The organism is Bhargavaea cecembensis DSE10 (assembly GCF_000348905.1).
Classification (GTDB): domain Bacteria; phylum Bacillota; class Bacilli; order Bacillales_A; family Planococcaceae; genus Bhargavaea; species Bhargavaea cecembensis.
Genome location: NZ_AOFT01000011.1, coordinates 1 through 97,210 on the forward strand (window position 1 = coordinate 1; position 97,210 = coordinate 97,210).

The 97,210-nt window shown below is 52.7% G+C and carries 88 protein-coding genes, 3 pseudogenes and 4 riboswitches; of the genes and pseudogenes, 72 read left to right on the forward strand and 19 right to left on the reverse strand.

The window, feature by feature from the left end; genetic code table 11:
• The 6 genes from C772_RS10865 to C772_RS10890 form a co-directional block, all read right to left on the reverse strand.
• Window positions 1-204, reverse strand: a 204-nt coding sequence (locus tag C772_RS10865; protein WP_035002220.1) for an HTH domain-containing protein, incomplete at its 3' end; no start/stop codon positions are given.
• 135 nt (window positions 205-339) lie between these two features.
• Complete coding sequence (locus C772_RS10870) at window positions 340-2,385, reverse strand: catalase (protein WP_008299966.1); 2,046 nt, start codon at window positions 2,383-2,385, stop codon at window positions 340-342.
• 98 nt (window positions 2,386-2,483) lie between these two features.
• Window positions 2,484-3,659, reverse strand: a complete 1,176-nt coding sequence (locus tag C772_RS10875; RefSeq protein ID WP_008299969.1) for an acyl-CoA dehydrogenase family protein — start codon at window positions 3,657-3,659, stop codon at window positions 2,484-2,486.
• A gap of 122 nt (window positions 3,660-3,781) precedes the next feature.
• On the reverse strand, window positions 3,782-4,918 hold the full coding sequence (locus tag C772_RS10880; RefSeq protein ID WP_008299970.1) for a 5-methyltetrahydropteroyltriglutamate--homocysteine S-methyltransferase: 1,137 nt from the start codon (window positions 4,916-4,918) through the stop codon (window positions 3,782-3,784).
• Between the two features lie 44 nt (window positions 4,919-4,962).
• Window positions 4,963-6,096 (reverse strand): 5-methyltetrahydropteroyltriglutamate--homocysteine S-methyltransferase, encoded by a 1,134-nt coding sequence (locus tag C772_RS10885; RefSeq protein WP_008299972.1) that lies wholly within the window; start codon window positions 6,094-6,096, stop codon window positions 4,963-4,965.
• A gap of 34 nt (window positions 6,097-6,130) precedes the next feature.
• The gene (locus C772_RS10890; protein ID WP_008299973.1) at window positions 6,131-7,258 is read right to left on the reverse strand and encodes a methionine biosynthesis PLP-dependent protein; all 1,128 of its coding nucleotides are present in this window, start codon (window positions 7,256-7,258) and stop codon (window positions 6,131-6,133) included.
• 91 nt (window positions 7,259-7,349) lie between these two features.
• Window positions 7,350-7,456, reverse strand: a riboswitch (SAM riboswitch).
• A gap of 213 nt (window positions 7,457-7,669) precedes the next feature.
• On the opposite strand from C772_RS10890, the gene C772_RS10895 reads away from it, so the two are divergent.
• The 23 genes from C772_RS10895 (at window position 7,670) to purD (ending at window position 33,950) form a co-directional block, all read left to right on the forward strand.
• Window positions 7,670-8,236 (forward strand): NADPH-dependent FMN reductase, encoded by a 567-nt coding sequence (locus C772_RS10895; RefSeq protein ID WP_008299975.1) that lies wholly within the window; start codon window positions 7,670-7,672, stop codon window positions 8,234-8,236.
• 119 nt (window positions 8,237-8,355) lie between these two features.
• Window positions 8,356-8,541 (forward strand): hypothetical protein, encoded by a 186-nt coding sequence (locus C772_RS10900; protein ID WP_008299977.1) that lies wholly within the window; start codon window positions 8,356-8,358, stop codon window positions 8,539-8,541.
• Window positions 8,542-9,389: 848 nt separating this feature from the next.
• A complete protein-coding gene (locus C772_RS10905) occupies window positions 9,390-10,871 on the forward strand; it encodes a nicotinate phosphoribosyltransferase (RefSeq protein WP_008299979.1) in 1,482 nt (493 codons plus the stop codon).
• 32 nt (window positions 10,872-10,903) lie between these two features.
• Window positions 10,904-11,731, forward strand: coding sequence for an ammonia-dependent NAD(+) synthetase (gene nadE, locus C772_RS10910; protein WP_008299981.1), 828 nt, complete (start codon window positions 10,904-10,906; stop codon window positions 11,729-11,731).
• 384 nt (window positions 11,732-12,115) lie between these two features.
• A complete protein-coding gene (locus tag C772_RS10915) occupies window positions 12,116-13,015 on the forward strand; it encodes an AAA family ATPase (protein ID WP_081607175.1) in 900 nt (299 codons plus the stop codon).
• Window positions 13,012-14,208 (forward strand): DUF58 domain-containing protein, encoded by a 1,197-nt coding sequence (locus C772_RS10920; protein ID WP_008299984.1) that lies wholly within the window; start codon window positions 13,012-13,014, stop codon window positions 14,206-14,208. Before C772_RS10915 ends, C772_RS10920 begins: the two co-directional genes overlap by 4 nt.
• Window positions 14,205-16,382 (forward strand): DUF4129 domain-containing transglutaminase family protein, encoded by a 2,178-nt coding sequence (locus C772_RS10925; RefSeq protein WP_008299985.1) that lies wholly within the window; start codon window positions 14,205-14,207, stop codon window positions 16,380-16,382. The genes C772_RS10920 and C772_RS10925 overlap by 4 nt, the downstream gene beginning before the upstream one ends.
• A gap of 34 nt (window positions 16,383-16,416) precedes the next feature.
• Window positions 16,417-16,518, forward strand: a riboswitch (purine riboswitch).
• A 104-nt stretch (window positions 16,519-16,622) separates the two neighbouring features.
• Window positions 16,623-18,176: a glutamine-hydrolyzing GMP synthase gene (gene guaA / locus C772_RS10930; RefSeq protein WP_008299987.1), complete on the forward strand. Its 1,554-nt coding sequence runs from the start codon at window positions 16,623-16,625 to the stop codon at window positions 18,174-18,176.
• Window positions 18,177-18,659: 483 nt separating this feature from the next.
• Window positions 18,660-18,761, forward strand: a riboswitch (purine riboswitch).
• Window positions 18,762-18,865: 104 nt separating this feature from the next.
• Window positions 18,866-20,206: an NCS2 family permease gene (locus tag C772_RS10935; RefSeq protein WP_008299988.1), complete on the forward strand. Its 1,341-nt coding sequence runs from the start codon at window positions 18,866-18,868 to the stop codon at window positions 20,204-20,206.
• A 122-nt stretch (window positions 20,207-20,328) separates the two neighbouring features.
• On the forward strand, window positions 20,329-20,856 hold the full coding sequence (locus tag C772_RS10940; RefSeq protein WP_008299989.1) for a DUF2179 domain-containing protein: 528 nt from the start codon (window positions 20,329-20,331) through the stop codon (window positions 20,854-20,856).
• Complete coding sequence (locus tag C772_RS10945; protein WP_008299990.1) at window positions 20,853-21,044, forward strand: NETI motif-containing protein; 192 nt, start codon at window positions 20,853-20,855, stop codon at window positions 21,042-21,044. Before C772_RS10940 ends, C772_RS10945 begins: the two co-directional genes overlap by 4 nt.
• Window positions 21,045-21,208: 164 nt before the next feature.
• Window positions 21,209-21,308, forward strand: a riboswitch (purine riboswitch).
• A gap of 163 nt (window positions 21,309-21,471) precedes the next feature.
• Entirely contained in the window at window positions 21,472-21,960 is a 489-nt protein-coding gene (gene purE / locus C772_RS10950; RefSeq protein ID WP_008299991.1) for a 5-(carboxyamino)imidazole ribonucleotide mutase, read from the forward strand.
• Window positions 21,957-23,075 (forward strand): 5-(carboxyamino)imidazole ribonucleotide synthase, encoded by a 1,119-nt coding sequence (gene purK, locus C772_RS10955; RefSeq protein ID WP_008299992.1) that lies wholly within the window; start codon window positions 21,957-21,959, stop codon window positions 23,073-23,075. The genes purE and purK overlap by 4 nt, the downstream gene beginning before the upstream one ends.
• A gap of 16 nt (window positions 23,076-23,091) precedes the next feature.
• A complete protein-coding gene (gene purB / locus C772_RS10960; RefSeq protein ID WP_008299993.1) occupies window positions 23,092-24,390 on the forward strand; it encodes an adenylosuccinate lyase in 1,299 nt (432 codons plus the stop codon).
• 226 nt (window positions 24,391-24,616) lie between these two features.
• On the forward strand, window positions 24,617-24,871 hold the full coding sequence (gene purS, locus C772_RS10965; protein ID WP_008299994.1) for a phosphoribosylformylglycinamidine synthase subunit PurS: 255 nt from the start codon (window positions 24,617-24,619) through the stop codon (window positions 24,869-24,871).
• Entirely contained in the window at window positions 24,868-25,554 is a 687-nt protein-coding gene (gene purQ, locus C772_RS10970; protein ID WP_008299995.1) for a phosphoribosylformylglycinamidine synthase subunit PurQ, read from the forward strand. Before purS ends, purQ begins: the two co-directional genes overlap by 4 nt.
• Window positions 25,538-27,769, forward strand: a complete 2,232-nt coding sequence (purL, locus tag C772_RS10975) for a phosphoribosylformylglycinamidine synthase subunit PurL (protein WP_008299997.1) — start codon at window positions 25,538-25,540, stop codon at window positions 27,767-27,769. The genes purQ and purL overlap by 17 nt, the downstream gene beginning before the upstream one ends.
• The gene (purF, locus tag C772_RS10980) at window positions 27,745-29,166 is read left to right on the forward strand and encodes an amidophosphoribosyltransferase (protein WP_035002246.1); all 1,422 of its coding nucleotides are present in this window, start codon (window positions 27,745-27,747) and stop codon (window positions 29,164-29,166) included. The genes purL and purF overlap by 25 nt, the downstream gene beginning before the upstream one ends.
• A gap of 15 nt (window positions 29,167-29,181) precedes the next feature.
• On the forward strand, window positions 29,182-30,252 hold the full coding sequence (gene purM, locus C772_RS10985) for a phosphoribosylformylglycinamidine cyclo-ligase (protein ID WP_008300001.1): 1,071 nt from the start codon (window positions 29,182-29,184) through the stop codon (window positions 30,250-30,252).
• Window positions 30,249-30,836: a phosphoribosylglycinamide formyltransferase gene (purN, locus tag C772_RS10990; protein WP_008300002.1), complete on the forward strand. Its 588-nt coding sequence runs from the start codon at window positions 30,249-30,251 to the stop codon at window positions 30,834-30,836. Before purM ends, purN begins: the two co-directional genes overlap by 4 nt.
• 6 nt (window positions 30,837-30,842) lie before the next feature.
• A complete protein-coding gene (locus C772_RS16675; RefSeq protein WP_160162848.1) occupies window positions 30,843-31,013 on the forward strand; it encodes a hypothetical protein in 171 nt (56 codons plus the stop codon).
• Window positions 31,014-31,036: 23 nt separating this feature from the next.
• Window positions 31,037-32,572, forward strand: coding sequence for a bifunctional phosphoribosylaminoimidazolecarboxamide formyltransferase/IMP cyclohydrolase (gene purH, locus C772_RS10995; protein ID WP_008300003.1), 1,536 nt, complete (start codon window positions 31,037-31,039; stop codon window positions 32,570-32,572).
• A 118-nt stretch (window positions 32,573-32,690) separates the two neighbouring features.
• Window positions 32,691-33,950, forward strand: coding sequence for a phosphoribosylamine--glycine ligase (purD, locus tag C772_RS11000; protein ID WP_008300004.1), 1,260 nt, complete (start codon window positions 32,691-32,693; stop codon window positions 33,948-33,950).
• 144 nt (window positions 33,951-34,094) lie between these two features.
• On the opposite strand, the gene C772_RS16160 is transcribed toward purD, so the two are convergent.
• Entirely contained in the window at window positions 34,095-34,547 is a 453-nt protein-coding gene (locus C772_RS16160; protein ID WP_008300005.1) for a YgaP family membrane protein, read from the reverse strand.
• 104 nt (window positions 34,548-34,651) lie between these two features.
• On the opposite strand from C772_RS16160, the gene C772_RS11010 reads away from it, so the two are divergent.
• The 6 genes from C772_RS11010 (at window position 34,652) to C772_RS11035 (ending at window position 39,982) form a co-directional block, all read left to right on the forward strand.
• Window positions 34,652-36,382, forward strand: coding sequence for an adenine deaminase C-terminal domain-containing protein (locus tag C772_RS11010; protein WP_008300006.1), 1,731 nt, complete (start codon window positions 34,652-34,654; stop codon window positions 36,380-36,382).
• Window positions 36,383-36,435: 53 nt separating this feature from the next.
• On the forward strand, window positions 36,436-37,470 hold the full coding sequence (locus C772_RS11015) for a DUF3048 domain-containing protein (RefSeq protein WP_008300007.1): 1,035 nt from the start codon (window positions 36,436-36,438) through the stop codon (window positions 37,468-37,470).
• A 41-nt stretch (window positions 37,471-37,511) separates the two neighbouring features.
• On the forward strand, window positions 37,512-37,826 hold the full coding sequence (locus C772_RS11020; protein WP_008300008.1) for a YerC/YecD family TrpR-related protein: 315 nt from the start codon (window positions 37,512-37,514) through the stop codon (window positions 37,824-37,826).
• A 42-nt stretch (window positions 37,827-37,868) separates the two neighbouring features.
• Entirely contained in the window at window positions 37,869-38,420 is a 552-nt protein-coding gene (locus C772_RS11025; RefSeq protein ID WP_008300009.1) for a GNAT family N-acetyltransferase, read from the forward strand.
• A gap of 174 nt (window positions 38,421-38,594) precedes the next feature.
• Window positions 38,595-39,434 carry an STAS domain-containing protein gene (locus tag C772_RS11030; RefSeq protein WP_008300010.1) on the forward strand — a complete coding sequence of 280 codons (840 nt, stop codon included), beginning with the start codon at window positions 38,595-38,597 and terminating at the stop codon, window positions 39,432-39,434.
• Between the two features lie 161 nt (window positions 39,435-39,595).
• A complete protein-coding gene (locus tag C772_RS11035; RefSeq protein WP_008300012.1) occupies window positions 39,596-39,982 on the forward strand; it encodes a GrpB family protein in 387 nt (128 codons plus the stop codon).
• Window positions 39,983-39,990: 8 nt separating this feature from the next.
• Here C772_RS11035 and C772_RS11040 read toward each other — a convergent pair whose 3' ends face one another.
• Both C772_RS11040 and C772_RS11045 read right to left on the reverse strand, forming a co-directional pair.
• Window positions 39,991-40,608, reverse strand: coding sequence for a class I SAM-dependent methyltransferase (locus C772_RS11040; protein ID WP_008300014.1), 618 nt, complete (start codon window positions 40,606-40,608; stop codon window positions 39,991-39,993).
• Window positions 40,609-40,709: 101 nt separating this feature from the next.
• Window positions 40,710-41,510 (reverse strand): MBL fold metallo-hydrolase, encoded by an 801-nt coding sequence (locus C772_RS11045; protein ID WP_008300015.1) that lies wholly within the window; start codon window positions 41,508-41,510, stop codon window positions 40,710-40,712.
• A gap of 110 nt (window positions 41,511-41,620) precedes the next feature.
• Between C772_RS11045 and C772_RS11050 the strand changes: the two genes are divergently transcribed.
• The 12 genes from C772_RS11050 to C772_RS11105 all read left to right on the forward strand — a co-directional run bounded on the left by C772_RS11050 (window position 41,621) and on the right by C772_RS11105 (window position 56,190).
• On the forward strand, window positions 41,621-42,952 hold the full coding sequence (locus tag C772_RS11050) for a D-serine ammonia-lyase (RefSeq protein ID WP_008300017.1): 1,332 nt from the start codon (window positions 41,621-41,623) through the stop codon (window positions 42,950-42,952).
• Between the two features lie 193 nt (window positions 42,953-43,145).
• Window positions 43,146-43,586: a cell wall hydrolase gene (locus tag C772_RS16400; protein WP_081607172.1), complete on the forward strand. Its 441-nt coding sequence runs from the start codon at window positions 43,146-43,148 to the stop codon at window positions 43,584-43,586.
• 317 nt (window positions 43,587-43,903) lie between these two features.
• Window positions 43,904-44,602, forward strand: a complete 699-nt coding sequence (gene pcrB, locus C772_RS11060; RefSeq protein ID WP_008300019.1) for a heptaprenylglyceryl phosphate synthase — start codon at window positions 43,904-43,906, stop codon at window positions 44,600-44,602.
• Between the two features lie 72 nt (window positions 44,603-44,674).
• Entirely contained in the window at window positions 44,675-46,924 is a 2,250-nt protein-coding gene (gene pcrA / locus C772_RS11065; protein WP_008300021.1) for a DNA helicase PcrA, read from the forward strand.
• Window positions 46,925-47,191: 267 nt separating this feature from the next.
• Window positions 47,192-49,195: an NAD-dependent DNA ligase LigA gene (gene ligA, locus C772_RS11070; RefSeq protein ID WP_008300023.1), complete on the forward strand. Its 2,004-nt coding sequence runs from the start codon at window positions 47,192-47,194 to the stop codon at window positions 49,193-49,195.
• A 19-nt stretch (window positions 49,196-49,214) separates the two neighbouring features.
• On the forward strand, window positions 49,215-50,306 hold the full coding sequence (locus tag C772_RS11075; RefSeq protein ID WP_008300025.1) for a CamS family sex pheromone protein: 1,092 nt from the start codon (window positions 49,215-49,217) through the stop codon (window positions 50,304-50,306).
• Window positions 50,307-50,373: 67 nt separating this feature from the next.
• Complete coding sequence (gene gatC / locus C772_RS11080; protein WP_008300026.1) at window positions 50,374-50,664, forward strand: Asp-tRNA(Asn)/Glu-tRNA(Gln) amidotransferase subunit GatC; 291 nt, start codon at window positions 50,374-50,376, stop codon at window positions 50,662-50,664.
• 24 nt (window positions 50,665-50,688) lie between these two features.
• Window positions 50,689-52,158 (forward strand): Asp-tRNA(Asn)/Glu-tRNA(Gln) amidotransferase subunit GatA, encoded by a 1,470-nt coding sequence (gene gatA, locus C772_RS11085; protein ID WP_008300029.1) that lies wholly within the window; start codon window positions 50,689-50,691, stop codon window positions 52,156-52,158.
• Entirely contained in the window at window positions 52,155-53,585 is a 1,431-nt protein-coding gene (gene gatB, locus C772_RS11090; protein ID WP_008300031.1) for an Asp-tRNA(Asn)/Glu-tRNA(Gln) amidotransferase subunit GatB, read from the forward strand. Before gatA ends, gatB begins: the two co-directional genes overlap by 4 nt.
• Before the next feature lie 283 nt (window positions 53,586-53,868).
• Window positions 53,869-54,486 (forward strand): superoxide dismutase family protein, encoded by a 618-nt coding sequence (locus tag C772_RS11095; protein WP_008300033.1) that lies wholly within the window; start codon window positions 53,869-53,871, stop codon window positions 54,484-54,486.
• 71 nt (window positions 54,487-54,557) lie between these two features.
• Window positions 54,558-55,127 (forward strand): thioredoxin family protein, encoded by a 570-nt coding sequence (locus C772_RS11100; protein ID WP_008300036.1) that lies wholly within the window; start codon window positions 54,558-54,560, stop codon window positions 55,125-55,127.
• A 148-nt stretch (window positions 55,128-55,275) separates the two neighbouring features.
• Window positions 55,276-56,190 (forward strand): diacylglycerol kinase, encoded by a 915-nt coding sequence (locus C772_RS11105; protein ID WP_008300037.1) that lies wholly within the window; start codon window positions 55,276-55,278, stop codon window positions 56,188-56,190.
• A gap of 101 nt (window positions 56,191-56,291) precedes the next feature.
• Here the strand turns inward: C772_RS11105 and C772_RS11110 are convergent, their stop codons facing one another.
• Window positions 56,292-56,726 (reverse strand): NUDIX hydrolase, encoded by a 435-nt coding sequence (locus C772_RS11110; RefSeq protein ID WP_008300038.1) that lies wholly within the window; start codon window positions 56,724-56,726, stop codon window positions 56,292-56,294.
• A 342-nt stretch (window positions 56,727-57,068) separates the two neighbouring features.
• On the opposite strand from C772_RS11110, the gene C772_RS11115 reads away from it, so the two are divergent.
• The 5 genes from C772_RS11115 (at window position 57,069) to mauJ (ending at window position 62,185) form a co-directional block, all read left to right on the forward strand.
• The gene (locus C772_RS11115; RefSeq protein ID WP_008300039.1) at window positions 57,069-58,433 is read left to right on the forward strand and encodes a cytochrome ubiquinol oxidase subunit I; all 1,365 of its coding nucleotides are present in this window, start codon (window positions 57,069-57,071) and stop codon (window positions 58,431-58,433) included.
• Entirely contained in the window at window positions 58,430-59,458 is a 1,029-nt protein-coding gene (locus tag C772_RS11120) for a cytochrome d ubiquinol oxidase subunit II (protein WP_008300040.1), read from the forward strand. Before C772_RS11115 ends, C772_RS11120 begins: the two co-directional genes overlap by 4 nt.
• A gap of 21 nt (window positions 59,459-59,479) precedes the next feature.
• Complete coding sequence (gene cydS, locus C772_RS16935) at window positions 59,480-59,602, forward strand: cytochrome bd oxidase small subunit CydS (protein ID WP_008300041.1); 123 nt, start codon at window positions 59,480-59,482, stop codon at window positions 59,600-59,602.
• Window positions 59,603-59,760: 158 nt separating this feature from the next.
• Window positions 59,761-61,125 carry a 23S rRNA (uracil(1939)-C(5))-methyltransferase RlmD gene (gene rlmD, locus C772_RS11125; protein WP_008300042.1) on the forward strand — a complete coding sequence of 455 codons (1,365 nt, stop codon included), beginning with the start codon at window positions 59,761-59,763 and terminating at the stop codon, window positions 61,123-61,125.
• Window positions 61,126-61,453: 328 nt separating this feature from the next.
• Window positions 61,454-62,185: a methylamine utilization protein MauJ gene (mauJ, locus tag C772_RS11130; RefSeq protein ID WP_152419764.1), complete on the forward strand. Its 732-nt coding sequence runs from the start codon at window positions 61,454-61,456 to the stop codon at window positions 62,183-62,185.
• 469 nt (window positions 62,186-62,654) lie between these two features.
• On the opposite strand, the gene C772_RS16855 is transcribed toward mauJ, so the two are convergent.
• Together C772_RS16855 and C772_RS11135 are read right to left on the reverse strand one after the other, a co-directional pair.
• Complete coding sequence (locus C772_RS16855; protein ID WP_326977101.1) at window positions 62,655-62,825, reverse strand: thiamine pyrophosphate-dependent enzyme; 171 nt, start codon at window positions 62,823-62,825, stop codon at window positions 62,655-62,657.
• Window positions 62,826-63,243: 418 nt separating this feature from the next.
• Window positions 63,244-64,227, reverse strand: a complete 984-nt coding sequence (locus C772_RS11135) for a DNA/RNA non-specific endonuclease (RefSeq protein ID WP_008300044.1) — start codon at window positions 64,225-64,227, stop codon at window positions 63,244-63,246.
• Between the two features lie 144 nt (window positions 64,228-64,371).
• Here C772_RS11135 and C772_RS11140 point away from each other — a divergent pair, with 144 nt between their 5' ends.
• On the forward strand, window positions 64,372-65,637 hold the full coding sequence (locus C772_RS11140; RefSeq protein ID WP_008300046.1) for a hypothetical protein: 1,266 nt from the start codon (window positions 64,372-64,374) through the stop codon (window positions 65,635-65,637).
• A gap of 18 nt (window positions 65,638-65,655) precedes the next feature.
• Here C772_RS11140 and C772_RS11145 read toward each other — a convergent pair whose 3' ends face one another.
• The gene (locus C772_RS11145) at window positions 65,656-66,240 is read right to left on the reverse strand and encodes a tyrosine-type recombinase/integrase (protein WP_008300048.1); all 585 of its coding nucleotides are present in this window, start codon (window positions 66,238-66,240) and stop codon (window positions 65,656-65,658) included.
• A 279-nt stretch (window positions 66,241-66,519) separates the two neighbouring features.
• On the opposite strand from C772_RS11145, the gene C772_RS11150 reads away from it, so the two are divergent.
• From C772_RS11150 to C772_RS11170, 5 genes are all read left to right on the forward strand, one after another.
• Entirely contained in the window at window positions 66,520-68,040 is a 1,521-nt protein-coding gene (locus tag C772_RS11150) for a class I SAM-dependent DNA methyltransferase (protein ID WP_008300050.1), read from the forward strand.
• Window positions 68,030-69,286, forward strand: a complete 1,257-nt coding sequence (locus tag C772_RS16165) for a restriction endonuclease subunit S (RefSeq protein WP_051059441.1) — start codon at window positions 68,030-68,032, stop codon at window positions 69,284-69,286. Before C772_RS11150 ends, C772_RS16165 begins: the two co-directional genes overlap by 11 nt.
• Window positions 69,273-72,377 (forward strand): type I restriction endonuclease subunit R, encoded by a 3,105-nt coding sequence (locus C772_RS11160; protein ID WP_008300054.1) that lies wholly within the window; start codon window positions 69,273-69,275, stop codon window positions 72,375-72,377. Before C772_RS16165 ends, C772_RS11160 begins: the two co-directional genes overlap by 14 nt.
• 93 nt (window positions 72,378-72,470) lie before the next feature.
• Window positions 72,471-73,496, forward strand: coding sequence for a hypothetical protein (locus C772_RS11165; protein ID WP_035002232.1), 1,026 nt, complete (start codon window positions 72,471-72,473; stop codon window positions 73,494-73,496).
• Window positions 73,497-73,525: 29 nt separating this feature from the next.
• Window positions 73,526-73,753 (forward strand): hypothetical protein, encoded by a 228-nt coding sequence (locus C772_RS11170; protein WP_008300057.1) that lies wholly within the window; start codon window positions 73,526-73,528, stop codon window positions 73,751-73,753.
• Window positions 73,754-74,062: 309 nt separating this feature from the next.
• Here the strand turns inward: C772_RS11170 and C772_RS16970 are convergent, their stop codons facing one another.
• Window positions 74,063-74,368 carry a hypothetical protein gene (locus C772_RS16970; RefSeq protein ID WP_326977100.1) on the reverse strand — a complete coding sequence of 102 codons (306 nt, stop codon included), beginning with the start codon at window positions 74,366-74,368 and terminating at the stop codon, window positions 74,063-74,065.
• 26 nt (window positions 74,369-74,394) lie between these two features.
• On the opposite strand from C772_RS16970, the pseudogene rlmD (C772_RS11175) reads away from it, so the two are divergent.
• Window positions 74,395-74,831 (forward strand): annotated as a pseudogene (gene rlmD, locus C772_RS11175) (23S rRNA (uracil(1939)-C(5))-methyltransferase RlmD); the annotation flags it as partial.
• A gap of 960 nt (window positions 74,832-75,791) precedes the next feature.
• Here the strand turns inward: rlmD (C772_RS11175) and C772_RS11180 are convergent.
• The 3 genes from C772_RS11180 to C772_RS11195 all read right to left on the reverse strand — a co-directional run bounded on the left by C772_RS11180 (window position 75,792) and on the right by C772_RS11195 (window position 80,761).
• Complete coding sequence (locus C772_RS11180; RefSeq protein WP_008300063.1) at window positions 75,792-76,628, reverse strand: S1 family peptidase; 837 nt, start codon at window positions 76,626-76,628, stop codon at window positions 75,792-75,794.
• Between the two features lie 188 nt (window positions 76,629-76,816).
• On the reverse strand, window positions 76,817-77,686 hold the full coding sequence (locus tag C772_RS11185) for a phospholipase D-like domain-containing protein (protein ID WP_008300065.1): 870 nt from the start codon (window positions 77,684-77,686) through the stop codon (window positions 76,817-76,819).
• A gap of 1,458 nt (window positions 77,687-79,144) precedes the next feature.
• A complete protein-coding gene (locus C772_RS11195) occupies window positions 79,145-80,761 on the reverse strand; it encodes a thiamine pyrophosphate-binding protein (protein WP_008300069.1) in 1,617 nt (538 codons plus the stop codon).
• A gap of 162 nt (window positions 80,762-80,923) precedes the next feature.
• Between C772_RS11195 and C772_RS16860 the strand changes: the two are divergent.
• From C772_RS16860 to C772_RS11265, 15 genes and pseudogenes are all read left to right on the forward strand, one after another.
• Window positions 80,924-81,313: pseudogene (locus C772_RS16860) on the forward strand (DUF1259 domain-containing protein); the annotation flags it as partial.
• Window positions 81,314-81,443: 130 nt separating this feature from the next.
• On the forward strand, window positions 81,444-82,406 hold the full coding sequence (locus C772_RS11205; protein WP_008300071.1) for a tRNA dihydrouridine synthase: 963 nt from the start codon (window positions 81,444-81,446) through the stop codon (window positions 82,404-82,406).
• Window positions 82,407-82,478: 72 nt separating this feature from the next.
• Window positions 82,479-83,165: a YjjG family noncanonical pyrimidine nucleotidase gene (locus C772_RS11210; RefSeq protein WP_008300073.1), complete on the forward strand. Its 687-nt coding sequence runs from the start codon at window positions 82,479-82,481 to the stop codon at window positions 83,163-83,165.
• 60 nt (window positions 83,166-83,225) lie between these two features.
• Window positions 83,226-83,476: pseudogene (locus C772_RS16865) on the forward strand (tRNA-dihydrouridine synthase); the annotation flags it as partial.
• A 230-nt stretch (window positions 83,477-83,706) separates the two neighbouring features.
• The gene (locus C772_RS11215) at window positions 83,707-86,733 is read left to right on the forward strand and encodes a DEAD/DEAH box helicase (RefSeq protein ID WP_008300075.1); all 3,027 of its coding nucleotides are present in this window, start codon (window positions 83,707-83,709) and stop codon (window positions 86,731-86,733) included.
• 146 nt (window positions 86,734-86,879) lie between these two features.
• Window positions 86,880-87,065: an HAD hydrolase-like protein gene (locus C772_RS16410; RefSeq protein WP_407637215.1), complete on the forward strand. Its 186-nt coding sequence runs from the start codon at window positions 86,880-86,882 to the stop codon at window positions 87,063-87,065.
• Between the two features lie 78 nt (window positions 87,066-87,143).
• Window positions 87,144-87,485: an AraC family transcriptional regulator gene (locus tag C772_RS11225; protein WP_407637216.1), complete on the forward strand. Its 342-nt coding sequence runs from the start codon at window positions 87,144-87,146 to the stop codon at window positions 87,483-87,485.
• A gap of 42 nt (window positions 87,486-87,527) precedes the next feature.
• Window positions 87,528-88,226 carry a DUF2711 family protein gene (locus C772_RS11230; RefSeq protein WP_008300078.1) on the forward strand — a complete coding sequence of 233 codons (699 nt, stop codon included), beginning with the start codon at window positions 87,528-87,530 and terminating at the stop codon, window positions 88,224-88,226.
• 31 nt (window positions 88,227-88,257) lie between these two features.
• Complete coding sequence (locus tag C772_RS11235) at window positions 88,258-88,794, forward strand: NUDIX hydrolase (RefSeq protein ID WP_008300080.1); 537 nt, start codon at window positions 88,258-88,260, stop codon at window positions 88,792-88,794.
• Window positions 88,794-89,141: a DUF4260 domain-containing protein gene (locus tag C772_RS11240; RefSeq protein WP_008300081.1), complete on the forward strand. Its 348-nt coding sequence runs from the start codon at window positions 88,794-88,796 to the stop codon at window positions 89,139-89,141. Before C772_RS11235 ends, C772_RS11240 begins: the two co-directional genes overlap by 1 nt.
• A 61-nt stretch (window positions 89,142-89,202) precedes the next feature.
• Window positions 89,203-90,522, forward strand: a complete 1,320-nt coding sequence (locus C772_RS11245) for a serine hydrolase domain-containing protein (protein ID WP_008300083.1) — start codon at window positions 89,203-89,205, stop codon at window positions 90,520-90,522.
• Window positions 90,523-90,894 carry a VOC family protein gene (locus tag C772_RS11250; protein WP_008300084.1) on the forward strand — a complete coding sequence of 124 codons (372 nt, stop codon included), beginning with the start codon at window positions 90,523-90,525 and terminating at the stop codon, window positions 90,892-90,894.
• A gap of 53 nt (window positions 90,895-90,947) precedes the next feature.
• The gene (locus tag C772_RS11255; RefSeq protein WP_008300087.1) at window positions 90,948-91,511 is read left to right on the forward strand and encodes a GNAT family N-acetyltransferase; all 564 of its coding nucleotides are present in this window, start codon (window positions 90,948-90,950) and stop codon (window positions 91,509-91,511) included.
• Between the two features lie 34 nt (window positions 91,512-91,545).
• Entirely contained in the window at window positions 91,546-92,322 is a 777-nt protein-coding gene (locus C772_RS11260) for a CPBP family intramembrane glutamic endopeptidase (RefSeq protein ID WP_008300089.1), read from the forward strand.
• A gap of 27 nt (window positions 92,323-92,349) precedes the next feature.
• Complete coding sequence (locus C772_RS11265; protein WP_008300090.1) at window positions 92,350-92,760, forward strand: hypothetical protein; 411 nt, start codon at window positions 92,350-92,352, stop codon at window positions 92,758-92,760.
• Between the two features lie 54 nt (window positions 92,761-92,814).
• Here the strand turns inward: C772_RS11265 and C772_RS11270 are convergent, their stop codons facing one another.
• Entirely contained in the window at window positions 92,815-93,108 is a 294-nt protein-coding gene (locus tag C772_RS11270; RefSeq protein ID WP_008300092.1) for a YesK family protein, read from the reverse strand.
• A 307-nt stretch (window positions 93,109-93,415) separates the two neighbouring features.
• On the opposite strand from C772_RS11270, the gene C772_RS11275 reads away from it, so the two are divergent.
• Window positions 93,416-93,733, forward strand: a complete 318-nt coding sequence (locus tag C772_RS11275) for a cupin domain-containing protein (protein WP_008300093.1) — start codon at window positions 93,416-93,418, stop codon at window positions 93,731-93,733.
• A gap of 54 nt (window positions 93,734-93,787) precedes the next feature.
• Here the strand turns inward: C772_RS11275 and C772_RS11280 are convergent, their stop codons facing one another.
• A complete protein-coding gene (locus tag C772_RS11280) occupies window positions 93,788-94,672 on the reverse strand; it encodes a DMT family transporter (protein WP_008300095.1) in 885 nt (294 codons plus the stop codon).
• A 317-nt stretch (window positions 94,673-94,989) separates the two neighbouring features.
• On the opposite strand from C772_RS11280, the gene C772_RS11285 reads away from it, so the two are divergent.
• The 3 genes from C772_RS11285 to C772_RS11295 all read left to right on the forward strand — a co-directional run.
• Entirely contained in the window at window positions 94,990-96,051 is a 1,062-nt protein-coding gene (locus C772_RS11285) for an LLM class flavin-dependent oxidoreductase (protein ID WP_008300096.1), read from the forward strand.
• A gap of 53 nt (window positions 96,052-96,104) precedes the next feature.
• Entirely contained in the window at window positions 96,105-96,728 is a 624-nt protein-coding gene (locus C772_RS11290) for an NADPH-dependent FMN reductase (protein ID WP_008300098.1), read from the forward strand.
• A gap of 233 nt (window positions 96,729-96,961) precedes the next feature.
• Window positions 96,962-97,210 (forward strand): transposase (locus C772_RS11295; protein ID WP_200858854.1); only part of this gene is annotated, 249 nt, incomplete at its 3' end.

Consider the following 97,210-nt stretch of genomic DNA (forward strand, 5'->3'; position numbering starts at 1 on the left):
TTTCGGTATATCCGGCCCGATCTGCTTGGGATCCAACCCTGCCTCCAGGAAGATTTCATATGGCGTCTTACCTTCCTGATAGGCCTTCACGGCATTCAATTTGAATTCAGGCGCGTATTGTATAGTCTTATCCGTCACATGAAGGACGTTAGGATTGTCCTCGAGAAGTCGGCGAATGGATTCATTAATCGGTTGGCGGCTCATCAAAATCTCCTCCGTTCAACTTTGTGTTCAGTATAGCGGAGTTTTTGACCACGCAAAAACCCCGAACCGGGACTTTTTTAAAGTGTCCGTAGTTCGGGGTTCAGTTCAATCCTGCGGACGGGGTGCCCTTTTCTATCAGACCAGAACTCTCTCCCAGAAACGGTGGGCAGCGATGGCCTTCACAAATTCTTCCGTGAATGCGCCGATGTCCGTTCCGGAGATGACTCCGGGTTTTCCTTCCAAGTGATTGACTTTCAGCCAACTGATCCCTTCGCCGGTCGCGCCAATCGGCTTATAGTGTGAAAAGGCCTCGTCGATAAAGTAGGCGGCATCTTTGTTGAACTTTTTATTCTGGCGGCTTCCCCTGATCATGTACACCGCGTCAAACATCACCGACTTTGCCGTCAGGAAGGTGTGCTGCGCCTTTAGCTGCACACCGTCTGTGCCCCTCACGGTCCCGATCCTCTCGCTGATGATTTCCGGCACTACCCCTGATGTCATCAGCTTTTCCAGCACATCATTCACTTCCGGGCCGTTGAATCCGTCCGTCAGGATCACAGCGACTCTGCGTGTTTCCGCCGATTTTGGCGTGTTTTCCTGGCTGAGGGCCGGGGAAGATTTGGTGACGCCCGAACCGCCCTCTTCAGGAGGGGCTGCCCCGATATTCACTGCAAAGGCGGTCGCCAGCTCCACACTTACATTGGCGAACATATCGACCACCTGCTGTCTGACCGACTGGCTTTTCACTTTCCCCAGCTCGAAGCTGAACGCCTCGATGATATGTGCTTTTTCATGGTTGGTCATGCTGTTCCAGAAAAGCGTGGCCTGAGAAAAGTGATCTTCGAAGCTCTCGCTGCGTGCCCGGACTTTGCGGCCTTCCACTTTTTCCTGATAGGTTGCATAGCCGCCTTTTTCCGGCGGAACAGGCGCAGGGGTATTGCCGGCCAGGGAGTTCCGGTGATAGCTCACTTTCCCGAGATTGATGGTCTGGCGGTGGTAGCCTTCCCGCTGGTTGTTATGGAACTGCACGACCGGCCGGTTGATCGGAATCTCATGGAAATTCGGCCCGCCAAGACGGATCAGTTGAGTATCCGTATAAGAAAATAGTCGTCCCTGCAGCAGCGGGTCATTGGTGAAGTCGATTCCCGGCACGACATTGCCCACATGGAACGCAACCTGTTCCGTCTCGGCAAAGAAATTGTCCACATTCCGGTTCAGGGTCATTTTTCCGATGATGTTGACCGGAATGTCTTCTTCCGGCCAGATCTTGGTCGAATCCAGGATGTCGAACCCGAGACTGAATTCGTCCTCTTCGGCAAGAATCTGAACGCCCAGTTCGTATTCCGGATAAAACCCTTGTTCGACCGCATTCCAGATGTCATTGCGGTGAAAGTCAGGATCGATGCCCATCAGTTTGTGGGCTTCATCCCACACGAGGGAGTGGGTTCCCAGTACAGGTTTCCAATGGAATTTCACAAAATGGGCTTTTCCCTCATCATTAACAAACCGGAATGCATGGACACCGAACCCTTCCATCATCCGGAAGCTCCTCGGAATGGCCCTGTCTGACATGATCCACATGATCATATGGGCAGATTCCTGGTTATTGGCGACAAAGTCCCAAAACGTATCATGGGCTGTAGAGGCTTGCGGGATATCATTGTCAGGCTCGGGTTTAAAGGAATGCACGACATCGGGGAATTTGATGGCATCCTGAATGAAGAAAACAGGGATGTTATTGGCAACCAGGTCATAGTTGCCTTCCTCCGTATAAAATTTAGTCGCAAACCCCCTGGCATCTCGGGCGGTGTCAGCAGAACCGCGGGATCCATTTACCGTAGAAAACCGGACAAATACGGGGGTCTTTTTCGAAGTGTCCTGCAGGAATTTTGCACTGGTATACTTCTTCATATTTTTATAAAGCTGGAACTCGCCATGCACGGCAAAACCGCGTGCGTGTACCACCCGTTCCGGAATCCGTTCGTGGTCAAAGTGCGTCAGTTTTTCCCGGAAATGAAAATCCTCCATGATTGTCGGGCCCCGGACTCCCGCTTTCAGGGAGAATTCATCTTCCGACATTTTCAGTCCCTGATTCGTCGTCAGTGCCTTGCCCTTGTCATCTACACGGAACGCTTTCAATTGCTCGTCTTTGCTGTTTTTCTCGTCTTGACGCTTATCCATAAGAAAATCCCTCCTCATCATTAAAAGATATGTGTCACCCCCGGCAATTATTGAAGATTACCTGTGGGGGGGGCTTTAAATGAGAGGAGGGAACACATTCAGTTTTTTGCCGAAGGTTCATCCTGAAGCTGTCCAAGTGCCAGGTCTGCAAGTGCCCGGACGGCCATATCATCAGCAGGCGGGTTGTGAAGGCCGGCGCGGACGTTCCGGTAATAGCGCTGGAGCGGATTGGTCCGCTGCAGGCTTTTCGCGCCCGCGACCCGCATGGCTTTATCGACGATGGAGATGGCGGCGTTCGTGACGGTCGTTTTGGCGACCGGCACTTCGTGGCCGAGATGAGGCCGTCGTGCCGGATCGTCATGAGCGTCGGCCACACTATAGAGCACGTGACGCGCCTGCGCCAGTTCCAGATCAATCTCGCCGATCAGCTGGCGGACATTCGGCAGCTGGCTGATCGGGCCTTTGATGCTGTTGGGGGCGTGCTTTCCGGCAAAGTCCACGGCATAGTCCCGTGCCGCCTGGGCGATGCCGAGGTAGGCCGCCGGCATATGCAACAGCCAGCCGTCAAAAGCAGGCCCGCCCGGTTTCCGGAAGGGCAGTTCCACGAGTGCGCCTTCGTCCACCCGGACCTGTTCGAGCACGAGGTCGTGGCTGCCGGTGCCGCGCATGGAGACGACGTCCCAAGTCTCGTCGATCGACAGGCCATCCAGATCCCGGTGAAGCAGGAAAAACCCGACCCGTCCCTTGTCTTCCACCCAGGCGGAAGTGAGGAAGTAGGTGAGGGAGGGGGAACCGGTCGTGAACGACTTCCTGCCGCAGATCACATAGGAATTCCCGTCGCGCACGGCCACCGTGCCCGGCTTTCCTCCCCGGGAAGGGCTTCCGGTCGCCGCCTCACTCACTGCCCGGTTGACGAGTGCGCCACCCTTCAGTTCCTTTGCGAAAAACTCCAGCATCTCTGAGCTCCAGCTCCGCTGCTCGAAAATGCCGCCCGGCACGCCGAGGTTCCATCCGACCGAAAGGGCGAGATTCTCGTCGAAGCGGGCGATTGTTTCCTGATAAAGGACCATGTCATGAACGCCTGCCCCGGCGCCTCCGAAATCCTCAGGCACGGCAAGCGCCGTATAGCCGGACGCTGCAAGCTGTTGGATCTGTGCGGAAGGGTACGCTCCTGCTTCATCACGTACCTGCGCATCCTCGGCAAACTCCCTGCCGAGCTCGGTCAGCCTGCCGACCCATTCTCTTTGCTGTTCTGTCCTGATGAATAACTCCATCGTTCGCCCTCCTGCTGAATACTGATATTACTTAAAGTGTACAGGACTAGTCGGGGATGAGTGAAATAAAACCTCCGCACACCGGAGTGTTCCGGCGGGCGGAGGTTGGTGGATCTCATGTGTCAGTTGCCTGTTCCCCAGATGTCTTCCGCGATTTTCACGACATGGCGGATCTTCGCCCATTGCTCGTCTTCCGTCAGGTTATTGCCTTCTTCTGTCGAAGCAAATCCGCATTGCGGGCTGAGCGCGAGCTGTTCAAGGGGAAGATATTCCGCAGCTTCACGGATTCGGGCCTTGATGGCCTCGGGATCCTCAAGTTCCGGATGCTTCGATGTGACCAGGCCGAGGACAACGGTAAGGTCAGGTCGGTTTACATATCGGAGCGGTTCAAATCCGCCCGAGCGCTCATCGTCAAACTCCAGGAAAAGGCCGTCGACGTCAAGGCCTCCGAAGATAACCTTGCCCGCATCTTCATAGCTGCCGCTTGTGAAGAAGGTCGAGCGGAAGTTGCCGCGGCAGATGTGCATCGTGACGAGCAGGTCGTCCGGACGGTCCGCGATTGAACCGTTGATTGCTTCTGCGAATTGATGAATCAGCTGATCAGGATCGGAACCCTCTTTGCGGAGCTTGTCGCGTTCATCTTCCGTGAAGAACGACGTCCAGGCGGTGTCATCAATCTGCAGATATCTGCAGCCGGCATCATACAGGTCTCGGATCAGCGCATGGTAAGCCGGGATGACGTCGCGGTAGACCTCTTCTTTCTTTTCATAAAGATCCGTTTCCAGTGCCGCACGGCCAAAAACAAGGTTCGGGCTCGGGATGGTGAACTTCACGGTTGTCTCGCCGCCGGCAATTTCCTTCAGTTTCTTAAAGTGGTCAATGAACGGATGGCTGCCGCTGTAGCCGATTTTTCCCGTTACTTTGATGCCGACGGGACGTACTTCAACGCCCGTGAACTTGCGCGTGCCGTTTTCGACCTCGCGGAATTCAATGCCGTCGAGTCCGGCGAGAAAGTCCAGGTGCCACCAGCTCCGGCGGAATTCGCCGTCCGTGACGCCGAGGATGCCGTTCGCTTTCTGGGCTTCGACGAGGCGGCGGATCTCTTCGTCTTCGAGTCGGGTCAGTTCATCGCGGGTGATGGTTCCTTGCTGAAACTTTGCGCGGGCTTCCTTCAGAGCCGCGGGGCGGAGAAAGCTGCCGACGTGATCAGCACGGAATGGGGCGCGGATTTTTTTCTGTTCGTTGATGGATGTCGTCATGATGAGTCCTTCTTTCTCTTCGGTGGTAGTTTCGGGGGGAGGGGTCATGCCTTGGGTCCCCAGACGTCTTCTGCAATCTTGGCCACATGCCGGACTTTCGCCCATTGCTCCTCCTCGGTGAGGATGTTTCCTTCCTCGGTCGAGGCGAACCCGCATTGCGGACTGAGGGCGAGCTGGCTGAGCGGCACATAAGTGGCAGCCTCGCGGATCCTCGCCTTGATCTGTTCTTCGTCTTCGAGCTCAGGGAACTTTGAAGTGACGAGCCCAAGTACGATCGTCAGGTCCGGACGGTTGACGAAGCGGAGGGGCTCAAAACCTCCGGAGCGCTCGTCGTCGAACTCGAGAAACAGGCCATCGACATTCAGTTTGCTGAAGATGACTTCGGATGCACCCTCATAGCTGCCGCTGGATGCATAGGAGGAACGGAAATTGCCCCGGCAGATGTGCATCGTCACGAGCAGGTCATCCGGGCGGCCATCAATGACGCCGTTGATCGCTTCGGCAAACTTGTGGACAAGCCGGTCCGGATCAGAACCGAAGGCACGTGCAAGCGCACGGCTTTCTTCTGAGAAGAACAGCGACCATGCCGTATCGTCAAGCTGCAGGTAGCGGCATCCGGCATCATACAGATCTTTGATGAATGCGCGATAAGCCGGGACGAGGTCTTCGTAGAAGTCTTCGCCATTTTTATAGAGGCCGGTCTCGATGCCGCTGTGGAAAAAGAGCATGTTCGGGCTCGGGATGGTGAACTTCACTTTTACGCTGTCGCCGGCAATCTCCTGTAGTTTGCGGAAGTGGTCCAGAAACGGGTGTTGGCCCGAGTAGCCGATCCTGCCGGTCACTTTATAGCCGTGCGCCTTTGTTTTGACGCCATTGAACGGGATGCCCTCGCCGGTTTCAGTATACTCGATACCGTCCAGGCCGAGGAGGAAGTCCATATGCCACCAGGTACGGCGGAATTCTCCGTCCGTGACGGCGGTCAGGCCGTTTTCAATCTGTGCGCTGACAAGCTTTGCAATTTCATCATCTTCGACACGGGTCAGTTCCTCACGCGGGATCGAGCCGTCCTTGAACTGCTCACGTGCTTTTTTCAGGCGTTCGGGACGGAGGAAGCTGCCGACATGGTCGGCCTTGAACGGAGTGCGGACTTGTTTTGTTTCCGGTAGATTGGCGGTCATCGGGATTCCTCTTTTCGTTTGAGTTAGTTTTGATTTAAACAGATGGCTGTCCGGCTTTTGCCAGGGCGATCCGGAATGCCTGTTTCAGGTCTTCGATGATGTCTTCTGCATCCTCGATGCCGACGGACAGCCGGAGGAGCGATTGGTCGATGCCGCGTCGTGTGCGTTCTTCGAGCGGGATATCCGCGTGGGTCTGTGTGGAAGGATACGTGATAAAACTTTCGACGCCCCCGAGGCTTTCCGCAAACAGGATCAGGTGCAGTGCTTCAAGAAGCGGAGCGACTATGCCCGGGTCTGCCGTCCGGAAAGAAAGCATCCCTCCGCGTCCGGGATAGAGAACCTGTGACACTGCCGGCTCCGTCTCCAGATAGGCGGCGATCTCACGGGCATTGGCTTCATGCTGCTTCATGCGGAGCGGAAGTGTCTTCAGCCCCCGGATCACAAGCCACGAGTCGAACGGGGAGAGAACCGCTCCTTCCGCGTTGTGGTGTGCAGCCAGCTGTTCGCAAAGCGTTTCTCCTTTTGCGACGACGAGCCCGGCCAGCACATCATTGTGGCCGCCGATGTACTTGGTCGCGCTGTGGATCACAATGTCTGCGCCAAGCGCAATCGGCTTTTGGAGGATCGGCGTGTAAAACGTGTTGTCCACAATCAGCAGGAGGCCGTGCTTTTTCGCGATTGTGGCATACGCTTCGATGTTGATTTCCTGCATCAGCGGGTTTGTCGGAGATTCGATGAAGAGGGCTTTTGTCGTCCCCGTGATGGCCTGTTCGACTTCATCGGGATTGCTGAACGTCCGGTAGTCGACAGGGATGCCGTACTGCTTCCGGTAATGTTCAAGCAGCCGATACGTCCCGCCGTACAGGTCTTCCGGCGCGAGGATGCCATCGCCCGGGCGGAAGAGGGACAGTACGAGCCCGATAGCCGCCATCCCGGAGCTGCAGGCAAATGCCGCGTCGCCCTCTTCCAGTTCCGCAAATCCTTCTTCGAGAAGAGAGCGGGTCGGATTCTTTGTGCGGGAGTAGTCAAAGCCGGTCGATTGTCCGAGCCCGGGATGACCGTAGGCGGTGGACAGATAGATCGGCGGATTCACTGCGCCTGTCCTGGGATCCGTCCTGTTACCCAACTGTGCCAGGAGAGTGGCAGTCTTTCTGGTAGTCATGAGGCAGGCACCCTTTCGTTGATAAGATGGGAGGGAATGAGAAAAGAGCCCTCCAAAATAAGAAGAGGGCTCTGTGGATGCACAGATGGTCTTCTTATCTTCCGGAACCTTTTCAGGATCCGCTGGAAGTAGCACCTTTGCCGATGGCAGGTTGCTGAGACATCACAGGGCCAGTCCCTCCGTCTCTCTGGATAAGAATTTCTGATTCAATTGTTTGAAAAATGATTACATTCACTGTAACACTGTTTCAGGAAGACGGCAATCCCTATTTTTAAAAAGAAGATTGCAAGTATTTCCAGTGTGCCGGTGAGCAAGAAGAGGGATGAAACATGTCGAATCATGTAAGATAACTGAGGATAAGCCGGAACCATACAACCGGAAATACAGATCATCTGAAGGAGTGTTTTATCCATGACCATCAAAGTCAAAGCAGTCATCGGGAGCACCAGCTCCACTTCCTATAACCTGAAAGTCGTTGAGTTCATGCGTCAACGATATGCTGACCGTCTGGAGATTATGCCGGTCTTCATCAATGCCCTCGAGCCGTATTCGACAGATGCTGAAAACAATCCGTCGGAAGACGTTCTCGACTTCAAGAAAGAAGTGGCAGATTCGGACGCGGTCCTCTTTGCCGTTCCGGAGTACAACTTCTCCATCCCGGGCCAGCTAAAGAACGCCATCGACTGGATGAGCCGCGTCGATCTCGTTCTGAACAACAAGCCGACTTTCATCATCGGTGCATCGATGGGCGCGCTCGGCTCTGTCCGTGCCCAACAGCACCTGCGTGAAATCCTGTCGAACCCGAACCTTGCCCCGGCGATCCTGCCGCAAAACGAAGTGTACATCGGTTCCGTCCACGAAAAACTGGATGAAGCGGGCAACATCACCGACGAAGCGACTGTCGCGTTCCTCGATCTGGTTGTCGACAACTTCATCAAGTTCTACGAGAAGGAAAAAGCAGCTGCAGCTGCCAACTGACCGTACCGCCCATCCGGCATTGCCGGGTGGGCTTTTTTGATGGGCATCGCGCCCTTGATTGCCTGTGTGCACTTGCGGGTAAACTCCAATTGAGAGATCAAACGGAAGGAGCAATCCCCATGAGTGGAGACGACAAGAAAAAACGTACCGGCGAGGCAGAGAAGCAGGCGCTCGGCCCGGACGGGAAAAACGACTTCACCGGCATGCCGGACAAGCAGATGCCCGATTTTGAGCCCGACCAGAGCCCTGAGGGTCAGGTCGAACAGGCAGAACAAAGCACCAGGCAGGACAAGGGCGGCAAATAACCCCATTCCTCGCGGGCCGCACGGCGATTGATACCGAGCGGCTTTTCTATGTGAGAGGCGAAACATTAAAGAGCACTGATAGATTCAAGACGAAACGCATTTCTGACCGCAAAAAAACGAAGGGCCTTCCCGACAGGGGGGCCCCTCAGACTGTAGACAAAGTGAGTGGAATACTCCTTTGTCTGCAGTTTTTTCTATTCCTGAAAATCCTTCGGATTTCCGCTACGGGCCCTCGCTTACCGCGGGCGTTGCCGACGCCAATGCGAAGTTTGGCGTCTGCGCTCAAAAGCGAAAGCGTTGAGCGGCATTAGCTGCACTCCTCGAGCTGCGCTCTGCGGGGTCTTCGGCTAACGCTTTTCCCGCAGGTGTCTCGGGCCCTCCGCTTCAATCCGCCATAAGGCTTATTGAGGCAAACGGTACCTGTTACTATAATCGAGTTAACAGACTACAAAACGGGTGATGGATATGCTGTCAAAATCGAATGGAACCAATGCAGGCGATGCTTACTTTTGTTTCCTTGAATCTGAAGAGATTGGCCTGCTGGACCTGGGAGTCACCGGAACCGGCCTGACGGCCGGTCAATCCAAGGGAATTTAAGGGGCAAAACACTCGAAAAATCTACATGAATGACAAAACGTACCCAGAAAGATTTCTTCTGGGTACGTTTTGTCTACAGTCTGAGGGCCTTCCCGACAGGGGGCCCTTTTCCTGATTTAAGATCCGACACAATCTTGCATAGAGAGCCTGCATCCGCCGCCGGCCGGCCCTGATTGCGCCGGGTGGTGGCAGGGTATATTCATGTTAATGTATAGTTAGTGTAAATTCTGAACGTGGAAGAAGGGATTCTTGTGTCGACAAAATACGCAGACGACAGTCTGATGCTCCATACCGACCTGTATCAGGTCAACATGGCAGAGGCGTACTGGGCGGACGGCATCCACGAGCGGCGCGCGGTGTTCGATCTGTATTTCCGCAAGCTGCCGTTCGGCAACGGGTATGCGGTGTTTGCCGGGCTGGAACGGGTATTGGAATACTTGAAGGGGTTCCGCTTCACGGAGAGTGACCTGGCTTATCTTCGGGACGAAGCGGGGTACCGGGATGATTTCCTGTCGTATCTGGCTGACCTGCGGTTCACCGGGGACGTGTACTCGATGGTCGAGGGGGAGCTCGTCTTCGGCAACGAGCCGATTATTCGGGTCGAGGCGCCGCTCATCCAGGCACAGCTGATCGAGACCGCGCTTCTCAATATCGTGAACTACCAGACGCTGATCGCAACAAAAGCAAGCCGGATCAAGCAGGTCGTGAAAGATGATGTCGTCATGGAGTTCGGCTCACGCCGGGCACAGGAGATGGACGCCGCCGTCTGGGGCGCACGGGCCGCCGTGATCGGCGGGGTCGAGGCGACAAGCAATGTGCGGGCAGGCAAGCTGTTCGGCATTCCTGTCGCCGGGACGCATGCCCACTCGATGGTGCAGGCATACGAGAGCGAGTATGAGGCATTCCATGCGTATGCGCGCCGGCACAGGGACTGTGTATTCCTCGTCGATACGTACGATACGCTCAAGATCGGCGTGCCGACAGCCATCCGTGTGGCCAGGGAGCTCGGCGACAAGATCAACTTTATCGGCATCCGCCTGGACAGCGGCGATATCGCCTACCTGTCGAAGGAATCCCGACGCATGCTGGATGAGGCCGGCTTCCCGGATGCGAAAATCATCGTCTCGAATGACCTCGACGAGTACACGATCATGAACCTGCAGATGCAGGGGGCAAAGGTCGACCAGTGGGGGATCGGCACGAAGTTGATCACCGCATACGACCAGCCTGCCCTCGGCGCGGTTTACAAGCTCGTCGCGATCGAAAACGGCGAAGGCGTGATGGAAGACCGCATCAAAATCTCCTCGACCGCCGAAAAAGTGACGACGCCGGGGATCAAGAAAGTGTACCGGATCATCGACCGGGAAAACGGCAGGGCGGAAGGCGACTACATCACGATGTGGGACGAGCAGCCGGAAGAGGAAGAGCGCATCAAGATGTTCCACCCGGTCCACACGTTCATCTCCAAGTTCGTGACCAACTTCGAAGCGGTGAACCTTCACCGGCAGGTTGTCCGTGAAGGGGAGATCATCTATGAGTTCCCGCAGCTTCCGGAAATCGCCGCCTTCGCCAAAGAGCAGCTCGGACTGCTTTGGGATGAGTACAAGCGATCGCTCAACCCGGAGGAATACCCGGTCGACCTCAGCCAGAAGTGCTGGGACAACAAGATGCGGAACATCCACGAGGTCCAGGATCGCATCCGCGAATTCCAGACAAACGGAGCGGAAGGCTGACCCCTGCCTGAGATAAAGGAGGAAGAAGCATCATGACACTGCAGGAAGAGATTATCCGAGAACTGAAAGTTAGGCCTGAAATTGATCCGAGGAAAGAGATCCGAGTGTCGGTTGATTTTATGAAGGACTATGCGCGTGCCCATCCGTTCCTGGAAGGCTTCGTGCTCGGCATTTCCGGCGGGCAGGACTCGACGCTCGCAGGCAAGCTTGCCCAGATTGCCGTGGACGAGCTGAACGATGAGGAAAGCACGGACCGCTACAAATTCCATGCGGTCCGCCTGCCTTACGGAGAGCAGTTTGACGAAAAGGATGTCGATGACGCCATGGCGTTCATTTCCCCGTCCGAATCGTACCGCATCAACATCAAGCCGGCTGTCGATGCCAGCTCGGCGGCATTGGCTGAAGCGGGTGTCCCCCTTTCCGACTACGTGAAGGGGAACGAAAAGGCACGCGAGCGGATGAAGGCCCAGTTTGCGATCGCTGCAATGGAGAAGGCGGTCGTGATCGGCACCGACCACGGAGCGGAAGCGATCACCGGCTTCTATACGAAGTTCGGCGACGGAGCAGCCGACATCGTGCCGCTTTTCCGCCTGAATAAGCGACAGGGACGGGCCATGCTGAAGGAGCTCGGATGTCCCGAGCATCTGTATAACAAGGTCCCTACAGCCGATCTCGAGGAGGACCGCCCGGCCATTCCGGACGAAGTCGCCCTCGGCCTGACCTATGATGACATCGACGATTACCTGGAAGGCAAAACGATCTCTCCGGAAGCACAGGCGAAGCTGGAAGACTACTACATGAAGTCGCGCCACAAGCGCCACTTGCCGATCACCGTGTTTGATGATTTCTGGAGAAACTGAATATCGGGAGGAACCCGCCGGCCTGATGCCGGCGGTTTTTTTATTTTGCCGGTGAGCCGCAACCCGTCCCGGGCGTGCTGATTTCGTCATTGGGGCTCCCGATCTCGTCATTCGTCCGGCCGGTTTCGCATGCGGCAGGACAATCTCATTATTCAACCTCCCATCAGCAGCTCTGTTTCACCCCCGAAGTTCTCCCAACTCACCAGCGGTCACATCCGCCTTTGGAACCTCCTCAGATTGACCCATGACCTGCCTTCCACTAAACTGAAAACAGACTATAAAATTTCCAGCAGACCGGCCGGGAAACCGGATAGAGACAGGGGGAACCCGATAGTGGAGGAACACCGAAAACTGCTTAAAGTCATTGAAAATATCGAAGAAGTGATGATCGGAAAACGTGAGGTGGCTGAGCTGAGCGTAGTCGCCCTTTTGGCAGGGGGACACGTGCTGCTCGAAGACGTCCCGGGCGTCGGGAAAACGATGATGGTGCGGGCGCTGGCAAGGTCCGTCGGGGCGGATTTCAAGCGGATCCAGTTTACTCCGGACCTGCTGCCGTCCGATGTGATCGGAGTCTCGATCTATCATCCGAAGGAGATGGAGTTCCAGTTCCGTCCGGGCCCGATCATGGGGAACATTGTGCTCGCCGATGAGATTAACCGGACGTCTCCAAAAACGCAGTCTGCCCTTCTGGAAGGGATGGAAGAAGCTTCCGTGACGGTCGACGGCCGTACGCTGGCGCTCCCGGACCCGTTTTTTGTCATGGCCACGCAGAACCCGATTGAACATGAAGGCACATACCCGCTTCCGGAGGCACAGCTTGACCGGTTCCTCCTGAAAGTAAAGATGGGATACCCCGGCCGGGAGGACGAAGTGGAAGTGCTGCGCCGCGCGGAAAATCAGCCCCCGATCGACCGGATCGAGCCGGTCATTACACTTGATGAACTGCGGGACATCCGCATCCGGGCAGCCGAAGTGTCGGTGGGGGACACGGTGAAGGGCTATATCGTCGACCTTGCCGAAAGCACCCGGAAAAGCCCGGACATCCGGCTCGGCGTGAGCCCCCGGGGATCGATCGCGCTCATGCGTGCGGCTCGTGCGCTCGCTTTCCTGAAAGGCCGCGATTATGTATTGCCGGATGATGTCCAGCACCTTGCGCCATATGTGTTCAGCCACAGGATGATCCTTCAGCCGGAAGTGCGCTATGAAGGGATCGATGCAGAAGAGCTGGTCGATCGCATTGTCACGAGAACGAAGGTCCCGGTCCGGAGAGCCGGCACGCGATGAAGCTGTTTCTCCGCAAGGCGGGCCCGCTGCTCCGCCTCATCGGAATCGTTGCTGTCCTGGCCGGAGCATTTGCCTATGCCCAGTTCCAGGGTGGCGCCGTCAGCTGGACGGTGTTTTATATGGTGCTGCCGTTCGGCCTGTACGGGATCTTCCTGTACCTCTATCCGCTGCGCGCTGTTACCGCGGAGCGGGAAGTGGGACGGAGGGAGATTCCGTACGGCAGTCCCCTCAGGTCGACGGTCCGCCTCGGGCGGCGGTTCATGTTCCCGCTTCTCTACATCTCCGTGAAAGAGGCCGCCGGAAACGCCACACAGATTCCGATGCCGTCGACACTGTTTATCTGGGGGTTCCGCAGGCGGAGGGAATGGGCGTATGAAACCGATCCGCTAAAGCGAGGCGAGCATGTGCTGGAAGGGATCGAGATTGAAGCGGCGGACTTTTTCGGGTGGATGCGCAAGCGCCGCTTTATCCCGCTCCGCCAGACCATCACCGTCCTGCCGAAGCTGACCGACATGCGGGAGGTGCCGTCCGAAGCATCCGAAGAACGGGGCAGCGCGGCGGCTTCATTCGCTTCTGTGAAGGAATCGTCAGTCGCCACGGGAATCCGCGATTACCAGCCGGGAGACCGGCTGTCACGGATCCACTGGCCGGCGTTCGCAAGGACGGGGGAGCTCCATTCAAAAGAGCTCGAGGACCGGAAGGCGCAGGACCTCCTGCTCGTATTGGACGGCTCACCGTCTCCGCAGTTCGAAGAGCAGGTCGGCTTTGCGGCATCCATCCTGAAAAAGTCGGTGGAAACGCGTGCGGCCGCTGGCTTCCTGAGCCTCGGCGAGTCGGGCGCGGCGATCCCCCGTGTGGAAGGGCCGGACAGCCTGAGGGCGGCGATGCTGCATCTGGCACGGTTCGCGCCATCTGACGGCGGACACCTTCCGCCGGCAGGCAGCCGTTCGCTTGCCGCAGCACGGACGATGACAGTCATCACGGGCCCGCTCACGGAGACGTGGGTGACTGCGTTTCTCCGGGAAGCCCGGCAGGCATCGGGCGGCATCCTTTTCTCCGTCCTCGGGAAAGGCGAGCATCCGGGCCGCGCTGCACTGGAAGCCGCGCGTGCTGCCATTGCCGCCGGATTTGATGTCCGGTTTGTCACGGAACGGGACTTCGGAGATCCGGAAAGGGGAGGTGTGCGCAGATGAGCCAGAAAGCGGTCGACCGGATGTTTCTTGGACTGATCTATGTTCTGGTGGTCCTTCTGGTCAGGGAGTGGCTTCTGCCGATCACCGAACTGACCGGGACTGGCCATCTCGCGCTCTTTGTCATCTTCGTCGGCCTTTGCTTCGTGTTTCCGCTGTTCGGGGCGCCCTGGTGGCTCTCCGGGCCGGTAAAGCTGATTTATGCCGTCTGGTTCGTCGCCCATGCCCATATGGACGGGACGGCGGCGCCTGTTTCGTCGGTGTCGTTTGTCCTGGGCGACCTACTCCAAAATGCCGGGCTACTCGTTACGGGCGAGCTCGGCAGGATCACCGACCCGTTCCGGACGGTGCTGTTCCTCGCGCTTCTCTGGATGGCGTCCTACCTGATCCAGTATTGGATCAATCTGAAGATGTCCGTCCTGATTTTCTACGGGATGACGGTCATCTTCATCACGGTGCTGGACACATTCAGTCCGTACAGCGCTGACGAAGCGATCATCCGCATCCTCGTGGTCGGATTCCTGCTGCTCGGGTTCACGTTCCTTGCCAAGCTGGCGGATGGTCAGAGGAAGCGGCCGGGCCTGCCGGCGTTCCTGCTGATGACGATCCCGCTGCTTGTGCTGGTCACGGCGGCGGGCGCGGTGAGCCAGTTCCTGCCGAAATCCGATCCTGCCTGGCCGGACCCGGTGCCGTTCATTAAATCGTTCGCCGAAGGGGCGGGCGACGGCCTCGGGCGCGATGCCGGAAAGATCGGCTACGGCGAAGATGACTCGATGCTCGGCGGTCCGTTTATCGGCGATAACACGGTCGTCTTCGAGGCGACGGCGGAGCGGGGCCAGTACTGGAAAGTCGAGACGAAAGACACCTACACATCGCGCGGCTGGATCCATTCTTCGGAGGAGCAGGAGCTGCTTCCGGTCGGAGAAGGGCGGCCGATCGACGAGCCGCTGCTTGCCGGGACGACCCGGGGCGAGGATACGGCAACCCTTTCGGTGCAGCTGGACTTTGAATTCATCGTCCGGCCGTACGGCGCGAGCACACCGGCAGGACCTGAGGGGACCGAGTTCCTCCAGGAGTCCGGAACAGGGAAGGTCATCCCATTTGTCAACAATGCGCCTGCCGTGCTGGACGCGTACAGCGTCACCTATGATGAGCCGGCATACAGCCTGACCGCCCTCCGGAACACGACGCCGGACACGCTGCCCCAAGGGGAGTTCGGCCAGTATCTGCAGCTGCCGGACGGCCTGCCGCAGCGTGTCCATGACCTGGCCCTTGAAATCACGGGCAGGGAAGAAACGCTCTACGGAAAGGCGCGGGCGGTCGAGCAGTACTTCAGGCAGAACGGCTTCGTCTACGATCAGGCCAATGTCGCTTCCCCGGGAACCGGAGAAGATTTCACCGACCATTTCCTGTTTGAGTCGAAGCGCGGCTACTGTGACCACTTCTCGACTTCGATGGTCGTCCTTCTCCGCTCTGCAGGCGTGCCGGCACGCTGGGTCAAGGGCTTCAACGAAGGCGAGGAAATCGGCCGCAGCGATGCCGGCCGACAGTTTGAAGTAACGAACAACAACGCCCACTCATGGGTGGAAGCGTACATGCCGGGCGTCGGATGGATGCCGTTCGAGCCGACAATCGGCTTTGACGGGGCAGGCGGCGTCGACTACGACCTCGACCTGGATGAAATGACCGAACAGGAAACGCAGGAGATGGAGGAGTCGGCAAAACCTGAGGAGGCCGAAGAGGAAGAAGCACCGGCCGCGGCAAAAGGAGACAGCTTCTGGAAATCCCTTGGGGACCGGATCGCTGAAAACAGCCGGGCTATCTACATTGGGCTCGGCGTGCTTGCGGCTGCTGCACTTCTCGCTTTTCTTCTGCGGGACAAGTGGCTGCCGAGGGTGATGGTGGCACGGTTCCGGAAGCGGACGCTCGACCGGGAAGGCTTTGAGCGGGCATATGCCCGGCTGCTCGGAAGACTGCGGCGCTACGGCCTTCCGAAAGAGGACGGCAAGACACTGTCCGCCTATGCGCGCGAAGTGGATGCACACTTTGGCGGAACCGACATGAGACGGCTCACCGAGGCGTATGAGTCGGTCCTCTATGGCGGAAGGGATGGCATCCGGGAAGAGCAGGCGGTTCGGGAAAGTTGGGAAAATTTAATCAACAGGACCATCGGTTGATTTTCGGGGCGTCAAGGGGTAAACTGACTACAAATCGGATAGACCGGGTCGCCCTCATATAAGTCCGGAAATATGGTCCGGATGTCTCTACCAGGCCGCCGTAAATGGCCTGTCTATGAAGGCGGATGCTATACGTGCGTGCACGGGGCATCCGCTTTTTGGATGGAGATGAGAACGCGCGGAAGCTTTTTCTGCGCGTTTTTATTTTGACCCGGTCCGACAGGAAAAGGTGGAATATACGTGTCTGCAGAATCCCTCTTGCTGGAACAGGAAAAGATCGTCGTCCTCGATTTCGGCAGCCAGTACAACCAGCTCATCACCCGCCGCATCCGTGAGTTCGGTGTTTACTCCGAGCTTCACCCGCACACCGTCACCGCAGAAGACATCAAAGGCATGAATGCTGCCGGCATCATCTTCTCCGGAGGACCGAACTCGGTATACGGCGAGACGGCCTTTACCGTCGACCCGGCCATCTTCGACCTGGGCATCCCGGTGCTCGGCATCTGCTACGGCATGCAGCTGATGGCCCATCACTTCGGCGGCAAGGTCGAGAGGTCATCCCGCCGCGAATACGGCAAAGCGGAAATGAACGTCAAGGAAGGCGCCGGCCTGTTTGAAGGCCAGCCATCGGACCAGGTGGTCTGGATGAGCCACGGAGACCATGTCACGGCAGTTCCTGAAGGCTTCACGACCGTCGCGACCAGCCCGAGCTGTGCGATCGCTGCGATGGAGAACCCGTCCCTCGGCATGTATGCAGTCCAGTACCACCCGGAAGTCCGCCATTCCGTCAACGGCAATGACCTGCTCCGCCACTTCGTCTTCGGCATCTGCAAGGCGGAAGGCGGCTGGACGATCGGCAACTTCATCGAACTGGAGATCGAGAAGATCCGCCAGGAAGTCGGCGACAAGCAGGTGCTCTGCGCACTGAGCGGCGGGGTGGACTCCTCAGTCGTCGCGGCCCTCATCCACCGCGCAATCGGCGATCAGCTGACATGCATGTTCGTGGACCACGGCCTGCTGCGCAAAGGAGAGGCAGACAGCGTCATGGAGACGTTCGTCGGCAAGTTTGATATGAAAGTGATCAAGATCGATGCGCAGGAACGCTTCCTTTCGAAGCTGGCCGGCGTTTCGGATCCTGAGAAAAAGCGGAAGATCATCGGCAACGAATTCATCTATGTGTTTGACGAGGAAGCGGCCAAGCTGAAGGATATGGACTTCCTGGCGCAGGGCACGCTCTACACGGACATCATTGAATCCGGCACAGCGACCGCCCAGACGATCAAGTCGCACCACAACGTCGGCGGCCTGCCGGAAGACATGACGTTCAAGCTGATTGAACCGCTGAACACGCTCTTCAAGGATGAAGTTCGGGCCCTCGGTTCGGAACTCGGCCTTCCGGATGAAATCGTCTGGCGCCAGCCGTTCCCGGGACCGGGCCTCGGCATCCGTGTCCTCGGTGAAGTGACCGAAGAAAAACTTGAAATCGTCCGCGAATCCGACGCCATCCTCCGCGAGGAGATTGCGAAAGCGGGCCTTGAGCGTGACATCTGGCAGTACTTCACCGTGCTCCCGGACATCCGCAGCGTCGGCGTCATGGGCGACGAGCGCACTTATGACTACGCAATCGGCATCCGCGCCGTCACATCGATCGACGGCATGACGTCCGACTGGGCGCGCATCCCTTGGGACGTGCTCGAAAAGATCAGCACGCGCCTCGTGAACGAAGTGGACCACATCAACCGCGTCCTCTACGACGTCACAAGCAAGCCACCTGCAACGATTGAATGGGAGTAACAAAAGCGGAGCGGGCCGATCAGCCCCGACAGGCATAAGACAGACGGTGTAGCGAGGCCTGCCTCGCGAAGCCGGCAGACTTATGACCCCGAGGGGCTGGCCCGCGCAGCTGGACGGAACAAAAGCGGAGGGCGGCTGTTAGAGGCGACAGGCACAAGACGGTCTTCGTCGCGAGGCCTGCCTTGCAGAGAAGAACGGCTTGTGATCCCGAGCCTCTGCCGCCCGCAGCTGGACGGAACAAAAGCGGAGCCGGCCGATCAGCCCCGACAGGCATAAGACAGACGGTGCAGCGAGGCCTGCCTCGCGAAGCCGGCAGACTTATGACCCCGAGGGGCTGGCCCGCGCAACTGGTCGGAACAAAAGCCTAGGGCGCTTAGTCCGTCTATAAGGAATAATCCAAAAACGAACATTACCCTGTTAATAATGGGTAATGTTCGTTTTTATCTTGCGCTTCTATCATTATTCCGCTATACTCTTCTTATCATCAAACATCATTTTACCCGTCGTATAATACCGGAGATAGGGTCCGGAAGTTTCTACCGAGCCGCCGTAAATGGCTCGACTACGATCGGGGACGTGCTTATTTGCATTTTCTGCATTTGGCGCGTCCCCTTTCCGGTAGGGCATGCGACAGATTGTTGCATGCCCTTTTCCTGTTTTCGGTAAGGCGGTCAAAATAGGAGGCACTCATGAGAAAATATTTCAACTTCGATGAGCTCGGCACGAACTATCGCCGCGAGATCATCGGCGGCCTGACGACGTTCCTGTCCATGGCCTATATCCTCGTCGTCAACCCGCTCACGCTGTCGCTCGAATCCGTACCGGATCTGCCGGCCGACATGCGGATGGATGCCGGCGCCGTATTTGTCGCAACCGCGCTCGCTGCGGCCATCGGTTCTCTTTTCATGGGGCTGATCGCCAAATATCCGATCGGCCTTGCACCGGGGATGGGGCTGAACGCGTTCTTCGCCTATACGGTCATTCTCACGTACGGCATTCCTTGGCAGACGGCGCTCACAGGCGTCCTGTTCTCAGGGGTCATTTTCATTGTCCTGTCACTGTCGGGACTCCGTGAAAAGATCATCAACGCCATTCCGTCTCAGCTGAAGTTCGCGGTCGGTGCCGGGATCGGGCTGTTCATCGCCTTCCTCGGTTTCCAGAATGCCGGCATCATCGCGAACAATGACGCCACGCTCACCGGTATCGGTGACCTGTCGCAGCCGGCGACGCTGCTCGCCATCTTTGGCCTGGTCCTGACAGTCGGCCTCATGGTGCTGAATGTGAAGGGCGCCATCTTCTTCGGAATGCTGATCACTGCGGTTGTCGGCATGATTTTCAAGGTTGTCCCGATCCCTGATGGTGTGATCGGCGCCATTCCTGACGTGAGCCCGACATTCGGTGCCGCGTTCCAGCCGCTTATGAACGATCCGGCTTCGCTCATGACGATCCAGTTCCTCGTGGTCGTCCTGACGTTCCTGTTCGTCGACTTCTTCGATACGGCGGGAACTCTGATCGCCGTCGCGCAAAAAGCAGGGCTCATGAAGGGCGACAAGCTGCCTCGTGCCGGCAAGGCACTGCTCGCGGACTCCCTCGCCACAGTTACCGGCGCAATCTTCGGTACATCGACGACGACTTCCTATGTCGAGTCGACCGCAGGGGTTGCGGCGGGTGCCCGAACCGGTTTCGCGGCAGTTGTCACCGGAGTGCTGTTCCTGGTCTCCCTTCTGTTCTATCCGCTTTTGTCGGTCATCACATCAGCCGTCACGGCACCCGCACTCATCATCGTAGGTGTGCTGATGGTGTCGGCCCTCGGCCATATCGAGTGGAACCGGTTTGAGATCGCCGTCCCGGCGTTTCTCACGGTCATCATGATGCCGCTCGGCTACTCGATTGCAACGGGGATCGCTGTCGGGTTCATCTTCTATCCGATCACGATGATCCTGGCGGGCCGACGCAAGGAGATCCATCCGATCATGTACGGCCTGTTCCTGATTTTTGTTGCGTATTTCGTGTTTGTGCAGGGTAGATGAAGAATAAGCCGCTCACCCGCCAGCCGGCGGGGAGCGGTTTTTTAATCCGTGCTCTTGTCCGTGACGGACAGTTCCGATAAGATGAGTGGGCATCCGCACAGAGCGAGAAAGGATGATTCAATATGACAATGGTACTGATCATCTTTGCGATCAACGTCGTTTATGTAACGTTTTATACGATTCGGCTCATACTGACCATGAAGGGATACCGCTATGCCGCGGCCGGGCTCAGTGTGATTGAGATGATCATCTATGTGGTCGGTCTCGGACTGGTTCTCGATAACCTGAATGAAATACAGAATCTGATCGCCTACGCGCTGGGCTTCGGGCTCGGTGTGATCATCGGCTCCATCATTGAGGAAAAGCTGGCTCTCGGCTATGTGATGGTCAATGTTATCACAGAAGATATCGAGCGCAAGATGGTCCGGGTCATCCGGGAAAACGGATATGGCATCACCGACTGGGAAGCGAACGGCCGTGACGGAGCGCGCCACGCGATGCAGATCCTGACACCGAAACGCTATGAACTGAAGCTGTACATGCTGATCAAGGAACTGGACCCGAAGGCATTCGTCATCACCTACGAGGCCCGCAACATCCACGGCGGCTTCTGGGTGAAGCAGGTCAAGAAAGGGAAGCTGTTCAAATGAGCAAAAAGACGGTCTGGTTTGAAGTGCAGGAAGGCGAGACGATCGAACAATGCCTTGAACGCATGCAAAGGGAAGGCTATATGGCCGCCGGCCGCAAGGAAGAGCCGGTCTTCGAGGAGCGCAACGGAGAACCCGTACCCATCCGTCAGCGCATCCGCTTCAAGGGCGTCAGGATGGAAGAATCATAAGCAGAATCCCGGTGCTTCGGCACCGGGATTTTAAATGCTTAGAAAATCCTGTAAGAACGATAGCGCTTTCAGACAAAGTAACGAATAAATACGAACGATATATGACATTGTAAAATTAATTGTTCGGTTATTGCGTTGACTTCAACAAAATCCGCTGTTAAAATAAACACGTTAAGAACATTCCCCATATATCCCGAGGAATCGGCCTCGGAGTTTCTACCCCGGCACCGGAATGCCGGGACTATGAGGGAAAGCGGATTACAGGACTCGGAACGGAAGGTGTGACATGCATGGAGACCATCATGACGCAACCGTCTTATCTGAACATGTTCAGGTCCCGGATCGACTGCTTTCCTCCTATTGAATAGGAAGCAGTCTGTTCGGGGCTTTTATTTTTGGCGGCAAACAGCCGGAAGGAGCGATTGCAATGGACGTGAAAGTGGGCGTCATCATGGGAAGCAAAAGCGACTGGGAGACGATGAAAAAGGCATGTGACATCCTGGACGAACTGGAAGTCGGCTACGAGAAGCGGGTCGTTTCCGCGCACCGTACGCCGGATGAAATGTTCTCTTATGCCGAACAGGCACAGGAGCGGGGCATCGGTGTGATCATCGCCGGCGCGGGGGGTGCCGCCCACCTGCCGGGAATGGTCGCGGCGAAAACACTCGTGCCGGTCATCGGGGTGCCCGTCAAGTCGCGGGCGCTGAGCGGCATGGACTCGCTCCTGTCGATCGTCCAGATGCCGGGCGGCGTCCCGGTCGCGACGATGGCGATCGGCGACTCCGGCGCAACGAACGCCGGCCTGTTTGCGGCACAGATGCTCGCGGTGCATGACGAAGCGCTACGCGGGCGTATTGAAGACCGGCGCAGCCGGCTTGCACAGCAATCCATAGAAAGCACAGGTGATCTCGTATGACGACGATTCTTCCCGGACAGACGATCGGCATCATCGGCGGCGGGCAGCTTGGCCGGATGATGGCCCTTTCCGCCAAGGAGGCGGGCTTCCGCATCGCGGTGCTCGACCCGGCAGAAGATTCTCCGACAGGCCAGGTGGCCGACGTGAAAATCATCGCGCCGTATGACGACGAGGAAGCGCTCAACCGCCTGGCGGAAGTGAGCGACGTCATCACCTTTGAATTTGAGAATATCGATTACGAAGGGCTCAAGCGGCTGACCGAAAAAGCTTACGTGCCGCAGGGTGCGGAAATCATCCGCATCACCCAGGACCGCATCGCGGAAAAAGCGGCAATCCGGGACGCGGGGGCACCGGTCGCGCCGTATGTGGAAGCACAGACTTTCGCGGAGCTGCAGGAACGCATCGGGGAGGTCGGCTTCCCTTGTGTCGTCAAGACAGCCCGCGGCGGTTATGACGGCAAGGGGCAGGTTATCCTGAAAGAAGAGTCCGAACTTGCCGGGGCGGAAGAACTGTTCGCCCATTCCGCATGCGTGGCTGAGAAGTTCATTCCGTTCCAGATGGAGATTTCGGTCATCATCCAGCGTGGCACGAACGGCGAATCCCGCTGCCTGCCGGTACAGGAGAACATCCACAAAAACCATATCCTGCACGAGACGATTGTTCCGGCAAGGGTTTCGGATGCCACGGCGGAGGCCGCCATTACAGCGGCCGGGCAGATCGCCGATCATCTGGACCTGATTGGGACACTGGCTGTTGAAATGTTCGTCCTCGAAGACGGCAGCATCCTCATCAATGAACTCGCACCGCGGCCGCACAACTCGGGCCACTACTCGATCGAGGCGTGCACGATTTCCCAGTTTGGCCAGCACATCCGTGCCATCTGCGGCTGGCCGCTCCGCACGCCGGAACTTCACCGCCCGGCGGTGATGGTGAACCTGCTCGGCCAGCACGTCGCGCCGGTCCTCGATGCGATCCCGGTCCAGCCGGACTGGTCCATCCACCTTTACGGCAAGGCCGAAGCCAAGCACAACCGAAAAATGGGCCATGTAACCATTCTTGCAGAAGATAATGAAGACACACTCCGCCGGATCGAAGAAAGCGGCATCTGGCGCTAATGGAGGCTAAACCTGAATGATCGAACGCTATACACGCCCCGAAATGGGCAATGTCTGGACAGAAGAAAACAAATACAAAGCGTGGCTGGAAGTCGAGATCCTCGCCTGTGAGGCATGGGCTGAGCTCGGCGACATCCCGAAGGAAGACGTGAAGAAGCTGCGCGAGAACGCGTCGTTCGACGTGGCACGCATTGAAGAGATCGAGAATGAGACCCGCCACGACGTGGTCGCCTTTACCCGCGCGGTGTCCGAAACGCTCGGGGAAGAACGCAAATGGGTCCACTACGGGCTGACGTCGACCGATGTCGTCGACACGGCGCTCTCGTACCGCATCAAGCAGGCAAACGATATCATCCGGAAGGACCTGCACAACTTCATCGACATCCTCGCCGCCAAGGCGAAAGAGCATAAATACACGGTCATGATGGGCCGCACGCACGGCGTGCACGCGGAGCCGACGACATTCGGCCTGAAGATGGCCCTCTGGTACGAAGAAATGAAACGGAACCTCGAGCGCTTTGAAGCAGCGGCATCCGTGATCGAGACAGGCAAGATGTCCGGTGCGGTCGGCACGTTTGCCAACATCCCGCCTTTCGTCGAGGAATATGTATGCGAGCACCTCGGACTCGCAGCCGCACCGGTCTCCACACAGACCCTGCAGCGTGACCGCCATGCACAATACATCTCGACACTCGCGCTGATTGCGACTTCGATCGAAAAGTTCGCCGTTGAAATCCGCGGACTCCAGAAGTCGGAGACGCGCGAAGTCGAGGAATTCTTCGCAAAGGGCCAAAAAGGATCTTCAGCGATGCCGCACAAGCGCAACCCGATCGGCTCCGAGAACATGACCGGCCTGTCCCGCCTGATGCGCGGCTACATGGTCACCGCCTATGAGAACGTCGCCCTCTGGCACGAGCGGGACATCTCGCACTCCAGCGCCGAACGCGTCATCATTCCCGATGCCACGATCACGCTGAACTACATGCTGAACCGATTCGGCAACATCGTGAAGAACCTCACCGTCTTCCCGGAAAACATGAAGCGCAACATGGACCGCACGCTCGGGCTCATCTATTCCCAGCGCGTCCTCCTGTCGCTCATCGACAAAGGCATGGCGCGCGAAGCGGCCTACGACACCGTCCAGCCGCTCGCGATGCAGGCCTGGGAAGAACAAGTCCCGTTCCGCGGACTCGTCGACTCCGACCCGGTCATCTCCGAAAAGCTGACCAAAGAAGAACTCGACGACGCCTTCGACTACAACCACCACCTCCAGCGCATCGACGACATCTTCGAACGCTGCGGACTGAATGACTGATTTTGACGACAGGTAGGTAATTGACCTGATTCCATGGTCGATCGAAGTGAAGGGCCCGAAGACTCCTGCGGGAAAAGCGGGCCAGGCGAGACTGCGAAGGGCACAGCCCTGAGCGGCTCGCGGACCGCCCGCGGAAAGCGCAGGGCCCGGAACGAAGATAGCTCTCTCCATGTGCAATTTTGAATTGAATTCAACCACACACTCACCAATTGGGAGGCCAACCAAAATGAAAAAAGCAAATGTGTACGTGACGCTCCGTGAAAGTGTAATCGATCCTCAGGGGACTGCAGCCATCAACGTCCTCCATGCCAAAGGCCATGACAACGTCAAAGATGTCCGCATCGGCAAGTACATCGAACTGACCATCGACGACACGGGGCAAGATCTCGACACGGCCGTCAGGGAAATGTGTGAAAAGCTCTTCGTGAACACCAACGTCGAAGACTACCGATACGAAGTGCTGGAGGTTGAAGAGGCATGAAATTCGCCGTCATCCAATTTCCGGGAGCCAGCTGTGACCTCGACCTATACCATGCCGTAACCGATGTCCTTGGAGAAAAAGCGGAATACGTCCCTCACCATGAAACGGACCTGTCCGCCTACGATGCCATCCTCCTGCCGGGCGGTGCATCCTACGGCGACGCCGTACGAGCGGGGGCCCTTGCGCGCACAGCGCCTGTCATGGAAGGAATCATCGGCGCGGCTAAAGACGGAAAGCCCGTCCTCGGCGTGGGCAACGGATTCCAAGTCCTGACGGAAGCAGGCCTGCTGCCGGGTGCATTCCTCAAAAACCGTGACCAGAAGTTCATCTGCCGCACCGTCAAGATCCAGGTCGTGAACAACCGCACGATGTTCACAAATGAATACACCGAGGGCGAGGATCTCGAGATCCCGATCGCCCACGGAGAAGGCAACTTCTACTGTGACGAAGAGACCTACAGCCGGCTGAAGGAAAACAACCAGATTGTCTTCGTCTACTCGGACGGCAATCCGAACGGATCCGTGGGAGACATCGCGGGGCTCGTCAGCGAAAAGGGCAATGTCCTCGGGATGATGCCCCATCCGGAGCGGGCAGCAGAATCGATCCTGGGCTCCGAAGACGGACTGAACGTATTCAAATCGATCGTGAAAGAGTGGAGGGAATCCCATGCAAACCAAGCTTGAGCCGACGGCGGAACAGATCCGCGATGAAAAGATCTATGCACAGATGGGCATGACCACTGAAGAGTTCGAGATGGCAGTCAAGCTTCTCGGCCGCCTGCCGAACTATACGGAAACCGGCCTGTTCTCCAGCATGTGGTCGGAGCACTGCTCATACAAAAGCTCCAAGCCTGTCCTCCGCAAATTCCCGACCGAAGGCCCGCAGGTTCTCATGGGACCCGGAGAAGGCGCCGGCATCGTCGACATCGGCGATAACCAGGCCGTCGTCTTCAAGATGGAGTCGCACAACAGCCCGTCGGCGATCGAGCCGTACGAAGGCGCGGCAACTGGCGTCGGCGGTGTTCTCCGTGACGTTTTCTCGATGGGCGCCCAGCCGATCGCTGCGGTGAACTCCCTCCGATTCGGAGAGCTCGACAACGATCGTGACCGTTACCTGTTCGAGGAGGCAGTTGCAGGAATCGCCGGCTACGGCAACACCATCGGCATCCCGACAGTCGCAGGGGAGATTCAGTTCGACCCATCGTACGCAGGCAAACCGCTCGTCAATGCGATGGCGATCGGTCTCCTCAACCACGAAGACATCCAGCGCGGCTTGGCTGCCGGCGTCGGCAACACCGTCATGTACGTCGGCGCGAAGACGGGACGCGACGGGATCCACGGCGCGACTTCCTCGTCGGAAGAGATTTCGGATGACCCGGGCAAGGAACGCGCGCCGGTACAGGCAGGCGACCCGTTCACGGAAAAGCTGCTCATGGATGCATGCCTCGAGCTCGTCAAATCCGATGCCCTGATCGGCATCCAGGACATGGGTGCGGCCGGCCTGACCTCTTCCTCCGCGGAAATGGCGTCGAAGGCGGGCTTCGGGATCGAGATGAACCTTGACCTCGTCCCTCAGCGTGATGAAAACATGACCGCCTACGAAATGATGCTTTCCGAATCCCAGGAGCGGATGCTGATCGTCGTACAGAAAGGCCGTGAGCAGGAAGTCATCGACCTGTTCGCCAAATACGACCTTGAAGCGGTATCGATCGGCCATGTCACGGAAGACAAGATGCTCCGACTTCTCCACAAGGGTGAAGTTGTCGCGGAAGTCTCTGCTGATGCGCTGGCGGAGGATGCACCGGTCTACCACAAGCCGTCCCGCGAGCCGGAATACTTCCGTGAGTTCCAGGAGATGGAGCAGCAGGAGCCGGAAGTGGACGATCACCGTGAAACGCTGGTTTCCCTCCTGAAGCAGCCGACCATCGCGTCGAAGGAATGGGTGTACAGCCAGTTTGACCACCAGGCGCGCACCAACACGGTCATTGCGCCGGGTTCGGACGCAGCCGTCGTGCGTGTACGCGGCACGGAAAAAGGCCTCGCCATCACCGCAGACTGCAACTCGCGCTACATCTATCTCGATCCTGAAACAGGCGGGAAGATCGCGGTTGCGGAAGCAGCGCGTAACATCGTTTGCTCGGGCGGGAAGCCGCTTGCCATCACGGACTGCCTGAACTTCGGCAGCCCGGACAACCCGGAGATTTTCTGGCAGCTGGAAAAGTCGGCAGACGGAATCAGCGCGGCCTGCCTGGCACTTGACGCGCCTGTTATCAGCGGGAACGTTTCCCTTTATAACGAACGGGGAGGCAAGCCGGTCTACCCGACACCGACAATCGGCATGGTCGGCCTCGTCGAGAACCTGGAACACACCACCACCCAGGAAGCAAAAGCGGCAGGAGATTTCGTTTATCTGATCGGTGAAACAAACACTGAATTCGGCGGTTCCGAACTGCAGAAGATGCTGAACAGCGGCAAAATCTCGGGCAAAGCGCCGGCAATCGACCTCGGCGTGGAAGCGTCCCGCCAGGAGTCCCTCCTCGGGGCAATCCGCGAAGGCATCGTCCGCTCGGCACATGACGTCGCAGAAGGCGGTGTTGCGGTCGCGCTTGCCGAGAAGGTGTTCGGCACCGGACTCGGCGCTGACGTGAAGCTCGAAGGATCTGCCGTCACGGCACTCTTCAGCGAAACACAGTCCCGCTTTATCGTTACGGTCAAGCCGGTGCACGCTGCCCGCTTCGAAGAACTGGCTGCCGATGCACGCAAGATCGGTGAAATTACGAAAACGGACAGGCTGGTCATCCGTGACGCGGAAGGCAATCCGCTGGTCAGCGAAGATGTACCTGTTCTTGAATCCGCCTGGAAAGGGGCGATCCCGTGCTTAGTGAACTCAGAGGGCTAAATGAGGAATGCGGCGTGTTCGGCATCTGGGGCCATGACAATGCGGCCCAGATGGCGTACTACGGCCTTCATGCCCTCCAGCACAGGGGGCAGGAAGCGGCCGGAATCTGCACGGTGCATGATGATCATTTGCTCGTCGAAAAGGGCGAGGGCCTCGTCAACGATGTGTTTCACGGTGACAGGCTGAATAAGCTGCCCGGCCGCTCGGCGATCGGGCACGTCCGCTACACGACCGAAGGCGGTCGCGGCATCGAAAATGTCCAGCCCCTGGTTTTCCGGTCGACGACGGGCAGCCTGGCGATCGCGCACAACGGCAACGTCACGAACGCCTCGGATCTGAAGCGCCATCTTGAGCGGCAGGGAAGCATCTTCCAGTCGACTTCCGATACGGAAGTCCTCGCCCACCTGATCAAGAAAAACATCAGCTATCCGCAGAACGAACGGCTGAAAAAGGCCCTTGCCCAGCTGCAGGGCGCCTTCGCCTTCGTCCTCCTGACCGAGGACGCGCTCTACGTCGCGCAGGACCCGAACGGCATGCGCCCGCTGTCTCTCGGCTGCATCGGAGGAGAGACGTGGGTGGTCGCGTCGGAAACGTCTGCCTTCGACCTGATCGGCGCGGAGACCGTGCGTTCGGTCGAGCCGGGAGAGCTTGTCATCATTGATGACAAAGGCATCCGGAGCGACCGGTTCGCACCGAAGGCGAACCGTGCGATCTGCTCGATGGAATATATTTACTTTTCCCGTCCCGATTCCGATATCGACGGCATTAACATCCACATGGCCAGGAAGCGCCTCGGCAAGCGGCTGGCCCAGGAAGTCAGGATCGAGGCCGATGTCGTCACGGGCGTGCCGGACTCCAGCATCTCCGCAGCGATCGGATTTGCGGAGGAAAGCGGCATCCCGTACGAAATGGGACTGATCAAGAACCGCTATGTCGGCCGGACATTCATCCAGCCGTCCCAGGAACTGCGTGAGCGCGGCGTCAAGATGAAGCTGTCCCCGGTGCGTCAGGTCGTCGAGGGCAAGCGTGTCGTCATGGTCGACGACTCGATCGTCCGCGGCACCACCTCGAGGAGAATCGTCAAGATGCTACGTGATGCAGGAGCGAAGGAAGTGCATGTCGCCATCAGTGCACCGCCGCTGATCGCACCGTGCTTCTACGGTGTCGACATCAGCACCGACTCCGACCTGATTGCCACAGGGCGCACGCCTGAGGAAATCTGTGAACTGATCGGGGCAGACTCGCTCCAATTCCTGTCGGCGGAAGGGCTGGTCGAGGCGGTCGGACGGAACGATGAAGACCCGAACCGGGGACACTGCCTCGGCTGCTTCACAGGCAATTATCCGACGAACATCTTCGCGGACACGAAACTGCCGCACGAGAAAGAACGCGTTTAAGAGGAGGCCACTGGCATGTCAAAAGCATATGAACAGGCCGGCGTAAACATCGAAGCCGGATATGAATCGGTCGAGCGCATGAAGTCCCATGTCGCCCGCACACAGCGGAAGGGTGTCATGGGTGCGTTCGGCGGATTTGGCGGGATGTTCGACCTGTCCGAGCTCGGCTACAGCCAGCCGGTCCTCGTCTCGGGGACGGACGGCGTCGGCACGAAGCTGAAAGTCGCCTTTATGGCGGACAAGCATGACACAATCGGCGTCGACTGCGTCGCGATGTGTGTGAACGACATCGTCGCACAAGGCGCGGAGCCGCTTTATTTCCTCGATTATGTCGCGCTCGGCAAGGCAGTGCCTGCCCGTGTGGAAGCGATCGTCAAGGGAGTTGCCGACGGCTGCGTCCAGGCCGGAGCGGCACTGATCGGCGGCGAGACGGCGGAGATGCCCGGACTGTATGACGAGGACGAATACGACCTCGCCGGATTCGCGGTGGGCGCTGCCGAAAAGGCGGACATCATCACGGGCGAAAAGGTCGCGGAAGGCGACGTCCTTGTCGGCATCGCATCCAGCGGCATCCATTCGAACGGCTACTCGCTCGTCCGGAAAATCGTCTTTGAACAGCTGGGCGTCAAGGCGGACGAGCCGGTTCCGGGCTACGAGGAACTCGGCAACTCGGCAGAAGCGCTGCTCACACCGACAAAGATCTACGCGAAGCCGGTGCTGGAAATGGCACGCAGCCTGGACGTCCACGGCATGGCGCACGTGACGGGCGGCGGCTTTTACGAGAACGTCCCGCGCATGCTGCCGGAAGGCCTTGCCGCCGAGATCGATCTCGGATCGTGGGAAGTGCTGCCGGTGTTCCGCATGCTGAAGGAAAAGGGACAGCTTGACGACCGTGACCTGTACTCCGTCTTCAACATGGGCATCGGATTTATCGTCGCCCTTTCGGAAAGTGACGCTGCGGAAGCGATCCGCATCGCGGAGGCGCACGGCGAGACGGCGTCGGTCATCGGCAGCGTTGTTGCGGGTGAAGGTGTCCGCTTCAACGGCGAACATGACGGCACGCTTGCGGGAGGTCCGGAGGCATGAGCCGGAAACCGCGCATCGCCGTTTTCGCATCCGGAAGCGGCTCGAACTTCGAAGCGATCGCCCAGGCGGCAGCAGACGGTGAATTGGAAGCGGAAGTCGTGCTTCTCGTCACCGACAAGCCGCTTGCGAAAGTGATGGAGCGGGCGGAGCGTTTCCGCATCCCGTCCGTCGCCTTTAACCCAAAGGCCTACAAGGATAAGGCGGATTACGAGCGCACCGTCCTCGGCAGGCTCCGGGAAGAGGGCGTCGACTGGGTCGCCCTGGCCGGCTACATGCGGCTGATCGGCCCGACACTGCTTGACGCCTATCCGAACCGCATCATCAACATCCATCCGTCTCTCCTTCCGGCATTCCCGGGCAAGGACGCGATCGGCCAGGCGATGGACGCCGGCGTGGAAGTGACCGGCGTCACCGTCCATTATGTCGACGAAGGCATGGACACCGGCCCTGCGATCCTCCAGCGCGAAGTCCCTGTCGTCCCTGGTGACCGTGAAAAGACCGAAGCGGCAATCCATGCGGTGGAACACGACCTGTATAGGGAAGCGCTGCGGAAAGTGCTGGCGGAGAGCGCAGTCACGGAATAAGGGAGCGTGTCACGGGCGAAAGTGACGAATGAGCGTCTGAAAGTGACGAATCGCCCTGTGAACGTGACGAATGCAGCCGTGAAAGTGACGAACCGCCATCCGAAAGTGACGAACCGCTCCGCTTCTGAATCCAAACGATTTTACAACAGCCGCCGGCACCAAAAGCCGGCGTTCTGATTTACATAAGGAGGCCCCAAACCGTGAAAAAACGAGCACTGCTCAGCGTATCGGACAAATCCGGCGTCCTCGAGTTCGCGAAGGAACTCGAAGGGCTCGGCTATGAGATCCTGTCGACCGGCGGGACGATGAACCATCTGAAGGAAAACGGCGTTGCCGTCACCGCAGTCGGTGACGTGACCGGCTTCCCGGAAATTCTCGGAGGACGCGTCAAGACGCTCCACCCTTATATCCACGGCGGCCTGCTCGCCAAGCATGACGACCCGGATCATCAGGCCGAACTGGAGGAGCACGGCATCCTTCCGATCGACATCGTCTGTGTAAACCTGTATCCGTTCAAGTCGACGATCTCGAAGCCGGACGTGACGGTCGAAGACGCCATCGAGAACATCGATATCGGCGGCCCGACGATGCTGCGCGCATCCGCGAAAAACCATGCCTATCTCACGGTGCTCGTCGACTCGGCGGACTATCCGGCGGTTCTTGAAGAGCTGAAGAATGACGGGGCGACCACTCCTGAAACCCGCCGCCGCCTGGCTGCGAAAGTGTTCCGGCACACAGCCGCTTATGACGCACTGATCTCCGGCTACCTGACGGATCTCGCAGGCGAGGAATTCCCGGAAAGCGTTACGACAACGTACGAGCTCAAGCAGCCGCTCCGCTATGGCGAGAACCCGCACCAGAAGGCGGCATTCTACAGCCGTCCGCTCGGCGGCGAGTACTCGATCGCCCGCGCGGAACAGCTTCACGGGAAGGAACTCTCCTACAACAACATCCAGGACGCCAATGCCGCGATCGGCATCGTCCGCGAATTCAGCGAGCCGGCTGCGGTTGCGGTCAAGCACATGAACCCTTGCGGCGTCGGCACGGCGGGAACGCTCTCCGATGCATTCAAGGCCGCCTATGAAGCCGATCCCGTCTCGATCTTCGGCGGCATCATCGCGCTTAACCGCGAAGTCGATGCGGCAACGGCCGAACAGCTGGCCGGCATCTTCCTAGAGATCATTATCGCGCCGGGCTACACGGACGAGGCATTCGAGATCCTCACCAAGAAGAAGAATATCCGCCTCCTGAAGCTGGACGGAGCGGAAGGCAAGCGCGACGAGTGGGCGACCGTCTCCGTCGAGGGCGGCCTCCTCAGGCAGAACCCGGACACGGCGTCGCTTGATGATGCGGAGGTCAAAGTCGCTACCAAGCGCGAGCCGACGGAAGAAGAGTGGGAAGCGCTGAGGCTTGGCTGGAAAGTCGTCAAGCACGTGAAGTCGAACGCCATCGTCATCTCGGACGCCAACCGCACACTTGGTGTTGGTGCCGGACAGATGAACCGTGTCGGTGCGGCGAAGATCGCACTCGAACAGGCCGGAGACCGCGCGAAAGGCGCAGGCCTCGCATCCGACGCCTTCTTCCCGATGGACGATACCGTCGAAGCGGCAGCCAAAGCCGGCATCACGGCGATCATCCAGCCGGGCGGTTCGAAGAAAGACGAGGACTCCATCAAGAAAGCCGACGAATATGGCATCGCGATGGTGTTCACCGGCATCCGCCACTTCAAGCACTGATAACCTTGGGCGAATGTTAAGCAAGCCCACCTGGAAGTTAAGCAAGCAACATCATCACCACCAACAAAGAAAACAACCTGCCGCATGTGCAGGTTGTTTTCATAAGGAGTGAACCCCAATGGATGTACTCGTCATCGGAAGCGGCGGCCGCGAGCACGCGCTTGTCCGCCAGTTCGCAAAATCCCCGTCGGTCGGCAAGGTCTATGTCGCCCCGGGCAATGACGGCATGCGGGATGACGCCGAAATCATTCCGCTCGGCGTCATGGAATTCGGGAAGCTCGCCGAATTCGCGGAAGCAAAGAACATCGGCCTCACGTTCGTGGGACCCGAGCAGCCGCTTGCCGGCGGCATCGTCGACCATTTCCGCCAGGCAGGCCTCCGCATCTTCGGGCCGGACAAAGCGGCTGCCCAGCTGGAGGGCTCGAAGGCGTTCGCCAAAGAACTCATGAAGAAATACAACATCCCGACCGCCAAGTATGAGACCTTCACCGATGCGGAAGAGGCAAAAGCGTACATCCGCGAACAGGGCGCACCGATTGTCATCAAGGCGGACGGACTTGCCGCAGGCAAAGGTGTCGTCGTCGCGATGACTCGGGATGAAGCTCTCGAGGCGGTCGACGACATGATCGGCGGCCGCAAGTTCGGCGACTCATCCGCCCGTGTCGTCATCGAGGAATTCCTCGACGGGGAAGAGTTCAGCTACATGTCGTTCGTCCACGGCGGCAAGATCTTCCCGATGCCGATGTCCCAGGACCATAAGCGCGCGTTCGACAATGACGAAGGCCCGAACACGGGCGGCATGGGCGCGTATTCTCCGGTTCCCCATCTTCCGGAAGAAGCGGTACGGACGGCTCACGAGCAGATCGTCGAAGCGACCGTCCGCGCGATGGACGCAGAAGGCACACCGTTTACAGGCATTTTGTATGCCGGCCTGATCCTCACCGAAGACGGGCCGAAGACGATCGAGTTTAACGCCCGCTTCGGCGACCCTGAAACCCAGGTTATCCTTCCGCAGCTGAAATCCGACCTGGCGAAATTCCTGGTCGGCCTGCTGGACGGCAATCCGGCGGAGCCGGAATGGGAAGAAGGAGCCCGCCTCGGTGTCGTCATTGCCGCGGACGGTTATCCGGGGGATGTTCAGAAGGGCAACCTGTTGCCCGACCTGAAGCCGCTTGAAGCCGCGGGGCTCGATGTCTTCCATGCCGGCACGCAAGCGAAGGGTGACCGCTATGCCGGAAACGGCGGCCGCGTCATTCTCGTCTCTGCGGAAGGGGAGAGCCTCCAGGAAGCAAGCAAAAAAGCATACACTGCGCTCGACTCGATGGAATGGAACGGTTTCTTCTACCGCTCCGACATCGGAAAGCGAGCAATGAAATAAGTAAGAAGCCGTCCCGTGATGGGGCGGCTTTTGCTGTTGGGAAATAAAACATCATTCCACACTTACAACATTCAGAAAAATACGATAGAATAGAACTAACGGAGAAAATAGGAAAAACGGACGGGCATGCCCGTCCGACGATGATTAGATGGATTGCATCGGGTCTTTTTTCTGGCCCTGTCCGGATGTGCCGCTGTTTTTGTAAGCGGATTCATCCTGACCGGATGGTACATTTTGTTCCGACCCGGCCCCGTCATAGCCGCCGTACGAGAACGCCTGGATTTTCTCTCCGGCACCGCCGGCATCACCGGAGACGGTTCCGCCTTCGGATGCGGATGCGGACGGCAGCATGCCGCCGCTTACTTCTGGCCTCATCATGGCGTCCATACCGCCGTTCATCATTTCCTTCATCGGGCAGTAGCGGGCGACGCCTTCGGCCGTCTTGCAGGCGCCGGACAGGACAAGAACCGGACCGGCCATGCTGCGGGGGTCGCGGATCATCTGGGCAGTTCCCCATGCAAGCATGGCCAGGCCGGAGCTGATCCGGAGGTAGGCGCTTTTCGTTCCGACGTTGATCGTCTGGTCATTCGGTTTCATATTGAATTCTCCTTCCGAACACACGGTTTCGGCCGCGTGTCTTTTTTTCACTTTCACACTGTGATAAGATGAAGTAACAGATAGATAGTCAGGGGGCAGCGACGATGGCTCAAGCACCATGGAAAATCAGGGAACTCCGCAACCACACCGCGGTCATCGACGGCAGGAGGGCACCGGATCTACTCATCACGAATGCTACATACCTGCACGGGATCATGAAGAAATGGATCCCGGGCAACATCTGGATCTCGGGCGACAGGATTGTTTATGCCGGCCCGGACATGCCGAAAAACACGGAAGGCACAGAAGTGGTCGATGCTTCCGGCAAGGTGATCGTGCCGGGTTATATCGAGCCGCATGTGCATCCATATCAGCTATATAATCCCCTCTCTTTCGCGGATTATGCATCGCGGCGGGGAACGACGACCTTCATCTCGGACAACAGCGTGCTGTTTTTGACGATGGAGAATTGGAAAGCGTTTGCAATCCTTGACCAGCTCAAGGCTTTGCCGTTTTCGTTTTACTGGTGGTCGCGATTTGATTCGCAGACGCAGATGGACAAGGAAGAAGAACTATATACGACGCAGTCGGTCGGCGAATGGATGGCACGCCCCGATGTCCTCATGGGCGGCGAACTCACCGCCTGGCCGCGGCTTCTGGCGGGCGATGACCAGATGCTTTACTGGATGCAGAACGCCAAGCAGGCCGGCATGAAAATCGAGGCGCATCTTCCGGGGGCTTCCGAGCGGACGCTCGCTCGGCTCCGCCTGCTCGGAGCGGACGGCGACCACGAAGCAATGACCGCGGAAGAAGTGGAGCGGCGCATCCTCCAGGGATATGCCGTGACGTTGCGCTATTCATCGATCCGGCCGGACCTTCCGGAGATGCTGAAAGGGATCCTTGAGAAGGACCTCGACATCTTCGACCACCTCATGATGACGACCGACGGCTCGACACCTTCGTTCCACGAGGACGGCGTCATGGACAAGTGCATCTGGGCTGCGATGGATGTCGGCGTCAGGCCGGAAGATGCGTATGCAATGGCAACATACAACATCGCGCGCTATTACGATATGGAGAACCTGCACGGCCTGATCGCGACCGGGCGATATGCGGACCTGAACTTCCTGGAGAGCCCGGAAAATCCGGTGCCGACAGATGTCCTGTCCAAAGGTGTCTGGATGAAGCGGGACGGAGAAGACGCCTATGAGTTCCCGGAAATCGACTGGTCGTGGCTTGAGCCGTACAACCCGCCGTACGAGCTGGACGAAAACGACTTCCAGTTCTCGTTCCCGTTCGGCATCCAGATGGTGAATGACGTCATCACAAAGCCGTACAGCGTCGATGTCGATCCATCCGACCAGAAACTGCAGTCCGGACAGGACCAGAGCTTCCTCCTCCTGATCGACCGTGAAGGAAACTGGCGGGTGAACACGCTCATCAAAGGCTTCGCCGACAATGTCCTCGGCTTCGCCTCGTCCTACTCCAACACGGGCGACATCATCATGATCGGCAAGAACATGGCCGACATGAAACTCGCATTCGACCGCCTGAAGGAAATCGGCGGGGGGATGGCACTGGCCGAAAACGGGAAAGTCATCGCTGAACTTCCGCTCGCGCTCGGCGGTGTGCTGTCCGATGCCCCGATGGAACAATTGATCAGCCAGGAAAAGAACCTCAAAGAGGAACTGAAGGTGCGCGGCTACAAGCACGGGGATGCGGTCTATACGCTCCTGTTCCTGCAGGCCACCCATCTTCCTTATGTCCGCATCACGCAAAAAGGGATTTACGATGTCATGAACGGCAAAGTGATGTTCCCCGCACTCATGCGATAGGACAAGGCCGGCATATACATGGATGACAGAGTCCATGCATAGGGGGAACTGAATTGAAGAAAAGGACCTGGATTGCGGCGCTTGCCGTCGCAGTCCTGCTTGCTGGCTGTTCGGAAAGCACGGCCGAAGAACCGGCTGAACGGGATGTTCCTGAAAAGGAAAACGAAGAAAAGCCGGATGAGGCGTTTGCAGAAGTTACCTACACCGGACCGTACACGGGTCTTGAGATGGAGACGGAGCCGGACATGCGTCCTGTCCTCGCCACCCTGAACAATCATCCGCAGGCGCGGCCACAGTCCGGCCTGGCGGAGGCGGATGTCATCTACGAGATGCTTGCGGAATATGAAGTCACGCGACTGCTTGCCCTTTACCAGTCCGAGATGGCCGAAACCTTGGGGCCGATCCGGAGCGCCCGCGACTATTTCATTGAACTTGCCGGAGGACATGGCGCAATTTTCATCACCCACGGGCAAAGCCCCGAGGCGAAATCGCTTCTGGATTCGGGTGCAGTGGACCATCTGAACGGCATCCGGTATGAAGGAACACTCTTCTTCCGTTCCAAAGACCGGAAAGCCCCCCATAACTCGTATATTTCGGAGGATGCGGTATTCAGCGGTGCACAGGACAGCGGCTTCCGGATGGACAATCCCAAAGATCCGGGCTGGCGGTTTGATCCGGAACCGCCGACCGGAGGCGAAGCGTCCGCCGAGGCTGATGTCACCTACGGCCGTTTCCCGAATTTCAACAGCCGATATGTCTTTGATCCGAACAATGCCTCGTATACGAGGTTTGCCGGAGGAGAGGAGACCGTGGATGCGGCAGGAGATAAGCCGGTGCGTCTTGCGAATGTCCTGATCCTCGAAGTCCCGCACAGGGTCATCGACGACAAGGGCCGCCGCTCGCTGGATCTGACTGCTGGCGGCGAAGCCGCTGTTCTGCGCAGCGGGCTTGTCTATCAGGCCACCTGGGAAATGCGGGACGGAATTCCGACAGTGATGGATGGAGACCAGCCGTTTGCCCTCGCGCCGGGCAAGACCTGGATTCACCTTGTACCGGACATTGCCGACACGCTGACCCATCACCCTTAAACCCGTACAAACGGATTGAACAGATAAAGGAGGTGCCGATCATGGCACTCGAAAAACTGCGCGGCCCACAGACCGACGCCCTGTTCGAGGCGATCCTCGAACTGCGTGACCTGGATGAATGCTACCGCTTCTTCGACGACCTCGCGACGATCAGCGAGGTCCAGTCGCTCTCGCAGCGTCTGAACGTGGCGCGGATGCTGAAGATGGGCTACACGTACGAAAACATCAAAAACGAAACCGGTGCCTCCACCGCCACCATCTCCCGCGTCCGCCGCTGCTTCGATTACGGCTCCGGCGGCTACGGCGAGATCCTGGAGCGCATGGACGAAAAGGACAAGGAAGAAGAAAAGGCGTAATTGCAATATTGCGCGCCGATTCATTCCATTAGGAGATGAACAATGAGCAAGCCATTACTCTTTCCGGAATTGGAAACGGAACGGCTGATCTTGAGAAATGTAAGAGAAGAGGATACAGACTTTATCTACAAACACTTCAGCAATGAGAAGGTTTGTGAGTATCTTTACGATGAAGTGAATTTCACAAAAAGAGAAGAAGCAGCCGAACTGGTGGATTTCTATTCCGACCCAGAAAATAAGGGTTACAACAGATGGGTTTTAGTCAAGAAGGATCATGGCGAACGGATTGGAACCTGCGGATTTCATCTGTGGGACCGCACCAATCATATTGCCGAGCTCGGTTATGATCTGTACCCGGAATTTTGGAGCCAGGGCTATATGAAAGAAGCACTGACCGCTGTGATCGGGAGCGGCTTTGACAATATGCAGCTGAACCGGATCAATGCCTATGTCGCCTTGGATAACCAGAAGTCATGCAAACGATTGTCGGCCCTCAATTTTAATAATGAAGGCATCTACAGAGACAAGCACTTTTATAAAGGGAAATATTATGACCACTATTCTTTTTCGCTGTTAAAAAGAGAGTGGCAATGAAGCTTGGAGAGAGACTCCGAGCTTTTTTATGTTGGATGAAACTTCTGATGATTTTGACGGGCATGTGTGCCGTTATATGGTATGATTTTCTGGAATGCGCGCGCCCTGACAGCACGAAAAATCGAATCTCGAAATATGGTACAAACTAAAGATTGGGATGGGGGACGGGGGAAATTGACGAAGTATCAGGAGCTTTATGACTTTCTCATTAGTAAAGCCACGAAATTAACAGAGGAATGGTACGAGGGATTGGATAAAGCCTCATCAGGAGGCGTCTATACTACGAATGATCCTAAAGAACTTGCATTCCTTAAAAGTCAAAACAAAAAGTTTCATCAAATTTTCTTTAGCGTTTTTACCGCAGAAGAAGGGTTATTAAATGAGTTGGAAGACTGGATCGTGATGGTCGCTTCTGATCAACGCCATCTGGAGACTTCCTCGACTCTGATACTGGGTGAATTCTATAGAACACGAAATCAATATCTCAGGTTAATCGATCAATTTGCGGCTACGCCTGAAAATCAGTATTCACCTGAGGATAAGGAAGCGTGGGAAAAGCTGATTATCGGCACAATGGATAAAGTTACTGTATGGTTTTTCGATGAGTATGAGCGACACGCGATGAAAAAGTTAAGCGCTCACCGGGAGCTTATTAAGAAGTTAAGCTCACCTTTAATCACGATTACAAAAAGTATCGGATTGCTGCCGCTTATTGGCGATATTGATAGTGAACGTGCCAATCTCATACTCGAGAATGCACTAAGGCAAAGCAATGAAAAACGGCTTGAAAGCCTTTATATCGACTTATCCGGAGTCGTAACGATCGATACAATGGTCGCCCAACAAATCTACCAATTGTCCGAGGCGCTAACGCTATTGGGAGTTAAAACAATCCTGTGCGGAATCAGACCTGAGATTGCTCAAACAGCTGTTCATTTGGGGCTTTCGTTTGAGAATATCCCAACCTATTCAACATTGGAAAATGCCCTGTCCTTAAACGCGAATGGTGTTTAGTACTCAGAGTTTTAGCAGGTAAGGCTTCACGATTAAGACCTATCAACCTAAATGACGTCCTGACTAAATCAGTCGGGACGTCTTCTTTTCAATGTCTTGGATTACTGAATTCACGAGTCTTCAACTAATCGAAAGAGTTCAAAGCGGAAGGGGGATCAGTCATGCGGGCACTGGAGATCGTCGCCTATCATCGAGAGCGTGACATCGGGGAGGTGGATGCATTCAATCCGCAGATGGAGCTAGCGGGATTTGTGGCGAGGGGAGAGCACGGAATTCCCGGAAGGCGTTATTTTGTCAGGACAGAGGGGAGCGTTCATACCCATCATGTACATATGTTTGCCACCGGTTCGGACCAGGTAAAGCGCCATCTCGCATTCCGTGACTATCTCAGGGAGCATCCGGATGAAGCGGAGCGGTACCGCAGCCTTAAGATGCGGATTGCTGAAGAAGGCGTGAGGGATGTGAAGCACTACCAGGAGCGGAAAGGACCGCTGATCCGGGAACTGCAGGAGAAGGCAGAGTCCTGGGTGCAGGAACGTGAGGTTTGACTGTCCATCTACCGTTTCCTGATCAAGATCTTTCGGTACATTCCATTCATCATAAGCGGGCGGTCTTCGGCCACGTGCAGTGCCTCGCTGTGACGGCTGTACAATTTGCCGAACGCCAGGCCGATGTCTGTTCCAAGGGTTTTGATAACAGGCCGGATCAGCCTTTTTCCAAGAGAAAGTTTGCTTTCTTCAGGGGCAAATTTATCGAAAATCAAAAGAGTCCCGCCCAGCTTCAGGACACGCGACATTTCCCCGAAACACCGGTCGGGATCAGGGACGACTGAGAGGATGAGACTTGCGACAACAACATCGAATTGGTTGGCCTCAAACTCCAGTTGTTGTGCATCCATTTCAATAAAGCGGATGTCTGTCTCACTGAACTTCTTCCTGGCCTGATCCAGCATATCCGGAGAATAGTCGATGGCCGTGATATCGGGGGAATGGCGGTCGATCAGTTCCAGGTCCGCCCCGGTACCGATCCCGACGAAAAGGATCTTCTGGCCCTCAGTGAACACAATGTTCGAGAATACTTGCTGCCTGGCTTTCAGGAAACTGCCCGAGTTAAAGAAGCGGTCATAGATGGGCGACCAGACCCTGTAGACGATCCTGTTCCAACGGTTATTCATGGCTTCAGCTCCCAGTTTCTCATGGTCATTTTAATATGACGTTTCTGAGCCGTGATGTAAATGATTCTGCCGATACTAAAAAACGCCCCGATCCAAAACGGTCAGGGCGTGACTTTCTCAATGTCGGCAATAATCGAATTCACGATATGGAGCGAATCCCATTCACCGCCTGAAACGCTGATGATCGGATAGTCTTTCGGGTACAGCGACTTCCGGATCTCTTCAGCCGGAAGGCCTTTTTTGTGGAGCATTTCCACCTCGCTATAGATGTACTCAAGGTGGTCCAGCTTTTGGCGAAGTTTCTCTCTGCCATCAGCGATATAGCCTGCATGGCAGCAGAACAATGCCCCGAAGTCGAGTGCAAGCAGCCTGCGGATGGAGTCCATCCGCTCCGGAATCGATTCGTCCGCCATGATAACCTTTGTCTTCGGCGCCACGTATAGGTCGCCGGAAAAGAGGATGCCCGTCTGCGGGTCAAACAGGCTGATATGATCCGATGCATGACCCGGCGTTTCGATCACTGTCCACCGGCGTGTGCGGGAACGGATCGTTTCCGGAACCGTCCTGGCCGTGAAGGACTTGCGCTTTCCCCAAACCGCCTGACGGTATGCCGGATACGGAGTGTCCTCGGCGCAAATGTCGGTTCCTTTTTCATGAACAAAGACCGGCACTTCCCGGCGGTCAAGGATGGCCGGCACATTCCCGGAATGGTCTTCGTGGCTATGTGTCAGGACAATCTGATCGAACGGTGCCTGCTCGAGGGCGGGCATAATATCAGCTTCGAGAGACTGCGGGCCGGTATCCACCAGCATGCCGTCGGTGAGAAAAGCAAAGACCTTCCCCATGACCGGATGCGTCAGTTCAAGGCAGGTCACGCCATTGTGTTCATACGAACGGAGCAAAGAACTCACTTCCCTTTTTGGTGAATAGTCATTCATTTTAAGGAATTCGGGAAAGTTTTCAGGATTCCTGCTTTAATAGAGGGAGCAGGTTGCGAAGGGGGATGTGAAGAATGAAGATTGCAGGGAAGACAGTGGATGAATGGATCGGAACCCATCCGGTCATCAGTCAGGTGATGAAGGCGGAGGAAGTATTCTGGGCAAATCCGATCTACCAACCGGTCCGGGAAGCAGAGACCGGCCTGTCGATCGATGATGTAAAAGACGCGGAGGCACGTCTTCGCCGGTTTGCGCCTTATATCGCGAAGGTGTTTCCGGAGACAAAGACTTCCGGCGGAATCATTGAATCGCCTCTGAAAGAGATTCCTGAAATGAAAAAGTGGCTGGAACAGGAGTCCGCTGTTGGGATTACGGGGCAGTTCATGCTCAAGTGTGACAGCCATCTGCCGATTTCCGGTTCCGTGAAGGCGCGCGGGGGCATCTATGAGGTGCTGAAGCATGCGGAGGACCTGGCTATTGAGCATGGACTCCTAAATGAGTCGGATGATTATTCGGTGCTTGCCGAACCTCGCTTCCGCGAGTTCTTCTCGAAGTATTCGATTACGGTCGGTTCTACCGGGAACCTGGGCCTCAGCATCGGCATCATGAGCGCCAAGATGGGCTTCCGCGTGACGGTCCATATGTCGAGCGACGCGAAGGAATGGAAAAAGAACATGCTCCGCGAAAAAGGCGTGAACGTCGTCGAGCATCCGGATGACTACAGCAAGGCGGTCGAAGAGGGGCGACGACAGTCGGAGGCGGACCCAAACGATCACTTTGTCGATGACGAGAACTCGAAGACCCTGTTCTTCGGCTACTCGGTCGCAGCGTTGCGACTGAAACGGCAGCTTGAGGAACAGGGGATCGAGATCGGTGAGGAGCGGCCACTGTTCGTTTATCTGCCTTGCGGTGTAGGGGGAGGGCCCGGGGGCATTGCGTTCGGCCTCAAGCAGGTGTTCGGCGACCATGTCCACTGCTTTTTCGCAGAGCCGACACACGCTCCATGCATGCTGCTCGGTCTCGTCACCGGCAAGCATGATAAAGTGTCGGTACAGGAATTCGGCCTGGACAACAGGACGGATGCGGACGGCCTCGCAGTCGGCCGCCCGTCCGGTTTCGTCGGCAAAGTGATGGAGCGGCTGCTCGCCGGTTCGTTTACCGTGGATGACGACAAGTTGTACCGGCTCCTGGCGAAGATGAGCGAACTGGAAGACATCCGTCTGGAGCCGTCCGCTTTGGCCGGCGTGCCGGGAGCGGTGCATGTCGCCAAGACCGGCTTTTATGCTTCGGTGCATCCGGGGATGAAGGGCAGGATGGACCGCGCCGTCCACATCGCCTGGGCAACCGGCGGGGGAATGGTGCCGGAAGATGTCATGGCGTCTTATATTGAGCGTGGAAGAGAATAAGAGGTGGAACGCCGGCTGCGTGCCGGCGTTTTTTATGTCGTCTTGGGGGAAGCGCGCATAGAATTGCCGTAAGCGCGCATAGAGACCTATGCGCGGTCACGCGTTTTATTTAACAATTTTCCCAAATAAGATGTAACCGCCGGACATCTTTGTAGGCTGTTTTGAATACAGTTCTTGTTAGAGGTGATGTAAAGTGCCGAGAGTGAAATATAGGGAGAAGGACATTGATTTAATTGCACGAATGATGCGGGCAGAGGCTGAGGGTGAAGGGAAACTTGGGATGCTTATGGTTGGGAATGTCATTGTAAATCGAACAGTAGCTGATTGTTTAGATTTTAGGGATGTAAGAACCATAGAGGATGTAATTTTTCAGGTTCAAGGTGGAAATTATTCCTTTGAAGCGGTACAAAAAGGTAATTTGTTTTACAGTCCGGCAAGAGAAGTAGAGAGAAGATTGGCACGACAAGTAGTAAAGTATTGGGGACAACATCCTTCCAAGTATGCTCTTTGGTATTTTAATCCGTATGCTCCGTGTCCGCCTTCATGGTATGATCAACCATTTTCAGGACAATATAAACAACATTGCTATTATGAGCCACAGGCTAATACATGCGATAGTGTTTATAGTTACTAAAAAAAGCATGGTGAGGTTGTTGCTTGTTCTTCACGCTAACGGGAAGTTATATGTAGTATGATTTTTGGCCGTATTCGTGATTTCGAAGTTCACCAAATCACTCCTCTAGCGGGGCATCGAACCCCGCCATCCCGACATCAGGCGCTATGTCGCCTGATGTACGCTTTGCCTTCAGGCGAAAGGTCTCTCTCCCGTTTCACTACACAAGAATACCTCCACTGAAACACTCCTTTCGACGGCACCCCAAAACAGCCGCCGGATGGAGTCTTTTTTGTTATAATGGGGGGACGCAAACTATAGACAGGTGGTACTGCATCATGGAGTTTCTAGAATGGCGGCATGTGTTTAAACTGGACCCGGCCAAGGAGATCAGTGATGAGGCGCTGGAGCGGGTGTGCGAGTCGGGGACGGACGGCCTGATCGTCGGCGGAACTGACAATGTGACGCTCGATAATGTGCTTGCGCTTCTTATGCGGATCCGCAGGTATTCGGTGCCGGTTGTCCTCGAGGTTTCGGACGCCGAGGCGATCACGCCGGGCTTCGACGGCTTCCTGATTCCGACCGTCCTGAACACGGACGACGCCTCCTGGATCAAGGGCCATCAGTTCGCGGCAATCCGCGAGTACGGCGACCTGATGGACTTCAGCGAAATCCTTGCGGAAGGCTATGTCATCCTGAATCCTGACTGCAAGGCGGCCAGGCTCACAGGGGCGAAGGCCCCCCTCGAAACTGAAGATGTCATCGCCTATGCCCGGCTTGCGGAGCATTTCTTCCGCCTGCCCGTCCTATACCTGGAGTACAGCGGCAGATACGGCGACCCGGAGACGGTGAGCCGCACCGCCCGAGTGCTGAAAGACACCCGCCTCGTCTACGGCGGCGGCATCCGCGGAGCGGAACAGGCTGCCGAGATGGCGAAATTTGCCGACACGGTCGTCGTAGGCAACATCGTCTATGAAGACCTGAAAGCGGCTCTGAAAACCGTCCGCGCGGTGAAAGAAACGAAAAAGACTATTTAATTCCCATAAAAATAGAGCAGACTGGAGCCAAACTCCCGTCTGCTCGCACGCTTCATATAGAAAGGAGCCACCATGGAAACCATCTCAAACAACCTCCTCAATGGCATGAACCCCGAACAGGCGAAAGCGGTCCGCACCACCGAAGGGCCGCTTCTCATCATGGCCGGGGCGGGATCCGGCAAGACGCGGGTCCTGACCCACCGGATCGCCTATCTAATCGTGGAGAAGCAGGTGTATCCTTCGAAGATCCTCGCGATCACTTTCACGAACAAGGCGGCACGCGAAATGCGCGACCGGATCGACGGCCTGCTCGGGCCGGGGACGGGCGAGCGCATGTGGGTCTCGACGTTCCACTCGATGTGCGTCCGGATCCTGCGCCGCGAAATCGACCGGATCGGCTACTCAAAAAACTTCTCAATTCTCGACGGCTCCGACCAATTGACCGTCATCAAGAACATCCTGAAAGAGCAGAACCTCGACCCGAAACAATACGAGCCGCGCTCGCTGCTCGGCACGATCTCGAACGCGAAAAACGAACTGATCGATGCGAAATCGTTCCAGGAGCAGGCAAATCCGTTTAACCCGTTCGAGAAAACGGCGGGCGAAGTGTATGCCGCCTACGAAAAGCGCCTCAAGAAAAACCAGTCGCTCGACTTCGATGACCTGATCATGGTCACGATCAAGCTGTTCGAACAGATGCCGGAAGTGCTCGAGTTCTACCAGAACAAGTTCCAGTACATCCACGTGGACGAGTATCAGGATACGAACCACGCCCAGTACAAGCTGGTCCGCATGCTTGCAGACAAGTTCAAGAACCTCTGCGTCGTCGGCGACTCCGACCAGTCGATCTACAAATGGCGGGGGGCCGACATCGGCAACATCCTGTCATTTGAAAAGGACTACCCGGACGCCCAGGTGATCCTGCTCGAGCAGAACTACCGCTCGACCCAGCGGATCCTGAAGGCTGCCAACGACGTCATCAAGAACAACGCCAGCCGCTACGAGAAGAATCTTCGTACGGAAAATGCCGAAGGGGAGCATATCTACGTCTACAAGGCATCCGACGAAAAGGACGAGTCCCAGTTCGTCGTCTCGAAGATCCTGGAACTTCAGGAAAAGGAGAACCGCAAGCTCTCCGACTTCGCAGTCCTTTACCGGACAAATGCCCAGTCCCGGATGATCGAGGAATACCTCGTGAAGTCGAACCTGGAATACACGATTGTCGGCGGCACGAAGTTCTATGACCGCAAGGAGATCAAGGACCTGCTTGCTTATTTACGCCTCATTGCAAACAACGACGACGACCTGTCGCTCGCACGGATCATCAATGAGCCGAAGCGCAGTATCGGGGCGACGACGTTCGATAAGATCGCGACGTACGCGATCCAGAATGACCTGTCGATCTTTGATGCGCTTAAGGAAGTCGACTTTATCCCGGGCCTCCAGCCTCGGGCGATCAACCAGGCGGCTGATTTCCGCGACCTGATCGCCGGATTCACGCAGATGCAGGAGTACCTGTCGGTCACCGAACTTGTCGAAGAAGTGCTCGAGAAGTCCGGCTACCGCGCGATGCTGCACAATGAAAAGACGATCGAGTCGGAAAGCCGCCTCGAAAACATCAACGAATTCCTGTCCGTTACGGAATCGTTCGAGAAGCGCGCGGATGAGGATGAGGGCGACAAGTCGCTCGTTGCGTTCCTGACCGACCTCGCGCTGATTGCGGACATCGACTCCCTTGATAAGGAAGAAAACGCGTCGAACGAGCAGATCGTCCTCATGACGATGCACTCGGCGAAGGGGCTCGAATTCCCTGTCGTCTTCATCATCGGAATGGAGGAAAACGTCTTCCCGCACTCCCGATCGATCGGGGACGACGAGGAGATGGAAGAAGAGCGGCGGCTTGCCTATGTCGGCATCACCCGGGCGGAGGAGAAGCTGTTCCTGACGTCCGCGCAGTATCGCACGCTCTACGGACGGACAAGCTATAACAGCCCGTCCCGCTTCATCAGTGAAATCTCCCAGGACATCCTTGAAACCGTCGGCGCCGGCGGATCTCAGCCGGACTACAGCCGCACGCCGATCACCGGCGGATTCGGCGGACGCCCAGCGGCACGCCCGGCCGTCCGGCGCCCGGCCGCGCGCAAAAACGGCGCGTCCGTCGGCTGGCAAGCCGGCGACAAGGCCAAGCACAAAAAATGGGGCGAAGGCATGGTCGTCAGCGTCCGCGGCGAAGGGGAAGACAAGGAACTCGACATCGCCTTCCCGGAACCGGTCGGCATCAAGCGCCTCCTCGCCAAATTCGCACCGATCGAGAAGGCTTAAGTGGGGCTGGACTTGCAATAAGGGGTCCGAAGTTGCAACAAGGGTTCCGAACTTGCAATAAGGAGCTCGGAGTTGCAATAAGGAGCTCGGAGTTGCAATAAGGAGCTCGGAGTTGCAATAAGGAACCCGAAGTTGCAATAAGGGGCCCAAAGTTGCAACATGGAATCCAAAGTTGCAACATGGGCCTCGAGTTGCAACATGGACGCCTGTTTGCGGCAAGCCCTTGAGCATCAAAAATTACTTATCGTCGTTCCGGAGGGATCCGTTATGGAAGATCAACTTCAACTTGAACAGCGTGTAAAGGAGCTTCACCAGCTCCTCAATGAATACGGCCATGCCTATTACGTCCTCGATAAGCCGGTCGTGCCCGACTCGGAGTACGATGCCCTGATGCAGGAGCTGATCGACCTCGAGGAACGCCATCCGGACCTCATCATGCCGGACTCCCCGACGCAGCGAATCGGTGGGGCGGTGCTTCCGGGCTTCAGCAAAGTCGTCCATGACACGCCAATGCTGAGTCTTTCCAACGTCTTCAACGAGGAGGACATCCGCGAATTCGACCGCCGCGTGCGGGCGGATGCGGGGGATGTCACCTACGTGTGCGAGCTGAAGATCGACGGCCTGGCGATTTCGCTTAAATACGAGAACGGCCGATTCAAACAGGGTTCGACCCGCGGCGACGGGACGGTCGGCGAGGACATCACGACGAACCTCCGCACGATCCGCGCCATCCCGCTGAAGCTGACGGAAGACGTCACCATCGAAGCACGCGGGGAAGCGTACATGCCGAAGAAAAGCTTCATGACGCTGAACGAGCACCGTGAGGAAGAAGGGCTGGACGTTTTCGCGAACCCGAGGAACGCGGCAGCCGGGTCGCTCCGACAGCTGGATCCGAAAATCGCCGCGAAGCGTAATCTGTCTGTCTTCATGTACGGCATCGGAGGCGAAGGAGCGGCCTACGGACTGGATGCCCATTCCGAGGCGCTCGACTACCTGGACCGGCTCGGCTTCCGGACAAACCCTGAACGCCGCCGCTGCAAGGACATCGATGAAGTCATCGCCTATATCGAATCGTGGCAGGACCGCCGGCAGGATCTTTCTTATGAGATCGACGGCATCGTCATCAAGGTGGACAGTTTTTCCCGCCAGGAAGACCTCGGGTTCACGGCCAAGAGCCCGCGGTGGGCGACCGCCTACAAGTTCCCGGCGGAGGAAGTCGTGACCACACTCCTCGATATCGAGCTGACCGTCGGCCGTACGGGTGCCGTCACGCCAACGGCGATTCTTGAGCCGGTGCGCGTGGCAGGAACGACCGTCGCGCGCGCGTCGCTCCACAACGGTGACCTGATCCGCGAAAAGGACATCCGGATCGGCGACCGGGTCGTCGTCCGGAAAGCCGGGGACATCATCCCGGAAATCGTCATGTCGCTTGCCGACCAGCGCGACGGCGATGAAGAAGAGTACCGGATGCCGACGGAATGCCCGGCCTGCGATAGCGAATTGGTCCACCTCGAAGACGAAGTGGCACTCCGCTGCGTGAACCCGCAGTGCCCGGCGCAGCTGCAGGAGTCAGTCATCCACTTTGTCTCGCGGAACGCCATGAACATCGAAGGCCTCGGAGAAAAAGTCGTCGCCCAGCTGTTCAATGAAGGCCTGATTAAGGACGCGGCGGACCTGTACAGCCTGACCGAAGGGCAACTGATGGAACTCGAGCGGATGGGCGAAAAATCCGCATCGAATCTCGTGTCTGCGATTACACGCTCCAAGGAAAACTCTCTGGAGAAGCTGCTGTTCGGCCTCGGCATCCGCCATGTCGGACAAAAGGCCGCACAGATTCTCGCCCGGGAATTCGGCACGCTTGATGCACTGAAGGAAGCCACGGAAGAACAGCTGACCGCGATCCATGAGATCGGCGAGAAAGTCGCGGACTCGGTCGTGTCCTACTTCGACAACGAGGACGTGCAGAAAGTGCTCGACAAGCTGACGGCGGCAGGCGTCAACACCGTCTACAACGGTCCGCGCAGGCAGGACATCCCGGAAGACGGGCTGCTTGCCGGCAAGACGGTTGTCCTGACGGGCAAGCTAGAGCAGTTTTCCCGGAGCGAGGCGAAGGCGGCGCTCGAGTCCCTCGGGGCGAAAGTGACCGGCAGCGTCAGCAAAAAGACCGACCTCGTCGTGGCAGGGGATGACGCCGGATCCAAGCTCCAGAAGGCGGAAGAACTCGGCATCGAAGTATGGGACGAGGCGGCACTCATCGAAGCAATCCAGTGACCAAAGGGGATCTGCACCATTGAAGATCAAGACAATCACCGCGGCCGCCATCGCCGCGCTGCTGCTTACCGGCTGTATGCCGAAGAGCGAGGAGCCGGAGGAGGCCACGGACCAGATAAAAGAGGAGCAGGAGACACGGGTCATCATTCCGACCCACCAGCTGGAGGAAGAATACTACCGGATGCTCCTGCCCTATAAGAAAAGCGCCTCATACGGCCTTGTCGTCAGCATGCTGAACTCGCAGTACAACATCGCGGAAGTCGAGGGGGGCCTGATGCGCCTGTCGCAGCAGCACTTCCCGACGGATGAGTACTACTACCAGGAAGGCCAGTATCTCGACCAGGAAACGATCCTTTCCTGGCTTGGCGGCAAGGATGAGGAGAATAACCCTGAAGGGCTTAACCCGGCGGGCCAGGATCAACCCCGCTACGTCGCCCATATTCTTGAGCAGAACTACCTGAAGCGCACCTCCGAGGACAAGATCCGCCTTGAAGGCGTCTCGCTCGCCATCGCGCTGAACACGGTGAACACCATCACCGGCGACACGATCCCGGCCGCACAGGTCGAGGAAAACGGCAGGGCTGCCGCAGCGGAGATCGTCAAGCGGATGCGGGGCATCGAAGGTCTGAAAGAAGTGCCGATTGTCGTCGGCCTGTTCAGGCAGAGCCCGAAAGACGACATCGTCCCGGGGAACTACTTTGCTGTCGGAGTGGCGGAAAAGGGCAAGGACGTGCTGTCCGGCTGGGATCCCGTCAATGAGGAATTCGTTCTGTTCCCGACCAGCTCCAGCGAGGACCGCTACCGGGACGTCGACACGAACTTCCGGAACCTCAAGCAGGATGTCGAGAAGTACTTTTCATCCTTCGTCAACGTGATCGGCACCGGCTTCTATAAAGACGGACAGATCGTCTCAATGGACATCGATGTCCCGATCGAATTCTATGGCAATGCGGAGATCATCGGCTTCACCCAATACCTGACCGGACTGCTCGTGGACCACTTGCCGGACATCCATGTCGAGGTGAGCATCACCTCCACGAAAGGGCCTGAGGCGCTCATCGTGAAGAAGCGCGGCGAAGCCGAGCCGTACACTCATATTTATCACAACTGAAGCCGGCTTTCGTGATATGATAGCGGAGGCAGAAGCAGAGGACATTTGCACGATTGGAGGAGACAATATGGCAGCAATCACGAAAGATCAGGTGAAGCACGTCGCGAATCTCGCACGGCTCGCCATCACCGAGGAAGAAGCGGAACACTATACCGAAAAACTTGCATCGATCATCGAGTTTGCCGAGCAGCTGAACGAAGTGGATACATCGGGCGTCGAACCGACGACTCACCCGGTACCGCTCGTAAACGTGCTCCGGGAAGACGAGCCGTCCAAAGGGCTCGACCGCGACCTGATGCTGAAAAACGTACCCGAGCATGAAGATGGCATGGTCAAAGTGCCGTCCATCCTGGGCTGACGGACAGAGGAGGAAACCAGAAAGATGACGCTATTCAATCATTCCGCGAAAGAGCTCCAGCAGCTCCTACATAACAAGGAAGTGTCCGCAGTCGAACTGACGGACGAGGCGTTCCGCCGCATCGGCAAGGTCGACGGCGACGTCAAAGCCTTCCTTGCGCTCAACGAAGAGCAGGCAAAGGCGCGCGCCGCTGAGCTCGACAACACGCCTGCGGACCAGCGCGGCCCGCTCCACGGACTGCCGGTCGGCGTGAAAGACAACATCGTGACACAAGGCCTCGAGACGACATGCGCGAGCCGCATGCTCGGCGGTTTTGACCCGATCTACAATGCGACGGCTGCGACAAAGCTCGATGATGCGGGCCTGATCACAGTCGGCAAGGTGAACATGGACGAGTTCGCAATGGGCGGCTCGACCGAAAACTCCTACTACAAAAAGACGGCGAACCCGTGGAATCTCGACTACGTCCCGGGCGGCTCGTCCGGCGGTTCCGCTGCAGCGGTTGCGGCAGGGGAAGTGCCGTTCACGCTCGGCTCCGATACGGGCGGCTCGATCCGCCAGCCGGCAGCCTACTGCGGCGTCGTCGGCATGAAGCCGACCTACGGCCGCGTCTCGCGCTACGGCCTCGTCGCATTCGCTTCGTCCCTTGACCAGATCGGCCCGATCACGCGTACGGTCGAGGACAACGCGTTCCTGCTGTCCGCGATTTCCGGCCATGATCCGTATGACTCCACATCGTTCGACATCGAGGTGCCGGACTTTGCATCGGCACTGACAGGCGACATCAAAGGCCTAAAGATCGGCATCGCGTCCGAATACCTCGGCGAAGGCGTCGGAGAAGCTTCGCGCAACGCGGTCAAAGACGCCATCAAAGTACTGGAATCGCTCGGAGCGGAAGTGGAGGAAGTGTCGCTTCCTCACACGAAGTACGCGCTTCCTGCGTACTATCTGCTCAGCTCTTCCGAAGCGTCCTCGAACCTTGCCCGCTTTGACGGCATCCGCTACGGATACCGCGCGGAAGGCATCGAGAACCTCGAAGACCTGTACAAGCAGACACGCTCCGAAGGCTTCGGCGACGAAGTCAAAACCCGGATCATGCTCGGCACATTCGCCCTCAGCTCCGGCTTCTACGACGCCTACTACAAAAAGGCGCAGAAGGTCCGCACGCTCGTGCGTGACGACTTCACGAACGCATTCGAGAAGTACGACGTCGTCATCGGCCCGACTTCGCCGACCGCTGCATTCAAGATCGGCGAACAGATCGATGATCCGCTCACGATGTACGCGAACGACATCCTGACGATTCCGGTCAACCTTGCCGGCGTACCGGCAATCTCGATCCCTTGCGGATTCGACAATGGCCTGCCGCTTGGCCTCCAGGTCATCGGCCGCCACTTTGACGAGTCGACTGTCTACCGTGTCGCGCACGCGTTCGAGCAGGCGACCGACTTCCATAAGCGGATGCCGGAAATTCGGGAGGGATTGGAACGATGAACTTTGAAACCGTCATTGGACTTGAAGTCCACGTTGAACTGAAAACTGACTCGAAGATTTTCTCTCCGGCCCCGAACCATTTCGGCGCTGGACCGAACACGAATACACACGTCATCGACCTCGGCTACCCGGGCGTCCTCCCGGTGCTCAATAAGCGCGCTGTGGAGTTCGCCATGAAAGCTGCGATGGCACTGAACTGCGAGATCAACCAGGAAACGAAATTTGACCGGAAGAACTACTTCTATCCGGACAACCCGAAAGCCTACCAGATCTCCCAGTTCGACAAGCCGATCGGCGAGCACGGCTGGATCGAGATCGAAGTCGAAGGCAAGAAAAAGCGCATCGGCATCACGCGCCTCCACCTCGAGGAAGATGCGGGCAAGCTGAACCATACCGACAACGGCTACTCCCTCGTCGACTACAACCGCCAGGGCACGCCGCTGATCGAGATCGTTTCCGAGCCGGACATCCGCACGCCGGAAGAGGCCTACGCGTATCTTGAAAAGCTGAAGTCGATCATCCAGTACACGGGCGTTTCCGACGTGAAGATGGAAGAAGGCTCGCTCCGCTGCGATGCCAACATCTCGCTGCGCCCTTACGGCCAGGAAGAGTTCGGCACAAAGGCAGAGTTGAAGAACCTGAACTCCTTCAACTTTGTACGCAGGGGCCTTGAGCACGAACAGAAGCGCCAGGCGGAAGTGCTGCTTGCAGGAGGCATCATCGAGCAGGAAACACGCCGCTTCGATGAGTCCACAGGCAAGACGCTCCTCATGCGCGTCAAGGAAGGCTCCGATGACTACCGGTACTTCCCGGAACCGGACCTCACCGACCTCTCGATCGACGATGAGTGGATGGAACGCATCCGTGCCGAGATCCCTGAGCTGCCGGATGCCCGACAAGCGCGCTATGTGAACGAACTCGGACTCCCGGCATACGACGCGATGGTCCTTACGCTCACAAAAGACATGTCCGACTTCTTCGACGCAACGGTCCAGGCCGGGGCGGACGCGAAGCTGGCATCAAACTGGCTCATGGGCGAAGTATCCGCCTACATGAACACAAACCAGAAAGAGCTTTCCGACACCGGACTCACGCCGAACAACCTCGCGGGCATGATCAAGCTCATCGAGGAAGGCACGATCTCCTCGAAGATCGCGAAAAAAGTGTTCAAGGAACTCGCCGACAACGGCGGCGACGCGGAAAAGATCGTCAAGGAGAAAGGACTCGTTCAAATCTCCGACGAAGGCGAGCTCCTGAAAGTTGTCACCGAAGTGCTGGACAACAACCAGCAGTCGATCGACGACTTCAAGGAAGGAAAAGACCGCGCCGTAGGTTTCCTCGTCGGCCAGGTCATGAAAGCGACAAAAGGCCAGGCGAACCCACCGCTCGTCAACAAACTCATTAACCAGGAAATCCGCAAACGCTGATTCCGGAGACCGTCCTCAGGGGCGGTCTTTTTGTATGGATAGGGTTGGTGTGGGGGCGAATGTGCAGACTCGGGCAGCCACCGTGTAAACTCACGGACAGCATCTGTTTTCACGGTCCATTGGGTCAAATCTATTAGTCTTTATCATGAAGCGGGGAACTTATCACAGAGAGCGTTACTTCCGGCCTTTCTTGACCTTGCGTTAACAGACCTTCTCTCCCGGTTTATTCATATCCTCTTGGTCAATAGAAGAGGGAGCGCATTTTTTGAAGGGAGAGAGGTAGATGAAGAAGCTGTGGGTTGGAGGGATGGCGAGCGGATTGCTGGCGGCAATGTTGGCCGGCTGCGGAGGACAGGATGAGGGAACGGATACCGGTGAAACGGACACGGGTACTGAGGACACTGAAAACACGGAGACCGTGCAGGAAGATACCGGCCATAATCCGGCGGAGGATGTCCTTGTTCAGTTGGAGGACGTGGAAGGGGAGCCGGTGGGCCAGGCGGTGTTCAGCGAACTTGGTGAAGGAACCGTCCATGTGGAACTGGCAGTCGAGAATCTCCCGGCCGGCACACACGCGTTTCATGTGCATGAGAAAGGAAGCTGTGAAGCACCGGACTTTGAGTCAGCCGGCGGCCACTATAATCCCGGCGGCACTGAACACGGCAAAGACAGCGAAACCGGCCCGCATGCCGGTGACTTCGAGAATATAGTAGTCGGGGAAGATGGCACAGCAAATGTGGAGTTTGACACGGACCAGATCTCCCTGCAGCAAGATGCCGACAACACCCTGTTCACTGAAGAAGGCACATCGCTTGTGATCCATGCAGGGGAAGATGATTACTCCTCCCAGCCGTCCGGGGATGCGGGTGAGCGCATCGCATGCGGCGTCATCCAGCAGTGATTCAAAATTGAAACGGAATGATGGTCCCTTTGGCTGAAATTCAGTAAACTGGATTCAGGAGGGGATGACAGATGAAAACGGAACAGCAGTACTTTGAAGAAGGAAAAACGCTCGCCGATTACATGGAGGGCATGACGACCCATAAGGAAAACGGCCAGAAAGTTTATGAGGGCTTTAAGTTGCCGCAGGATGACGAGTTCATCAGTCTCCTCAAGGAGAAGCAGCCTCATATTCTCGTCATCACCGAGGACTGGTGCGGGGATGCGATGATGAACAATCCGATTCTCCGGCACATCGTCGAGGCTGCCGGCATCGAGGCGCGCATCGCTTACCGTGACGCGGACACGGAGCTGATCGACCGCTGGCTTACGAACGGCGGCCGCTCGATTCCCGTTTATCTCCTTCTGGACAAGGAAGGAGATGTGCTCGCCAAATGGGGCCCGCGTGCGCCGCAAGTGCAGGAATATGTCATGGAGCAGCGCGAGACACTCCCGCCGAAGGACGCTCCGGACTTCGAGTTCAAGCAGAAAGAACTGTTCAAGAATCTCTACGTCGAGTACACGACCAACAACGACTACTGGCTCTGGGTGTACGAGGATATCCGCCGCACGTTCATGGGCGCACTTCAGAAGCAGGACTGAACGTCCGGCTTGCGCGTTCAGCCGGACAGGCATATGATGGAGAAAAGGGGAGTCGGCAGAAGCCGGCTTCTTTTTGGTGGACACCGCAACATTTGACGGGACCCGCCGTCATATCCTATATAAGTACCCTAGAAGCGAGAGGACAACTATGACCAAACGTGCACGCATCATTTATAACCCGACATCCGGCCGCGAAATTTTCCGGAAGCATCTTCCGGAAGTGCTCGTCCGGCTGGAGGAAGCCGGCTATGAGACGTCCTGCCATGCCACGACCTGCGAAGGTGACGCGACGGAGGCCGCCAAGACTGCAGTCGAGCGCGGGTTTGACATCATCATCGCCGTCGGAGGCGACGGCACCCTGAACGAAGTCGTCGCGGGCGTCAGCGGCTATGAAAAGCGGCCGAAGCTCGGACTGATCCCGATGGGGACGACCAACGACTTTGCCCGTGCCGTCCATATTCCGCGGGACATCGACGAAGCACTTGATATCATCATTGCAGGCGATTCGATCCCGGTCGACGTCGGCATCGTCAACGACCGCCACTTCATCAACATCGCAGGCGGCGGCAAGATTACCGAGCTCACCTACGAGGTGCCGAGCAAGCTCAAGACCGTTCTCGGACAGCTTGCCTACTACCTGAAGGGCATCGAGATGCTCCCTTCCATCAAGGCTTCCCGCGTCCGGATCGAATACGACGGCGAAGTGTTTGACGACGAAGCCATGCTGTTCCTTGTCGGCCTTACCAACTCCGTCGGCGGATTTGAAAAGCTGGCGCCTGACGCCAGCATCAACGACGGCCGGTTCAGCATGTTCATCCTGAAAAAATGCAATCTCTACGAATTCATCCGCGTCGTCAGCCTGGCGCTGCGCGGCGAACACCTGAACGACCCGCTCGTCATCCACGCCAAGCCGTCGAAGATCGAAGTCACCTCCGACGAGAAAGTGCAGCTGAACCTCGATGGCGAGTTCGGCGGCCTCTTGCCGGCCCACTTCGAAAACCTCCACCGCCACATCGAAATGTTCGTCCCGATCGACCAGATCAAGGAACAGGACAGAGTGTGATCAGATAGAACCCCCGCTCCGGCGGGGGTTTTTTGTTTGAGACGAATCAATCCATCCGATACAAAAAAGATCCGGCACGCGGCCGGATCTTTTCGTGTTCATTATAGCGCGTCAATCGCCATGTCCTGCTTTTCTGCAAGGTCTGGAATATCGCTGAGGCGCATCCAGCGGATTTCGAGTTCGAGTCCCTGGTCCTTGCCCTCGCCGGTGACGGTGTGTTCCCATTGGTCGGGACCGTCTCCCTTGTATTCCAGCTGGAAGATCGTGCGCTCGTATTTCCGGTCACGGTGACGGGGGAAGTACGTGTTTTTTGCGAGTTTGCCGATGAGCACCAGGTCATCCTTCAGGATACCCGTCTCTTCCTCAATTTCGCGATAAAGCGCATCCATCAAGAGTTCGCCGCGATCGATCGTTCCGCCCGGCACTTGCACACCCGATTCGGGATGATCCTTCATCGTGTAAACGAGCAACTGCTGGTCCGGCCCGTCTCCGCGAGTAATATAAGCCAATACTTTTTTCCTCAGTTCAACCATCATAACGGCCGGCACCTCCTGTAATGTGATTTATCAATTATATCTAATTCTTAGAACTTTCGCAACACTAAGTGTCACGATTCTGTCACTTGACCCCAACAGAATTGTCATAGCAAGCTCAGAAAACTGCCTTATTCATTGCGTTATTCCCTCATAAACCAAGGGTATACTGGTTTAAGAAAGAGAGGGGGATGCCTCGTGTACAAGAAACAGGAACGCTGGCTCATGTGGCTTGCATTCGCCGTGGGAGCCATCATGCTGCTGTCGATTGTCGGCAGGATTTTTGGGGGATGACTATGTGTACATACCCTATATCCACGCACTTTAAACGAGGGGGAAAATGGAATGGGTAATGAAGAATCCGTGTTCTTCTCAAGAGTCCTCACCGAGCTGACCCTGAGCTTCCACATCATCTACGCCACAATCGGCGTTGGTGTGCCGCTCATGATCATGATCGCTCAATGGGTAGGCATCAGGAAAAATGACGAACACTACATTCTCCTCGCACGCCGCTGGGCGCGGGGATTTGTCATCACGGTCGCGGTCGGGGTCGTAACGGGAACGGCCATCGGAATGCAGTTGTCGCTGCTCTGGCCAAACTTCATGGAACTTGCCGGGCAAGTCATCGCGCTCCCGCTGTTCATGGAGACGTTCGCATTCTTCTTTGAAGCGATTTTCCTCGGAATTTATCTCTATACATGGGACCGGTTCGACAATCAGAAAAAGCACCTGCTGCTGCTCGTTCCGGTCGCGCTCGGGGCCTCGTTCTCGGCTGTGTTCATCACAATCGTGAACGCCTTCATGAACGCGCCTCAGGGCTTCGACCTCGTGGACGGCGAGCTCGTCAACATCCAGCCGCTGGTGGCGATGTTCAACCCGGCGATGCCGACGAAAGTGGCACACGTCGTGATCACTGCCTATATGACATCTGCATTTATCCTTGCTGCGATCGCCGCTTTCCGGCTGCTTAAGGGCTCCGATCACGTGTACCACAAGAAGGCGCTGTTCCTCACGATGAAACTCGGACTCATCTTCTCGATCGGCGCCGCCGTCATCGGCGACTTCTCGGGTAAATACCTTGCCGAGTACCAGCCGGAAAAACTGGCCGCAGCGGAATGGCATTTTGAGACGGAAGGCGAGGCGCCGCTCATGCTGTACGGGATTCTCGACGGCCAGGAAGTCAAATACGCCATCACGATCCCGTATGCACTCAGCATCCTTGCACACTCGGATCCGACGGCAGAAGTCATCGGGCTGAATGACTTCCCTGAAGACGAGATTCCGCCGCTCTATATCCACTATCTGTTCGACACGATGGTGACGATCGGAGTGCTCATGATCATGGTCTCCGGCCTGTACTGGCTCGGCAGGCATATGAGATGGCGGTTCATCCATTCACGCTGGTACCGCTGGCTGATCGTCGCCGGCGGCCCGCTCACCGTCATCGCGATTGAAGCCGGCTGGTGGTATGCGGAAGTCGGGCGCCAGCCGTGGATTCTGCGCGACATCATGAAAGTGCCGGAGGCCGCCACAACGAGCGGACATGTCGACACGATGCTTTACCTGTTCGCGACGCTCTACTTGATCCTCGGCGTCGGCAGCGTCGTCGTTCTCAGACGGATGTTCCGCAACAACCCGGTCGAACGCGAGATTGCCGACCGCGAAGCGGAAGTCCGGGAAGGCACCCGGAAAGGCGGTGACCATCGATGAGCCTTGAAGTGCTCGGCATCACGGTCCTCATGACGTTCCTGTTCGGCTACATCATCGTCGGCGCCATCGACTTCGGCGCGGGATTCTTCAACGCCTACAGCCTGCTGACGGGAAAGGAGCACATCCTGACGAACGTCATCCAGCGCTACCTGTCCCCGGTGTGGGAAGTGACGAACGTCTTTCTCGTGTTCTTCTTTGTCGGGATGGTCGGATTCTTTCCGTCGACGGCGTTCTACTACGGCACGACGATGCTCGTCCCGCTTAGTATCGCGCTGATCCTGCTCGCGATACGCGGATCGTATTATGCGTTTGAAACGTACGGTGCAAGCGGCCATAAGGGTTACTCATTTATGTACGGGATGGCCGGCATCCTGCTTCCGGCGTCGCTCTCAATCGTCCTGACGATCTCCGAGGGCGGATTCATCGACATGGTCAACGGCCAGCCGGTGCTGGACTACGGGGCACTGTTCACGAGTCCGCTTACCTGGTCCATCGTTTTCCTTTCGATTGCAGCGACCCTTTATATCTCGGCGGTGTTCCTCACCTGGTACGCCGACAAGGCGGGGGACCGTGACGCGACGGAACTCCTCCGGAAGTACGCGCTCATCTGGTCGCTGCCGACGATCATCACGGCAGGCGGCATCGTCTGGGAGCTCCGAAGCCATAACGCCGATCACTACAATCAGCTGCTCGGCCTCTGGTGGATGTTCGCGCTTTCCGGCGCGCTCTTTATCGGCACGGTCTACCTGCTCTGGAAACGGCACAACTACGGCCTCGCGGTCTGGCTCCTGATCGGCCAGTTCGCGCTCGCCTTCTACGGATACGGCATCGCGCACTACCCGTACCTGCTGTATCCGCACCTGACGATCCACGACAGCTTCACGAACCCGGCAATGGCGACCGCACTCATCATCGCCTTCATCCTCGGGCTCGGGCTGCTCATCCCGTCGCTGTACCTGCTCCTGCGCCTGTTCCTATTCAACAAGGACTACGTGAAGGGGCGCAAAAAAGACGAACACGCCTAAAGGGCGAAGGAGGCAAACCCAATGGATGAATTCCTCATGTTCTACGCACCATTCATCGTACTGATCGGCGCGATCATCCTCGCCTTCATCGTCGCCCCGATGGACGGAGCGGCGACAAGGCCACCGAAGGAAAAGAAGAAGTGAGAAGAAGCCGTCCCGGCAAGCGGGGCGGCTTTCGTTGTGAAGAGAAGGGGAAGGGACGGTTTTTCTCCCTATCCGACGGACAGACTGACTTTCTCTAATAAAAAATGCCACATTCTGATAAAATAAACCCAACTGCACTGAATCGGAGGAAATTATATATGGCTTACGCAGTCCAACAAAACGACCGGCTGATCGGGGAAATCATAGACCTGACCCATGATGGCTCAGGCGTGGCAAAAATCGACGGCTATCCGCTCTTCATCCCCGGGGCGCTTCCCGGCGAAACCGTCGAATTCAAAGTCACCAAAACGCTCAAAAAATATGGCTTCGCCAAACTCCTTAACATCGTCGAGCCTTCCGAGGACCGCGTCGAGCCGCCGTGTCCGGTATTCCCGGAATGCGGGGGCTGCCAGATCCAGCACCTTTCCTATGAAGGACAACTGGAGCGCAAGCGCAAAATGGTACGAGACGTCATGGACCGGATCGCGAAGCTCCCGGATGTCCCGGTCCATCCGGTCAAAGGCATGGAACATCCGTGGCGCTATCGGAACAAGTCCCAAATCCCGTTCGCGGAGCGGGACGGAAAAGTCGTCGCAGGCTTTTTCCGCCGCGGCACCCACACGATCATGGACACCGAGACATGCCTGATCCAGTCGACAGAGGCCGACGTCGTCATGCGAACGATCAAGCACAGCCTGCACGAGCTCGGCATCAAGGCGTATGATGAACAAAAGGACAAGGGTTTCCTGCGCCATGTCGTCATCCGGAAAGGTAAGGCAACCGGTGAAACGATGGTCGTCCTCGTCACCCGGAACCGCAAATTCAAGAAAAAGGACGAGGTCGTCGAACTCATCCGCAGCGTCGTGCCGGACGTGACATCGATTGTCCAGAACGTCAACGACCGCAAAACGAACGTGATCATGGGAGACGAGACCGTTTCGCTCTACGGACCGCCCGTCATCACGGACAAAATCGGCGGCGTGACATTCGAAATCTCCGCCCGCTCGTTCTACCAGATCAACCCCGACCAGACGGAAGTCCTGTACTCGCAGGCACTCGACTACGCCAACCTCAGTGGGAATGAAACCGTCATCGACGCCTACTGCGGCATCGGTACAATCTCGCTCTTCCTCGCCAAGCAGGCGAAGGAAGTGTACGGAGTCGAAATCGTCCCTCAGGCGATCGAAGACGCCAAGCGCAACGCTGAGGTGAACGGCTTTACAAACACCCGTTTTGAAGCCGGAGCCGCAGAAGATGTCATCCCGCGCTGGTACAAGGAAGGCAAGCGCTTTGATGTCCTCGTCGTCGACCCGCCAAGAAAAGGCTGCGACGAACACCTTCTCCGGACCATCCTCGAGTACCGCCCAAAGCGCCTCGTCTACGTCAGCTGCAACCCGGCCACCCTCGCCCGTGATCTCCGCATCCTGGAAGACGGCGGGTACAAAACGAAGGAAGTGCAACCGGTGGATATGTTCCCGCAATCGAGTCATGTGGAGGCAGTTACGTGGCTAGAGTTGAGATAAGCCTTTTGATAGAAGGCATTTCTGATACTCCCGATGATTAGTGGAACCTTGAATTGAATACAAGATAATTTCTCTATGAATTTTCTCCAAGGGCTTCCTCAAGATTGTCTAACTACTAGTAGAAGTTAAGTAAATATACGACAGACTGTCAGTAAAAAAGTACACTTATATAATGGCGAAAAAATCATGGTGGACAAAGTGTTTGAGGAAATTTTCGAGGTGGAACTCGATCCAAATATTTAGGGAGAAGAGCGAAATGTTTAACAAAAGGGGAGAGAAATTCTCACTCCTTTTGCTGTATTATTATAACCAAAGGAGATGGATGAATTTGAACTACGTAGAATATTATACTGATGTTGAAAACTTAAACCCAGTCACATTTAAAGTTAATCACAATGAAGATTATATTACTGAAATCAATATTATAATTGAAGAGGAAACTCTCCCACCAAAAAATAAAATGACAATTCACTTAAAATTACAAAGCAATATTACAAGTACAGAGAAAGCGTTAGAATCAACATTGACTACAGCGAAAAATCTAATAAATTTATTAACCTATAAAACAGGAGGTAAATTTGGTAGTCTTAGACGTGGTTGCTATTCTATTAATGGCAAAGGTGTATTGGGCATTGGTGAAATTACACTTTACAATTTCGAAACTACAGATTTACCCCAATGGATATCTCAATCTTTAGAATTAGGCTTAAAAGATAATAATCTTCTAGCCAATTTAAAAACTAACGATTATCATCGATTGTATAGAGAAGCTATGCAAACGAATGATGTTATTGCAAGATATATGTTTTTGTATGGAATTGTCTATCATGTACAAAATAGTAGTCAAGATAAAGTTGATTCTTATATTAGACGTTTAAACCCTAGTATTGAGGAGAGAACTAGTACAAATCCAAGAACTCCAAATAAACAAATAACGATATATACATGGCTAAGAAATGAAATTGGTCATACAACTGGAAATACAGACATTAATATGGTTAAACACGAAATAAACGAAGTGTGTGATACCTTTGCTCAATTGGTAAAGGATGCAATATAGAACCCATCCTTTTAACAAGGAGAAAGTTGCTTGTAAAATAATATAACTATATCTAAGAAGAGTAATTTATTACTTTGTATTTTGATGTGATGGAGCTGTAATTACAATCGGTTCTACCCAAAAGAATTGTTACTATCTAAGTCTACCTGACCCTAATCTTTATCGTGTAGTGAAGACTACGGTGACTCTAGCACTTAAATAAACACAATGCGGCGACCTTAAATTAGGTCACCGCATTTTTTATTCCGTCTCCGGGAAAACACCGGGGCCGTATTGATATCCACAAGTGCCGGACCACCCGTATTAAGTGCTTCCTCAAACACCGATTCAGCATCCTACTTAGGTCAGAATCCTTTCCAGCCCCAGGCTTCTGCAAGTTTGATGAAGTCTGGGTTGGTGAGGTCAGTCCCGATGTCTTTTGTCCGCATCACATCGATTTTGTCTTTTTCCATCTGCAGAGATTAGTTGTTCAGGACCACGACTGTGATATCGAGTCTGTACGGATTGCGGTCAAAATATCCGCGAGCACCATCTGGAGTCCGCCGTCCCCGACAAACGCGACGACCTTTTTGTCTAGATGGATCAGTGTTTGGCAGTCATGGCGGCAGGGAGGCCAAAGCCCATGGTCCGCCAGTATTATTCATAGCAATGCTTTCAATTTTATAACTTCTCATCTTGCAGATCTCTTCAAACTGTAAGGTCTCGCTTGAATTTTTACATAGTTCTTTTACTATTATTTCTTTGTTGAACGTGTACCGAGCAGCACTTTCGTTCACAACCCCTACACCTTTACCGGCAGAAGATATCGACCTTTTGATTATTTCTCATTCTCCGGCTTCATGGATAGAGTGAGAAATGAATTGAGTTACTTTTTCTGGTGTATACGAAGTTAATTTTTTGATGGATTTATCAAACTTAGTACGCATTGGAACAGGAGTTGTAAATTTATTGTAGCTCCGTTAAATGAGTCAATAACTCTTTTTCTTTGTTATCTAAATATATATAGTCTCTCTCTGCCATGAGTAATAGCCTCCAATTCATTGGGCTAGCGGATATAATTATTCTCCGACCATGCCATCTCCATCTCTATCGTCCATGTACGGATAGAGCCAGTGATCACTTGTAATCGGCATCTTATATCCTGCTGCCTTTGCTTCTTTAATTGTCACCTGGCCATTGCCATTCGTATCTACACTTGAGACATCGTTTTCAGTTGAATCTGAAGGTGCATCCTCAGTGAGACCCAGTTCCTCATTAACCTCATCCGGGTTTACGTTTTCAAAGACATCGACAATCTCATTGCCCATGAGTGTATATGTATATTGGTAACTCGATGGGATATGGGTCTGTGTATCTGAGTATGTGATGTTGACTTCAAAGTTTGAGGCACCACCTGCGTCTCTTATTACTCTTTCCATATAAGCTTGGTCACCGTGACGATTGAGCGTGCTCTCCTGAGGAGTGATGTTATAGGCGTTAGATACGCCTCCAAGAGAATCGGCGATGACATGCCCTTCATCTAAATTCTCATGTTCGACTCCAGGGACTTTGGCTTCATCCGAATAATATCTTCCGGACGACGTCAAGGGTTCACTGCTGTCCTGTAAGATGATTTCTGAAGCAATTACTCGCACCAGTTGGCCATACTCATTCGTAAATGCCCAATACTCGCGATCACCGAAACCAATATCGACCACAACATTGGGTTGACGAATTCCTGAAGTATCGCCGCCATCGACCACTATCAAATCATAGCCTTCAAATAAGTTGCTCTCTTCTTCAACAACTTCCTCTTCAGTTTCTTCCGCAAGATCTGCTTCATCGGAGGTTGCAGTTTCCTCAACACCATCTGTTTCATCTGGGGCTTCAGTTTCCCCACTGCTTGTTCCAATGACTTCTTCATTTTTAGCATCTGTTTTTTCGACAGTCTCTTCTTGGGCAACTGCTATGTCACTCTCTTTTGTAGATGTCTCCTCAGCTTCGATGCACCCTGTTAGAAGTACAGTTGTAAACAACACAACCATAAACCTTTTTTTCAACATCCTCATGTCCTCCTATAAGTCAGATTTCACTACTGTTATTAAAGTTGAATAGAATTTCCTCTGTATTTCCCCTCAATATCTATACGTTAGAAGTCCCTAGTAGTTCCAAGCAAAAATGGTTTAATATAGATGGGGGGTGATTAATTGGACGCGCAATACACGGAGATCGTTTTAAATAGCAATACAAATATTAGATTGAAAAATTTGATCTCTGTTTCTGATTTTTTAGAATTACGGGATGCCAGTAAACTGTCTGGGGATGAATTCGAGTACGTATTACATAATGTTTTAATTTTTGAAGAGGATACGGAGAGGTATACCATACCTTTAGAACACGAGATTTTATCAAATGTCGGATTTATACTCTATAAAAACGAGTTGATAAGCGAAAGGGCTTATCAATTGGAGGATATTCAAGGTTTAATAAAAGATTACAAATTTATCATGCCCAAAGTATATATCCCAAAGGTAGTCCTACCTCCTATGCCTAAGGTATATGTTCCACGGGTAGAATTACCATCTATGGGTTCGGAAGTTATCAATTTAGCTAAAGTGATGGAGAAAACAGTTGCTACATGGTCCAATGCTTTTCGGGGAATAGCTCAGCAGGTCGGTGATCAATTAAAAAATATTGCTGAGCAAATTAGAGAAGTAGACGTTACTTATACAGACGCAGATCAAAACTTTTTCAAATTTATGATTTACGAGAAATTCTTTAAGGAAAAACATGTTCACGTAGATAATGCTTTTCTAGATTATTTAATCAATCGGTATGGCAGTTTTTATCGAACCATGGGTTCAGATGAATTAATAAATTCTGCGGAAAAAGTGTTTATGGAATACTGGCTATACTGCATTGATAATCAACCTAAAGAATTATGCATTCCTAAAGAGGATTCTAAAGACGGCAATACAATGTCTTTTCTGCACGAGTTAAAAACAGTCATGGGACAAGCTAATTACCTATCATCTGTATTGATGCTACATATTTATATAGAGAAGATTACTAAAGAGCTTTTGGATGAATTGGCTTTAGATGATTTTATAAAGAAAACAAAGATCAATTTACCGCCGAGACTTAAGAAAAGGGGAGGGAAACCTGCAAAGTTCCGTTATGTATTAATGGTTTCAGTACATCCGCGTTTGAAAGAAATTGAGTATAAGAGTCTAGAAGTATTTGACGAGTATGCACCACTTTACTTGTATTGTCATGCATTTGTTGATTACGAAAATCCTTCAGTATTTCAGCAGAGAAATGATTTAATCCATTTCAATACTGGTGCAAAATATGAGGAGATAAATATACTAGAAATGTTAAAGTTGTTTCAACTACTAAAGGTGCTAATTGAAAACAAACATGTTTTCAAACTACTAAAGGAATGGTCGGAAGAATCATGGGATGGTATTTGAATGAAAAGACTTCCGGTTTTAAAATAGCCGGAAGTTTTTTAATGAGTTCTTGATTTCATCGTCTCGTATCCCAATGTATCGTTTAGTTGTGGCTTGATTGGAGTGATTAAATACTTCCATGAGTGTCGCTACGTCTTTTGTTCGTTGGTAATAGTGGTAACCGAATGTTTTCCGGCAAGTGTGCGTTCCAATGTCGTCCCGTCCAATCGCCTTCCCTGCATCGGTCATAATCCGATACACCTGCGTAACGGTAATATGGCCCTCTCCTTTTAATGAAGGAAACAGCCAGCCGGTTTCGGGTTTGTCAGCCAAGTAGTCTGCGATATCAGCCATAATCGAATCCAGATGCACGGTACGCCGTTTCTTTGTTTTTCCTTCCTGAATCATAAAAGAAGATTTTCCGCGCACATCTTCAATGCGGAGTTTAACGATGTCACCCATGCGGAGCCCAGTGTGAATTCCCAAAATGAAAAGCAGTTTATTACGGGCTGCTGTTTTTGGAGCAATTTCGAGCGTTTCGATGAATGAGTTGATTTCATGCTGGGTTCGAAGTGGCTGCACATTAACTTCGGATCCCTTTCGGTTTTGGGTCAAGTTCGCCATTTCTGCACCTCTTTTTATCGTATGGTTTCTATACTTTTTTAATAATACCATACATTTATAAGGAGAACGGAAAGAAATGTTGATTTGACGCGTTTTTCATTGTATGGAAATATAGAAAAGCATACATATAGTGTAGTCTATGGCTAAATGGAAACAGACAAATGAGTTTCGTGGGGTCGCCTTTTTAGAAGTGGCTCTTTTTTGTCCAAACAGTCGCCAGTATCATTGTTTGTTTGGTATGCTTTGGAAAAGAGATAGTTATATAGGAGTGGTTTATATATGGTGACAGCGAATCTAGGGTTTGAAGAAAAACTTTGGAGTATGGCAGACAAGCTTCGGGGCAGCATGGATGCCTCAGAATACAAAAATGTTGTGCTGGGGCTTCTTTTCCTGAAGTACGTGTCCGATGCATTTGAAGAAAAGTATGAGGAACTGAAACAGGATGCATGGGCAGATCCAGAAGATAAAGACGAATACCTTGCCGAAAACATCTTCTGGGTGCCGCAGGAAGCGCGCTGGTCATTCATCAAGGACAACGCAAAGAAGCCGGAAATCGGTCAGATCATTGATGCTGCGATGATTGCTATCGAAAAAGAGAACGAATCTCTACGTGGAGTTCTTCCAAAGGCTTACAGCCGTCCTGAATTGGACAAAACCCGACTTGGAGAAACCATTGACCTCTTCTCTTTCAAGGTGGGTGACAAGGAAAGCCGTTCTAAAGATGTACTGGGCCGTGTGTATGAGTATTTCCTCTCGAAATTCGCTAGTGCGGAAGGCAAAGGGGGCGGGGAGTTCTACACTCCTCACTCGGTTGTCCGGTTGCTCGTTGAGATGATTGAACCGTACAAAGGGCGGGTGTATGACCCGTGTTGCGGATCCGGAGGTATGTTCGTACAGAGTGAGCGCTTTGTCGAGGAACATCAGGGGCGTCTCGGGGATATTGCTGTTTATGGTCAGGAATTCAACCCAACGACTTGGAAACTGGCCAAGATGAACATGGCGATCCGGGGAATTGATGCAAATCTCGGAGATCGGAATGCTGATACGTTCCACAATGACCTGCACCGCGGCCTGAAGGCCGATTATATCCTGGCCAATCCTCCATTTAACATCTCGGATTGGGGTGGGGATAAGCTACGTGATGATATGCGCTGGCAGTATGGTGTGCCGCCTGTTGGCAATGCCAACTACGCATGGATTCAACACATCGTCTCAAAGCTCGCCCCGACTGGCACAGCCGGCTTTGTTCTCGCTAACGGATCTATGTCTACAAGTACGTCGGCTGAGGCGGAGATCCGAAAGAATTTGATAGAGGAAGATTTGGTGGAGTGTATCGTGACACTGCCCGGACAGTTATTCTATTCAACGCAGATTCCGGTCTGCCTCTGGTTCCTGACCAAAAACAAGGCGAAGAACGGCAAGCGGGAACGCAGGGAAGAAATCCTCTTTATCGATGCCCGAAAAATGGGCTCCATGGTAGACAGGACGCACAAAGAGCTATCGGATGAGGATGTCAAGAAGATTGCAGACATATATCACTCATGGCGTGGGACTGATGACATGCCTTATGAAGACATCGCCGGATTTTGCAAGGCAGCAACGCTTGATGAAGTTCGTTACCACGAATATATCCTCACACCGGGGCGCTATGTCGGTCTTGAAGAAGCCGAAGAAGACGATGAGCCATTCGAGGAGAAGATGGATCGCATTACTGCCGAATTGTCCGAGCAACTTATCAAATCGAAGCAGTTGGAGGATGAGATTCGGGAGGCTCTAAGGGGAATTGGTTATGAGATATAATAATTTGTTTTATCCTGATCATTGGAAGGTAAGTAAATTAAAAAATTACGTAGAAATAATTACTGATTATGTAGCTAACGGAAGTTTTGCTTCATTAAAAGAAAATGTAAAGTATCTTACAGAAGAAGATTATGCGATTTTAGTTAGACTTGTCGACTATAATAACAATTTTAATGGGCCATTTGTTTATTTAGATCAACATGCTTATTCTTTTTTAAAGAAAACGAAGTTGTTTGGTGGAGAAATTATTATTTCTAATGTTGGAGCAAATGTAGGGACTGTATTTCGAGCCCCTGACATAGGAAAGAAGATGAGCTTGGGCCCTAATGCAGTCACATTAAAAACTAAGGGTATAGACGATTTTTATTTTTATTGGTTTAAAAGTAAATATGGGCAAGCAGCTATAAGCTCAATAATTACTGGAAGTGCACAGCCCAAGTTCAATAAGACTAATTTGAAAGAAATAGAGATTCCTATACCTCCAATAGAAGAACAGAAAAAAATTAGTAATATATTTCGGATTATTGATACGAAGATAGAGATTAACAGACATATTATCAATTCTTTAGAGTGCCTTTCCCAAACCCTTTTTAAACACTGGTTTATCGACTTCGAATTCCCAAATTCGGAAGGTTACCCGTATAAATCAAGTGGCGGGAAAATGGTGGAGAGTGAGCTTGGGGAGATCCCTGAGGGGTGGGGAATTCGGGAACTTGGTAGCATACTAGAATTGTCTTACGGAAAGCCGTTGAAAAAACAAGATAGGATTCCAGGTCCATATCCTGTGTACGGTTCAAATGGAATTGTAGACACTCACAATGCAGCGTTGGTAAAAGGGCCAGGGATCATAGTCGGAAGAAAAGGAAACCCAGGGACAGTAAAGATGGAATTAAGAGATTTCTTCCCAATAGATACAACTTTTTTCGTGGAAATGAAGGCAGATAGTATCCCTCTTCCATTCATCTATTTTATGTTGCAAAATCAAAACTTAGATAATTTGAGTGCAGACTCAGCAGTTCCTGGATTGAATAGAAACCATGCATATAGAAATAAAACAGTCCTTCCCAAGGGGCAAGTATTGATGGAATTTAATAGCATGGTCAATCCGTTGTTTAAATTAATGGATGAGACTATAAGTCAAAATCAATTGCTTATTGAGCTTCGCGACACCCTTCTACCTAAGTTGCTTTCCGGTGAAATTGAACTCTCGCAAGATGGTGAGGTGACGGTGCATGAGCCGATTTGAAATCAATGAGGATACGCTCGAATTGTCGATGCTGACTTGGCTGGAGGAAGTAGGCTATGAAATCGGGAATGGACCGGAGCTCTCACCGGGAGGGGATCGGCCAGAACGGGAGGATCATCAGGATGTGGTGCTGGATGGGCGCCTTGAGGATGCACTTCTCCGCATCAACCCGGGAACACCAGCCCCAGTCATTGCTGATGCAGTCCGACAAATTACCGCCGTGCAGTCTCCAAGTTTGATTGAAAACAACCAAGCGTTCCACCGGTTCATCACGGACGGCGTTGATGTATCCGTCCGGGAGCCGGACGGTCGGGAAGCGGTTCGGAAACTGTGGTTGTTTGATATTCAAAACCCGGAAAAGAATGATTTTTTTGCCGTGAACCAATTGACGGTTGTTGATGGGCAATCTACGAAACGCCCTGACGTCGTTCTCTTCATTAACGGACTTCCTCTTGTAGTTGTGGAGCTCAAGGACTCTAAGAACGAGTCGGTGGGGTTGTCCGAGGCTTACAACCAACTGCAGACCTATAAGCAAACGATCCCATCCCTCTTCCAGTTCAACGCCTTCATGATTGCCAGTGACGGCATTAATGCACGAGCTGGTTCGCTTACGGCTGACGAGGACCGGTTCATGATGTGGCGCACGGCAGATGGAGAGCGCGAGGCGTCTCTTGCCATGCCGCAGCTAGAAGTGATGACTAGAGGGATGCTGAAGAAAGACGTATTGCTCGATTTAATCCGGCATTTCATCGTGTTCCAGACAGACGGAAAGAACACGCTAAAGATTCTGGCGGCCTATCATCAGTATTATGCCGTCAACAAAGCGGTTGAGGAAGCCAAACGAGCCTCCTCTGACGAAGGTGACCAGAAAATCGGCGTTATTTGGCACACCCAAGGGTCCGGGAAGTCACTTACCATGGCGTTTTTCTCCGGAAAACTGGTACTGGAACTGAACAACCCGACACTGGTTGTACTGACAGACCGTAATGATCTCGACGACCAGCTGTATGCCACATTTTCTAAGTCCGACGGTCTTCTTCGTCAAACGCCAAGGCAGGCGGACAGCCGGTCAGATTTAAAACAACTATTGTCGGTCGAATCCGGAGGAATCGTCTTTACGACAATGCAGAAGTTTGCTCCGGATGAAGGTGCTGAGACCATGGAACCTCTTACAACTCGCCGGAACGTGATTGTCATGGCTGACGAGGCGCACCGGACGCAGTATGGGTTCAATGCGCGTATCAACCGGAATGATGATGCTGCCTCCATGAAATACGGATATGCAAAGTACATGCGGGATGCCCTACCCAATGCGTCCTTCATTGGTTTTACCGGTACACCAGTCGAGGCAGAGGATCGGAATACACCGGCCGTCTTTGGCCATTACATCGACGTTTATGACATGACGCAGGCTGTTGAGGACGGGGCAACGGTGCGGATCTACTACGAGAGCCGTGTAATACCTCTGGACCTACCTGATGGCATTGATTTGGATCCGGATTATGATGAGATCACTGAAGATCAGGAAATGACGGTTCGAGAAAAACTGAAATCAAAATGGTCCCGCCTGGAAGCTCTTGCCGGTGCTGAATCACGCGTACAAAAGCTCGCGGCCGACATCATAAGGCATTTCGAAGAGCGACAGTCGGCCATTGAAGGCAAAGGCATGATCGTCACCATGTCGCGCAGGATCGCCATTGAATTGTACAAAGAAATCGTGAAGCTTCGCCCTGATTGGCATTCTGATGATGACGATAAGGGCGTCATCAAGATTGTCATGACAGGGTCGTCCAGTGACCCGCCTGATTGGCAGCCGTTCATTGGAAACAAAGCAAGACGGGACTTCCTTGCCCGACGGATGAAGGATAACAATGACGAATTAAAACTCGTCATTGTCCGTGACATGTGGCTGACGGGCTTTGACGTGCCGTCCATGCATACGATGTACGTCGACAAGCCGATGCGCGGCCATAACCTAATGCAGGCGATTGCGCGCGTCAATCGGGTCTTCCGGGACAAGCCGGGCGGTTTGGTTGTGGACTATATCGGTATAGCGGACTCCCTGAAGGAAGCACTCCGGCAGTACACGGATTCGGACCGGGAAAACACCGGAATTGATACGGAAAAAGCTGTGGAGTTGATGTTCGAGAAGTTTGAGGTTGTTCAGGAGATGCTGTACCGGCATAACTACGACAAATACCTTTCCGACAAGCCGGCAGAGCGCATGCAGGCAATCACGGAAGCCATGGACTTCGTAATCGGTTTGGGAGAGGAAGAAAAGAAACGCTTTATCCAGACGGTTACCGAGCTCGCGAAAGCGAATGCCCTATGCGCCACGCATCCGGACGCTGAGGAACACGCAGCAGAAATCGGCTTTTTCAAGGCAGTGAAGGCAGGTTTGGTGAAACTCCTTGCAGGGCCCGGCGGTCGCAAGCAGACAGCCGCGCAGGTCGATGCCCGGCTGAAGCAACTCATCTCAAAATCGGTCATTTCCGAGGAAGTCATCGACATCTATGGTTCCCTCGGCTTAGAGAACCCAGACATCTCGATCTTGAGCGATGAATTCCTGTCCGAGGTTCGGGCCTTGCCACAGAAGAATTTGGCGATTGAGTTGCTGAACAGACTCCTTCAGGGTCGTGTTAAAAGCGTTCAGCGCACCAATCTGGTGCAGGCAAAGAAGTTCACCGATCTCCTGAACAATGCCATCAATAAGTACAACAAGCGCGCTATTGACTCATCCAAAATCCTCGAGGAACTAATTACGCTGGCCAAGCAGATGGATGAATCCATCAAAGCAGGCGAAACTGCCGGTGTCAGCCAGGAGGAAATCGCATTTTATGATGCGCTTGCCAACCATGAGACCGCTGAACAGGTTTTGGGCGATGATACCTTAAAACTGATTGCTCATGAGCTGACCAAAGCGATAAAAGAGAACATGACCATTGACTGGAACTTACGTGCAAGTGCCCGCGCAAAAATGCGGATTACCGTGCGCAGACTGCTCAAACGCTATGGCTATCCGCCGGACCTGGAGAGGCTGGCTGTAGATACAGTTGTTAAACAGGCAGAGCTTATGGCAGCCAATCTATAATTTTGGTCCAACAAGAGTCGAAAGGAAAGTCGGTCTTAACTGAACCGGCTTTCCTTTTTGCAACATCATTATGAGACTTAAGGGGCTGACATCGTGAAGCGATTATGGTTCATAGGGGGACTCATGTTCATAATAATTATGTTCTCGGCTTGTTCTCCAGATTCTGAAGAAGGAAAACTGTCTGCTGATCAGAAAGTTGCTATCCAAGATGCCTTAAAAGACATTGTCCTAATTGATTATTTGCCAATAGCAGTAACGCGTAATGAGTATAAAGGTTTTAATCTTTTGGAAGGTGAGCAGCCACAGCGTGTTACTGAAATGATGAGTGTGGATATCGTAAAAGCATCGTTAGGAAAAAATAATGTAACTGAACGTACGATGGAGTCGACTGTATATACTAAAACCGATGAGGGGCCATATACACCATTTTGGCAGGCGGTAACTTCTTATATTGTTACTACAGATATAATCACAGATAGTTATGGTAGTGTTTATTTAAAACATAGTCCTTCTTGGGAGTCTGATGGCTACATCTACAAAGTGACGGGGATCGAGGAGACGATAGAAGTAGAGGCAGGTGTCTTTGAGAACTGTCTTATTGTAAATTATTTTTCGCAAATAGACGGCAGCAGGATAGGCGAATCTGTTTATGCTCCAAAGGTTGGCCTAATTAAATCTACTATCTTCCCGCCGGATAGGGAATCAATGGTGTTAAAAGAATTGACAAAGACTGAAACTACAGAGCATGCAAGTGTAGACTATAGGTTACTTGAGGAAATGAGAGGTACAACAACCTCTGCTTCTACTGGTGCATTAGACGAGGCTGAGCCAGTTGAAGATAATTTAGACGAGGAAGACTTGGTGTATTCTGATGAAACAGAAGAAGAGTCGCTTGTTGACGAGACTTTTAAAGATCAATCTATCACCGAAACGAACCTTTGGGGAAAGGTCAGTTCTCTTTATCTTGCGGACTATACAGAACGCGTAAATGATATGGCACGAGACCAGTTAGACACGGCCCTTTTTCATAATCCGGCCTATGAGGAAACCCTAAACGGAGGGATTTATAGCTTTCCTGTGATGACCTATGCCTCTCCATCAGTGATGAACTTGTCGTAGCAGTTTCAGAGTCAGGAAACATCAGGGGTATGTCGTGGAAATCAGAAGAAATGCTTTCCGAAGAAATAGCACTACATATTCTGATGTATCTGAAGGCCTTAGTTGATCCTGCAGAAAGTGAAAACCCAGAGATCAACGAACGGGTGGAACAATTTGTTTTCAGTTCTTCTAATCCATCAAAAGCAGAGTTTGGCGAGTTTGCAGCTGAACTGTCTAGTAGCTATGAAGGATTTGTATTCAGATTTTATGTGAAGTGACTTATGGATCTATGCATTAAGAAGCCGGTGGCTCGCTTCTTCATTGCCTGCTTCAGGGATCGAGTCCTTGCAGGCAAGCGGCTGAATCACCTTCGGGGTCTGGCGTAGCCGCCCAGGAACTACACCGAGATGCTTTGCTCCTTCAATAAAGTGCACATCAAAAAATTCATTGGAGTGATAGTTTACTGTGAAATGTATAAAGTGCGGTATCTTCTTTAGTCCCACAGACATAATTGAGTTTCCGATAGGACAAGAACCCATATGTGATACTTGTTGCATAGACGACAGCTACTATCTAATAGAGTCCTGTCAAACTACCTGGGTTGTTAAGGGTGAGAGTTTTACTTCAGCTCTCGAAAAGTGGGAGGACTTGAATGCGTCAATTTCATTTAACTTAAATAAAGATTTAAGAATAAAGAAAATTGATGTGTTTATTGAGGCATAATAAATAATGTTAGTTTCGTTGTTCAGGACAACGACTGTGATATCGAATCCGTACCGATGTCGGTCATAAGATCCGGAGCACCATCTAGAGCCCTCCGTCACCGACAATCGCGCTACTTGTTTGTCCGGGTTTACCAGTTTTGCGATTGCAGCAGGCAGGCCGGAGCCCATCGTCCGCCAGTAGCCAGAGCGGAATAACTGTCATAGACGCCTACTGCGGCATCGGCAAGATTTCGCTTTTCCTCGCGAAGAAAGCGAAGGAAGTATACGGCGTCGAAATCGTCCCTCAGGCGACGAAGACGCCAAGCGCAACGCCAAGGTGAACGGCTTCACGAACACCCGATTCGAAGCCGGAGCGGCCGAAGACGTTATCCCGCGCTGGTACAAGGAAAAACGGTTCGACGTCCTCGTCGTCGACCCGCCAAGGAAGGGCTGCGACGAGCACCTTCTCCGGACCATCCTCGAGTACCGCCCGAAGCGCCTCGTCTACGTCAGTTGCAACCCGGCCACCCTCGCCCGCGACCTCCGCATCCTGGAAGACGGCGGCTACAAAACGAAAGAAGTTCAGCCGGTGGACATGTTTCCGCAGTCGAGTCATGTGGAAGCTGTGACTTGGATGGAATTAAATCAATAAATACTATGGCGAACTCCGGTTTGGAGTTCGTTTTTCATTACTTAATCACGAACAGAGTGCTGTGAAATTAAGAATCTTGCTAGAAAAGGGTTATAGAAGAGAGATTGAAGTAATGAAGATATTTGAAAAGATGATTACGGGTAAAATCATTAAAGTAACTGCGAAGAAGAGCTAGAACCTCAAGTGGAAACTTTGTTGCTATATTGGGACAGATAGAAGAAAAAGAATTAATTAATGGTTTCTCTCTTCAAATTGGTTGGTCCGTCTATTATTTATATGAGAAACGGGTAGTTTTATAAGAGGCGTACCGAATAAGTCTCAAACTAATCTTTTGCAGAGTGAATTCAACGGGTAAACTGAACTGGCCGATTAAACCGGATATTCATATATGACTTGCCATTAGCACGTTTTCTATTTCTCTTAATAGTCAACGTCACCTGGAACCGAAATTCAAGAAAAAGGGCGAGGTTCGAACTATCCGCAGCGTCGTGCCGGATGTGACATCGTCGTCAAGAACGTAACGCCCGGCAAACGAACGTCATTATGGGCGATGAAACGATTACACTCTACGGACCGCCCGTCATAACGGACAAAATCGGCCGCGTGACATTGGAAAAAATGTGTCAGGCGATTTGTTTGGGATCCAACCCAGCCTCCAGGAAGATTTCATAGGGAGTTTTACCTTCCTGATAGGCCTTCACTGCCTCCAGCTTGAATTATAGGCGCGTACTGGGTAGTCTTATCTGTCACATGGAGGACATTCGGATTGACCTCGAGTAATCGGCGAATAGATTTACTAATGGGTTGGCGGCTCATCAAAATCTCCTCCGTTCAATATTGTGTTCAGTATTCTATTGACAACGCAAAAACCCCGAACCGGGACGTTTTTTAAGTGTCCGTAGTTAGGGGGTCAGTATCTTTCACTAACGTACTTATCTAAGATTATTGTTCTTAATTTCGTTATTGAACATTTCTAATTATTTCTCCATCATTATTTATGAAGTAAGATTTAATGACTTTTACACCGTCGAAAAAACCGCCGCCATCTTCATATGTAAAACCCACTAATTCAGGTTTATCGTCCCTACAAATGAATACTGGACCTCCACTTAGGCCACCAAGTCTTTTTAAGTCGCTTATCTCTTTAAGGCCTAATGCCTTTTTCCAATTCTCACGGCTAAACTTCACAATTAATCGTCTATCGGTTACATCCATAATTTCTTCATGTATGGCAGTATAATAAATTGAAGAGAACATTTCCTCATCTTCCCTGAAAATACCAGGGAAGCCGGCTATATATACTTGATCTCCAATCTCACTTTCTGAAGGAGGCCATGACTCAGGAGTGAAAAACATCTTACCTGTATCCTCCAAGTCCTTATTTAAACTCTCTGATAAATCTATTACCGCAAGATCCAAATCGTCATCGATACTTACTATTTTTTCTTCGATATTATATACTTCGACACTCCCTATTAGTAAGCGCTTTGCCTCAATAGCCCCTTTAATAACATGAGCATTAGTTATCAAAAAGTCTCTATTTAACCTAAGTAAACAACCAGAGCCGTTATTTCTTTCTTCAGTACCAAATACAATAGAGACCGTAAAATTTTTAAAATAGGTTACAAAGATTTCTCCGTATCCAGCCTCTCTATAACGTCCTTTGTGTAATTGGTTCGAATAATGTTTAATTGAATCAATTAATTCCTTAATATAAACCTGTTTCTTTTCTGTACTTTCCTCATCATACACTTTTTCCAATGCATTTATTAAAGAACTTTCAAAAGAACCTACCATGCTAAAACCCCCATGTTTTATAAATCAAGTAATGAGTTAGGTGAATTATTCGATAATAATTACAGTGGTCCTCTTATCGTACTTTAAAGAAAACCCCTTCTTAAACCAACCATTGGTGAGGGGAACATTGCGCTTTTAATTAAAAATGTATCTATGATACCTAAAGTAGATACATAAAACTATTTTTATTATGTAATGCGTTGGAAGCTTATAGCTCCATTTTTCTCGTACATTGCTTTCAGTAAGTTAATTGCTCCGGGGATCCATTCTAACAGATGAACTAAGCTCTGTTCGAAGCCTTGCCATTCTCCGTCACATATTTCATGATAGGTACCTTTCCAATCATAATCAGAATGATAAAAGAGTCTAAACCTTCGGTAAAATCTTGAGCTCATTGATAATTCCTTAACTATATAATGGATAGTTAAAAACTCTTCGTTGTATTGCTCTTGACATAGTTTATCCTTATTTTGTATATATTGATGGTATATCTTTTTTAATTGTTGTTCAAGTTGTCTTAAACTAACTATATCCAAGGTTGGAGCATCTATTACTAATCTAGATTCCATAGATAGTTTATCAAAAAAGACGTTCTCTTTATATTTCAATATTTGTTCTTCATCCCAAAACAGTAATCCGCATTCATGGTTATTATTGCTCCCAAAACTAAAGTTAGCCGAACCAATATAAGCAATTTTGTCAGTCAAAATACACTTCACATGATTATTAGGTAAATTTAGTACGGTTATAAGTTGTTGAAATTCTTCAGACGGCTTAGCATTTTTATTGTTAGTTTGAATTTGATAAATTAGCCGTACATCTATCCCTGAATTTGCTGCATTAATTAAAAATTGATGCATAGTAGGTATCTGGGAAGGATAGTAACCTTTATCTTCGAAATTAAAGTTATAAGTCGATATGTATAGAAAAGTGGCTTCTTCTAAAATATGTTCGGGTGTAAATATCTCTGAAATTAGATTATCACCCTTATGATATAACAAATAGGATTTTTCACTTATAGAAACTCCTGGATTTTTTAAAAACGTTCTCCAAGTCATTTTATTCCCCCCCTAAAAATAAAGTCTAAATTTAACTGTATCATAATAATTGGGAAATTAACTACATAATGATCACATACTTCGCTTAAAAAATTAAAATGTTTATTGGGAGTTCCATTTAAATACTTAGGACTATCTTAGCTCCGGATGAATCAAGATATATTTTTGAGTAGCATGAATTACTAAATGGGGGATTATTAAGACGAGAAGGATTTGGTATCGATGGTTATCTTCGTCACCCGAAAACGCAAACTCCCGTAGAAGGGCGCTGTAGTCGACCTCATCCCTGGCGTGGTGCTAGACGTCACATCCATCGTCGAAACGTCATCGACCGAATGACGAACGTATCATGGGCGACGTGACGATACCGCTCTACGCACCAAGTGTCATCACCGACACGATCGGTGGCGTCACATTCGAAATCTTGGCCCGTTCGTTCTACGAGATCGACCATACCGAAGTTCTCTACTCGCAGGGTGGGCAAATTTCCCGTACCACCGGACGCTTAGAGAATACTGCCTCGGCGAACAGAGCGCACTCGGAGAACCGCAGTTGAGAAAGATTTCATACGGCAACATACTTTCGTGAAAGGCCTTAACGGTCCCTCAATTTGAATTCCGGTACGTACTGTATTGCCTTATCTCCATCACATAAAGGACATTTGGATTGTCTTCGAGAAGTCGGCGAATAGGCTTGCGAATAGGTTTGCGGCTCTTCAAAATCTCCTCTGTTCAACTTTTGCGTCCTGTATAACGAGGTTTTTAATAACGCAAAGACCCGAACCGGGACTTTATTAAAGTATCCGCAGTTCGGGGTGCAGTTCATTATATCAATAGCTTTATTTTTTTAACCTGAAATAAGAATCGTGAGCAATCGATAATTAACTACTTAATCACAATTCTTTATAATCGGGTAAATAAACTTCCTGGAACAGTTCATAAAGTCCTCCCAACAACTTTCATGTATTCCAATTCTGCCTGGCAAATAATTCGGTCTACTGTCAGTAAAATAGTGAGATACAAAACAATAGGTATGGCAGGACCCATGCATCGTATTTCTATCATTATTTATTACAATGTAGTGACCCCCGCCGTACTCGTTACGTCCCCATCCCTCCCCGTGAAAATCAACAGGAGGTTGAATTACAGTTATGTGATACTTCCCTTTCTCACCTTCCATAACAAAGTGGTGAAAGTTTTCTTTCTGATTGTGTTCAACCAACCTAACCATGAATTTCCTCCTTTAATTTTCATCCCCCTATTGTATGATTGTTCAAAGATCAATAGGAATAAAAAGGGCGCTCCAATAACAACACTTAGGAAAATAAAACACTGATCACTCCCATATTGAGATCACCCTATATCGGTCTTAATAATCCGCTTAACCAATAGGCCCTAAACAACCACTTAAAAACACTACTGAGGATGCTTACATCCACAGTAGTGTTTTACATTCCAATTATTCAGTCTCAGGGAAAAACACCTGAGCTGTAGGGATATCAACGAGCGACGGACCACTTGTTTGGAGTGCCTCCTCCAACACCGATTCAAGCTCTGCATCCGACTCAGGCCGGAACCCTTTCCATCCGCAGGCTTCTGCAAGCTTGACGAAGTCTGGGTTGGTGAGGTCGGTCCCGATGTCTTTTGTCCCCATTACATCGATTTTGTCTTTCTCCATCTGCAGGGATTCGTTGTTTAGGACCACGACTGTGATGTCGAGTCCGTACCGGATGGCGGTCATAAGGTCCGCGAGCACCATTTGGAGTCCGCCGTCACCGACAATTGCGACGACCTGTTTGTCCGGATGGATCAGTTTGGCTGTCATTGCGGCGGGAAGGCCGAAGCCCATGGTCCGCCAGTAGCCGGAGAATACGGTTTTCTGATTGGTCTGCCGGAAGTTGCGGTTCGTCCAGACCGTGTTGTCTCCGGTATCCAGCGCGAGGATGGCGTCGGGTGCAACGGTTTTGTCGAGCGCACGGATGATCCGGGAGGGGTGTATCGGGTACCCTTCGGAATTGCCTTCCTCTTCATTTTGACGTGCCCATTTTTCTTTGACTTCCTGACAGCGGCTGACCCAGTCATCGGAACGGGAGAAGCCTTCAAGGTGCTCATTTAATAAAGGAAGGACCTCTTCCGTGGTACCGACGATTCCCAGTTCAACTGGAATGTTCTTTTCGACCTGGTTGAAGTGGGGGTCAATTTGGATCACCTGCGCATTGGTAGGCACATGCCCTTCCGGCCACCAGGTGGTTCCTGCAAGAAGCACGACATCGGCTTCCTTAAATAGCTCGGCAGCAAACGGATTGCCGCCTTCACCGATTCCTTGCAGCATCAGCGGGGCGGATTCCTCAATCAGCCCTTTGCCGCCGAGGCTTGCCAGGATGCCGGCGCCCCATGACGCGGCCAGTTTCTGAAGCTCTTCTGCGGTTCCGGCGGCCCCGGAACCGGCCAGAATCATCGGCCGTTTTGCTGATTTCATGATGCTCGCCGCCTTTTCCAGGCTTTCTGTCGTAAAGACAGTGGTGCCCTGAATGGCTTTGGCCAATGGTCGAGCTTTTTTCTTAGACTCCGCCATGAACAGATCTTTTGGCACGGACAGGTGGGTGACCGCCCGCTGTCTGAGCGAGGTGGCCACCGCTTTTTCAAGGAGATCGGCCGCCGCGTCCGGATTTGTCAGGTTCTCGGAATAGGCGACAAACGGCTTCACGAGATCCTGCTGGTTGATGAACTGCGGAGTCGCTGTTCCGTATTTGTCAGTGGGTGCCTGTCCGGTGAGGGCAAGGACGGGGGCACGGTCTGCATGGGCATCACCCAGGCCATTAAGCAGGTTGGTCGCTCCAGGGCCCATCGTCGCCGTACAGACGCCCAGCCCTCCTGTCAGCTTCGCTTCGGCGGATGCCATGAAGGCCGCCGTCGACTCATGTTTGGTTGTAATGAACTGGATCTGGTCCTGTTTGGCCAGTGCGTCGATGAACCCGATCGTCGCATCACCGACGACTCCATAAATCCGTTTCACGCCGTACAAGGACAACTGCTCGAGCAGCAATTCTGCAACGGTTTGTTCTGTTTTCGCCAAAATGAACCTCCTAGTCGACTTCATTTTTACTACCATTAGTTCTTCCACTAACAGTTACCCGGCAAACTCACCCGCAAAATACAGAAATCCATTCTTCACAGATCCCGGAAAGTTTCCGTAAGCTACAGAAATAACGGAGAACTGATAAAGGGGACGGGAAAAGTGGTTGATTACGATCAACTCTGCAAACAATTTGCGCAGATTCTCAATGGTCAGGGCAAGTGGGAAAAAGGGGGATGTTCGGTTTCTTTCCATCGGACATTGAACACGACCGTACAAGGGAAAAAAAGCAACCGGGTTATGACGGCCAATGTGTCGTTCGAATCTCTCGATCAAACTGGCCGTACGTTGAATCTGGCGGAAGTTGCAGTTCTCCAGGAGGAAGTTCCAGTATTCATACGAACATTGTCGCAGTACGGGCTGATCGTCAGTGCGCTCCATAATCATTGGCTCTTCACAAATCCATTAGTCATGTATGTTCATATTCAGTCAGTTGAACCGCCTCTCGACTTTGCAAGAAAATTGGCGTATGCTTTCCGGTTTTTGAGCAGCCCTTTCTTGGCCACTAAGCTTTTGGTCATAAAGGCAGTCTTGCCGACAGATGATTTCGTAGACCGGATTTTTTTAATTAATTCCGCTATAATTGACCTAATGCTTTTATGTGAGAGGACTGGAGTAAGAAATGAAAGAGAATTTTTGGCGCAATTTGCCGCGTCCATTTTTTGTGCTTGCCCCGATGGAAGATGTGACGGATGTGGTGTTCCGCCACGTCGTCGCTGAAGCCGGCAGGCCGGATGTGTTTTTTACCGAGTTCACGAACTCGGACAGCTATTGCCATCCGGAGGGGATCAACAGCGTTCGCGGTCGGTTGCTTTTCACTGAAGACGAGCAGCCGATGGTCGCGCATATCTGGGGGGACAAGCCCGAGTATTTCCGCCAGATGAGCATCGGCATGGCGGAAATGGGATTCAGCGGCCTTGATATCAATATGGGCTGCCCGGTGCCGAATGTGGCGACAAGGGGGAAGGGAAGCGGCTTAATCCTACGCCCTGACCTTGCTGCGGAACTAATCCAGGCGGCCAAAGCTGGCGGACTCCCTGTCAGCGTGAAGACCCGCCTCGGCTTTAATGAAGTGGACGAGTGGCAGGAATGGCTGATGCATATTCTGGAGCAGGACATCGCGAACCTCTCGATCCACCTGCGGACGAGAAAGGAAATGAGCCAGGTCGATGCGCACTGGGAACTGATTCCTGAGATCAAGAAACTACGCGACCGGGTGGCACCGGATACGTTGCTGACGATCAACGGGGACATCCCTGACCGACAGAAGGGCCTGGAGCTCGTCGAGCAGTACGGGGTAGACGGTGTCATGATCGGCCGTGGAATTTTCAAGAATCCGTTTGCCTTTGAGAAAGAGCCGAAGGAACACAGCACGAAGGATTCTCTGGACCTCCTGAGGCTCCACCTTGATCTGCACGACCGATACATCGAGGAAGTGCCGCGTTCCATCACCGCGCTTCACCGATTTTTCAAGATCTACGTCAAAGGATTCTACGGAGCCGGAGAGCTGAGGAACCAGCTGATGCAGACGAAATCGACAGACGAGGTTCGGGCACTGCTGGATCAGTTTGAATCAAAAGACTGAAACACAAAGGAGCCTTTTCTCGATGAGAAGGCTCTTTTGCCATGATCGGCATGAAAGGCGGAGGATTTACCTATGAAACAGTACGATGTGATTTTATTCGACGTTGACGACACGCTCATGGATTTCGACAAATCGGAGCAAGCGGCATTCGGCAGTGTGTTCGGCAAATATGAGTTGCCTGATGCCCTTGAGCGATACAGAAAAAGTTACCGGACAATCAGCGTGGGTCTGTGGCGTGATCTGGAAGACGGGAAGCTGAGCCTTGGGGACTTGGGGTCGGAACGATTCAGAAGATTGTTTTTGGAACATGAGCTGGATCTGGATGCAGTGGTCTTTAATCAGGACTACTTAGGCTTTCTTGGAGAACAGATGCATCTTGTCCCGGGAGCCGAGAAGGTCATTGAAGCCCTGTCCCACAAGCGTCTGGCCATCATCACGAACGGCTTTAAGGATGTGCAGACATCCAGGATCGGGAACTCCCCCTTTAAAGATTCGTTTGAGCAGATCATCATTTCGGAAGCCACGGGATTCCGGAAGCCGCAAAAAGAAATCTTTGATTACGCCTTGGAACAGCTGCAGGTCACGGATCGCTCTTCTGTCCTGATGGTGGGCGACTCGCTGACTTCTGATATTCAGGGAGGGCTGAACGCCGGGGTGGACACATGCTGGTTTAATCCGGCCCGAAAAGAAAACCAGACACCAATTGTTCCTACATTCGACATTAGCAGGCTGGAAGACCTTTTGGACATTGTCATCTGATGCGAGCCCCACAATGGGGTTCGTTTTTTATTGGTTCGTCTTTTTTATAGACAGCAGTCAGGCTTCCCCGTGCCGAATGTGGCGACAAGGGGGAAGGGAAGCAGCTTAATCCTACGCCTGACCTTGCCACGGAACTGTCCAGGCAGCCAAAGCGGTGACTCCCTGTTAGCGTGAAGACCCGCTCCAGCTTTAATGAAGTGGACGAGTGGCAGAAATGTCCTGCGCATATTCTTGAGCAGGACATCGCGAATCTTTCGATCCATCTGCGGACGAGAAAAGCAATGAGTCAGACTGATGTACACTGGAAACTCCAAGGCAAACGGATTCTTTGATGCAGACGAAATCCAACCAATTTAATAAAGGAGCATAACTTTATTATTCACAAAATAATTGTTGAATGGGCTTAGGGTTAGATGGTTTTAAAGTAGAAATAAACTTATAAACCTTCTTTTTAAAAATGTTATAATTGAATCAATATTAGGAAGTTAAATTAAGCAATTTTCAAGAGATATAGTAATAAATACTAACTAGGGAGACGAAAATGGAACGGTTCAAAGAAATAATTGGGCAATTAAGACCTTATCAAAATATTGCTATTACAAAGATTAATAGCTATTTAAGTAGTGATTCCGTGAAACAGGCACTTGTAAAGATGCCTATGGGGACTGGGAAAACAATAGTTATTAGTATTACAAGTTCAATACTTGCTCAAGATACTTCGGTTTTAATAGTAGCCCCGTCTACAGCCGTAAAAAATCAATTAATATTTGAGATACAGCAAGGGTGTTGGGATAAATTAGGTGTTGATTATCGCCCGTCACAAGAGGTTTGTGGAGTAATTCCTTCTAGCTTAATAGTAAAGGAATCTCCCACTATTTACGTCACTACAATTCAAGCATTGGTTAAACTGAAAAATGACTCTAACGAAGGCTTTCGGAAGTTACAACAAGTCATTGGGCTAATAATATTTGATGAAGGGCATAGAGAACCAGCCGAAGCCTGGAGAGGTATTATTCGGTCTTTTGAAAAAAAGAGTATTTTATTCACAGCTACACCTATTCGAAATGACAAAAATAAATTTAACTTGGACGAGAATTTTATTTTCTCCTATTCCCATCAAGAAGCATTATCTGATCAATATATTAGACAAACAGAATTTAAATTGTTACCGAATATTAATGATCCAAGAGAGTTTGCTAATGAAATATTTACTCGATACCAAGATTACATTGAAGAGTTCGATGAAAGTGATAGTGGATTGAAGTGCATAATAAGGTGTGGAGATTCTGATACAATTCAATCAATGGTGGAAGAATTAGAGGGGAAAGTTCAAGTTATTGGTATTCACGAGAATTTTGTGAAAAGCAGCAATCCAAATCTTATAACACAGGTTCCTAGCGATATTCAAAACCGTAGTGAAAAGGTTTGGATTCATCAATACAAACTTATAGAAGGCATAGACAATAAACAATTTTGCGTTTTAGCCATTTTTGATCCTTTGTCAGACTCGCGATCTTTAGTCCAACAAGTTGGCCGTGTAATAAGAAAAGGAGATTTTGAAATTAATGCTTTAGTTTTGATTAAAGAGAAAGATGCTTTTCAAATGGACTGGTGGAATTCCTATATTAATTTTGAACAATTACTATCGAATAATCCTGAGAATCTTATGTTTAATTATGAAGAGTATTTTAACCAAGTGAGGGATGCAAACCCTACAGCTACATACATGGAAAATAGATTTTTAAGACGCTTTGATCTTGAAAGAGAACATGATTCTTATGAAAAATTAAAAAAATATCAACTTCCTCTAAAAGTAAATATTTATAAAAATCAAAGTCGGTTTGACAAACTTGAGACCATAAAAACTATTTTTAGTATTATTTTATATGATTTGCATGAAAACGATTACTTAATTTTAGATGAATTTGAAGTTGATTCTATTTCTACGGGGTGCATCGTATACTCACGCTATGAAAATAGCAATATTTTGGTGAATGAAAGTTTTCTAGAAGTAAAACTTGAAATAATACTCTTTAGATTGTTAAATAATAAATTATATATTTACAGCAGTACTACATATCTTCCTTCTTTACTTAGTGAAGGATGGAAAAGAATAAATGCAAACACATTAAAACAACTGTTGTTAAGAGACTCGAAGGTTTCTCAAGTAACTATTCAAAATGGAGGTGTTAGCCATAATAACTTTAGTAGAATGATTATGGATGCAGAAGATGTTTCTAGTATGACACCAGATATAACTGATAAATATAACCTGTGCACAACTTTGGTAGGAAGTAAGAAAGTTGAGAAAAGCACTATCAGAAACTATTTGGGTTTTTCAAATGCGCGTGTATCACAAAGTGATAAAAATGTTGATTTACTTACATATATTGGTTGGTTAGATAAAATAGATGCGCAACTATCCGAAACCTCGAAAGAAATTCATCCTATTTTTAATCGTTTTGCTACTGTAACAGATGTACCGAACGAATTAACTCCATCATCTATTCTAATCTATTTTGATCCAAACATTGTGTTTTTGACATATAGCTATGGAACTTTAACAGAATTGGATCAATTATTTTATACAGTAAGGAATTCAAAATTTAACTTAAGATGGGATAATCGTTCGTTTGAAATTAATATTGCTTATTCGATGGATGAAGGAAGATATATTCTGAAGTACAGTGAAGGAACAGAAAAATTGAATATTGTGGTCAATCAGTATAATAAGGGCAAAATTGAATTATTGGATTGGTTAAACGAGGAGCAATCCTTCCAAATTATTTTGAAGGGTAACTTGGATAGATATTTTAAAGGTACTTTTTTTAAGACTGGAATACCTAGCGATTTCGACAGTTTGATAAACATTATGGATGAATATGAAATTGATTTACCTGGAAATGTTAAACTCAATGAAAAGGGAGCCAACAAATCTGCAATTCTTCAAGAGTGGCATAATGCTTGGGACAAAAATTCATTGTTCCATTTAGTTGCGAATAGAGGAATAGATATTAATAATAATGCACATATAAAAAGTTTGTTAAGTGATGCTGATTATATAATCTGTACTGATTTGCAGACTGAAGTTGCAGACTTTATTACTATAAGCGAGTCGAAAGAAACTGTAAGTTTCATTCATTGTAAAGCAGGGAAATCAAAATTATCAGCAACAACATTTCAAGAAGTAAGTGGGCAAATAATTAAAAATTTGGATTACGTTAACAAAGGTAGTACAAAAAAGCCAATCTATGATTATTGGGATAAAGAATGGAAACATGAGTCCTATAGAGTAAAAGTAAATAGGAAAATTGCAAATCCACATAATTTAACTGCCTCGGAAATCTGGAGTAAGTTAAAAGATATTCAACAATCTCCTACTTCAAAAACCTATGTAATTGCATTAATGGGTAATGCTTTTTCCAAATCTTCTTATTTGAATGAGAAAAGGAAGCAATATGGAGATCAAAAACCAGAAATTATTCAAATTGATTACCTACTAAATCAAACAGCCATTGCAGTTCAACGTGCACAAGCAGAATTTATTCTTTCATTTAATAAATGTTAATAATAATTAACTTAATAATTGAAAAGCGAATTTGCAATTCTTGGATTGTTGCAACACTAAGATAGCAGACGACAAATACTTTAGTTGAATTATTATCAAGCGGGGCAGTTGGCTAGCAACTAATATTTCCTGAGTGGCTCCGGCAACTGCGGATCACGGACCGTTCTTCTGTCCTGATGGTGGGCGACTCGCTGACTTCCGATATCCGGGACGGACTGAACGCCGGGGTGGACACATGCTGGTTTAACCCGGCCCGCAAGGAAAACCAGACACCAATTGTGCCTACATATGAAATCAGCCGGCTGGAAGACCTTTTGAACATTGTCATCTGATGCGAGCCCCAACAATGGGGTTCGTTTTTTGTTGGTTCGTATTCCACTGGATTTATGGTTGTGTGATAATTGGAATAGATTACTAGAGAAGAGGGGGCGTCCCAGTATGGAAGACATTCCGGAAACCGTCAGAACGGAGTCCATTCAATCTTGATCGAGAAGCGCCTTCATGCAATGAAGATCGGGCTGGCTGTGTTGGAGCATGTCTGGAACCGGCAATCCCATCCTAACGGGCAAGAGGCATTATCAAAAGCCCGCGATGTACTCGTCGGTCTGATTCCATCCATCGAGAAGGCATATGCTAATTCCAAGAGCGCCAGCCCCCAGCGGACTCTTCTTGAGCGAAGGCTGAAATCGCTGGAACTTGCGATACAGGCAATCAATGAACATTGCGGAGAATATGATGTCTTTAAACGATAGGGCTAAAAATGATATTACCTATCAGAAAAGAGGGGGAGCCAGATGGAGGAAGAAGTCAGGTACTTGCCGCCACCGCACAGGTACGCGGTCTGTTCAAATGATGAGGTCCCGATCAAGTCGTTCTATCAGGATATTTTCAGTGATGTCTTTATCTTCTTCCATCCGTTCATCAAGCCGGTGACACTGCCGCTTGAACGGTATTTTTCTGTTCCTCTACTAGGGAAGCATGAGATCATCCGGCACTGTGAAGCTGTCAGGTGGCAGGAGTTTCTTTCCCTATCCGGAATCAATTCGATTCGCCATCTGGATATCGGTCTTCGCACAGGGATCAGCGGGCTAAATGAAAAACATGCCGACGAACAGCTTGCTGAAAGAGTCTTTGCAGTGTGCGATGAGCACCGTTTGGTTCCGCCAACTGAAGGGTTTTTGCCGGAGCTGCTGATCAATGACGTATTGAGTGCCGTGAAAAAAGAGGGGTACGAGTGGCTCTGGGTTGGCGACGAATTTTGCACAGAACTGAAACTTGAATATATTGACGATCTGATCACAGGGGACACATTGGAAAGACATAATCTATTTACGCATGACCAATCTCTTCTCATCACTACCCATTGGGACAGCCATTTCTCAATGATCTGCTCAAACGACAGAAATAGGATGGAGCGGATCGTCCAAGACTGTAACTTGGAAGGCTTCTACTGCGATGATTGCACAGAAATCTACTGGAGCGTCAGAAATTGATCCATAAACAGGAGTGCTAAGGGGAGATGAAATGACGGAGCTGTGGGACATCTATGATGCGGAAAGAATGAAAACAGGCAGGACGATGACGCGCGGAGGCGAATTCAAAGAGGGGGACCTTCATCTGGTCGTTCATGTGTGCATCTTCAACAGGGAAGGGAAGATGCTGATCCAGCAGAGGCAGACATTCAAGGAAAGCTGGCCCGGCATGTGGGACCTGACGGCAGGAGGAAGCGCGACAGTTGGCGACAGCAGCCAGGCAGCCGCGGCAAGGGAGCTCGAGGAGGAGTTGGGGATCCGCCTGGACTTGGAAAACGTAAGGCCGCAATTGACCATCAACTTCGAACGGGGGTTCAATGACGTCTATCTGATTGAAAAGGGGATCGACCTTGAGCAGCTCACCCTGCAATACGAGGAAGTCCGGGACGCCAAATGGGCAACTGCCGATGAAATCGAAAGGATGATCGAGGACGGCACGTTCATCCCATATTACCCAAGCCTGATCCGGCTTCTTTTTGATATCCGGAGCCAATATGGCTGCCGGCGGACAGACAGGAGGCAGAAGTGATGGTAAGGATTCTTTTGCACATCGAAGGCCTGGCGATCTTGCTGTTGGCCCTTTATCTGTATGCTTCGAATTCGTTCAGCTGGCCGATGTTTTTCATCCTGCTTTTCGCACCGGATATTTCCGCACTCGGATACCTGGCCGATCTGAAAACAGGGGCCAAGATGTATAACTACTTTCACACCACTTCTGTCCCGCTCATCTTGATCATCGCAGGACTCCTCTTTAACAGCGGATTCATTCTGGCAATCGGCCTCATCTGGCTGGCCCATATTGGGATGGACCGGATGCTCGGCTACGGACTCAAGTATCCGACCCGTTTTAAGGACACCCATTTAAGCCGCCTATAAGATTTTCAATTCACCTAAAGGGACTTTGAATGAAGGTTCCGGAACTAACCCGGAGGATTTTATGGAAGCAGAATTAATTAGGAAGTATGTTGATTCACTCGATGCACGAGGCTATTTTAGCGGTGCCATTGCGGTCCGGCATAAGGAAGAGACTCTCCTCTGCAAAGGTTATGGCATGGCGGATTACGGGTTTAGTGTCCCGAACTCCTCCAACACCAGGTTCAAAATCGGATCGTTGTCAAAAGCGTTTACCGCGATGGCCATCCTCCAACTTGAGGAGAAGGGCGTACTCCGGAGGGAAGACCCGATCAGCCGTTTCTTCAGTGACTTTCCGGGCGGTGACCAAATCACTATCCATCACCTGCTTTCCCATATGAGCGGTGTGGCCGATTTTGCTTCGCGTCCTGACTATTGGACACAGATGATGCGCCTTCCGGCCACGACGCAAACGCTGATGGAGACCATCAGAGAACTGCCGCCGGAATTTAAGCCCGGCAGCCAGGCCGGTTATTCCAACTCCGGCTATACGATTCTCGCCGCCATCATCGAAAACGTGACCGGACTCAGCTACGGGGACTATATGGACGAACACGTATTCAAGCCGCTCGGCATGAAACACACAGGCAGTGATGACGGCAGGACGGTCATCAGCCAGTATGCCCAGGGCTATACGCTCGACCGCGACATCAGGCGGGCGGAGTGGATCGACATGAGTGTGGCGACGGGTGCCTACAGCCTGTACTCGACGGCGGAAGACCTGCTTCTCTGGGACCGGGCACTCAGCGGAGAAAGCATTTTCGGTCAGGAACTGCCCGCAAAGATGTTCACCCGGCACAACGAAATGTGCGGATACGACTGGTTCTTCAGGGACGAAGAAAAAGATTGGGGCAGGCGCACCAGCTGGGAACACTTCGGTGACGTCAACGGCTTCGCGTCGTTTTACGTCCGTTATCCGGAAGAAGCCTTATCGGTCATCGTTCTGAGCAATTTTGGCCTGACACCGGTAGACCGGATCGCAAAAGACATTGCCTCCTCTGTATTTGAGCAGAGAGACTGTGCGCTTGATTCGCCTGCTTCAATCGTTCCTGATGAGCGGCTCATTGCCGCCATTACCGGAACGTACAGTTCGGAGCAGGGGCAGCTGAATATCTTTTTGGAAGATGGCCGGGTATTTGCTGCCTTGCCGAAGATGTACGGGGTCATTTATAACTGTGAAATCATACCTGTCGCCGCTGACTGTGGACAGGTGAGTTTCAAGGGCAGACATTTAAACGATGAATTGATCATTGACCTGCAGCAGCAAAGCATGACCCATACGGACCCCTACGGAACAAGGGTCCGTTATTTGAAGAAAACAACGAATCTGGGGGAGGACTTGTAAATGAGCATCGGTGCATTTTCACTTAGCCTGACGGTCAAGGATCTTCAGGCATCCAAGGAATTCTACGAGAAACTCGGCTTTTCCGCGCTTGGCGGTGATGAGGAAAACGGGTGGCTGATCCTTAAAAACGAAGACTGCGTGATCGGGCTGTTCCAGGGGATGTTTGAGAAGAACATGCTGACGTTCAACCCGGGCTGGAACAGCAGCGCCGAAGAAGTGAACCCGTTCAGGGACGTAAGGGAGCTCCAGGAAGAGCTTAAGGCAAAGGGGATTGAATTTATTACTGAAGCGGACACATCGACGGAAGGGCCGGCCCACTTCGTGATCGAAGATCCGGATGGCAATCCGATCCTGGTCGACCAGCACAGATAACCGAAAGCCGGTCCGCCAGAGCGGACCGGCTATTTGAATTGGAGGCGACAAAAATGAACACGCCATTCCCGGAAATCATGACTGAACGGCTGCACCTGAGGGCGGCCACTCCCGCCGATGCAGAAGACATGCTGCGTTACCTGTCCGATCCGGAGGTGATGAAGCATACCGGCATGGAGCCGTTCCAAAACACGGAGGACGTATTGGACGAAATCAACTGGTACCACTCCCTTGTCGAAGAAGACAGCGGCATCCGATGGGGCATCACGCTTAAGGGAACCGGCAAGATGATCGGGAGCTGCGGGTTCCATAACCGGGAGAAAAAGCACTTCCGTGCCGAAGTCGGCTACGAGCTCAGCCCCGAGCATTGGGGAAAGGGCATTGCAAGTGAAGCCTTGCGGGCAGTGGTCCGATACGGATTCAGCCATCTCCGGCTGGAACGGATCGAAGCGCTGATCGAACCAGAAAACGAACCTTCCCTGCGGCTGGTGGAGAAAAACGGCTTCCTGAGGGAAGGATTGCTCCGCCATTATGAATACGGCCGGGGCAAGTTCGATGACCTGTACATGTATTCCATTTTAAAAGAGGATATCGCTTTAGCGGATCGGGTTGGATAAGATTGCTGAAGTGTAGCTGATGGGGAGTGGGCGGGTGAAGCAAATCCGGAAGAATATTGTTGGAATAACGATCGTTTTCATTTTCCTGGTCACTTTCCTTGTCCATGCCATCCTCGTCAATTTAGAGGACGGACGCGCGTTTCTGGGGGCGGTGATGGCAGTCCCGCTAATCGTCGTCTTCGTCTATCAGGCCGGTTATTGTAAAATCCAGGTCAGATCGACGCTGGGCCTGTTCCGTCCGACCTTGAAGAGCATGGTGTTTTCTACACTCTTCCCGGTTTTGTTGGGAATTACTTTTCACGTTTATCTCAGCTTTCAGGACATGCGGTTCCTGTTCGAGCAGGAAAAGGAACTGGGTTTGCTGTTCGTGATCGGCCTGACCGTTGCTTCCTTATCTGCACTTCTGGAAGAAGTCGTTTGGCGCGGGAATTTCCATCACCATTTGCGGAAAAACCATTCCCTGTTCCGGACGGCCGTCATCACAGCTGCAGTCTGGTCGCTGTGGCATTTGCCGATCGCCGTTTTCTATAAAGGTTATGGAGAGTTGTGGACGGGAATCACAAGTTACATCGGCCTGCTGTTCTTGATCTCCATTACGCTCACTTATGTAAGAGAAGTTGGCCGGTCGGTGATTCCGGCGGCCATCCTGCATGGGATGCTGAATGTCTTCTACCTGTCTGGCGGGCTGCAAACAGGAATGGCAGAACAGGAGGAACTATCCAAATTCCTGCTTTATGCGGCGGTGATGAGCATGATGGTGCTGATTTATAAAAAGCGACTAATCAACTTTCAAATCATGAAAAGAAAGTAAGCGGTTTGAGAAAGAGGGGGAATGACCGTGATTACTGAGATCCTTTTTGAAACGACCGAAAGCGGCCCGCTCCTGCCGAACCAGGATCGGGTCCATGATGTCCGGATCACCCGCGGCGGCCTGATTGTCCATGAGGTACTCTCGACAAAAGGGGGAAACGGGCAGGGCATGCGCTACATAAGGGATGAATACGAGATCGATCCGGATCAGGCGGCCGCGTTTCTGGATACACTCCGCACTGAGTTTCACATCGATGAATGGCCAGGGGATTTCGGTTCCCCGGTTCTGGAGGGCAGGACGTACGAGGTGACCATCCGCCATGGTGACGGCACGATCCGGCGCTCCCGCGGAACGGTCGACCTGCCCCCGGGCGGAGAAGCGATCCGGCAGTCCGTCCGTCAACTTGCGGCATTTAAAAAAGAACCCTGGATATTTTAATACAGGGTCTCATGCAGTACCTCCGGGCCAATATGGGCATCGGAGGTTTTTTGTTCAGCTATGTTTTTTCCTGCGGCTAACGGCACTCGTCACGCCGTTGATGAGCCCTCCCAATAAAGTGCCGATCAGAATCGAAATGGCCATGAACCCATACCCGATTCCTTGCCACCCCCCGATGTAAAAGCTGAAAATGAAAATCCCCAAGCTCATGATCAGAAGCCCCAAAAACAAAACTCTCAGATACCGACTTTTCTTTTCCGGCACTGACTTTTGCAGAGCAAGCGGTGCTAAAACCATCAGGAGTGTGGCCCCCAGCGCGATAAATATAAACACTTCAAAGCCTGCCATTAATAAAACGCCCCCATTTATCCGTGACCCCTGCCGCCTTTTTCTCTTGAGTCCATCATACAGTTTTTATTCGAATCTTTCGAATACCCGGCGTGCAGCACATTCCGAACTGCATGCTTGTCGGCACAGTTTTTGCTCTTCATTGTATGGAAGGTTTGTGATAAATATAGATAAACAACCATTTGAAGAATCACCCACATCTCAGTGCAAGCAGGGACTCAGCACCGTAGCCGGCAATCAATCGGCAGGTTTCCGCTGTCCCCATTGACGGTATAGTACAAGTACCAAGCGTTTAGGAGGCATGCGGATGGACCACCAGGCGATCAGGGCATTTCAGCAGTTTGACGACAGCCGGTTCACCAAAGTCGATTTCATGAAGAACGGGCACAGCACGGCATTCACGCTGAACTTTCTTCCGGGCCAGGCGATGAAGCCCCACAGCCATCCGGGAAAGGAGCTGTTCCTTGTCGTGATGGAGGGGAGCGGCACCTTCACCGTCGACGGGGAGGAAATCATGGCGACCAGAGGGGACGTCCTGTTCTGCAATGAAACGGAAATGATGGGATTTGAGAACAACGGCGACAACCGGACGACATTGCTCGGAACGTTGACGAAGATCGGTTAAGCAAAAGCGCCCGGCCGGGTCTCCCTGGCCGGGCGCTTTGTGATGAACGCGATGTCAGCTTTTGCTATACGGACGCACCCTTCGCTGATACGTTGACAGAATGACACCCCCGATGATGAACAGGGAGCCCAGTACCTGATAGCCGGTGATGGGATTGCTCAGAAGAATGAGGCCCATGACCATCGCGACGAACGGCTCCAGATTGGATAAAATCGATGCTTTTGAAGCATCCACGTAACGGATCTGCTGATTCCAGATGAGGTTGGCTGCGCCATGAACAACAACGGCGGTGACAATCAGCAGCATCCAATCTGACCATTCGGCGCTGATCTTAAGCGGCCGGTCCAGGATGAACGTGAATGGAACGGATATCGCCCAGCCGACAATATTGGAGTAAAGCGTGATGGTCAGCGGATCGACCCTGCTGGAAAGAAGCCGAGTAACGATCACCATGATGGCAAATGTCACCATTGTGACGACGATCCAGTATAGGCCAGGGTCAATCCGGACCGAAGACAGGCTTCCCCGGGCCACCACGAAGTAAATGCCCAATATGGCGATGCAGGAGCCGGCAATCATACGGAATGTCAGTTTTTCCTTCAGGAAAATCGCGGCCAGGAAACCTGTCAGCACAGGAGCGGTAGCCAGGATCAGCGCGGAGGTGGTGGGATCGGCAGTCCGCAGCCCTTCAAAAAATGACCATTGGTTGATGAAGACACCCACAATCCCCAGAAAAACAACCACCAGGAAGTCAGGTTTGGACAAACGGGTCGAATGCTTCCGGTTTAAAGTGAGGACGCCAAGAAAAAGGACGATGAACAATAGCCTCAGCATTGTCAATGCGGCAGGAGAGAAATCTTGTACAAGCATTTTGCCGAAGACGAAATTGCTTCCCCATATCAATACACAAAAGATCAGCCAGGCATAAGATTTCAGCAAAACGTTCAACCTTCCTATGTTTGGATTATGCCATTTTAATCATGGCAGAGCCGGCTGTATATGTTTTTGTTTGCCGGTGAATGAAACCCGTTCGCGATGCATCCGAATAGAACAGCGGCAAAAAGCCATCCTCCTAAAAACAAGGAAATGGCTTTTTTGCCGCTGTGTCAATTTATCGGTTCAATGGACTTGACGAAATCGAGATATTAAAATATAGTTAATTACGAAAAGTAACCAATGTGTCCGGACGCCTCTGATTTCGGCTCCGTCAGGCCACGGCCTTTTTTCAATTTTTACATTCAGGAGTGAACAGAAGGATGAATCCATTGACTGACAAGCCGGCATTTGAGATCGGTGTCTATACACTCGGCGATATCGTGCGGGACCCTCATACCGGAAAGACGGCCAGTGCAGGGCAGCGCCTAAAGGAAATCCTTGAGGCCGCAAAGCTGGCCGACCGTCTCGGACTCGATGTGTTCGGCGTCGGAGAACATCACCGGCTGGACTATGCGGTGTCCTCACCGCCGGTCGTTCTCGCTGCTGTCGCACAGGCGACGGAACGGATCCGGCTGACGAGCACGACGACAGTCCTCAGTACTGTCGACCCTGTACGGCTCTTCGAGGATTTCGCGACACTCGATCTGCTGTCGGACGGACGTGCGGAAGTCATGGCCGGCCGCGGGGCCTTCATCGAATCGTTCCCTCTGTTCGGCTTTGATACGGCGGATTACGATGGGCTGTTCGAGGAGAACTCGCAGCTGTTCCGTCTGCTGAATGAAAATGAGGTCGTGGACTGGAGCGGGCAGTACCGATCTCCTCTCCGGAATGCGGAAATCGCACCGCGTCCTGTGCAGCCCGAAATCCCGTTCTGGATCGGTGTCGGCGGAACGCCGGAAAGCGCCATCCGTGCAGGGAGGCTCGGTGCGGGCATGGCACTTGCCATTCTCGGCGGGCCGCTGGGACGGTTCCAGCCGTTTGCCGATCTGTACCGGCAGGCGGGTGCGGAAGCAGGACATGATCCGGCTTCACTCCGTGTCGGCGTCACGGGACACGGCTTCCTTGCAGAAGACGGGGAAACCGCCAGGGACACGTTCTATCCATACTACTCGGGCTATTGGAATGAGGTAAACCGCCAGCGGGGCATGGCCTTCCGGATGAGCCGGGAGGACTTCGACCAGGTCACCGGTCCGGACAATGCCCTATTTGTAGGCAGCCCGGAAGAAGTGACAGAGAAGATTCTCCGCCAGCACGAACTGTTCGGACACACCCGGTTCCTCGCACAACTGGATATCGGCGGACAGCCATATGAGCAGGTCGCCCGGAGCATCGAACTCCTCGCCAACGAGGTCGCTCCTGCAGTCCGGAAAGCGATCGGCTAAGCGTAGATTGTTGCCACGAGCCTTTGGAAAATTATCATTCAGGAGTGATCATCATGGGATTCTTCTCTAAACTATTCGGCAAAAAACAGGAAGCGGCACCGGTCGTGCCAGAAAAGCTCAAAATCGGCATCATCCTCGGTTCCACGCGTGAAGGACGCGTGAGCCCGCAGGTCGGCGAGTGGCTCAAGGGCATCGCGGACGGCCGCAATGATGCGAAGTATGAAATCATCGACATCCAGGATTACCAGCTTCCGTTCGTCGGCACAACTGACGGTTCGGAGCCGGGAATCGCGAAATGGAACGAAAAACTTGCAAGCCTCGACGGGTTCGTCTTCATCGTCCAGGAGTACAACCACAGCATTTCCGGCGTCCTGAAAAACGCGATTGATACGGCGCGTGAAGCATGGGCGGATAAACCGGCGGGAATCGTCAGCTACGGCTCGACGGGCGGCGCTCGTGCTGCGGAACACCTCCGCGGCATCCTCGGCGAACTTTCCGTTGCCGATGTCCGGACGCATCCGACTCTCTCGCTCTTCACCGACTTCGAAAACTTCTCCGAGTTCAAGCCGGCTGAACTGCATCTGGAAAACGTTAATGCGATGCTTACCGAAGTCAACGAATGGGCTGCTGCATTCAAGACACTCCGTGAAGGCGCAAAACAGCCAAGCATGGTCTGATTCAAAATTGATTGAACAACAAAAGGGGCTGTCCAGAAAGTCAGTGAAAACTGACTTTCTAGGACGCCCCTTTTCTTATGTTTATTTAAATGAAATAGAAAAAGATCGCTGCCTTTTGTAGAATGGAGTTACCACACAACAATCCAAAAAGGAGCGATCTTTTTATGTGCAATCCGAAGACTGCTACTGTTAATTATACCACTTTTCCTGGGATGAAAAAAGAGGTGGGAGAAATGGCCGGACGGCCTAAACGGCAGCTTGCCCCAGTTTTCAAACCCTACAATAACCGTCAGTCGTTCGCCATCTTCGATGTCGAGGCACTAATCCCCGAACACCATGTCGCACGGGTCATTGATGAAATGATTGAGTTGCTTCCGGACCAACAGCTCTTCGCCTATTACCCGGGAGGCGGTAGAAGCTCTTATCATCCGAAAATGATGCTGAAGGTTATTCTCTACGCCTACTCACAAAAAGAGTATTCG

Excerpts from the sequence above, each read along its gene's own strand:
- purM (WP_008300001.1), top strand. The coding sequence starts at position 29,182 with ATGTCAAAAGCATATGAACAGGCCGGCGTAAACATCGAAGCCGGATAT.
- C772_RS11135 (WP_008300044.1), bottom strand. The coding sequence starts at position 64,227 with ATGTTGAAAAAAAGGTTTATGGTTGTGTTGTTTACAACTGTACTTCTA.
- purQ (WP_008299995.1), top strand. The coding sequence starts at position 24,868 with ATGAAATTCGCCGTCATCCAATTTCCGGGAGCCAGCTGTGACCTCGAC.
- C772_RS11285 (WP_008300096.1), top strand. The coding sequence starts at position 94,990 with ATGAATCCATTGACTGACAAGCCGGCATTTGAGATCGGTGTCTATACA.
- C772_RS11270 (WP_008300092.1), bottom strand. The coding sequence starts at position 93,108 with ATGGCAGGCTTTGAAGTGTTTATATTTATCGCGCTGGGGGCCACACTC.
- C772_RS11105 (WP_008300037.1), top strand. The coding sequence starts at position 55,276 with ATGACCAAACGTGCACGCATCATTTATAACCCGACATCCGGCCGCGAA.
- C772_RS16970 (WP_326977100.1), bottom strand. The coding sequence starts at position 74,368 with ATGGGCTCCGGCCTGCCTGCTGCAATCGCAAAACTGGTAAACCCGGAC.
- C772_RS11185 (WP_008300065.1), bottom strand. The coding sequence starts at position 77,686 with ATGACTTGGAGAACGTTTTTAAAAAATCCAGGAGTTTCTATAAGTGAA.
- C772_RS11250 (WP_008300084.1), top strand. The coding sequence starts at position 90,523 with ATGAGCATCGGTGCATTTTCACTTAGCCTGACGGTCAAGGATCTTCAG.
- C772_RS11235 (WP_008300080.1), top strand. The coding sequence starts at position 88,258 with ATGACGGAGCTGTGGGACATCTATGATGCGGAAAGAATGAAAACAGGC.
- C772_RS16160 (WP_008300005.1), bottom strand. The coding sequence starts at position 34,547 with ATGAAACCGAATGACCAGACGATCAACGTCGGAACGAAAAGCGCCTAC.
- purN (WP_008300002.1), top strand. The coding sequence starts at position 30,249 with ATGAGCCGGAAACCGCGCATCGCCGTTTTCGCATCCGGAAGCGGCTCG.
- C772_RS10885 (WP_008299972.1), bottom strand. The coding sequence starts at position 6,096 with ATGACCGCCAATCTACCGGAAACAAAACAAGTCCGCACTCCGTTCAAG.
- C772_RS10880 (WP_008299970.1), bottom strand. The coding sequence starts at position 4,918 with ATGACGACATCCATCAACGAACAGAAAAAAATCCGCGCCCCATTCCGT.
- purS (WP_008299994.1), top strand. The coding sequence starts at position 24,617 with ATGAAAAAAGCAAATGTGTACGTGACGCTCCGTGAAAGTGTAATCGAT.
- C772_RS10945 (WP_008299990.1), top strand. The coding sequence starts at position 20,853 with ATGAGCAAAAAGACGGTCTGGTTTGAAGTGCAGGAAGGCGAGACGATC.
- ligA (WP_008300023.1), top strand. The coding sequence starts at position 47,192 with ATGGAAGATCAACTTCAACTTGAACAGCGTGTAAAGGAGCTTCACCAG.
- gatA (WP_008300029.1), top strand. The coding sequence starts at position 50,689 with ATGACGCTATTCAATCATTCCGCGAAAGAGCTCCAGCAGCTCCTACAT.
- C772_RS11290 (WP_008300098.1), top strand. The coding sequence starts at position 96,105 with ATGGGATTCTTCTCTAAACTATTCGGCAAAAAACAGGAAGCGGCACCG.
- C772_RS11035 (WP_008300012.1), top strand. The coding sequence starts at position 39,596 with ATGCGGGCACTGGAGATCGTCGCCTATCATCGAGAGCGTGACATCGGG.
- C772_RS11025 (WP_008300009.1), top strand. The coding sequence starts at position 37,869 with ATGAGCAAGCCATTACTCTTTCCGGAATTGGAAACGGAACGGCTGATC.
- gatC (WP_008300026.1), top strand. The coding sequence starts at position 50,374 with ATGGCAGCAATCACGAAAGATCAGGTGAAGCACGTCGCGAATCTCGCA.
- cydS (WP_008300041.1), top strand. The coding sequence starts at position 59,480 with ATGGATGAATTCCTCATGTTCTACGCACCATTCATCGTACTGATCGGC.
- purK (WP_008299992.1), top strand. The coding sequence starts at position 21,957 with ATGACGACGATTCTTCCCGGACAGACGATCGGCATCATCGGCGGCGGG.
- C772_RS11215 (WP_008300075.1), top strand. The coding sequence starts at position 83,707 with ATGGAACGGTTCAAAGAAATAATTGGGCAATTAAGACCTTATCAAAAT.
- C772_RS11040 (WP_008300014.1), bottom strand. The coding sequence starts at position 40,608 with ATGAATAACCGTTGGAACAGGATCGTCTACAGGGTCTGGTCGCCCATC.
- C772_RS11205 (WP_008300071.1), top strand. The coding sequence starts at position 81,444 with ATGAAAGAGAATTTTTGGCGCAATTTGCCGCGTCCATTTTTTGTGCTT.
- C772_RS11245 (WP_008300083.1), top strand. The coding sequence starts at position 89,203 with ATGGAAGCAGAATTAATTAGGAAGTATGTTGATTCACTCGATGCACGA.
- C772_RS16165 (WP_051059441.1), top strand. The coding sequence starts at position 68,030 with ATGAGATATAATAATTTGTTTTATCCTGATCATTGGAAGGTAAGTAAA.
- purE (WP_008299991.1), top strand. The coding sequence starts at position 21,472 with ATGGACGTGAAAGTGGGCGTCATCATGGGAAGCAAAAGCGACTGGGAG.
- C772_RS10915 (WP_081607175.1), top strand. The coding sequence starts at position 12,116 with ATGATCGGAAAACGTGAGGTGGCTGAGCTGAGCGTAGTCGCCCTTTTG.
- C772_RS11170 (WP_008300057.1), top strand. The coding sequence starts at position 73,526 with ATGTCGTGGAAATCAGAAGAAATGCTTTCCGAAGAAATAGCACTACAT.
- C772_RS10935 (WP_008299988.1), top strand. The coding sequence starts at position 18,866 with ATGAGAAAATATTTCAACTTCGATGAGCTCGGCACGAACTATCGCCGC.
- C772_RS11255 (WP_008300087.1), top strand. The coding sequence starts at position 90,948 with ATGAACACGCCATTCCCGGAAATCATGACTGAACGGCTGCACCTGAGG.
- C772_RS11145 (WP_008300048.1), bottom strand. The coding sequence starts at position 66,240 with ATGGCGAACTTGACCCAAAACCGAAAGGGATCCGAAGTTAATGTGCAG.
- C772_RS11210 (WP_008300073.1), top strand. The coding sequence starts at position 82,479 with ATGAAACAGTACGATGTGATTTTATTCGACGTTGACGACACGCTCATG.
- C772_RS11120 (WP_008300040.1), top strand. The coding sequence starts at position 58,430 with ATGAGCCTTGAAGTGCTCGGCATCACGGTCCTCATGACGTTCCTGTTC.
- nadE (WP_008299981.1), top strand. The coding sequence starts at position 10,904 with ATGACACTGCAGGAAGAGATTATCCGAGAACTGAAAGTTAGGCCTGAA.
- C772_RS10875 (WP_008299969.1), bottom strand. The coding sequence starts at position 3,659 with ATGGAGTTATTCATCAGGACAGAACAGCAAAGAGAATGGGTCGGCAGG.
- C772_RS10925 (WP_008299985.1), top strand. The coding sequence starts at position 14,205 with ATGAGCCAGAAAGCGGTCGACCGGATGTTTCTTGGACTGATCTATGTT.
- C772_RS11150 (WP_008300050.1), top strand. The coding sequence starts at position 66,520 with ATGGTGACAGCGAATCTAGGGTTTGAAGAAAAACTTTGGAGTATGGCA.
- C772_RS11020 (WP_008300008.1), top strand. The coding sequence starts at position 37,512 with ATGGCACTCGAAAAACTGCGCGGCCCACAGACCGACGCCCTGTTCGAG.
- purD (WP_008300004.1), top strand. The coding sequence starts at position 32,691 with ATGGATGTACTCGTCATCGGAAGCGGCGGCCGCGAGCACGCGCTTGTC.
- pcrB (WP_008300019.1), top strand. The coding sequence starts at position 43,904 with ATGGAGTTTCTAGAATGGCGGCATGTGTTTAAACTGGACCCGGCCAAG.
- C772_RS11275 (WP_008300093.1), top strand. The coding sequence starts at position 93,416 with ATGGACCACCAGGCGATCAGGGCATTTCAGCAGTTTGACGACAGCCGG.
- gatB (WP_008300031.1), top strand. The coding sequence starts at position 52,155 with ATGAACTTTGAAACCGTCATTGGACTTGAAGTCCACGTTGAACTGAAA.
- C772_RS10895 (WP_008299975.1), top strand. The coding sequence starts at position 7,670 with ATGACCATCAAAGTCAAAGCAGTCATCGGGAGCACCAGCTCCACTTCC.
- C772_RS10870 (WP_008299966.1), bottom strand. The coding sequence starts at position 2,385 with ATGGATAAGCGTCAAGACGAGAAAAACAGCAAAGACGAGCAATTGAAA.
- C772_RS11240 (WP_008300081.1), top strand. The coding sequence starts at position 88,794 with ATGGTAAGGATTCTTTTGCACATCGAAGGCCTGGCGATCTTGCTGTTG.
- C772_RS11230 (WP_008300078.1), top strand. The coding sequence starts at position 87,528 with ATGGAGGAAGAAGTCAGGTACTTGCCGCCACCGCACAGGTACGCGGTC.
- C772_RS10940 (WP_008299989.1), top strand. The coding sequence starts at position 20,329 with ATGACAATGGTACTGATCATCTTTGCGATCAACGTCGTTTATGTAACG.
- purL (WP_008299997.1), top strand. The coding sequence starts at position 25,538 with ATGCAAACCAAGCTTGAGCCGACGGCGGAACAGATCCGCGATGAAAAG.
- pcrA (WP_008300021.1), top strand. The coding sequence starts at position 44,675 with ATGGAAACCATCTCAAACAACCTCCTCAATGGCATGAACCCCGAACAG.
- rlmD (WP_008300042.1), top strand. The coding sequence starts at position 59,761 with ATGGCTTACGCAGTCCAACAAAACGACCGGCTGATCGGGGAAATCATA.
- C772_RS11110 (WP_008300038.1), bottom strand. The coding sequence starts at position 56,726 with ATGATGGTTGAACTGAGGAAAAAAGTATTGGCTTATATTACTCGCGGA.
- C772_RS11050 (WP_008300017.1), top strand. The coding sequence starts at position 41,621 with ATGAAGATTGCAGGGAAGACAGTGGATGAATGGATCGGAACCCATCCG.
- C772_RS11115 (WP_008300039.1), top strand. The coding sequence starts at position 57,069 with ATGGGTAATGAAGAATCCGTGTTCTTCTCAAGAGTCCTCACCGAGCTG.
- C772_RS11160 (WP_008300054.1), top strand. The coding sequence starts at position 69,273 with ATGAGCCGATTTGAAATCAATGAGGATACGCTCGAATTGTCGATGCTG.
- C772_RS11010 (WP_008300006.1), top strand. The coding sequence starts at position 34,652 with ATGGCTCAAGCACCATGGAAAATCAGGGAACTCCGCAACCACACCGCG.
- C772_RS11180 (WP_008300063.1), bottom strand. The coding sequence starts at position 76,628 with ATGGTAGGTTCTTTTGAAAGTTCTTTAATAAATGCATTGGAAAAAGTG.
- purB (WP_008299993.1), top strand. The coding sequence starts at position 23,092 with ATGATCGAACGCTATACACGCCCCGAAATGGGCAATGTCTGGACAGAA.
- C772_RS10890 (WP_008299973.1), bottom strand. The coding sequence starts at position 7,258 with ATGACTACCAGAAAGACTGCCACTCTCCTGGCACAGTTGGGTAACAGG.
- C772_RS10920 (WP_008299984.1), top strand. The coding sequence starts at position 13,012 with ATGAAGCTGTTTCTCCGCAAGGCGGGCCCGCTGCTCCGCCTCATCGGA.
- C772_RS10900 (WP_008299977.1), top strand. The coding sequence starts at position 8,356 with ATGAGTGGAGACGACAAGAAAAAACGTACCGGCGAGGCAGAGAAGCAG.
- C772_RS11095 (WP_008300033.1), top strand. The coding sequence starts at position 53,869 with ATGAAGAAGCTGTGGGTTGGAGGGATGGCGAGCGGATTGCTGGCGGCA.
- C772_RS11100 (WP_008300036.1), top strand. The coding sequence starts at position 54,558 with ATGAAAACGGAACAGCAGTACTTTGAAGAAGGAAAAACGCTCGCCGAT.